We start from the raw sequence: 108,175 nt of genomic DNA, 5'->3' as shown, positions 1-108,175 counted from the left end.
GCCCTCTCCCGCCTCGCCGACCCCGACACCCTCCACCACACCCCCATCGGCGTCTTCCGCGACACCGAACGCCCCGTCTACGACACCCTCATGGCAGAGCAGCTCGACACGGCGGTGGAGCGGAACGGCAAGGGCGACCTGGGCGCCCTGTTGCACGGCAACGACACCTGGACCGTCGTCGGCTGAGCCGTCGACCGCACCCGCCGAAAGCCCGGATCCCGCCTTGAGGGTCCGGGCTTTCGCGCGTGCGCGCACGGCCGGACATACAGCGCTCACTTTCTAAAAGTTAGCGCTTACCGTAAGGTAGTGCTCATCGCCTACGAACGGGAGCACACCATGAGCATCGTCGTCACCGGAGCCACCGGAGCCCTCGGCCGCCTCGTCGTCGAGGAGCTGCTGGCCACCACCCCCGCCGCGGACCTGGCCGTCGTCGTGCGCGACGGCGCGAAGGCCGCCGACCTGGCCGCGCGGGGCATCGACGTACGGATCGCGAACTACGACGACCCCGCGAGCCTGGCCGGGGCCTTCCGGGCCGGCGACCGCGTCCTGTTGATCTCCGGCAGCGAGGTCGGGCGGCGCGTCCCGCAGCACACCGCCGTGATCGAGGCGGCCGGGGCGGCCGGGGTCGCGCAGCTCGCGTACACGGGGATCCTCGGCGGGCCCGAGGCCGACTTCGACCTGGCGGCCGAGCACAAGGTCACCGAGCAGGCCGTCCTGGACTCCGGCCTCCCCTACACCTTCCTGCGCAACGGCTGGTACCACGAGAACTACACCGGGCAGCTGCCCTCCGTCCTGGAGCACGGCGCGGTCGTCGGCAGCGCCGGCGAGGGCCGGATCGCCTCGGCGGCGCGGGCCGACTACGCGGCGGCGGCCGCGGCGGTACTGACCGGCGAGGGCCACCTGAACCGCGTCTACGAGCTGTCCGGGGACACCGCCTGGAGCCTCGCCGAGTACGCCGCCGAGGTGGCGCGGCAGTCCGGGCGCGACGTCGCGTACAACGCCGTGCCCGCCGAGACGCACCTGGCGATCCTGACGGGCGCCGGGGTGCCGGAGGGCTTCGCGACGCTCCTGGTCGACGTGGACGCGGCGATCTCGCGGGGCCGGCTGGCCGCCACGAGCGGGGACCTGGCCCGCCTGATCGGGCGGCCGACGACCCCGGTGGCCGAGGCGGTCGCGGCGGCCCTGGCCTGACACCCCCCGGGCGGCGCGCGGGAGGGCTCCGGGGCGGTCGCAGGGGCCCTCGCCGGGCGCCGTTCCCCCTCCCACCCCTCCGATGTCATGAGTATCTCCCCCAAACGGGCATGACATCGGGGCGCTGCGGCGTTACGGTCGTGAGGTTGTGAAATTGGCCGGAAGTAGCGCTGGAGGTCCCGTGAAGACAGAGGCCGAGCACCGCACGGGTTTGCTCTACGGATTCGGCGCGTACGGACTGTGGGGGCTGGTCCCCCTCTTCTGGCCGCTGCTCATACCCTCCGGCGCGGTGGAGATCCTGGCCCACCGCATGGTCTGGTCGCTGGCCGTGGTCGGGATCGCCCTGCTGGCGCTGCGCCGCTGGGCCTGGATCGCCGAGCTGGTGCGGCAGCCGCGCAAGCTGGCGCTCACCGCGCTCGCCGCGTCCGTGATCAGCGTGAACTGGGGCCTGTACATCTGGTCGGTCAACAACGGACACGTGGTGGAGGCGAGCCTCGGCTACTTCATCAACCCGCTCGTCACCATCGCGATCGGGGTCATGGTGCTGGGTGAGCGGCTGCGCCGCGTCCAGTGGGCGGCCGTGGGGATCGGCGCGCTCGCGGTGGTCGTGCTGGCCGTGGGCTACGGGCGACCGCCGTGGATCTCGCTGGTGCTGGCCTTCTCCTTCGCCGCGTACGGCCTGATCAAGAAGAAGCTGGACATGGGCGGCCTGGAGTCGCTGACCGCCGAGACGGCGCTGCTGTTCCTGCCCGCCCTCGGCTACCTGCTGTGGCTGGGCGCGCAGGGGCGCTCCACCTTCGCCTCCGAGGGCCTCGGGCACTCCGCGCTGCTGGCCGCGACGGGTCTGGTCACCGCGATCCCGCTGGTGTTCTTCGGCGCCGCCGCGATCCGGGTCCCGCTGTCCACGCTGGGCCTGCTCCAGTACATGGCGCCGGTGTTCCAGTTCGGGCTGGGGGTGCTCTACTTCCACGAGGCGATGCCGCCGGAGCGGTGGGCGGGCTTCTCGCTGGTCTGGGCGGCGTTGGTGCTGCTGACCTGGGACGCGCTGCGGACGGCGCGGCGTTCGCGGATCCGGCTGGCGGCGGCCTCCGCCGCCGCCGCGCCGGTCTCCGGAGCCGCCGTCACGGCTTCCACTCCGGCCCCGGCCGCCCCGCCCGCCCCCGTCGCCCCAGCCTCCCCCGTCGCCCCGATCGCCCCCGTCGCCCCGACGCGCGAACCGGCTTAGCGGCGCCCCTTTCCCCCCTCGGTCCCCGGTACGAACCACTCGTACCGGGGACCGTCCGTTTTCCGAACCACCCTGACCGGATTGTGGTCTTGACGGATTGTCATGCTCTCGCTGAACATCAGGCTCGCACTGACGCACCACAAGCTCACCCGCTCTTCCCCGCACGTTCCGTCGCATCCCCATACGGAATCCCGGAGCCCCCACATGAGCCTGTCCGTCTCCCGGCGTCTCGCCGCCGTGACCGCCGTCGCGGTCGCGGGGTTGCTCGCCGCCACCTCTCCCGCCGCGCTGGCCGCGCCGACGTCGGTCACCGCCGCGCCGACGCCGCCGGACATCCCGCTGGCCAACGTCAAGGCGCACCTGACCCAGCTGTCCTCCATAGCCGCCGCCAACGGGGGCAACCGCGCCCACGGTCGGACCGGCTACAAGGCCTCGATCGACTACGTGAAGGGCAAGCTGGACGCCGCCGGCTTCACCACCACGCTCCAGACCTTCACCTCCAGCGGAGCCACCGGCTACAACCTGATCGCCGACTGGCCGGGCGGTGACCCCAACTCCGTGCTGATGTCGGGCTCGCACCTGGACTCGGTGACCTCGGGCGCCGGCATCAACGACAACGGCTCCGGCTCGGCGGCCGTCCTGGAGGCCGCGCTCGCGGTGTCCCGCGCGAACCTCCAGCCCACGAAGCACCTGCGCTTCGGCTGGTGGGGCGCGGAGGAACTGGGCCTGGTCGGCTCGAAGTACTACGTCAACAACCTGCCGGCCGCCGAGAAGGCGAAGATCTCCGGCTACCTGAACTTCGACATGATCGGTTCGCCGAACCCGGGTTACTTCGTCTACGACGACGACCCGACGATCGAGCAGACCTTCAAGACGTACTTCGCGGGCCTGGGCGTGCCGACGGAGATCGAGACCGAGGGCGACGGGCGCTCCGACCACGCGTCCTTCAAGAGCGCGGGGATCCCGGTCGGCGGCCTGTTCACGGGCGCCGGCAACTCCAAGACCTCCGCGCAGGCGCAGAAGTGGGGCGGTACGGCCGGTCAGGCCTTCGACCGCTGCTACCACTCCTCGTGCGACACCACGGCGAACATCAACGACACCGCCCTGGACCGCAACTCCGACGCCGTCGCGTACGCGATCTGGAACCTCGGGGCGGCCACCCCGGTCCCGCCGGGCCCGTCGTTCGAGAACACCGCGGACGTGACCATCCCGGACTCCCCCGCCGCCGCGGTGACCTCGCCGATCACGGTCTCGGGCGTGGCGGGCAACGCCCCGGCCACCACCAAGGTGGACGTGAACATCGTCCACACCTACCGCGGTGACCTGGTGGTCGACCTGGTCGCCCCGGACGGCACGGTCTACAACCTGCACAACCGCGCGGGCGGCAGCGCCGACAACCTCGTCCAGTCGTACACCGTGAACGCGTCGAGCGAGGTCGCGAACGGGGTGTGGGGGCTGCGGGTCAAGGACACCGCCGCGCAGGACGTCGGCTACATCAACAGCTGGAAGATCACCTTCTGATCCGCCGGCCGTTCCCACCGAACCGGGCAGGTGGTCTAGACCTATGACCTTCCGCGTGATCTGATGCGGATCATGACGGAGATCATCGCCGCCCTGTTCGTCCTGCTCGCCCTGGCCGTCGCCGTCGTCAACCCCGTGCCCCTGGTACGCGGACGGCGGCGGCTTCGGCGTCTCGCCGACCACGCGCGGGGCCTCGCCGTCGCGGTCCCCTGCGACCTGCGGGACGGGGACCTCACCGACGGCCGGTGGTGCGAGGGCCTGCTGGAGCTGCCCCCGGACGGCCCGGTCCGCTGGCGGGCCAAGGGCACGGCCGTCACCTCCCGCGTGGACTTCCCGCCCCTGGAGCCGGTCTCGGCCGACGAGGCGAGCCTCGCCTTCCGCTCCGAGGACGGCCGCACCGAACTGCGGCTGCACCCCGACGAGGCGCCGATGGTGCTACGCGTCCTCCGCGGCGGAGCGTAGCGAGGCGGGCAGCGGATCCTGTATCCGCACCCGCAGCTCCTGGGCGACGGCGGCGACGTCCGCGCGCCCCCGCTTCGCGGCCTCCACCAGATCGCCCAGCTCCTCGGGCGAGGGCAGCTGCTTCGCGCCGGCGACCCGGAGGTACGAGCGGGTCGCGGCGGCCGCGTAGAACTCGTTCATCGGGGATTCGAGCGCCGGGCAGACGGCGAGCGTGTGCAGGAAGGCGGCGGCGCGCCAGGCGGTGTCGGGGGCGGGCTGCTCGGGCACCAGCACCAGGTCGTTCTGGTGGCGGGCGACGGCGGCGGCCACCCCGGAGGGGTCCCACACGGCGGGATCCGAGGGCAGGTGGTGTGCGAGGGCCGTCCAGGCCCATTCCATGGTGATCTTCAATTGCCGAACCGCTCCTGGAAGTAGCCCCAGTGGTCGGCGAACTCCTCGATGCCGGAGAGGAACGTCTTGCGGTCCTCGTCCAGCTCGCGTTCGGTGACCTCGGTGATCAGCGCGGTGACCGTCGTGCCCAGTGCCGCCGCGCGCGCCTTGAGGCGTTCGTGGAACTCTTCGTCCAGGCGGATGGTGACGTGTCTCGACATGGCCCTCACGGTACAGCGGGCCCGCTGTACACAGGGCGGAAACGGGACAAGGGTGGCCCGGGACACAGGTCCCGGGCCACCCCTTCGCGGTGCGCGCTCGCGCGTGCGGCTACTTCGCGGCGTTGGCCGTCTTCACCAGCTGGTCCTTGGTGACCGCGCCGACGTAGACCTTGCCGTCGTCCGTGATCAGCGCGTTGACCAGGCGGGTGGACATGATCCGGCCCTCACCGAAGGTGCCGGTGACCTTCTCGCCCAGGGAGTTCAGGAACTGCTTGGCCTCCTTGGGGGCGTTCTTGTCGTTCTCCAGCTCCTTCAGACCCTTGCCGGCCCCGGTGTCGATCCGCGCGACGGTGGCCCAGCCCTCGCCCAGCGGCGTGACCTCGCCCTTGCCGTTGCCGCCGCCCGTCAGCGCGTCCAGGCCGGGGAAGGCGTCCAGGGCCTTGAAGTCCTTGCCGTGGCCCTCGGCGCCGTCCTTCAGGTCGGAGCCCTCGGTCACCTTGGCGCCCTTGGGCGGGGTGAAGGTGAAGGTGTCGGCAGCGGGCTTGTCGAAGGCGACCTGGGTGAACCCGGCGTCGACGATCGGCTTGCCGCCCTGGCTCGACAGCAGCTGGATCCGCAGCGGCACGCCGTTCTTGGCGTCGACGGCGATCTGGACCGAGCCGACGGTGGAGCCGGTCTGCTTGGGCTTCAGGACCAGCTGGTAGGCGTCCCGACCGGCGACCTGGGCGGTGTCGCCCACGCTGATGTCGGTGGTGGGACCGGCCTCCTTCAGGACCTCCTGGGCGAGCTGCTGCGGGGAGGTCGCCAGACGGTCGCCCGTCTTGTGCTCGCGGCCGCCCCGGGCGCCCTGCGGGTCCTTCTCGTGGAAGGCCTCGTTGGACTTCGAGTCGTATCCCCACACGTCGGCGCCGTTGTGGACGAGGGTGTACTCGTCCTTGCCGTCGAGGAAGGTGAGCTTCTGGCGGTCCGGGCCGTCCGCGGCGACGCGGAAGGTGTGCGTGCCGTTGGCCAGCTGCGCGATCTTGTCCTGCGGGTCGGCCGATCCGCCGGCCACCCCGCCGCCGCCGAGCAGGTTGCCGGCGAGCTTGGGCAGACCGAGGTCGGTGCTGATCTTCGCCGTGCCGGAGAGCTGCTGGGCGTCGGACGCCGCGATCTTCTCGATGAGCTGCTGCGCCGTCACCTTGGGCAGGTCCGGGTTCCCCGCGTTCGCGAAGGCCGGGACCATCGCCACGGTCGCCGCGGCGACACCCGCCACCGCCACCGGTACGACGTACCGTGCGGCCTTGCGCGAGGTCTTCGTGTTCGCTGCCATGTCAGTGCCCTGCCCTCTGTGTCTACGGCGGCGACCCCCGTGTCGCCGCGCTCACCCGATCCGGTGGGGTTTTGATGTATCCATCTGACCAAATCGGACGGCCCGGGGCGTCAGTCCCCGGAATCAACTGCGCGTACGACCGTGGGATGACACGGGTAGGGCCCCTCCGCCGGCGACCCGTAGGGGTCGGCGCGGGCGGAAGGGCCCTTTTCGCACGTCGGGGGCGGATGCCCCGCACCGGGCTAGCCGGCGCGGTGGACCACCGCGTCGCACAGCTCCTCCAGCGCGGACTTCGCGAAGCACTCCGGCAGCGGGGCGAGCATGGCGCGCGCGTCCTCGGCGTAGCGGATCGTGTCGCGGCGGGCCTGCTCCAGCGCGGGGTGCACCCGCAGCCGGGCGAGGACCTCGGCGTGCAGGGCGTCGTCCGACAGGTCGCCGTCCAGCATCGCGACGAGTTCCAGGTCCTCCGCGCGACCGTCCCGCTCGGCCGTCTCCCGCAGGCGCAGCACGGGCAGCGTCGGGATGCCCTCGCGCAGGTCGGTGCCGGGGGTCTTGCCGGACTCGTGGGAGTCGGAGGCGATGTCGAGGACGTCGTCGGCGAGCTGGAAGGCGGTGCCGAGGCGCTCCCCGTACTGGGTGAGGATGTCGACGACGGCCTCGTCGGCGCCGGACATCAGCGCGCCGAAGCGGCCGGAGACGGCGATCAGCGAGCCGGTCTTGCCGGCGATCACGTCGAGGTAGTGGGCGACGGGGTCGCGACCGTCGCGGGGGCCGGCCGTCTCCAGGATCTGGCCGGTCACCAGCCGCTCGAAGGCCTCGGCCTGGATGCGCACGGCCTCGGGGCCGAGGTCGGCCAGGATGTGCGAGGCGCGGGCGAAGAGGAAGTCACCCGTCAGGACGGCGACGGAGTTTCCCCAACGCGCGTTCGCGCTGTCCACCCCACGGCGTACGTCCGCCTCGTCCATGACGTCGTCGTGGTAGAGCGTGGCCAGGTGCGTGAGCTCCACGACGACGGCCGACGGCACGATGCCGGGCGCGTACGGATCGCCGAAACGGGAGGCGAGCATCACCAGCAGCGGGCGGAACCGCTTGCCGCCGGCCCGCACCAGGTGCTGCGCGGCCTCGGTGATGAAGGGGACTTCGCTCTTGGTGGCCTCCAGCAGACCCGCCTCGACGGCGGCCAGTCCGGCCTGCACATCGGTCTCAAGAGCCTGGTCCCGCACGCTCAGTCCGAACGGCCCGACGACGGTCACGAGGGGTACTCCTGTCTGCTGACGATCACGTTGACGATCACATGGATTGTCGATGTGTCGCTGCCATCACTCAAGCCAGCCTATCCGGTCAGTTTTCGATCACGCAGAGCGCCTGCCCGCCCGCCACGCACGCATCGCCCGATGCGCACCGGTATGTTCTGAGGAAGCCGAAACAACCGGAGAGTACGTTTTGTCCAGAACCGAGACCGACATAGACGAGAACGGGGACCCGGAGGCGGATCAGCCGCCGCCGGGCGACGACCACGCCTTCCTGGGGCACCCCAGGGGCCTGGCCACCCTCTCGGGTCTGGAGGTCTGGGAACGGTTCTCCTTCCTGGGCATGCAGGCCATCCTCGTCCTCTACTTCGCGGACACCGTCGCGCACGGCGGCATGGGCATGGCGCCGGGCACGGCCGCCTCGGTCGCCGCCGCGTACGGGACCATGGTCTACCTCGTCTCCGTCGCCGGTGGATGGCTCGCCGACCGGATCCTCGGTTCCTACCGCGCCGTCCTGTACGGCGGCGTCCTCATCGCCTGCGGCCACTACGCGATGGCCGTGCCCACCGACGCGATGACCTGGGCCGGCCTCGGCCTGATCAGCGCGGGCACCGGGCTGCTCAAGCCGAACGTGGCCAGCATGGTCGGCAAGCTGTACCGCACCGCCGACGAGCGGCGCGACGCCGGCTTCGCGCTCTACTACATGGCCATCAACATCGGCGCCTTCGCCGGCCCGCTGATCACCGGCTGGCTCGGCGAGCACCAGGGGTGGCACTGGGGCTTCTCCGCCGCCGCCATCGGCATGACCGCGGGGCTCGTCCAGTACGTCCTCGGCCGCCGCCACCTCGCGGGCCGCAAGCACTCGGCCGAGTACGCCCTCGCCCCCGACGCGATGCGCCGGGCCGTGCTCCTGATCGTCGCCGGCTGCGTCGTCGCCGCCGCACTCGCCACCCTCCTGGCGGGGGTCGGTTGGTTGACGATGGCCCGTTTCGTGGACCTGCTCACCCTCGTCTCGGTGATCGCACCGGTCGTCTACTTCTGGCTGATGTTCCGCAGCCCCCGGGTCACGGACGCGGAACGCGGCCGGCTGCGCCCGTACGTGGTGCTCTTCCTCGCCTCGGTCGCCTTCAACTTCATCCTCTTCCAGGCCTACTCCACGATGATGCTGCTGGCCTCCACCAACGCCCGCACCGAGATCCTGGGCTTCACCTTCCCGTCGAGCTGGTACGCCTCCGCGCTCGGCGCGTTCGAGGTGCTGCTGGCCCCCGTCGTGGCCGCGCTGTGGGTACGGATGGGCCCGCGCCAGCCGCACGCCTCGAACAAGATCGCCATCGGGGTGATCCTCGGTGGCCTGTCCTTCCTGCTGATGGTCCTGCCCACCTCCGGGCACGCCGGCGACGACTACCGGATGGCCGCCTGGTGGATCGTCGGCTCCTACCTTCTGCTGGGACTCGGCGACGTGCTCCTGGAGACCTCCGGCATGTCCGCCACCACCAAACTCGCCCCCAAGGCCTACGCGAGCCAGACCATGGCCCTGTGGTTCCTCTCGCTGGCCCTCGCCAACGGCATCCAGGCCCAGGTGGTCAAGGTCTACGGCCAGGTGTCCAACCCCGTGTACTTCGGGGTCAACGGCGCCGTCGCGGTCGCCGTCGGCCTGGCCGTCATCGCCCTCGCGCCGTGGCTGCGCCGCACGATGCACCCCGTCCACTGACGCCCCCGCCCGGAGGGAACGACCCACCCCGATGATCATCCGCACCGCGTTCCCGTACGCGACCACCCACGAGGACGTCCGGATCCCGATGCCCGACGGCGTCGAGCTGTACGCCCGGATCTGGCGCCCGGTCACCGACGAACCCGTCCCGGCGCTGCTGGAGTACCTCCCGTACCGGCTGACCGACTGGACCGCCCCCCGCGACGCCCAGCGCCACCCCTGGTACGCCGGGCACGGCTACGCCTCCGTACGGGTCGACGTACGCGGCCACGGCAACAGCGGCGGCCGGCCCGGCGACGAGTACGACGCGCGGGAACTGGCCGACGGGGTCGCGGTGGTGGAGTGGCTCGCGCGCCAGGAGTGGTGCACGGGGGCGGTGGGCATGTTCGGGATCTCCTGGGGCGGCTTCAACAGCCTCCAGATCGCCGCCCTCGCCCCGCCCGCCCTCAAGGCCGTCGTCACGGTCTGCTCCACGGACGACCGCTACGACAACGACGTGCACTACATGGGCGGCTCCGTCCTGGCCGTCGACATGCACGCCTGGGCGGCGACCATGCTCGCCTTCGCCTCCCGCCCCCCGGACCCCCGCTACGCCGGCGAAGGCTGGCGCGCGATGTGGCTGGAGCGGCTGGAGTCGATGGAACCGCTGGTCCACACCTGGCTCTCGCACCAGACCCGGGACGACTACTGGCGCCACGGCAGCGTCTGCGAGGACTACGGGGCGATCCGCGCGGCCGTCCTCGCCGTCGGCGGCTGGCACGACCCCTACCGGGACACCGTGCTGCGCCTGGTCTCCGCCCTGCCCCCCGGCCGCGTCCGGGGCCTGATCGGACCCTGGTCGCACCAGTACCCCGACCGGGGGCTGCCGCCGGGCCCGGCCATCGGCTTCCTCCAGGAGACCCTGCGCTGGTGGGACCACTGGCTGCGCGGCGACGACAACGGGGTCATGGACGAACCGCTGCTGCGCGCCTGGATCAGCGAGTCCCACCGCCCCGCCACCGTCTACGAACGCCTCGACGGCCGCTGGGTCGGGGAACGGGCCTGGCCCTCCCCCTCGGTGGTGCCGGTCTCGTACGGGCTCCAGGGCGGCCCGGTGCTCGTCGCCTCCCCGCAGCACACCGGCCTGGACGCGGGCCGCTTCTTCCCCTTCGGCAACGACGCCGACCTGCCGCCGGACCAGCGCGAGGAGGACGCCAAGTCGGCCTGCTTCGAGTTCCCGGTCCCGACCGGGGAGCCGGTGGAGATCCTGGGCCGCCCGTCGGTGACGCTGCGCCTGCGGCTGGACGTCCCGTACGGGCAGGTCGTGGCCCGGCTGTGCGACGTCGCCCCGGACGGCTCCTCGACGCTGGTCACGCGCGGCGCCCTGAACCTCTCCGCCCGGCAGGGCCGGGACCGGGCCGTGCCGTGGCCGGTGGGCGCGTACGAGGACGTCACCTTCGAGCTGAACGGCATCGGGCACGCCTTCCCGCCCGGCCACCGGATCCGCCTCGCGGTGTCCTCGGCGTACTGGCCGTGGATCTGGCCCCGGGCCGGCTCGGAGGCCGGCTGGACCCTCGACCCGGCCGGCAGCACCCTGGAACTCCCGGTCCGGGCGGCCTCGGGCACCCCGTCCGACATCGTCTTCGAGGCCCCCGAGCAGGCGCCGCCGCTGGGCGTGGCCTACCCGGAGACCCTGGACGCGCCGCGCCCGGAACGGGTCGTCGTACGGGACGTGGCGCGCGGAACCTGGCGCCTGGAGGTCGACCCCCGCTACGGCGGCACCCGGGTCTACCCGGACGGGCTGGAGTACGCCGAGGACGCGACGGAGGTCTACGAGATCCGCGACGGCGACGCGCTGTCCGCCCGCACCCGCTCGGAGTGGCGCGTCCGCCTGCACCGCCCGGAGGAGGGCTGGGACGCCCGGGTGGAGACCCGCTCGGAGATCCGTTGCGACGAGGGCGGGTTCCTCACCTCGAACGAGGTCGTGTGCCGCGAGGGCGAGGAGGTCGTCTTCCACCGCACGTGGGAACGCCGCCTCCCGAGAGCGGCCGGCTGACCGCGCCCCCGCCCCGTCAGACCCCCGGGGCCCCGGCCTTGAGGCCGTCCACGAACGCGGAGAAGGCGGCGGCGGTGAAGTCGAGCTCCGGGCCGTCGGCGCGCTTGGAGTCCCGGACGGGGACGACGCCGCGCGCGGCGACGAGATTGGTGGCGACCTCGACGCACGCACCGCCGTTCTCGCTGTACGAGGACGTGAACCAGAGGGGGGTTTCGGTCGTCACGAGATGCCCTTTCGTAGCTGACGAATCATGGCCACGGATGCCGCCTGCGAAGTGGCCTCGGCCTGTAGTTGATGGTAGGCGGTCAACAACGGGACCACAGAGGCACTTTCGCGTTCGAGTTGCCCGCGCTGGGCGGACTCCGCATAGGAAACAAGAGACCGGTTCTGCATCGTCAGGATGTAGAGCGGCAGGCTGAGCGGACGCCGATCACCCATCTCGAACGGCGCGATCTGGAAAACGGTGTTCGGAAGCGCCGCGAACTCCATCAGGCGCTGGAGCTGTGCATCCATCGTGGCCTGGTCGCCCACGGGTCGCCGAAGACAGCTCTCGTCCAGGACCACGAAGACCAGCGGCGCCGGTGTCCGAAGGAGCGCCTCTTGCCTCTCCGCGATGAAGGAGAGGCGTTCTTCAGACTGCTCGGAGGTGATCGCGCCGCGCTCGACGGCGCGAGCGTTGAGAGCGGACGCGTACTGCGGCGTCTGAAGGATTCCCGGCATGACACCGACCTCGTACAGCCGGATCTCCGCCGCGCGCACCTCGTGCGTGACGTACTCGGGGAAGCCCTCCAGCAGGGCCGTCTGCCGGACGGCCCGACTCTGGCGCTCGAACCTGTCACCTGTACCGAAAACCCGATCAGCACTTGTCGCGAAGCGGCGAGTTGGAGGGCGGCGACCAGTTTCGACGGCGGAGATGTGCGTTCCGGAGCACCCCATGCGCTCGCCCAGTTCGTCCTGCGTCCAGCCCCGCTCGTCCCGCAACGTGCGCAGGCGCTGCCCGAAGGCCGCCCCCGGGGACTTCGCAGGGTCCAGCTCTTTCCGATTCAACGAATCCCACCCAACTATCCGTGCAATTCACGCAAGTTGAAGACCTTCCGAGCCTAGGTCACGCTGAATCCGCTTGGTAGTGGATTCGCTACAGAGAGGCACGGCGATGTGTGAAGCGAAGACGCCCCCACCCCCCGGCACGCTCGTGGTCGATACCGGGCGGGGTGGCCGGGTCGCGGAGTTTCGGGGGGTGGCGGGGCCCTACTGGGCGTTGCGGGACGTGCGGGGCGGGGTGGAGTGGGAGGCCGAGCCGGGGGCGGTGCGGGGGGCCGATCCGATGGAGCGGCTGCGGGCGGAGATCGCCCGGCGCAACGCGCGCAGCGCGGAGGGGCTGCTGTGATGGATCCGCTGGGCGAGCTGCGCCGCGTCGAGTCCGACCCCGCCTACCGGGCGCTGTTCCTGGCCCGGCTGGAGGCGGAGGTGGCCCGACGGCGGGCGGAGCGGGAGGAGTTCACGCTCGGGGCGATCGAGGCGGCCGACCGGATGCGGGAGCTGTGCCGGCCGCGGCGCGCGCGGGGCGAGGCGGTGGCGGTGCCCCTCGGGGCGGTGCTGTGGATCGGCTGCGTGGCCTTCGCCGCGGCCCGGGGGTGGGGCGTGTGAGCGGGCGGGCCTGCGGGGCATACGGGGCGCTGTCCGCGGCGCACCTCGACGCCTTGGCCACCCGCCACCGGGCCGCGCTGCGGACCGTGCTCGGGGACGGTCCCGTACTGCGCTGCTCCCTGGAACCGCACGCCGACGGGCCCCACATGGAGCTGCTCCACGACGGCGGGGCGGCGGGTACCGCCCTGTGGGCCCGGTGGGGCGCGGCCGGGGCGGACGACGCGGTCCTCGCGGCGGCCGACTGCCCGGCGGCGGCCCCCGACGGGGGCCCCTGCGCCCTGTACCTGGGCCACCCCGGCGGGCACTCCCGTTGGGCGTGACGCGGGTCACTGCAACGCTCCGGCCGCCGCGGACACTAACCGGCGTGGACCACCAACTGTTCGCGGACCTCTACGCCGCACACGCACGTGCCGTGTACGCGCATGCCGTCCGCATGACCGGCGATCCGGCCGGAGCCGAGGACGTCGTCTCCCTCACCTTCCTGGAGGCGTGGCGGCTGCGCGATTCCCTCGACGGGGTGGCGTACGAGCGGGCCTGGCTGTTCGGGATCGCGACGAACGTCATCCGCAACACCCGCCGCGCGGCGCGCCGGCACCGCGAGGCGATGGCCCGGCTGCCACCCTCGGACGCCGTGCCGGACTTCGCGGACGCCGTCGTGTCCCGGATCGCCGACTCCGACCGGGCCGGCGCGGCGCTCGCCGCGTTGGACCGGCTGCGGCGCGCGGACCGCGAGGTGCTCCTGCTGTCCGTGTGGTCCGGCCTCAGCCACGAGGAGGTGGCCCGCGCCTGCGGGGTGGCCGTGGGCACCGTCCGTTCGCGCCTCTCCCGGGCCCGCGCCCGCCTGGCCAAGCTCACCGCCGATCTGCCGGACCGGCCCCAGGCCGCCCGACCCGCGACCCAAGGAACCCCGTGAACGACGCCCACGACACCCTGCGGCGCCTGCCCGGCGTCGCCGACGCGGACCTGCCCTTCCCCGGGGAGCGCCGGATCGGGGAGCACCTGCTGCGCGAGGCGGCGCGGGCCGACGGGCGGCCCGCCCCTGCCCGGCGCCGCCCCTTCTTCCTGGTCCTGGCCGCCGGGGCCGCGACCTGCGCCGTGGCCCTGGCCGTCACCCTCGGCCTCGGTACGGACGAGGGCCGGCCGGTCGTCGCCGCGCCGCCCGACCCGGCGGCGGTCCGGTTGCTGGACCGGGTGGCGCTCTCGGCGCAGGCGCTGCCCGCGCCGGCGGTCCGGGACGGCCAGTTCCTGTACACCCGGACCGTCGGGCACACCACGGCCCTGACCGAGACGAAGAGCGGCGCGATGGAGGCCTCGCGGGAGGACGCCGCCGCCGAGCGCTGGGTGTCCGTCGACCGGAAGGTGCCCACCCTCGTGCGCACGTCCCGCGGGGCCTCGACGCTCCCCCCGGACGGCGGCTACGGCAGGCCCAACATCGGCAATCCCACCTACCGTTACCTCGAATCCCTGCCCACCGATCCCGACGCGCTCCTGGAGCTGATCTACGAGGACACCCGGCTGAACCACGGCCCCGGCTCGGGCTCGACGACCGGGCCCGACCAGCAGGCGTTCGTGGCCATCGGCGACCTGCTGCGGACGGTGGAGGCGCCGCCCGGGGTGAGCGCCGCCCTCTACCGGGCCGCGGCCCGCATCCCCGGGGTGGTGTACGTCCCCGAGGCGAAGGACGCGGCCGGGCGCAGCGGGGTGGCCGTCGCCCGGGTCCACGGCGGCGAACGCATCGAGTGGATCTTCGACGAGGGCAGTCTGCGCCTGCTCGGCGAGCGCACCGTGGTCCTGGAGGACGGCGCCTGGGGCAAGGCCGGGGACGAGGTGACCTCGGTGGCGATCGTCGGACGCGGGGTCGTGGACCGGGGCGGGGACCGGCCCGCCGGCCAGGGCGGCACCGGTCAGGGAGGCGCCGGTCAGGCCACCGCCGGCTAGGCGTAGAGGCGTTCGACGACGACCGCGACGCCGTCCGCCTCGTTCGAGAGGGTGACCTCGTCGGCCACCGCGAGGAGTTCGGGGTGGGCGTCGGCCATGGCCACGCCCCACGCCGCCCAGCCGAACATCGGGATGTCGTTCGGCATGTCGCCGAAGGCGATCGTGGCCCGCGGGCCGACGCCGAGGGCCGCCGCGGCGCGGGTGAGGCCGGCCGCCTTGTCCACGCCCGGCGGCTGGAGCTCCACCGTGTGTTCCCCCGCCATGGTGACGTTCACCAGGTCCCCGACCACCGATCGGGCCACCCGGGTCAGCTCGTCGTCGTCGAGCCGCGGGTGCTGCATCAGCACCTTGTTGATGGGCGCCGGCCACAGGTCGTCCCGCTGGGGGACCCGCACCGTGGGCAGGTGCGGGTGCCACATCCGGTAGCCCGGCCCTATCAGCATCTCGCCGTCCAGGCCCTCCTGGTTGATCGCGACGTACACCTCCCCGATCTCCGCCTCGATCTTGCCGAGCGCCACCTCCGCGAGCCCCCGGTCCATCGCGTCGGAGTGCAGCAGGAGCCCGCGCGCCGCGTCGTAGACCTGCGCGCCCTGTCCGCACACCGCGAGCCCCGTATACCCAAGGCTGTCAAGGACATGGCGGACCTGCGGAACGGGGCGACCGGTGACGACGACGTGGTGCGCGCCGGCGGCGCGCGCCGTCGCGAGAGCCTTGCGGGAGCGGGCCGAGACGGCGTCCCCGGCGCGCAGCAGCGTCCCGTCCAGGTCGGTGGCGATCAAGGCATAGGGGAGGGCGGAAGTCACGGCGCCAAGGATACGGACCCCTTTGGACAAGTCCTACAAATAGCGCCCGAATCCGGCCTCCCACAGACCCCACCGGCCACGTAACGTGTCAACCAGCCACCGGGACACCCCCGGACCGCGTCGAAAGCGAGGCAGCATCCCATGCCCCAGCAGAGCCCCCTCGATGTCCCCGAGGGCGACCCGTTCGGGCCGCACAACCTCCCCTACGGGGTGTTCACCACCTCCGGGGAACCGACGCGCCGCCGCGTCGGCGTGCGGATCGGCGGGCACGTGCTCGACGCGGGGGCCGTCGCCGTCGCGCTCGGCTCGCCGTACGCCGGGCTCCTGGCCCAGGGCTCGCTGAACCCGCTGCTCGCCGCCGGCCGCACCGCCTGGCACGACGTGCGCCGCGCCCTGACCGCCTGGGTCACCGACCCCGGCCACCGCGCGACCGTCGAGCCGCACCTGCTGCCGCTGGACGCGGTCACGCTGCACCTGCCGTACGAGGTCGCGGACTACGTCGACTTCTACGCCAGCGAGCACCACGCCACCAACGTCGGGAAGATCTTCCGCCCCGACGGGGACGCGCTGACCCCCAACTGGAAGCACCTGCCGATCGGCTACCACGGCCGCTCCGGCACGATCGTCGTCTCCGGCACCGACGTCGTGCGCCCCTCCGGGCAGCGCAAGGCCCCCACCGACCCGGCGCCCGTCTTCGGCCCGTCCGTCAAGCTCGACATCGAGGCCGAGGTCGGCTTCGTCGTCGGCACCCCCTCCGAGCTGGGCAGCCCGGTGGCCCTCGCCGACTTCGAGGAGCACGTCTTCGGCCTGTTCCTCCTCAACGACTGGTCGGCCCGCGACGTCCAGGCCTGGGAGTACGTGCCCCTGGGGCCCTTCCTCGGCAAGTCCTTCGCCACCTCCGTCTCCGCCTGGGTCACCCCCCTGGAGGCCCTGGACGCCGCCCGCGTCGCACCGCCCGCCCGCGACTTCCCGCTGCTGCCCTACCTCGACGACGCCGACGTCGACCGCCCCGGCGGCTTCGACCTGCGCATCACCGTGTCCATCAACGGGCAGGAGGTGGCCCGGCCGCCGTTCGCCTCCATGTACTGGACCGCCGCCCAGCAGCTCGCGCACATGACCGTCAACGGCGCCTCCCTGCGCACCGGCGACGTCTTCGGCTCCGGCACCGTCAGCGGCCCCGAGGTCGACCAGCGCGGCTCCCTGCTGGAGCTGACGTGGAACGGGCGCGACGCCATCGAGCTCGCCGACGGCAAGCGCACCTTCCTGGAGGACGGCGACACCGTCACCCTCACCGCCTGGGCCCCCGGCGCCGACGGCACCCGCGTCGGCCTCGGCGAGGTCACCGGCCGCATCGTGGGATCGCCCGCGTCCGCCTCGTAGGACGACCGGCTCCGGCGGGGCGGCGGATCCCTCCGCCGCCCCGCCGGAACCGCCGCGCCGCGGCGGGCTTACGCCGCACGGGCGGCCCGACCACCCGTACGCCCCCTCGGCCGTGCGGGGCGGGGCCGGCGCGGCGACGCTGCTGGCATGCCCCCTCGTCACGCGAAGCTCATCCCGCTGGCCCTCGCGGCCGCCGCCACGCTGGCGGCCGCGCCGTCGGCCCCCGCCGCGCCCGCCGCCCCGGGCCCCCGCCTCACGCCCGCCGCCCAACTGGCCCTGACCTACCGGGCGACCGCGAAGTTCCACCGGCACGACGCCGCCGTCCGCGCGGGCTACGTCCCCGACAAGTACTGCGTGGTGAACCCGTCGGGCGGCGCCGGTGCCCTCGGCTACCCGCACTTCAACCACGCCTACGACGGTTCCGTGGACCCGCAGAAGCCCACCGCCCTGCTCTACGAGGGTGACGGCAAGGGGCGTTGGCGCCTCGCGGGCCTGGAGTGGATGGTCGTGGACCGGGACGGCCGCGAGGACACCGACGACGACCGCCCGTCCCTGTTCGGGCAGCCCTTCCGCGGCCCGCTGCCCGCCCGCTACGCGGGCCAGAAGGTCCACTACTCGCTGCACCTGTGGCTCTGGAAGGACAATCCCTCCGGGCGGTTCGAGCCCTTCAACCCGGCGGTGGTCTGCCTCCCCGGCACGACCCGGCCCCGCCCGGCCGCCCCCGCCACCCCTTAGGGAGGCGGGCACCGCCAATCGGAGGCCCGCCGCGTGCGGGGTCCGCGCACCGCCGCAAAGGTGGACGAAACGGCCCCACCCCACAGGAGTTCCGATGCCCGTACGCAGCCTGAAGCCCGTTCTCGCCTGCGCCGCCGCCGTCTCGCTCGGCCTGGCCGCCGTGACCCCGGCCCACGGGGTCGACGGTCCCGCGCCCGACCCGCGCAACCGGCAGGCGATGCGCGACATGGCCGCGGCGATCGCGGCGACCGCGAAGTACGCGGACGAGCGGGAGGCCATCAAGGACGGCTACGTCCCGCACGGCGAGCCCTGCATGACCAACCCGTTCGGCGTGGGAGCCATGGGCTACCACTACGTCAAGCAGGCCTACTGGGGATCGACGGACCCCACCAAGCCGACCGCGCTCCTCTACAGCACCGAGAAGGACCGCAACGGCCGGCGCACGCTCCAGACGGTGGAGTGGATGTCGACCGACCGCGACCAGGACCTGACGACCAAGGACGACCGGCCCACGATGTTCGGCCTCCCCTTCGACGGGCCGATGCCCGGCCACTGGACCGGCATGCCCAAGCACTACGACCTCCACATGTGGGCGTACAAGAAGAACCCGGCGGGCCGCTTCCACAACTGGAACACGGGCCTGACCTGCCCGAAGAAGACCCCGGCCGCGACGGGCGCCGCCCACGCCCACGGCGCCCACTGACCCACTCCGGGCCCCGTCAAGTGCTTCCGGCATATGACTCACCCGAAAGGACGGCATCCCGCGAACTCCCGGCGCTAGGCTGGTCGCACGCGCGAGACTCCGGCTCATGGGAGCACTGATGAACCCGGAACACAGCTGGCCGATCCCCCCACCGGGCGGCTGGACTGCCGACGACCTGGACACGCTTCCGAATCTGCCTCCGCACACGGAGCTGATCGACGGGAGCCTGGTCTTCGTGAGTCCGCAAACGCTCTTCCACAGTCGGGCCATCGACTTCTTCACGGAGGAGTTGCGGTCCTTGGTCCCGAAGGGCCTGGACGTCCTGCGCGAGTTCACGATCGACATCAACCGGGGCAATCGACCCGAACCCGATGTCGTCGTGTTCCATGAGGACGTCATCACGGACCTCTCGCAGACACGGATCCCCGCCGAGACGGTGCTGCTCGCGATCGAAGTGGTGTCTCCCGACTCCATCGACCGCGACCGCGAGACCAAACCCACCAAGTACGCGGGAGCGGGCATCGAGCACTACTGGCGGGTCGAGAACAAGGACGGTCGAGCGGTCGTCTACGTCTTCGAGCGGGAACCGATCAGTCGTGCCTACGTCGCGACCGGCATCTTCCACGACCGGCTGAAGGTCTCCGTCCCCTTCCCCGTCGACCTGGACCTCTCCGCCATCACGGCCAGGCGAAACCGGCCGGAGTAGTCCCCGCACGCGACCGGGCCCGGCCCCCCTTTCGGGGGCCGGGCCCGGTCGCGCGTCCGCAGGACGGTCAGCGCACGAACGTGCTCGCCTGTCCCGCCAGTTCCAGGAAGTACTGCGGGGCCAGGCCCAGGACCAGGGTGACCGCGACGCCGACCGCGATGGTGGTCATCGTCAGAGGCGAGGGAACGGCCACCGTCGGCCCGTCGGCCTTCGGCTCACTGAAGAACATCAGGACGATCACCCGGATGTAGAAGAACGCGGCGATCGCGGACGAGATGACGCCGACCACGACCAGCGCCCCCGCGCCACCCTCCGCCGCCGCCTTGAACACGGCGAACTTGCCCGCGAAGCCGGAGGTCAGCGGAATGCCGGCGAAGGCCAGCAGGAACACCGCGAACACCGCCGCGGTCAGCGGGGAGCGCCGCCCCAGCCCCGCCCACTCCGACAGGTGCGTCGCCTCGCCGCCCGCGTCGCGCACCAGCGTGACCACGGCGAAGGCGCCGATCGTCACGAAGGAGTACGCGGCCAGGTAGAACAGCACGGACTGGACGCCCTCCGCGGAGGTGGCGATCACACCGGCCAGGATGAAGCCGGCGTGCGCGATCGAGGAGTAGGCCAGGAGCCGCTTCACGTCGGTCTGCGTCACGGCGATCACGGCGCCCGCGAGCATCGTGACGATCGCGACGCCCCACATCACCGGCCGCCAGTCCCAGCGCAGGCCCGGCAGGACCACGTAGAGCAGGCGCAGCAGGGCGCCGAAGGCGGCCACCTTCGTCGCGGCCGCCATGAAGCCGGTGATCGGCGTCGGGGCGCCCTGGTAGACGTCCGGGGTCCACATGTGGAAGGGGACGGCGCCGACCTTGAACAGCAGGCCCATCAGGATCAGCGCGCCGCCGATGAGCAGCAGGACGTCGTTGCCCATGGTGGCCGCGAGCGCCGGGTCGATCTGGGTGACGGTGCCGTCGACCACGTCGGCGATCTTCGCGTACGAGACGGAGCCCGCGTAGCCGTAGAGCAGCGCGATGCCGAAGAGGAGGAAGGCGGAGGAGAAGGCGCCGAGCAGGAAGTACTTCACCGCGGCCTCCTGCGACAGCAGCCGCCGGCGGCGGGCGAGGGCGCAGAGCAGGTACAGCGGGAGGGAGAAGACCTCCAGCGCGATGAACAGGGTCAGCAGGTCGTTGGCGGCCGGGAAGATGAGCATTCCGGCGACCGCGAACAGGGCCAGCGGGAACACCTCGGTGGTGGTGAACCCGGCCTTGACGGCGGCCTTCTCGCTGTCGCTGCCCGGTACGGACGCCGCCTGGGCGGCGAAGGAGTCCACCCGGTTGCCGTGGGCGGCCGGGTCCAGGCGCCGTTCGGCGAAGGTGAACACGGCCACGATCGAGGCCAGCAGGATCGTGCCCTGGAGGAACAGCGCGGGGCCGTCGACGGCGATGGCGCCCATGGCCGCGACCTGCGCCTTGGTGCCCGCGTACCCGCCGGCCGCGAGGGCGACGACCGCCGCGAAGGCGGAGGCCAGGGCGGCCACCGAGAGGAACAGCTGGACGTGGTAGCGGGCCTTGCGCCCGACGAAGGCCTCGACGAGGACTCCGAGGATGGCCGCGCCCACCACGATCAGCGTGGGCGCGAGCTGCGCGTATTCGATGTGCGGGGTCGGGATCCGGTCGACCGGCCCCTCGGCCGCCAGTGTCAGCAGGCTGTGGGCCGCAGCAGTGGCCGTACTCACTTGGCCGCCTCCCCGTTCTTGGCTTCGACGGCGACCTCGGGCTTCGGGTCGGTCTGCTTGACGTCCGACAGGGTGTGCTCCACCGCCGGGTTGACGATCTCGGTGAGCGGCTTCGGGTAGACGCCCAGGCCGATCAGCAGGGCGATCAGCGGGGCGACCACCAGGACCTCCCGCAGGCGCAGGTCCGGCATGGTGCGGACCTCCTCCTTCACGGGGCCGGTCATGGTCCGCTGGTAGAGCACCAGCGTGTAGAGGGCGGCCAGCACGATGCCGACGGTGGCGATGACGCCGACGACCGGGTAGCGGGCGAAGGTGCCGACCAGGACGAGGAACTCGCTGACGAAGGGCGCGAGGCCGGGCAGGGAGAGGGTGGCGAGGCCGCCGATGAGGAAGGTGCCGGCGAGGACCGGGGCCACCTTCTGCACCCCGCCGTAGTCGGCGATGAGCCGCGAGCCGCGCCGGGAGATCAGGAATCCGGCGACGAGCATCAGCGCCGCGGTCGAGATCCCGTGGTTGACCATGTACAGCGTGGCGCCGGACTGGCCCTGGGAGGTCATCGCGAAGATGCCCATGACGATGAAGCCGAAGTGCGAGATGGACGCGTAGGCGACCAGCCGCTTGATGTCGCGCTGTCCGACGGCGACGAGCGCCCCGTAGACGATGCTGATCAGCGCGAGGACGAGGATGACGGGCGTGGCCCACTTGCTGGCGTCGGGGAACAGCCCGAGGCAGAAGCGGAGCATCGCGAAGGTGCCGACCTTGTCGACGACCGCGGTGATCAGCACGGCGACGGGTGCGGTGGCCTCGCCCATGGCGTTCGGCAGCCAGGTGTGCAGCGGCCACAGCGGCGCCTTCACCGCGAAGGCGAAGAAGAAGCCGAGGAACAGCAGCCGTTCGGTGTTGGTCGCCATGTCGAGCGTGCCCGCGGCGCGGGCGGCGGCGATCTCCTGGAGGGAGAAGTTGCCGGCGACCACGTACAGCCCGATGACGGCGGCGAGCATGATCAGGCCGCCGACCAGGTTGTAGAGGAGGAACTTGACCGCCGCGTAGGAGCGCTGCGCGGCGGCGTTCTCGTCGCTGCCCGCGTGGGCGCGGTCCCCGAAGCCGCCGATGAGGAAGTACATCGGGATGAGCATGGCTTCGAAGAAGATGTAGAAGAGGAAGACGTCGGTGGCCTCGAAGGAGATGATCACCATCGCCTCGACCAGCAGGATCAGGGCGAAGAAGCCCTGCGTCGGCCGCCAGCGCCGGGAGTTGGTCTCCAGCGGGTCGGCGTCGTTCCAGCCGGCCGCGATCACGAAGGGGATGAGCAGCGCGGTGAGCGCGATGAGCGCGACCCCGATGCCGTCGACGCCCAGTTCGTAGCGGACCCCGAAGTCGGCGATCCACGGGCGGGATTCGGTGAGCTGGTAGCGCTCGCCACCGGGTTCGAAGCGGACCGCGATGAGCACGGCCAGGGCCAGGGTGGCCAGGGAGAACAGCAGCGCGAGCCACTTGGCGACGGTCCGGCGGGCGGCCGGGACGGCCGCCGTGAGGATCGCGCCGACCGCGGGTACGGCCGCCGTCACCGTCAGAAGCGGGAAATTCATCTCACACCGCCCTCATCAGCAGGGTCGCGGCGATCAGGATCGCCGTGCCCCCGAACATCGAGACCGCGTAGCTGCGGGCGTAGCCGTTCTGCAGCTTGCGCAGTCGGCCGGAGAGCCCGCCGACGGACGCGGCCGTGCCGTTGACCATCCCGTCGACCAGGCTGTGGTCGACGTAGACGAGCGAACGCGTCAGGTGCTCGCCGCCGCGTACGAGGACCACGTGGTTGAAGTCGTCCTGGAACAGGTCGCGCCGGGCCGCCCGGGTGAGGAACGAGCCGCGCGGGGCGACGACCGGGACGGGCTTGCGGCCGTACATCGACCAGGCGATGGCGACGCCGGCGACGAGGACCACCATGGTGGACGCGGTGACCGTGAGGGCGCTGACCGGCGGGTGGCCGTGCTCGTAGCCGGTGACCGGCTCCAGCCACTTCAGGAAGCGCTCGCCGATCTCGAAGAACCCGCCGGCGAAGACGGAGCCGAACGCCAGGATGATCATCGGGATGGTCATGGACTTCGGGGACTCGTGCGGGTGCGGCGGGTGGCCCTCCGCGTCCGGCTGCCAGCGCTTCTCGCCGAAGAAGGTGAGGAGCATGACGCGGGTCATGTAGAAGGCGGTGATGCCGGCGCCCAGGAGGGCCACCCCGCCGAGGATCCAGCCCTGGGTGCCGCCCTTGGCGAAGGCCGCCTCGATGATCATGTCCTTGGAGAAGAAGCCGGACAGGCCCGGGAAGCCGATGATCGCGAGGTAGCCGAGGCCGAAGGTGACGAAGGTGACCGGCATGTACGTCCGCAGGGCGCCGTACTTGCGCATGTCGACCTCGTCGTTCATGCCGTGCATGACCGAACCGGCGCCGAGGAAGAGGCCGGCCTTGAAGAAGCCGTGCGTCACCAGGTGCATGATCGCGAACACGTAGCCGATCGGGCCGAGGCCGGCGGCCAGGATCATGTAGCCGATCTGCGACATCGTCGAGCCGGCGAGGGCCTTCTTGATGTCGTCCTTCGCGCAACCGACGATCGCACCGAACAGGAGCGTGACGGCGCCGACGACGGTGGTGACCAACTGGGCGTCGGGCGCCCCGTTGAAGATGGCCCCGGAACGGACGATCAGGTAGACGCCGGCGGTGACCATGGTGGCGGCGTGGATGAGGGCCGAGACCGGGGTCGGGCCCTCCATCGCGTCACCGAGCCAGGACTGCAACGGCACCTGCGCCGACTTGCCGCAGGCGGCGAGGAGCAGCATCAGGCCGATCGCCGTCAGCGTGCCCTCGCTCGTCTCGCCGACCGAGGACAGGACCGGGCCGAAGGCGAAGGTCCCGAACGTCGTGAACATCAGCATGATCGCGATCGACAGGCCGATGTCGCCGACGCGGTTGACGAGGAAGGCCTTCTTCGCGGCGGTGGCCGCGCTGGGCTTGTGCTGCCAGAAGCCGATCAGGAGGTAGGAGGCGAGGCCCACGCCCTCCCAGCCGAAGTACAGCAGCAGGTAGTTGTCGGCGAGGACGAGCAGGAGCATCGCCGCGACGAACAGGTTGAGGTAGCCGAAGAAGCGGCGACGGCGCTCGTCGTGCTCCATGTACCCGATCGAGTACACGTGGATGAGCGTGCCGACCCCGGAGATCAGCAGGACGAAGGTCATCGACAGCTGGTCGAGCTGGAAGGCGATGTCCGCCTGGAAGCCCTCCACCGGGATCCAGCTGAACAGCCGCTGGTGCAGGGTGCGGTCCTCGGCCCCCCGGCCGAGCATGTCGGCGAAGAGGACCACGCCGATCCCGAAGGAGGCGGCGGCGAGCAGGGTGCCGAGCCAGTGCCCGACCTTGTCGAGGCGCCGGCCGCCGCACAGCAGCACCACCGCTCCGAACAGGGGCGCCGCGATCAGCAGCGCGATCAGATTTTCCACGGAGCGCCCCTTACAGCTTCATCAGGCTGGCGTCGTCGACCGAGGCCGAGTGGCGGGTACGGAACAGCGACACGATGATCGCGAGGCCGACCACGACCTCCGCGGCGGCGACGACCATCGTGAAGAAGGCGATGATCTGGCCGTCGAGGTTGCCGTGCATCCGGGAGAACGCCACGAAGGCGAGGTTGCAGGCGTTGAGCATCAGCTCGACGCACATGAACAGCACGATCGCGTTCTTGCGGATCAGGACCCCGGCCGCGCCGATGGTGAACAGCAGGGCGGCCAGGTACAGGTAGTTGACCGGGTTCACTTGGAGGCCTCCTCACGGCCGAGGCGCTCCGAGGAGGCCTGTTCCAGCGCCTTGAGGTCCTCCATGGCCTCGGTGGAGACGTCGCGGATCTGACCGCGGGCGCGCAGCGTCTTGTTGACGGTCAGCTCGGACGGGGTGCCGTCGGGCAGCAGACCTGCGATGTCCACGGCGTTGTGCCGGGCGTAGACGCCGGGCGCCGGCAGCGGCGGGAGCTGCACGCCCTCGCGCACGCGCTTCTCGGCGAGTTCGCGCTGCGTGGCGGCCCGCTCGGTGCGCTCGCGGTGGGTGAGCACCATCGCGCCGACGGCCGCGGTGATCAGCAGGGCGCCGGTGAGCTCGAAGGCGAAGATGTAGCGGGTGAAGATCAGTTCGGCCAGGCCCTCGACGTGCCCGGCGGAGTTGATCCGGCCCAGGCCGTTGAAGTGGTTCAGCCCGGCGTTGCCGATGCCGGCGATCAGCAGGATGCCGAAGCCGAGCCCGCACAGGGCGGCCAGCCAGCGCTGCCCCTTGATCGTCTCCTTCAGGGAGTCCGCCGCCGTGACGCCGACGAGCATGACCACGAAGAGGAACAGCATCATGATGGCGCCGGTGTAGACGACGATCTGGACGACGCCCAGGAAGTACGCCCCGTTGGCGAGGTAGAACACCGCCAGGATGATCATCGTCCCGGCCAGGCACAGGGCACTGTGGACGGCCTTCTTCATCAGGATCGTGCACAGCGCCCCGATGACGGCGACGGTGCCCAGGATCCAGAACTGCACGGCCTCACCGGTGGAGGTCAGCGTCGCGGCGCCCGCCGCGAGGGCGCTCACGCGTCCACCCCTTCGGCCGGCTCGACGCTCTCGTCCCGCTTCTCGTGCTCGCCCTTGGAGACGGCGACCTGCCGGACCGTGCCCGGGGCGGCCCCGGTCACCAGCCCCCGGTAGTAGTCCTGTTCGTCCGTCCCCGGGAAGATCGAGTGCGGGGCCTCGACCATGCCCTCGGTCAGCCCCGCGAGGAGCTGCTCCTTGGTGTAGATCAGCGATTCGCGGCTGGAGTCGGCCAGCTCGAACTCGTTCGTCATGGTCAGCGCCCGGGTGGGGCAGGCCTCGACGCACAGCCCGCACAGGATGCAGCGGGCGTAGTTGATCTGGTAGACGCGGCCGTAGCGCTCACCGGGCGAGTACCGCTCCTCCTCGGTGTTGTCCGCGCCCTCCACGTAGATCGCGTCGGCGGGACAGGCCCAGGCGCACAGCTCGCAGCCGATGCACTTCTCCAGGCCGTCGGGGTGGCGGTTGAGCTGGTGGCGGCCGTGGAAGCGCGGAGCGGTCGTCTTCGGCTGCTCCGGGTACTGCTCGGTGAGGCGCTTCTTGAACATGGCCTTGAAGGTCACGCCGAAGCCGGCGACCGGGTTCTGCCACTTTTCGTCGGACACGTCTCAACCCTCCTCTCGGTCGCTGTCGTGGTTCGTCCCGCCGCTGGCGATCAGCTCGCGCTCCGCGCGGGGCCGCCTGCGCGGTACGGGGGCCAGGTGCTGGCCGGGCTTGGGCGGTACGGGGAAGCCGCCCGCCATCGGGTCGAAGGGCGCCGCCGCCTCGGCCCGCTCGGTCTCGGCGGCGGCCTGCTTCTCGCGCCGGTCGCGGAAGTGGTCGGCGACGAAGGACAACAGCAGGACGGCGATGACTCCGCTGCCGACGTAGAGGACGATCTCGCTGAAGTCGTAGCGCTCGTTGCGCAGCGCCCGGACGGAGGCGACCAGCATCAGCCAGACCACCGAGACCGGGATCAGCACCTTCCAGCCGAGCTTCATCAGCTGGTCGTAGCGCACGCGGGGCAGCGTGCCGCGCAGCCAGATGAAGAAGAACAGCAACAGCTGCACCTTCAGCGCGAACCAGAGCATCGGCCACCAGCCGTGGTTCGCGCCCTCCCAGTACGTGGAGATCGGCGCCGGCGCCCGCCAGCCGCCCAGGAAGAGGGTGACCGACACCGCCGAGACGGTGACCATGTTGACGTACTCGGCCAGCATGAACAGGGCGAACTTGATGGAGGAGTACTCGGTGTTGAAGCCGCCGACGAGGTCGCCCTCGGACTCGGGCATGTCGAAGGGGGCGCGGTTCGTCTCGCCGACCATCGTGATGACGTAGATGATGAAGGAGACCGGCAGCAGGATGATGTACCAGCGGTCCGCCTGCGCCTCGACGATCGCCGACGTCGACATCGACCCGGAGTAGAGGAAGACCGAGGCGAACGCCGCGCCCATCGCGATCTCGTAGGAGATCATCTGCGCGCAGGAGCGCAGGCCGCCCAGGAGCGGGTACGTCGAGCCGGAGGACCAGCCCGCGAGGACGATGCCGTAGATCCCGACGGAGGCCACGGCGAGGACGTACAGCATCGCGATGGGCAGGTCGGTGAGCTGCATCGTGGTGCGCTGACCGAAGATCGAGACCTCGTTGCCGGCGGGCCCGAAGGGGATCACGGCGATGGCCATGAACGCCGGGATCGCCGCGATGATCGGGGCGAGGACGTAGACGACCTTGTCGGCCCGCTTGACGACGACGTCTTCCTTCAGCATCAGCTTGACGCCGTCGGCGAGCGACTGGAGCAGGCCCCAGGGGCCGTGCCGGTTGGGGCCGATGCGCAGCTGCATCCAGGCGACGACCTTGCGCTCCCACACGATGGAGAACAGCACGGTCACCATCAGGAAGGCGAAGCAGAACACCGCCTTGAGCAGGACGAGCCACCAGACGTCCCTGCCGAACAGGGAGAGGTCCTCGGCGGCCAGCTGTACCGCGTTCACGCGCCCACCTCCGCAGTGGTGTCGCCGGGGGTGGCGGCCGGGGTCGCCGGGCCGATGCCCACGAGGGTCCCGGGCCGGGCTCCGGTGTCGGCGAGGACACCCGAGCCGGTGGAGTTCAGCGGGAGCCACACGACCCGGTCGGGCATGTCGGTGACCCTCAGCGGGAGTTCGACCCGACCGGCCGGGCCGGTGACGGCGAGGACGTCGCCGTCCTTGACGCCGGTCTCGGCGGCGGTGGCCGCCGAGAGGCGGGCGCTCGCCTCGTGCCGGGTGCCGGCCAGGGCCTCGTCGCCCTGCTGGAGCAGGCCCAGGTCGAGCAGGAGCCGGTGTCCGGCGAGGACGGCCTCGCCCGTGCCGGGGCGCGGCAGCGGCACCGGGTCGGTGGAGTGCTCTGCGGCGAGTTCGCCCTCCCAGGCCCCGAGCCGCTCCAGTTCGCGGCGTACGGCGTGCACGTCGGGCAGGGCGATGGGCCGGTCGGCGGCGTCGGCCAGCATGTGCAGCACGCGGGCGTCGGCCGGGGCGAGGCGGCGGGTCATCTGGTCGGGCTTGAGGGCGGCCTCGAAGGGACGCACCCGGCCCTCCCAGTTGACGAACGCGCCGGCCTTCTCGGCGACGGCCGCCACCGGCAGCACCACGTCGGCGTGGTCGGTGACCTCGCCGGGCCGCAGTTCGAGGGAGACCACGAAGGCCTCCCGCAGGGCGGTCCGCGCCCGCCGCGGGTCGGGCAGGTCGCCCACCTCGACGCCCGCCACCAGCAGCGCGGCCAGCTCGCCCGTGGCGGCGGCCTCCACGATCTGCCCGGTGTCGCGGCCGTAGCGGTGCGGGAGTTCGTCCAGCCCCCAGGCGGCGGCGACCTCGTCGCGGGCCCGCGGGTCGGTGGCCGGACGGCCTCCGGGCAGCAGGGACGGCAGCGCGCCCGCCTCGACGGCGGCCCGCTCCCCGGCCCGGCGCGGGATCCACACCAGGCGGGCCCCGGTGGCGGTGGCCGCCCGTACGGCCGCGGACAGCGCGCCGGGCACCCCGGCGAGGCGCTCGCCGACGACGATGACGGCCCCGCTCTCGCGCAGCGCCTCGGCCGCGGCGGCGCCGCCCGCCTCCAGCCCGGTGCGGGAGGCCAGCGCGGACAGCCACTCGGGCTCGGTGCCCGGGGCCGCCGCCAGCAGGGTGCCGCCGGCCTTGGCGAGGCCGCGGGTGGCGAAGGGGGCCAGGGCGAAGGTCCGCTGGCGGTGCTTGCGGTGCGCCTTGCGCAACCGCAGGAACACCCCGGGGGCCTCCTCCTCGGCCTCGATGCCGACGAGCAGGACGACGGGCGCCGCCTCCAGGGAGGCGTAGGTGACGCCCGTGCCGTCGAGGTCCTTGCCGGTGCCGGCGACGGAGGCGGCCAGGAAGTCGGCCTCCTCGGCGCTGTGCACGCGGGCCCGGAAGTCGATGTCGTTGGTGTCGAGCACGACGCGGGCGAACTTGGCGTACGCGTACGCGTCCTCGACGGTCAGCCGGCCGCCGGTCAGGACCCCGGCCCGGCCGCGCGCGGCGGCGAGCCCGGCGGCGGCGACCTCCAGGGCCTCGGGCCAGCTCGCCGGGGCGAGGATCCCGTCCGCCCCGCGCACCAGCGGGGTGGTGAGCCGGTCGGGACGCTGCGCGTAGCGGAACCCGAAGCGGCCCTTGTCGCAGATCCACTCCTCGTTGACCTCGGGGTCCTCGGCGGCGAGCCGACGCAGGACCTTGCCGCGGCGGTGGTCGGTACGGGTCGCGCACCCGCCGGCGCAGTGCTCGCACACGCTCGGGGAGGAGACGAGGTCGAAGGGGCGGGAGCGGAACCGGTAGGCGGCCGAGGTGAGGGCGCCGACCGGGCAGATCTGGATGGTGTTGCCGGAGAAGTACGACTGGAAGGGGTCGCCCTCGCCGGTGCCGACCTGCTGGAGGGCGCCGCGCTCGACCAGTTCGATCATCGGGTCGCCCGCGACCTGGTTGGAGAAGCGGGTGCAGCGCGCACACAGCACGCACCGCTCGCGGTCCAGGAGCACCTGCGTGGAGATGGGGACGGGCTTCTCGTAGGTGCGCTTGTGGCCCTCGAAGCGGGACTCGGCGTTGCCGTGGGACATCGCCTGGTTCTGCAGGGGGCATTCGCCGCCCTTGTCGCAGACGGGGCAGTCCAGCGGGTGGTTGATGAGCAGCAGCTCCATCACCCCGCGCTGGGCCTTGTCGGCGACCTCGGAGGTCAGCTGCGTACGGACGACCATGCCGTCGGTGCAGGTGATGGTGCAGGAGGCCATCGGCTTGCGCTGGCCCTCGACCTCGACGATGCACTGGCGGCAGGCGCCGGCCGGGTCGAGGAGGGGGTGGTCGCAGAAGCGGGGGATCTCGATGCCGAGCTGTTCGGCGGCCCGGATGACGAGGGTCCCCTTGGGAACGGACAGTTCGACGCCGTCGATCGTCAGGGACACGAGGTCCTCGGGCGGGACGGCCGCCCCTCCGCCACCGGCCGGGGCGTTCGTGGTGACGGTCATGCGTTCACCTCCGTGTCGGCCCAGAGGGTCGACTTCCTGGGGTCGAAGGGGCAGGCCTTGCCCGTGACGTGCTGCTCGTACTCCGCCCGGAAGTACTTCAGCGAGGAGAAGATCGGGCTGGCCGCGCCGTCGCCGAGGGCGCAGAAGGACTTGCCGTTGATGTTGTCGGCGATGTCGTGGAGCTTGTCGAGGTCGGACATGACGCCCTTGCCGGCCTCGATGTCGCGGAGCAACTGGACGAGCCAGTACGTGCCCTCGCGGCAGGGGGTGCACTTGCCGCAGGACTCGTGGGCGTAGAACTCGGTCCAGCGGGTGACGGCGCGCACCACGCAGGTGGTCTCGTCGAAGCACTGGAGGGCCTTGGTGCCGAGCATGGAGCCGGCGGCGCCGACGCCCTCGTAGTCCAGGGGCACGTCGAGGTGCTCGTCGGTGAACATCGGGGTGGAGGAGCCGCCGGGGGTCCAGAACTTCAGCCGGTGGCCGGGGCGCATGCCGCCGCTCATGTCGAGGAGCTGGCGCAGGGTGATGCCGAGGGGGGCCTCGTACTGGCCGGGGCCGGCGACGTGTCCGGACAGCGAGTAGAGGGTGAAGCCGGGGGACTTCTCCGTGCCCATCGCCTTGAACCAGTCCTTGCCCCGCTGGAGGATCGCGGGGACCGAGGCGATGGACTCGACGTTGTTGACGACGGTGGGGCAGGCGTAGAGGCCCTCGACGGCGGGGAACGGCGGGCGCAGCCGGGGCTGGCCGCGGCGGCCTTCGAGGGAGTCGAGCAGGGCCGTCTCCTCGCCGCAGATGTACGCGCCGGCGCCGGCGTGCACGGTGATGTCGAGGTCGCGTCCGCTGCCGTCGATGTCGTGGCCGAGGTAGCCCGCCGCGTACGCCTCGCGCACCGCCTCGTGCAGGCGCCGCAGGACCGGGACGGTCTCGCCGCGCAGGTAGATGAAGGCGTGCTCGGAGCGGATCGCGTAGCAGGCGATGATCATTCCCTCGATGAGGGAGTGCGGGTTGGCGAACAGGAGCGGGATGTCCTTGCAGGTTCCCGGCTCCGACTCGTCGGCGTTGACGACGAGGTAGTGGGGCTTGCCGTCGCCCTGCGGGATGAACTGCCACTTCATCCCGGTGGGGAAGCCGGCGCCGCCGCGACCGCGCAGCCCGGAGTCCTTGACGTAGGCGATGACCTCGTCGGGGGTCATCGCGAGGGCCTTGCGCAGGCCCTCGTAGCCCTCGTGGCGCCGGTAGGTCTCCAGCGTCCAGGACTCCGGCTCGTCCCAGAAGGCCGACAGGACGGGCGCGAGGAGCTTCTCCGGGCTGGTGCCGTTCTTGATCGGTTCCGTCGACACGGACATCACTCCCCTCCCTCGGTGGTGGAGCCGCCGCGGGCCTCGCCGCGCGGGTGCACGATCGGGGCGTGGGGGGCCTCGCCGCGGGCCAGGCGCAGGCCGATCAGCGAGGCCGGGCCGGCTCCGCCGGTGGCGGCGACGGCGCCCTCGCGCTCGTCGGGGAAGCCCGCCAGGATCCGGGCGGTCTCCTTGTAGGTGCACAGCGGGGCGCCGCGGGTGGGTTCGACGGGCCGGCCGGCGAGCAGGTCGTCGACCATGGCCTTGGCTGACTCGGGGGTCTGGTTGTCGAAGAACTCCCAGTTGACCATCACCACGGGGGCGTAGTCGCAGGCCGCGTTGCACTCGATGTGTTCGAGGGTGACCTTGCCGTCGGCGGTGGTCTCGTTGTTGCCGACCCCCAGGTGCTCCTTGAGCTCCTCGAAGATGGCGTCGCCGCCCATGACCGCGCACAGGGTGTTCGTGCAGACGCCGACCTGGTAGTCCCCGGAGGGCCGGCGCCGGTACATCGTGTAGAAGGTGGCGACGGCGGTGACCTCGGCGGTGGTCAGGCCGAGCACCTCGGCGCAGAAGCGGATGCCGGTGCGCGAGACGTGGCCCTCCTCGGACTGCGTCAGGTGCAGCAGCGGCAGCAGCGCGGAGCGGCTGTCGGGGTAGCGGGCGATGACCCGGGCCGCGTCCGCCTCCAGTCGGGCCCGGACCTCGGGCGGGAAGTCGGGGGCGGGCAGCCCGGGCATCCCCAGGTTGACCCCTCCGCTCGGCGAAGTGGCGGTCATCGGTCGACGCCTCCCATCACGGGGTCGATGGAGGCGACGGCGACGATGACGTCGGCGACCTGGCCGCCCTCGCACATCGCGGCCATGGCCTGCAGGTTGGTGAAGGACGGGTCGCGGAAGTGGACCCGGAAGGGGCGGGTGCCCCCGTCGGAGACGACGTGGACGCCGAGTTCGCCCTTGGGGGACTCGACGGCGGCGTACGCCTGGCCGGCCGGCACCCGGAAGCCCTCGGTCACCAGCTTGAAGTGGTGGATGAGGGCCTCCATGGAGGTGCCCATGATGTTCTTGATGTGGTCGAGGGAGTTGCCGAGGCCGTCGGGGCCCATGGCGAGCTGGGCGGGCCAGGCGATCTTCTTGTCGGCGACCATGACCGGGCCGGGCTCCAGCCGGTCGAGGCACTGTTCGACGATCCGCAGGGACTGGCGCATCTCCTCCAGGCGGATCAGGAACCGCCCGTAGGAGTCGCAGGTCTCGGTGGTGGGGACGTCGAACTCGTAGTTCTCGTAACCGCAGTACGGGTCCGTTTTGCGCAAGTCGTGCGGCAGTCCGGCGGAGCGCAGGATCGGGCCGGTGGCGCCGAGGGCCATGCAGCCGGTGAGGTCGAGGTGGCCGACGTCCTGCATGCGGGCCTTGAAGATGGGGTTGCCGGTGGCGAGCTTGTCGTACTCCGGCAGGTTCCTCTTCATGGTCTTCACGAACTCGCGCAGCTGGTCGACCGCGCCGGGCGGCAGGTCCTGGGCGAGGCCGCCGGGGCGGACGAACGCGTGGTTCATGCGCAGTCCGGTGATCAGCTCGAAGACGTCGAGGATCAGCTCGCGGTCGCGGAAGCCGTAGATCATGATCGTGGTCGCGCCCAGCTCCATACCGCCGGTGGCGATGCACACCAGGTGGGAGGAGAGCCGGTTCAGCTCCATCAGCAGGACGCGGATCACGGAGGCCCGGTCGGGGATCTGCTCGGTGATCCCGAGGAGCTTCTCGACGCCGAGGCAGTAGGCCGTCTCGTTGAAGAACGGCGTCAGGTAGTCCATGCGCGTGACGAAGGTGGTGCCCTGCGTCCAGTTGCGGAATTCGAGGTTCTTCTCGATGCCGGTGTGGAGGTAGCCGATGCCGCAGCGGGCCTCGGTGACCGTCTCGCCGTCGATCTCCAGGATCAGGCGGAGCACTCCGTGGGTGGAGGGGTGCTGCGGACCCATGTTGACGACGATCCGCTCGTCGTCCGCCTTGGCCGCGGTCCGGACGACCTCGTCCCAGTCCCCGCCGGTGACGGTGTAGACCGTGCCTTCGGTGGTCTCGCGGGAGGCCGCGTGGTGCGACGCGTTCGGAGTGGACATCAGCTGTACGACCTCCGCTGGTCGGGAGCCGGGATCTGGGCGCCCTTGTACTCGATGGGGATGCCGCCGAGCGGGTAGTCCTTGCGCTGGGGGAAGCCCTGCCAGTCGTCCGGCATCATGATCCGCGTGAGGGCCGGGTGGCCGTCGAAGACCAGGCCGAAGAAGTCGTAGGCCTCGCGCTCGTGCCAGTCGTTGGTCGGGTAGACGGTGACCAGCGACGGCAGGTGCGGGTCGGTGTCCGGCACGGACACCTCCAGACGGACGATCCGGCCGTGGGTGAGCGAGCGCAGGTGGTAGACGGCGTGCAGCTCGCGGGCCTTGTCGCCGGGGAAGTGGACCCCGCTGACGCCGGTGCACAGCTCGAAGCGCAGCGCGGGGTCGTCGCGCAGGGTGGACGCCACCCGTACGAGGTGCTCGCGGGCGATGTGGAGGGTCAGTTCCCCCCGGTCGACGACGACCTTCTCGATGGCGTTGGCGGGCAGCAGGTCCTGCTCCTCCAGGGCGCCCTCCAACTCGTCGACGACCTGGTCGAAGTACGAGCCGTAGGGGCGGACGCTCTCGCCGGGCAGGGCCACGGTGCGCACCAGGCCGCTGTAGCCGCTGGTGTCGCCGCCGTTGTTCGCGCCGAACATGCCCTTGCGGACGCCGATCACCTCGGGTCCCGCGTTGCCCCGGGGCGCGGGGACGTTGTTGCCGTTCTCGACGGCCGGGTCCTCGCTCACCGCAGGAGCCCCTTCATCTCGATGGTGGGCAGGGCCTTGAGGGCCGCCTCCTCCGCCTCGCGGGCCGCCTCCTCGCGGTTCACCCCGAGCTTTCCGCCCTGGATCTTCTGGTGGAGCTTGAGGATGGCGTCCATCAGCATCTCGGGGCGGGGCGGGCAGCCGGGGAGGTAGATGTCCACCGGAACGATGTGGTCGACGCCCTGCACGATCGCGTAGTTGTTGAACATGCCGCCCGAAGAGGCGCACACGCCCATGGAGATGACCCACTTGGGGGCGGGCATCTGGTCGTAGACCTGGCGGAGCACCGGCGCCATCTTCTGGCTGACGCGGCCGGCCACGATCATGAGGTCGGCCTGGCGCGGGGAGCCCCTGAAGACCTCCATGCCGAAGCGGGCCAGGTCGTAGCGGCCGGCGCCGGTGGTCATCATCTCGATGGCACAGCACGCGAGGCCGAAGGTGGCGGGGAAGACGGATGACTTGCGCACCCAGCCCGCGGCCTGTTCGACGGTGGTCAGCAGAAAGCCGCTCGGCAGCTTCTCTTCCAGTCCCATGGAAAATTCAGCCCCTCAGTCCCATTCCAGGCCGCCGCGGCGCCACACGTAGGCGTAGGCGACGAAGACGGTGAGCACGAAGAGCAGCATCTCGACGAGCCCGAAGATCCCCAGGGCGTCGAAGGTGACGGCCCAGGGGTAGAGGAAGACGATCTCGATGTCGAAGACGATGAAGAGCATCGCCGTCAGGTAGTACTTGATGGGGAAGCGTCCGCCGCCGGCGGGCATCGGGGTCGGCTCGATGCCGCATTCGTAGGCCTCAAGCTTTGCCCGGTTGTACCGTTTTGGGCCGATCAGCGTGGCCATGACCACGGAGAAGATCGCAAACCCTGCGCCGATGGCGCCGAGCACGAGGATGGGCGCGTACGCATTCACGCTCCTCGCTCCTTCCAGTCGTCCTTGACCGTTGGACCGCTGCGCCGGCGCCGAGTGCTCCGCCTCGCGAGGACCGCCCCCCGAATCCGGGGGGCACGTGCATGTGAGGCAGTTCACAAGCCGGGCTGGTGCGCATCTTATGCCCGGCGGTCTGTGATCTGCGACACGGGTAACAACACCGAGTTTGTGATCTCCACCACCTGACGAACGATCATGAAGTCCGATGAGTGGTGATCTTCGCACGCAAGGCATCCACATGATCACCAAAGGTGACATCCGGGCCCGTTCGCGCAGGTGGAAAGGGTGTCGCACTATCAAATGGTGGCCCTTGCAGGCAAATTGGCGGTGTGTCGGCCGGGGTGATAAAGGAATCCGCCTCCCCCGGCCGGGGGAAGGGCGACGTACGGGAGTGGACGCGCCGGCCGGATCTCGCCCGCCACGCCGGGCGGGGGTCGATGCTGTGCATTCGTTCACGAACCCCCCGACGGGCCGCCGCCGGATCACGGACGGGACACGACCGGATCGCGGCAACCTCACGGAGGCGACGCGATGGCCTCACGGAGGCCTCACGGACGCGTTACGGCGCCAGGTAACTGTGACCTGCGACACACTCCGAGAGTCCCGCGAAAAGGGGGCTTGGCCATCTGTGCGGGTCGATGGTAGGCAGTGGATCAATTCGGACTTATTGCTGAAACCCCATGATCACAGCCTTGTGAAGGCGTGTCCGTTACGTCCGTTACGGCGTCAATAAGACGCGCGACGCGCCCGGTTCGGCCGCTCGACGCGCAACTGTGGCGCAGACCACGTTTCTTGAAGGGAACCCGGCACCCCTGATAGCGGTTGTCCCATGTCCCACACCGCTCACATACCCAGCCACCGGAAGCCCCGCCGTAGCGCCTCGAAGCTCGCGGTCCGCGCCGGAGTTGCCGGTGGCGTCCTCAGCACCCTGGCCATGGCCGGCACCGCGAGCGCGTCCCCCTCCGCCGAGCCCGTGGCCGAGACGACGCTGGAGATGCCGGTCCTCGACCTGGACCTCGGCACCGAGGTCTCCTCGGCCGTCACCACGGCCGCCGAGAACACCCGCGTGGCCGCCGTGGAAGCCGCCGTCGAAGGCGAGCTGAACGCCCTGGAGGAGACCGCCCGCACGGGCGCCGCCGCCGAGGCGAAGCAGGCCAAGGAAGACGCCACGAAGGCGGCCGAGCAGAAGGCCAAGCAGGAGGCCGACCGCAAGGCCGAGGCCGAGCGCGCGGGTCGCACCTCCGAGCGCGAGACCCTGACGACCGCCTCCGCGTCCAACGGCTCCAAGGGCACCACCGCCAAGGGCTCCGGCAGCGGCCAGGGCGTCGGCACCGTGACGGCCCCCGCCACCGGTTCCGCGTCCGCCATCATCAACTTCGCCCGCGCCCAGATCGGCAAGGCGTACGTCCTGGGCTCCACCGGCCCCTCGGCGTACGACTGCTCGGGTCTGGTGCAGGCCGCCTACCGCGCGGCGGGCATCAAGCTCGACCGCGTCTCCCAGGACCAGTCCATGGCCGGCCGCTCGGTCTCCCTGAGCGCGCTCCAGCCGGGCGACATCGTGTACTGGGGCGCCAAGGGCAGCGCCTACCACGTCGCCATCTACTCCGGCGGCGGCAAGTTCATCGGTGCGCAGAACCCCAGCACCGGCATCGTCGAGCGCAACATGAGCTACGACATGCCGACGGGCGCCGTCCGCGTCCTCTGAGCCGCCCGATCGAGCGCTCGATCCGGTTTCACACCGGAGGGCCGGTACTCCCCCGCTCGGGGGTGGAGTACCGGCCCTTCGGCGTGCCCTGACGACCCTGAAGGGGTCCTGGGGCGCCGCCGGCGACACCGTGGACCCCGAAGGCCCCGACGCGTCCCGGAGTCGACCTGGGGCGCCCTGGAGCGTCCGCGCGGGTCCCGGTCGCGCCCCGAGGGCCCTTCGGCGACCACCGGCCGGGCGCCTCCGGGGCGGCCGACCCTGCGAAGATGGCCGCGACGCGCCCGGCCGTCCGACCCAGGAGGTGGTTCCCGTGAGCAGACCGAGCCGAGGGCGACGGCAGCGGCCGCGGACCCCGCTCCCCGAACCGCGGGGCACCGACGCCGCCGCCCTCCCCGCCGCCGGCGGACTGGCGCTCCTCGCCTGCGGAGGCTGGGTGTTGACCACCTCCCGCCCCTGGCAGAAAACGGGCGAAACCCTGGCGTTGGGGCTCGAATGGGTCGCTTCGGGCAGCCTGTTGCTGTCCGGCCTGGTCCTGCTCGCCCGCTGCGTGCGCGCCGTCCACGGCGCCGACCCGGACACGGCCCCGGACACCGACGGCTGAACCGCCGAAACACCGCGAGCCGCCCCCCGCGCACCGAACGGCGCGGAGGAGGACGGCTCGACGAGGGACCCGGCGGCGGAGGTCAGGCCTTCGGGGCCACCTTCGACAGACCGTTGATGATCCGGTCCATGGCGTCGCCGCCCGTCGGATCCGTCAGGTTCGCCAGCATCTTCAGCGTGAACCGCATCAGCACCGGGTGCGTCAGACCCCGCTGCGCGGCGATCTTCATCACCGCCGGGTTGCCGATCAGCTTCACGAAGGCGCGGCCCAGCGTGTAGTAACCGCCGTACGTCTCCTTGAGCACCTTCGGGTAGCTGTGCAGCGCCAGTTCCCGCTGGGCCGGCGTCGCCCGGGCGTGCGCCTGCACGATGACGTCCGCCGCGATCTGCCCCGACTCCATCGCGTAGGCGATGCCCTCGCCGTTGAACGGGTTGACGAGGCCGCCCGCGTCACCGACCAGCAGCAGTCCCTTGGTGTAGTGCGGCTGCCGGTTGAAGGCCATCGGCAGCGCCGCGCCGCGGATCGGCTGCGTCATGTTCTCCGGGGTGTAGCCCCAGTCCTCCGGCATCGACGCGCACCACGCCTTGAGGACCTCGCGCCAGTCCAGCTCCTTGAAGGCGGAGGAGGAGTTGAGGATGCCGAGGCCGACGTTCGACGTACCGTCACCCATGCCGAAGATCCAGCCGTAGCCGGGCAGCAGACGGTCCTGCGTGCCGCGCCGGTCCCACAGCTCCAGCCACGACTCCAGGTAGTCGTCGTCGTGCCGGGGCGAGGTGAAGTACGTGCGCACCGCGACGCCCATCGGACGGTCCTCGCGACGGTGCAGGCCCATCGCCAGGGACAGCCGCGAGGAGTTGCCGTCGGCCGCGACGACCAGCGGGGCGCGGAAGGTGACCGGGGTCTTCTCCTCGCCCAGCTTGGCCTGCACGCCCGTGATGTGGCCGGTCCGCGGATCCCGTACGGGCTCGCCGACGTTGCAGCGCTCGTACAGCCGCGCGCCGGCCTTCTGCGCCTGACGTGCCAGGGTCTCGTCGAAGTCGTCGCGCTTGCGGACGAGTCCGTAGTCCGGGTAGGAGGCGAGTTCCGGCCAATCCAGCTGGAGGCGCTGACCGCCGCCGATGATCCGCAGACCCTTGTTCCGCAGCCAACCGGCCTCTTCGGAGATGTCGATGCCCATCGCCACCAACTGCTTGGTGGCGCGCGGGGTCAGACCGTCGCCGCAGACCTTCTCGCGCGGGAACGCCGTCTTCTCCAGCAACAGGACGTCGAGTCCCGCCTTGGCGAGGTAGTAGGCGGTGGTGGAGCCGGCGGGGCCGGCACCGACGACGATCACATCCGCGGAGTGCTCGGTGAGGGGCTCGGTCACAGCGGGGTCTCCCGAAGGCTCGATAAAGGGTGCCCAACGGCACGGGACAAAGTGCAGTCTAAGCAGCGAGAGAGATCGCGATCCGAAGGGCTGCCCTCTATGACCACCTCGCCGACCCGACCGCTCCCCGACGTGACGCTGCGCGTGCCCACGCACGAGGACGCGCACGCCTGGCACGGCGTCTTCGACGACCCCGACGTCATGGAGTTCCTCGGCGGACCGGCCGAACTGTCCTTCTACGTCGAGATCACGGCCCGGCAGCGGATGTACGACGCACGGCTCGGCTACTGCCTGTGGACCCTGCTGGACGCCGACGGCGGGGTCATCGGCTTCACCGGCGCCCAACCCTGGCCGGCGGAGCGGACGTGGGGCCCGGTCGGCGAGATCGAGATCGGCTGGCGGCTGGGACGCGCCGCCTGGGGCCACGGCTACGCCCACGCCGCCGCGCTGGCCACGCTGGAACGGCTGCGGGAGGCCGGGGTGGAGCGGGTGGTCGCGATGATCGACGACGCGAACGCGCGCTCGGTGGCGGTGGCGGAACGGCTCGGGATGACGCTCGCCGACACCTTCGCCCTGCCGGACGGCCGCCGCGTGGCCCGCCGCTACGAACTGACGCTCGCCTGACCGGACCCCCGGGCACACCCGCCGACGCGCGACCGCTCCGACGCGCGGACCCCGCCCGGCCGCCCCGACGTTCGGGGTGGTCTGGGCGGGCGGTGCGGTCGGGGCGGGCGGTGCGGTCGGGGCGGAAGCGGTCGAGGGTCAGAACACGCTGAGGCCCGTCAGGGTCGTGAAGCGGTCCAGGGCCGCGACGCCGGCGACCGAGTTGCCGCGGGAGTCGAGGCCCGGGCTCCACACGGCGAGGGTGCAGCGGCCCGGGACGACCGCGACGATGCCGCCGCCGACGCCGCTCTTGCCCGGCAGGCCCACCCGGTAGGCGAACTCACCCGCCGCGTCGTACGTCCCGCAGGTCAGCATCACCGCGTTGATCTGCTTCGCCTCGCTGCGCGTCAGCAGCCGCGAACCGTCGGCGCGCAGCCCGTGCCGGGCCAGGAAGCCGGCGGCGAGGGCCATGTCGGCGCAGCTCATCTCGATGGAGCACTGCCAGAAGTAGTGGTCCAGCAGCGCCGGTACGGGGTTGTCCATGTTCCCGTAGGAGGCCATGAAGTGCGCGACGGCCGCGTTGCGGTCGCCGTGCTCGTGCTCCGAGGCGGCCACCTCCGCGTCGAAGGCGATCTCCGGGTTGCCGCTCTCCTGCCGCAGGAACTCCAGGAGTTCGCTGCTCGCGTCACCCGTGAGGGTCTGGAGCCGGTCGGTGACGACGAGCGCCCCCGCGTTGATGAACGGGTTGCGGGGGATGCCGTTCTCGTACTCCAACTGCACCAGCGAGTTGAAGGGGTTGCCGGACGGCTCCCGCCCCACCCGCTCCCACAGGCTGTCGCCGCCCTCGGCCAGCGCGAGGGCCAGCGCGAAGACCTTGGTGACGGACTGCGCGGAGAAGGGGACCCGCCAGTCCCCGATCCCGTGGACGTTGCCGTCGAGGTCCGCGATGGCCATCCCGAACCGGTTCGGGTCCACCGACGCCAGGGCCGGGATGTACTCGGCGGGCGTGCCGCTGCCCACCAACGGGGCGATGTCGGCGGCTATCCGCTCCAGCAGGGCTGCGTACTCCACGACGGTTACGCCTTGAAGCCCCGGTGCAGCGCGACGATGCCGCCGCTGAGGTCGCGCCAGGCGACCTTCGACCATCCGGCCTTCCCCAGCAGCGCCGCGAGCGCCGGCTGGTTCGGCCACTCGCGGATGGACTCGGCGAGGTAGACGTACGCGTCGGGGTTGGAGGACACCGCGCGGGCGACCGGGGGCAGCGCCCGCATCAGGTACTCGGTGTACACGGTACGGAACGGCGCCCAGGTGGGCTGCGAGAACTCGCAGATGACGACCTTGCCGCCGGGCTTCGTCACCCGGTACAGCTCGCGCAGCGCGGCGTCGGTGTCCTGGACGTTGCGCAGGCCGAAGGAGATGGTCACGGCGTCGAAGACGTCGTCCTTGAACGGCAGCCGCGTCGCGTCGCCGGCGGTCAGCGGCAGCCACGGGTTGCGCTTCTTGCCCTCGCGGAGCATGCCGAGGGAGAAGTCGCAGGGGACGACGTAGGCACCGGTCGCGGCGAAGGGCAGCGAGGACGTCGCGGTCCCGGCGGCCAGGTCGAGGACCTTCTGGCCGGGGCGGGCGTCGACCGCCTTGGCGACCTCCTTGCGCCACACCCGGTCCTGGCCGAGGGACAGGACGTCGTTGGTGAGGTCGTAGTTCGCGGCGACCCTGTCGAACATGGAGGCTACTTCGTGCGGCTGCTTGTCCAGGGAAGCCCTAGTCACTGGCGTCGGCCCCTCGGTGTGCGGTTCGGCAGATACGGAAGCCATCCTCTCAGGCCGCCGCCACGGCGCCACGCGGCCCCTGCCGGTACCCCGACCGGCGGCCGGACGGCCACCCGGACCGCCGTCCCGGCCGCCGGCCGACCCGCCGCCGGGGCTCGACGCGTGTCACCCGCCGAACGGGTGACCCGCCGGGCACACTGGGGGCACGACCTGAGGGGGGTCCGCGATGCCGGCCGGTCAGTACCACAGCGCCCGACGGGCCGAGCGACGCCGCAGGCTGCGTCGTACGGTCCTGTGCTCGACGGGGTTACTCGTGTTCGCGGTCGTCGTCTGGCAACGCGGCGGCGAGGACCCGCCCGCCGACGCCGCGCCCCCCGCGCCGCCCCCGGCCGCCGCGGCGCCCTCCCCGGCCGCCTCCCCGGCCGGCGGCGCGTCCCCCGGCGCCCCCGGCTTCGCCGCCTCCACCACCGCCGGACGGGCCCGCGGCCAGGGGCCCGCGCTGACCTGGCGGGTGGAGGTGGAGCGGGGCAGCGGCGTCGACCCCGACGGGGCGGCACGTGACATCGAGGCGATCCTCGGCGACCGCCGAGGCTGGATCCGCGACCCCGCGAACGGGTTCCGACTGGCCGGGCCGGGCGAGCCCGTCGACTTCACGGTGAAGATCGCCACGCCGGCGACCACCGACCGGCTGTGCGAGGTGGTCACGCCCGAACTGGTCGGGGAGACCAACTGCCGGGTGGGCCACACCGTCGTGGTGAACCTCAAGCGCTGGCAGGAGGGATCGCCGCAGTTCCGCGGCCCCGTCAGGGAGTACCGGGCGCTGATCGTCAACCACGAGGTCGGGCACGAACTGGGCCACGCGCACGAGGGCTGCCCCGGCCCCGGCCGGCCGGCTCCCGCGATGATGCAGCAGATCAAGGGCCTGCACGGCTGCACCGCCAACGCCTGGCCGTACGCGGCCGACGGCACCTACCTCTCCGGCCCGCCGCTGCCCTGAGCGGTTCAGCGCCGGCGGTGCAGCAGCCGTCCGGAGATCACCGTGGCCACGCAGGTGCTCGCCCCGCGCTCCATCAGCTCCGCCTCGTCGGCCACGGCGAACACCGCGAACCGGGCCGCCGCCCCCGCCTCCAGCACCCCGTGGAAGGCCTGCCCGGCCGACTCCCGCCCGGCGAGCGGATCCAGGGACGCCTCGCCCTCGTAGGGGGCCGGCGGCACCACGGCCAGGCCCGAGCGGACCACCGCCGTGCGCACCGACCCGATCGTGAAGCGCCCGGCCACCGCGACCACCCCGCGCGCGAGCAGCTTCTGCGTGCCGCGCCGCGCGCTGTGGCCCCAGCGGGCCTCGGTCATCTTCAGGGCCTCCAGCTCGCGGGCCCCGGTGATCGGGTCGCCGCCCAGCTCGGTGACCTCGTACGGGTCGTCCGGGTAGTACGTGCGCTCCAGCAGCGCGTCGGCCCCGCGCGCCAGCAGTCCCGGGGTCAGCACCCCGGGCCAGCGGCGGACCCGGGCGTGCGGGGCTTCCGCGCCCAGCTCCTCGTACGGGCCGGCGCGGAGGATCCGCTCGCCGTCGACCAGGACGGCGCCGCCCGCCAGCGGCGTCGATCCGGGGCCGGTGACGAGCAGGTCGGCGGTGTGCAGCGTCAGCATCGGGGACGGTCCGGGGTCAGTTCGTGGAGATGAGCTTCAGCTCGGGGTGGGCCGTGCCGCCCTCGATGGCGGTGGAGGAGATGTGCGAGACCACCCGCTCGTCGACCGGGTCGTTCGCCGGGTCCTCGTGGACCAGCAGGTGTTCGTACGTCGTCGCGCGCTGCGCGGGGACGCGGCCGGCCTTGCGGATCAGGTCGATGATCTCCTGGCGGTTGGAGCGGTGCTTGGCACCGGCCGAGGAGACCACGTTCTCCTCCAGCATGATCGAGCCGAGGTCGTCGGCGCCGTAGTGCAGGGAGAGCTGACCGGCCTCCTTGCCGACGGTCAGCCAGGAGCCCTGGATGTGCGCGATGTTGTCGAGGAACAGGCGCGCGATGGCGATCATGCGCAGGTACTCGAAGATCGTCGCCTGGGTGCGGCCCTTGAGGTGGTTGTTCTCCGGCTGGTACGTGTACGGGATGAAGGCGCGGAAGCCGCCGGTGCGGTCCTGCGTGTCCCGGATCATCGCGATGTGCTCGATGCGCTCGGCGTTGGTCTCGCCGGTGCCCATCAGCATGGTGGAGGTGGACTCCACGCCGAGCCGGTGGGCGATCTCCATGATCTCCAGCCAGCGCTCGCCGGACTCCTTCAGCGGGGCGATGGCCTTGCGGGGGCGCTCCGGCAGGAGTTCGGCGCCGGCGCCCGCGAAGGAGTCGAGGCCGGCCGCGTGGATGCGGCGGATGGCCTCCTCCGCGTCGACGCCGGAGATGCGGGCCATGTGGTCGACCTCGGAGGCGCCCAGCGAGTGGATGACCAGCTGCGGGAACGCCTTCTTGATCGCGGAGAAGTGCTCCTCGTAGTACTCCACCCCGTAGTCGGGGTGGTGCCCGCCCTGGAACATGATCTGCGTGCCGCCCAGCTCGACGGTCTCCGCGCAGCGGCGCAGGATGTCGTCGAGGTCGCGGGACCAGCCCTTCTTGGTGTCCTTGGGGGCCGCGTAGAAGGCGCAGAAACGGCACGCCGTGACGCACACGTTGGTGTAGTTGATGTTGCGCTCGATGATGTACGTCGCGATGTGCTCCGTACCCGCGTAGCGCAGGCGGCGCGCGGCGTCGGCGGCCTGGCCCAGCGCGTGCAGGGGGGCGTGCCGGTAGAGGTCGAGCGCCTCTTCCTTGGTGATCCGGCCCCCCGCGGCGGCACGGTCGAGGACAGACTGGAGAGCGGCCTGGTCGGTCACCGGTGCGTCACCTTTCGGCGGTGTGTCAAGGGTCCGGACCGATCCAGCCTACGCCAGGGCCGGTGCGCCTCGTTCAGGGGCCGGGGGCCGGGGTCAGGGGCCGGGGTCAGGGGCTGCGGGTGAGGTCGCCCTCCGGGTTGCCGGCCGGGACGTCCCCGGAGCGGTAGTGGAGGGTGCCGTCGGCGTTCAGGGTGAACCGTTCGTCGGCGGAACCGTTGGAGCACACGCCGGGGGCGGGGTTGGGGCCGCCCGAGGTGTCGAGGACCAGGGAGCGGTCGGTGGCGGAGGACAGCTTCCAGTCCCCGCTGCAATCGGTGCCGAGGATGGGCAGGACGGACTTGTCCCGGCCCACGACCTCGCCGACCCGGCCGGCCCGGATGGCGATCTCGAAGTCGCTCGCCACGCCCATGCGGGCGGTGGTGACCGTCCCCTTCCAGGTGCCGACGAGTTCCTTGGGCACGTCGGCGCGCGACCCCTTGGGCGGGCTCGCAGAGGCTCCGGGGCTCGCCGACGCTCCCGGGCTCGGTGATGCGCCCGGACTCGACGAACCGCCCGGACTCGACGGCGCCGAGGCCGCCGGTCGCGGGCCGGCCGAGGATTCGCCGGAGGTGTCCGCGCCCGACGCCGCGTCCTTGCGGGCGCCCTGACCCGGCAACAGGTCCAGCCCGTACAACCCGGCGGACAGCGCCGTGAGCACCGCCGCCGCGCCGAGCACGAGGGTGCAGCTGAAGCGTCGCCCGGCCGCGCTGAGGGTGACCCGCCGCCCCTCGGGTGCGCCGCGCGGGCCCGGCACGGCGCCGGAAGCGGAACCCGGAGCGGAGCCCGGGCCGGAGCCGGAGCCGGCCGTCTCCGTCGGGGCGCCGTACACGCCGCCCGGGGGGCCGTACGGGCCCGCGGGGGTGCCGGAGGCCGGGTAGGGGGTGCCGGCCGGGCCCCCGTAGGAAGGGTCGGGCGTACCGAAGCCGACGCCGACCGGGCCGCCGAGGGAGGCCGCCGTGAACGGAACCGGCCCGGAGGGGGCCTCACCGCCCGCCGCGGGCCCCGCCGCGTCCGCCTCCGCCTCCGCGTCGAGGTCGAGCAGGGCCACCGCCGCCCGGCTGATCTCCTCCACCACCGGCGCCGGGAGCAGGCCCGAGAACCCCGCCGCCTCGCCCAGGGCCTCCGCGAGCTCCCCCGGCGTCGGACGGGCGCCCGCCTCCTTGGCCAGGCAGGCCCCGATCAGCTCGCGCAGCGTCCCCGCCGGCAGCCCGTCCAGCTCCGGCGGCTCGTGCACCACCTTGTAGAGGAGGGTCGCGGAGTTGTCCCCGCTGAAGGGGGGCCGGCCGGTGGCCGCGAAGGCCAGGACCGCGCCGAGGGAGAACACGTCCGAGGCGCCGGTGACGCCCTTGCCGAGGATCTGCTCCGGCGACATGTACCCGGGCGAACCGATGGAGACCCCGGTCGAGGTGAGGGAGGCGGTGCCGTCCGTGGCCCGCGCGATCCCGAAGTCGATCAGCCGGGGCCCGTCCAGGGACAGCATCACGTTCGACGGCTTCACGTCCCGGTGGACCAGGCCCAGCGCGTGCACCGCCACCAGCGCCCGGGCCAGGCCCGCGCCGATCGCCCGCGCGGACGCCTCGGGCAGCGGCCCGTGCCCGGCGACCGCCCCGCCCAGCGAGGGGCCGGCCACGTAGCCGGTCGCCACCCACGGCACGGCCGCCTCCGGGTCGGCGTCCAGCACCGGCGCGGTCCACTGCCCGCCGACGCGACGCGCGGCCTCGACCTCACGGCGGAAGCGGGCGCGGAACTCCCCGTCGGCGGCGAAGTGCGGGTGCACGACCTTGACGGCGACCGTCCGGCCGCCGGCGCTGCGCCCCAGATAGACCCGGCCCATGCCGCCGGCGCCGAGCCGGCCGAGCAGCCGGTACGCGCCGACGGTGCGCGGCTCACCCGCTTCGAGCGGCTGCATGACGTCCCCCGTCCCCGTCCCCGGGTCGTGGCGTCACCCGGACAGGCAGCACCTTAGGCGGTGCGCCCGGTCGGCCGGGAGGGATCACCCGTGCCGGTGACGGACACCGCCATGGTCATGGTCATGCCGGGCGCGGCCGGAAAGGGGAATGCGCGCTATCGATTGTGGGACGGGAACGCGAAAGGGGAACGAATTCCCGGGAAACGGGCGTATTCGGTTTCCGGGATGCGGAACGTCTCCCCGGATCCCCTTTACCGGAGGCCTTCCCGTATAAGTCGCGCTAATGATCGTGGGTGACGGCGTCGAGGAGCTCGACGGCGACATCGGCGGGGTAGCCGGTGCCCTCTCCGGTCCGGCGCGCGAATTCCCGGACACCGGCCAGTTGATCGGGTCCGAAGCGGAAGTCGAGGGTGGTGAAGTAGCGCTCCAGCAGCTCGGCGTCGAAGGCCTCCCAGCGGGCCGCCTGGTCGGCGACCTTGGCGACCTCCTCCAGGGAGACGTCCCGGGAGGCGAGGAAGGCCCGGTGGACCTCGCGGACGGTGGCGGGCTCGCGCTCCAGGTAGTCCTTGCGGGCGGCCCAGACGGCGAACACGAACGGGAGTCCGGTCCAGTCCTTCCACATCTGCCCGAGGTCGTGGACGGTGAGGCCGAGCCGGGGCGCGTCGTGCAGGGAGGCGCGCAGCGCGGCGTCGCCGATCAGCACCGCCGCGTCGGCCTCCTGCATCATCAGCCCCAGGTCAGGGGGGCAGGTGTAGTAGTCGGGGCTGACGCCGTACCGCTCGGCGAGGAGCAGCTGGGCGAGCCGGACCGAGGTGCGGGAGGTCGAGCCGAGGGCGACGCGGGCGCCGTCCAGGTGCTCCAGCGGCACCTGGGAGACGATCACGCAGGACATGACGGGGCCGTCGCAGCCGACCGCCAGGTCGGGGAAGGCGACGAGCTCGTCGGCGTTGCGGAGGAACTCCACCAGGGTGATGGGGGCGATGTCGAGGTCACCCCGCACGAGGCTCTCGCTCAGCTTCTCGGGGGTGTCCTTGGTCAGTTCCAGGTCCAGCAGGGTGCCGGTTCGGGCCAGCCCCCAGTAGAGGGGGAGGCAGTTCAGGAACTGGATGTGGCCGACTCGGGGCCGGCTGCGATAGACGTCCACATCGCGAGACTAGCCCCCACCTCTCCGTCAGCGATCAGGCAGGTCTCAAACGTCCGAGTGACGTGATCTTTCCCTCTGGTCTCGCCCCGAGGGTGCGTGCTAGGCTCGACGCAAGTTGCAGTTTGGTTTCCCTTGCAGTACGAGGCCTGCGGAGCATGTAACCCGCAGGCTTTTGTAGTTTTCAGACTTCTTAGCAGGTTCTGGAGCAGGGCGACCCTTTGGCCCATAGGAGGGCTCATGGCTACCGGAACCGTGAAGTGGTTCAACGCTGAAAAGGGCTTCGGCTTCATCGCCCAGGACGGCGGCGGCCCGGATGTCTTCGTCCACTACTCCGCGATCAACGCCTCTGGCTTCCGCTCCCTCGAGGAGAACCAGCAGGTCAACTTCGACGTCACGCAGGGTCCGAAGGGCCCGCAGGCGGAGAACGTCACCCCGGCCTAGTCGCCTGGCCGACCGGATCGCGGTTGGATTAGCAGTACCCAAGGAGCCCCGCCTCCTCCGTGCGAACGGAGAAGGTGGGGCTCCTGCCTTTGGGCCGGGCGGGAGCGTGCCGGGGGTCTCCCGGCCGCCGACGGGACGGAAACGGCCGCGGCCGGTCGCACGCTCGGTGCGACCGGCCGCGGCCGTTCGGGTCGGGCGGCGGGTCAGGCCCGCGGAGCCGCGATCTCGATCTTCACGATCGCCTGGTGCTTGTCGGCCGTGATCACGCGCAGGTGGTACGTGCCCGCGGGCACCTCCGCGGTGAGCAGGTCCGGCAGGGCGATCCGGCCGTCGGCCTTGGTCTTGGGCAGCTCCAGGGCGAACAGCTTCGCCTCGGCCGTGGCGCCCTTGAAGTACGGGCCCTTCGAGCTCTGGTCCACCAGGGCCCAGGTGCCCGGCCTGCCCGCGACCTCCTGGACCAGCTCGGCGCGGGCCTGTACGCCCGCCTCCGGCTTGTCGCCGCGGGCGGCCAGGAAGGTCAGGCCCTTGATCGGGGTGCCGCTCGTGGCCTCGACCGTCCCGGTGCCGTCCGTACGGGACAGCTCCACCGGCTTCTCCACCGGCTTGGCGGTGACCTTGCCGTTCAGCGCCAGCGTGAACTGGCCCTTGGTGTCGTAGGCCGTGGCCCGCAGGGTGAAGGTGCCCGCCTTGGGGCCGGCCTTCAGTCGGGGGGCGGTGGCGATGCCGTCGGCGTCGGTACGGATGACGACGCTCTTCTCGCTGCCGAAGACGAAGCCGGTGCCGTCCGTGCCGTCCTGCTCGATGGCCACCACGATGCGCTGGTCGGCGGCGGGCTTGCCGTCGCTGAGGACCGTCTTGAAGCGGACGCCCTCCGCGAACAGGCTGCCCGCCTCGGCCTCCAGGGTGACCTGGCCGTGCTGCTCCAGCTTGGCGAGCGTCGCGGGCGGCGGGGTGGGCTTAGTCGGCTCGGTCGGCTTGGTGGGCTCGGTCGGCTTGGTCGGCGTCGTGGGGTTCGTCGGGTTGGTCGGCGTGGTCGGCGTCGTGGGCGTCGTCGGCCGGGACGGGGTGACCGGCGTCGTCGGCGGCGTGTGGCGCGGCGGCTGCGGGGTGGGCAGCGACGGCGTGGGCGGAGTCGGGTAGTTGCCGACGGGCGGGTTCTCCACGCCGGTGGCGCCCTGCTGGTACTGGCGCATGTAGCCGAGGACCGTGTTCACGTACTCGCGCGAGGCGTTGTACGCGAGCAGGGCCTTGTCCAGGTCCGCCGGGAGGGTGAGGTCCTTGCCGCCCGAGCAGAGGTAGAGGCCGGTGCCCAGGGAGGCGTCGTAGATGTTGTTGGCGTCGCGCTTGCCGTCGCCGTTGCCGTCGGCCTTCCAGGTCGCCCAGGTCGTCGGGATGAACTGGAGGGGACCGAAGGCGCGGTCGAACTCGGTGTCGCCGTCGAACTCGCCCTTGTCGGTGTCGGTGATCCGGGCGAAGCCGTTGCCGTCGAGGCGCGGGCCGCGGATCAGCCTCTCCGTGTACCCGTCGGACTTGAGCCCGTAGCCGGAGGCGTGGACGGACTCGACCCTGCCGATGCCCGCGATCAGCTGCCAGGGCAGCTTGCAGCCGGGCAGGGCCGCGGCGACCGCCACCTCGGCGCGCTTGTACGCGTCCAGGGCGGTGGCGGGGATGCCGGAGGCGCTCTCGGTCGCCACGTTGCCGGCTCCGGCGGCGGGCGGGACCTGCGGGTCCGCGACGGCGGGCGGCACGTCGAGGCGGGCGTCGCCGCGGTCGACGGCCTGCGGGCTGTCGGGGGTCGGCTCGGCCTCTCCGGCGCCGGCGACCGGGGCGTTGGTCACGACGGCGGCGGTGGTCAGGCTGGCCGCGAGGGCGGCCGTGCACAGGACCTTGCGCGAGGTGTTGACTACATGACGGTGAAGCGGCTTCACAGTGCGGCGATCCCCCCAAGGCGGCCGGCGAAGGCGTCGGCTGGTCGAGCCGTGATTCTTCTGTCTATCAGGTATTCGCATACGACTCGCCGTCGCCCCCCGAGATATGACGCACCATTCGTCTCGGCTTCACCGGCCGGTGGCCCAAGACGTCCAACGCGAGGCCCCGCCCGGCGGGGCCGGCCCGCGCCGGGCCCTAAGTCCCGGACCGGCACGGGCCCTTGGACCCTGCCCGAAACACCCCAATGGCCCGGCCTGCCACTCCTCGTGGTTCTTTACCCTGGTATGCATGGCGAGTGGCAAGAAGGAACAGCGTCGTGAGGCCCGTGAGCGGCTCGTGGCGCGGCGCGAGGCCGATGCCCGGCGCGCGCGGTGGCGGGGGCGGCTGCTCGTGGGGGGCGCGCTCGTCGCCGTCCTCGGCATCGCGGTCGGCGTGGGCATGTACGCCTCGAAGTCGGCGGGTTCGGGTCCGAGCGAGGCGGCCGGCAAGCCGTTCGTACGGCCGGCGCACACGAGCGGCACGGACGGGGTGGTCGTCCCGTACGGCGGGGCCGGGGCGAAGGACGTGGTCTCGGTGTGGCTGGATCCGCGCTGTCCGTTCTGCGCGGGCGTGGAGACGGGACTCGGCGGGACCTTCAAGGAGCGGGCGGACGCGGGGGCGTACCGGGTCGAGTACCACTTCGCGACCTTCCTCGACGGCTCGCTCGGCGGCAAGGGGTCCAAGCGGGCCCTGAACGCGCTGGGCGCGGCGGTGAACGAGAGCCCGGAGAAGTTCATGGACTACCTCCAGGTGCTCTACCGCAACCACCCCCCGAAGGAGACGGACGACCGGTTCGGTTCGACGAGCACCCTGCTGGAGCTCGCGGACCGGGTGCCGGGACTGCGGAGCCCCGCCTTCGACCGGGCGGTCGAGGAGCTCACGTACATGCCGTGGGTGGACAAGGTCTCGCGGGCCTTCGAGGGCAGCGGGAAGAAGGGCACCCCGGTCGTCGAGATCAACGGCAAGGAGGTGAACGTCCTGACGGGCAGGGGCCTCGACACCGTCACCCCGGAGGCGTTCGACCGGCTGGTCGCGGAGAATCGCCGGCAGTGAGCATGTCATGGCCGGCTGGTACGTTCGGCCGTCCGAGCGCGCCGGTGGCCGAAATCCGGTGCGCGCAGACGCCGAAGGCACCACCACCCCATGACCCACACCCCGCCGCCCGGCCCGGACGCGAGCAACCCCTACGCGAGTTCCGCGGGCACCCCGCCGCAGGCCCCGTACGGCCAGGCCCCGCACGGGGCCAACCCGTACGGACAGAACCCGTACGGCCAGGCCCCCCAGCAGCAGGCCCCGTACGGTGCGAACCCCTACGGCCAGGCCCCGCAGCCGCAGGCCCCGCAGGGCCAGAACCCGTACGGCCAGGCCCCGCAGGGCCAGGCCCCGTACCCGCCGCAGGGGCAGCAGCACCCGCAGAGCCCCTACACACAGTCCCCGCAGCCCGGGTTCGCGGGCGCGCCCGCCCACCCCGGCGGGCACGGCTCCGGCTGCGTCGCCTGCGGGTCCCCGCACACGGTGGACATGTCGGTGCGGGCCCACGTCGGCGTACTGATCATGATGCGCTTCCTGCACCGGAAGGGCCCGTTCTGCCGCACCTGCGGTCGGGCCATGGTCCGGGCGATGACCACGAAGACCCTGTGCCAGGGTTGGTGGAGCCCCGTCTCCCTGGTGATCTTCACGCCGTTCACGCTGATCTGGAACCTGATCGCGGCCATCAGGTTCTCCAAGCTGCCGCCCTCAGAGCCCGCGCCGGGGCGACGGACGCTGGACGAGGGCCCGCCGGTCCACTCGCGCCCGTTCGCCTACGTCGCGATCGTGCCGCTGCTCTGGGCGGTGTGGGTCGTCAGCAACATCATCGCGGACGTCTCCTCGTGAACCGGTGAGCCGGTGAGCCCGTAGGCCGGTGGGCCGGCAGGCCGGAACCGAGCCCCGGGGCGGGGTCGGCCCCCACCCTCCCCGCCCCGAAGCCCCGAAGCCCCGGCGCCCTTCACAAGCCCGCTCCGCGCCCCTACCCTGACGGCCCGTCAGATCTCTGGGTCGCCAGGAGGCGCACATGCTGCTGCGAGGCAAGACCGTCATCGTCTCCGGGGTCGGGGCCGGACTCGGGCACCAGGTGGCCGCGGCCGTGGTCCGCGACGGCGGCAACGCCGTCCTCGGGGCCCGCACCGAGGCCAACCTCGCCAAGTCCGCCGCCGAGATCGACCCCGACGGCACCCACACCGCCCACCGCCCGACCGACATCACCGACGAGGACCAGTGCCGGGCCCTGGTGGAGCTGGCCCGCGAGCGCTTCGGCGGCGTGGACGCCGTCGTGCACGTCGCCGCCTGGGACTCGCACTTCGGCGGCCTCCAGGACGCCGACTTCGGCACCTGGCAACAGATCCTCGACGTCAACCTGCTCGGCACCCTGCGCATGACCCGCGCCTGCCTGCCCGCGTTCAAGGAGGCCGGCGGCGGCTCCGTCGTCATCATCGGCACCCAGTCCGCCGTGGCCTCGCCCAACGAGGTCCAGCAGGCCGCCTACGCCGCCTCCAAGGGCGCCCTGACCTCCGCCATGTACTCCATGGCCCGCGAACTGGGCCCGCACCGCATCCGCGTCAACACCGTGCTCCCCGGCTGGATGTGGGGCCCGCCCGTGCAGGCCTTCGTCACGTTCACCGCCCACACCGAGGGCGTCCCCGAGGCCGAGGTCCACGCCCGCCTCACCGAGCGGATGGCCCTGCCCGACCTGGCCACCGACGGGGACGTCGCCGACGCCGTCGCCTTCCTCGCCAGCGACCGGGCGCGGGCGATAACCGGCCAGTCGCTGCTGGTCAACGCCGGTGAGCTGATGCGATGACGCCCTCCGCGCCGCGTCGAGCGGATCGTATGCTCGCCCCATGACCACTACCGGTGACGCTCCGACCGACAACGCGATGCGCCGAGCGCTCCGGCGCGCCCGCGACGGCGTCGCGCTGGACACGGCCGAGGCGGCCGTCCTGCTCCAGGCGCGCGGCGAGGCCCTGGAGGACCTCCGCGCCTCCGCCGCCCGCGTCAGGGACTCCGGGCTCGCCGCCGCGGGGCGGCCCGGAGTCATCACGTACTCGCGGAAGGTCTTCATCCCCCTCACCCGGCTGTGCCGCGACCGGTGCCACTACTGCACCTTCGTGACCGTCCCCGGCAAGCTCCGCAAGGCCGGCCACGGGATGTACCTCTCCCCCGACGAGGTCCTCGACATCGCGCGCGCCGGCGCCGCGATGGGCTGCAAGGAGGCCCTGTTCACCCTCGGCGACCGGCCCGAGGACCGCTGGCCCGAGGCCCGGGAGTGGTTGGACGCGCACGGCTACGACGACACCCTGGCCTACGTACGGGCCATGGCGATCCGCGTCCTGGAGGAGACGGGCCTGCTGCCCCACCTCAACCCCGGGGTGATGTCCTGGTCCGAGCTCCAGCGCCTGAAGCCCGTCGCACCCTCCATGGGCATGATGCTGGAGACGACCGCCGTCCGTCTGTGGTCCGAGCCCGGCGGCCCCCACCACGGCTCCCCCGACAAGGACCCCGCCGTGCGGCTGCGGGTCCTGGAGGACGCGGGCCGCTCCAACGTGCCCTTCACCACCGGCGTCCTCATCGGCATCGGGGAGACCTACGAGGAGCGCGCCGAGGCCTTCTTCGAGCTGCGCCGCATCCAGCGCAGCTACCACGGGCTCCAGGAGTTCATCGTCCAGAACTTCCGGGCCAAGCCCGACACCGCCATGCGCGGCATGCCCGACGCGGAGCTGGAGGAGCTGGCCGCCGCCATCGCGGTGGCCCGGCACGTCCTCGGCCCCGCCGCCCGCATCCAGGCCCCGCCGAACCTGGTGGACGCCGAGTACGCCCTGCTGATCGGCGCCGGCATCGACGACTGGGGCGGCGTCTCGCCGCTGACCCCGGACCACGTCAACCCGGAGCGCCCCTGGCCGCACATCGAGGAGCTGGCCGCGCGCACCGCCGCCGCCGGCTTCGAGCTGCGCGAACGCCTCACCATCTACCCCGAGTTCCTCCAGCGCGGCGAACCCTGGCTGGATCCCCGCCTGCTGCCGCACGTACGGGCGCTGGCCGATCCGCTGACCGGCCTGGCCGACGAGGCGGCGACGGTGGAGGGCCGGCCGTGGCAGGAGCCCGACGAGGGCTTCGCCGCGTACGGGCGCACCGATCTGCACACCGCCATCGACACCGAGGGCCGTACCGGCGACCGCCGCGAGGACTTCGACCACGTCTACGGCGACTGGGAGGCCCTGCGGGAGGCCGCCGCCCCCGGGATGGTGCCGCAGCGCATCGACACGGACGTACGGGCCGCCCTCGCGCAGGCGGCCGACGACCCGACGCGGCTCACCGACGACCAGGCCCTCGCCCTGCTGCACGCGGACGGCCCGGCGCTGGACGCCCTGTGCCGGATCGCGGACGAGCTGCGCAGGTCGGTGGTGGGCGACGAGGTCACGTACGTCGTCACCAGGAACATCAACTTCACCAACGTCTGCTACACCGGCTGCCGTTTCTGCGCCTTCGCGCAGCGCCGCACCGACGCCGACGCGTACACGCTCTCCCTGGACCAGGTCGCGGACCGCGCGGCCCAGGCCTGGGACGTGGGCGCGGTGGAGGTGTGCATGCAGGGCGGCATCCACCCGGACCTGCCCGGGACCGCCTACTTCGACATCGCGCGGGCCGTGAAGGAGCGCGTCCCGGGGATGCACGTGCACGCCTTCTCCCCGATGGAGGTCGTCAACGGCGCCACCCGTACGGGCCTGTCGGTGCGGGAGTGGCTGAGCGCCGCCAAGGAGGCCGGGCTGGACTCCATCCCGGGGACGGCGGCGGAGATCCTCGACGACGAGGTGCGCTGGGTCCTGACGAAGGGCAAGCTGCCGACGGCGGACTGGATCGACGTGATCACCACCGCGCACGAGCTGGGCATCCGCTCCTCGTCCACGATGATGTACGGGCACGTGGACCAGCCCCGGCACTGGCTGGGCCACTTCCGCACCCTGGCCCGCATCCAGGAACGGACGGGTGGTTTCACGGAGTTCGTGACGCTGCCCTTCATCCACACGAACGCGCCCGTGTACCTGGCGGGCATCGCCCGGCCGGGCCCGACGGTGCGCGACAACCGGGCGGTGACGGCGATGGCCCGACTGCTGCTGCACCCGCACATCACCAACATCCAGACCAGCTGGGTGAAGCTGGGCGCGGAGGGCGCGGCCGAAATGCTGCGGTCGGGCGCCAACGACCTGGGCGGCACGCTGATGGAGGAGACCATCTCGCGGATGGCCGGTTCGAGCTACGGCTCGTACAAGTCGGTGCGGGACCTGGTCGCGGTCGCGGAGGCCGCCGGGCGGCCCGCGAAGCCCCGTACGACGCTGTACGGGGAGGTTCCGGCGGAGCGGCAGGAGGCGGCGCGCGCCTCGGACGGGCACCTGCCGGCGCTGCTGCCGGTACTGGACTGACGCGGACCCGGCCGCCACGCGCCGCGCGGCGGCCGGTCGGGGGGCGGTCGGGGGGCGGTCGGTCGGGGTCAGCCGACCAGGAGGTCCTTCTTGAGCCGCGCCAGCTCGTGGGCGTCGATGCCGAGGCCGTTCCTCAGGTAGCGGTCGAAGGAGCCGTAACGGGCCTCGACCTCGGCGTAGCCGGCGTTGAGGTACTCGGGGCGGACGTCGAGCAGCGGCTTGTAGACGGCGGCCTGCGGGGCGGGCAGGTGGGAGAGGATCGCGTCGTTCGCGGCCTTGCGGTAGTCGTTGCTGGCCAGGTAGTCGGCCATCACCGTCTCCTGCGGGACGCCGAGGGCGGTCAGCAGGGTGGCGCCGGCCCAGCCCGTGCGGTCCTTGCCGGCGGTGCAGTGGAAGAGGACGGAGCGGGCGCGGTCGTTCTCGATGCCCTCGAAGACCTGGGTGTAGGCCTTCTTGCCGCCCTCGCCGGAGACCATCGCCCTCTCGGCGTCGATCATGGCCTTGACGGCCTCGTCGGGGGTCTTGGGGAGGGTCTGGAAGGAGCCGGAGCCGGCGAAGACGTCGGCGACGACGTGGCGGGCGCCGGCCGGCACCCGGTCGGCGTCCTTGGTGCGCTCGTCCTGCGTGCGCAGGTCGAAGACCGTCTTGACGCTCAGGCGCCGGAGCTTGGCGAGGTCGTTCGCGGTCAGCTTGTTCAGGGCGTCGGAGCGGTAGACCTCGCCCATCTTGACCCACTTGCCGTCGGTGGTGCGGTAGCCGCCGGCGTCGCGGAAGTTGGCGGTTCCCTCCAGCGTGATCAGGCGGTCCGCGAGGCGCAGGCCCCGGCCGCGGTCGGCCTGGAAGTCGAACCACTGGCGGTCGGCGGCGGGCAGCCCCGTGACGACGGCCCGGCCCTGGGCGCCGCCCTTGGCGACGACCTTGCCGTTCGCCTTGATCGCGACGTGGCGGGTGCCCCGGGCGTTCCACCGCAGGGTGTAGGAGCCGTCGGCGCCGGCGGTGACCGTGGCCTCGGTGAAGGGGATGGCGGAGCGGCCCTGGTGGGCGTCGGAGGCGGTGGCGGCGGGGGCGACGACCAGGGAGGCGGTGAGCGCGGAGGCGACGGCGGTCGCGGCGAGGAGAGCCTTCTTCATGCCCTTGAGGCTGTGGGCGCCCGGAGAACGGGACGTGAACGTCGTGTGGCCGAAACCGGCCCCATGGAAGGCGAGTGGCAAAACGTGCCATCGGCCGGATGCGCGGCCGAAACCGTTCGGGATCCGGCCGTTCTCCGGTCAGTTACGGGCGCGGTGACCGACGCCTTCCGGATTTGACCGATGTCGTCCATTACAGTGCGCCAGAGCCTGGGGGGAAACGACATGGACACGACGACCAGAACGACCGCGGCCACGGACGCCGGCGCGTCGACCACACCGACGGCGGGCACGACACCGCCCGCGACACCCGAGCCGCCGCATGGCACGCCCCCGACCGAAACCCCGGCCCACGGCATCCCGGCGCAGGGGGCCCCGGCCCACGGCATCCCCGCGCAAGGCGCCCAGGCACAGGTGACCCCGGCCCACGGCATCCCGGCCCAGGCGACGCCGGCCCACGGCATCCCGACGCAGGGCGCCCCCGCCCACGGCATCCCCGCGCAGGCGATGCCGGCGGCCGGCGCCGCCCGCGGCGTCCCCGCGCAGGCGAGGCCCGCCCACGCCACGCCGGCCCACGGTGTGGCCGCCGCGCGGCCCGCGCCCGGCGGGGTGGCCACCGCCCTGTGGGGCCGCGCCGAACAGCAGGACTTCCGCAGCCGGGTCCGCGGCACCCTCCTCGGCTCCGCCGTCGGCGACGCCCTCGGCGCCCCCGTCGCCGGCCTCACCCTGGACGCCATCCGCCAGGCCCACGGCCCGGCCGGCCTCACCGAACCCGCCGCCCCCTCCCCCGGCCGCCCGGCCACCGTCACGGCCGCCACGCAGCTCACCCTGTTCACCGTCGACGGCCTCATACGGGCCCACGTACGCCGCGACACCGGCGCCTGGCACCCGCCGACCGACGTGCACCGCGCGTACCGCCGCTGGGCCGCGACCCAGTCCGACTGGGGCCCCGACGAGCGCCGCGCCGACAACGGCTGGCTCGCCCGGGAGGAGTGGCTCTACGCCCGCCGCGCCCCCGAACGCTCCTGCCTGACCGGCTTCGCCGACGACACCCTGGGCACCCTCGACCAGCCGAAGAACCCCACCGCCCGGGACGCCGCCGCCACCGTCCGCTCGGCCCCGTTCGGGCTCCTCGTCGGCTGGGAACCGGGCCTCGTCCTGCAACTCGCCGTCGAATGCGCCGCCCAGAGCCACGGCCACCCCGACGCCCTCCTGTCCGCCGGCGCCCTCGCCGTGATCGTCCACGGCCTCGTCCGGGGCGAATCCCTGAACGCCGCCGTCCAGCGCGCCCTCGGCCTCCTCGGGGCCCGCCCCGGGCACCAGCCGGTGACCGACGCCCTCCAGCGCGCCTTGGCCGCCGTCACCCGCGGCGCCCCCGGCCCCGACTCCATCGAGACCCTGACGACCGGCGACGGCCGCGGCGCCGCCGACACCCTCTCCATCGCCCTCTACTGCGCCCTGGTCGCGCAGGACATGACGCACGGGCTGCGGCTCGCCGTCAACCACGGCGGCGACTCCAGCGCCACCGGCGCCCTGTGCGGGGCCCTGCTCGGCGCCCTGCACGGCGAGACCGCCCTGCCCGCCGGCTGGCTGACCGGGACCGAGGGCCGCGCCACCCTCCTCGAACTCTCCGACGACTTCGCGCTGGAGCTGACCCAGGGCCCCACCCTCCACGGCCCGAAGGGCTCCGCCCCCGGCTGGCTCGCCCGCTACCCCCGGGGCTGATCCGCCCCGCCCCCTGCGGCGACGGCAACACGCGGCTACCATGCGGGGAACCTCTTTCGAGGGGATCTGCACAGGCCGGCGGGGTTTGTCCACCGCCCCCGGGCGGCGGTCTTCGGACCGGGGCCCCGCCGGCCGCGCTCAGCCCTGCGGCCTGGGCCGGATCCACAACGCCTCGGCGTAGGCGCACAGCTCCCCCTCGGCCGTCGCCAGGGCCGTACCCACCCGGCACTTGCGGCCCTCCGAGCCGAGCAGCCAGGCGTACGAGACCAGCCCGCCGGAAGCCGGCACCGGCCGCAACAGCCGCCCCGTCAGCGAGGCCGTGACCGCGCCCGCCGGCCCCCCGTCCAGCAGCCGACCCGCCGCGTTCCCCGGACAGTCCAGCGCCCCCCACACCAGCTCCGGCGGCAACACCCTGTCCACCCCGAGCAGTTCGGGCCCCGGCCGCCAGGCCGCCGCGACCAGGTCCCGCCCCGGGACCAGGCCGCAGTGCAACCGCAGCCCCGTCGCCGGGGTGCGCTCCAGCCCGCAGCCGAAGCAGCCCGCCTCACCACCCGGCGGGTCCGCCCGGTAGGCGTCGGCGGCCTTCGACGCCTCCGCCCAGGACGGCGGGTCCGGCACCTCCCCGGCGGGGACGGGCGCCGCCGTCGCGGAGGCGAGCAGCAGCCCCTCCCCGTCGAACAGCTCCGCTCCCCCGTCCGCGCCGGCCGCGATCCGCACCGCCACGCCCGTCGGCACCGGCCGCCGGAAGTCCACCCGTACGGCCCCCGGGACCGCCGGCGCCCCGGTCCGGGCGGCCAACAGGCCCGCGACGTAACCGCCGAAGGCCACCCCCGGGTAGCCGTGCAGCCGCTCCGCGACCGTGATCGTGCTCGTCTCCATGCCGTTCATGCCGCCCACCCCATCACACGCCCCTGCCCACTTCACGCGGAACGCTCTACCTTGGCCTCCCCCACCACGCGGAGGTGCCCTCGACCATGCGGATCGCCACGACCGTCTTCCTCACGGACCGCACCGTCTCCCCCACCCGACTGGCCCACCACCTGGAGGAACGCGGCTTCGCCGCCCTCTACCTCCCCGAACACACCCACATCCCGATCAGCCGCGTCACCCCGGCCCCCACCGGCGGCGAACTCCCCGAACGCTACGGCCGCACCCTCGACCCCTTCGTCGGCCTCGCCCAGGCCGCCGCCGTCACCGAACGCCTGCGCCTGGGCACCGGCGTCACCCTCGTCGCCCAGCACGACCCCATCGGCCTCGCCAAGCAGGTCGCCACCCTCGACCACCTCAGCGGCGGCCGACTGACCCTCGGCATCGGGTACGGCTGGAACGTCGAGGAAGCCGCCGACCACGGCGTCTCCTGGCCCACCCGCCGCGACCGCGTCCGCGACCACATGGCCCTGATGCGCGCCCTGTGGGCACCCGACCCCACCGCCCACGAGGGCCCGTACGGCTCCGTCCAGGCCAGCCACGCCCACCCCAAGCCGGTCCAGCCCCCGCGCGAACTCACCCCCGGACGACCCCTGTACGGTCCGCGCACCCTCATCGGCGGCGCGGCCGGCCCCAAGCTGTTCGCCGCCATCGCCGACCACGCCGACGGCTGGCTCCCCATCGGCGGCGGAGGCCTCACCGAGACCCTGCCGGTGCTGCGCGCCGCCTGGGAGGACGCCGGACGCGACCCGAAGACCCTCCGCGTGGTCCCGTACGCCGTCCAGCCCAACCCCGGCAAGCTCGCCCACTACGCCGACCTGGGCATCGAGGAGGTCGTCCTCCAACTCCCCTCGGCCCGCGAGGCGGAGATCCTGCGGGTGCTCGACGACTTCGCCCAGTACCTCTAGGACAGCCGGCCGGGGAACCGGAAGGGTGCCCGCACGCGTGTCTGAAGGTGCGCCAGGCGACCTGTGGGACAGGTACGTTGGCGCACTCTCGACCGCCCGCATTCCTTCCCTTGGGAGACCTTCCCGTGCTCTACCACCAGCGCCTCGCCGTCGCCGCCGCCACCGGGGTCGTCGCCACCCTGACCCTGACCGCCTGCGGCAGCGACCCGGCCCCGGCCACGGCGGACAAGAAGCCGTCCCCCGCCGCCTCCGCCCCGGCCGCGGGCACCACCCCCGACGCAGGCGGCGCCGCGGGCAGCCTGGACGGCGGCTGGATCGCGATGGCCAAGCCGGGCCAGGGCGTCGTCCTCACCGTCAAGGGCCAGATGGCGTTCGTCGTCGAGGCCGCCACCGGCCAGACCTGCGAGGGCACCACCAACGGCAAGACCTTCGACCTGAAGTGCCCGCCCGGCGCCACCCGCTCGAAGGGCAAGGTCGACTCCGCCGACGCCAACACCCTGAAGGTCACCTGGGAGGGCGCCGCCGGCACCGACACCTTCCAGAAGAGCGACGGCAAGCTCCCCTCCCTGCCGCCGCTGCCGAAGTCGTAACGGATCACCCACGGTCCGGGCGGGGAACGCGGCGCGCGCCGATCTCCGCCCAGACCGTCTTGCCGACGACCCGGTCCACCACGCCCCAGTCGGACGCCAGACCGTCCACCAACCTCAGCCCGTAGCCGGACTCCGCCCCGTACGCGTGCGGTCGCACGACGGGCCGCCGCTCACGGCGCGCGTCGGACACCTCCACGCGCACGACCCCGCCCAGCAGCGTCAGCCGCAGCTCGAAGTCCCGCCCGGGAAGCCGCCCGTGCGCCACGGCGTTGGCGGCCAGCTCGGCGATGACCAACCCGGCGCCGTCGGCCTGCTCCGTCCCCTCCGCCACGCCCCAGTCGTGCAGCTCCACGAGGGCCAACTGCCGCGCGAGCCGAGCCCCGCGCGGGGTACTGCTGAAACGCTGAGTGAACACGCGTACGAGGCCGCGATGGGAACTGCGAGAGGTGGTCATGGACCGAAAATCCCCTGCGACAAGGGAAGTTCCCAGCACCTCGACTACTACCTTCGATCTGTAGCAGCCGACTCTCTGGACAGGCGCGGTCACCGAACGTGAGCATTGCTTCGGGGAGGTGACCGTGATGACGGCGGACGACGACAGCAGCGGCGGCAAGGGCGACAAGGCGGAACCCGATGCCGACCTGAAGAACTTCGGCGAGACCGTCAAGGCCTGCCGGAAACGCGCCGGCCTGACGCAGGAACAACTGCATCCGCTGGTCGGGTACTCGGTTCAGTACGTGGCCTCGGTGGAGCAGGGCCGCCGACACCCGTCGGTGAAGTTCGTGAACAAGGCGGAGGAGGTCCTGGACGCGTTCGGGGTGATCCAGATCGCGGCGCGGCAGCTCGACCGCAGGCGCGGGCTGGCGAAGTGGTTCCGGCGCTGGGCCGAGCTGGAAGAGACTGCGGTCGCGCTCAACACCTACGAGTGCAGGGTGGTGCCTGGGCTGCTCCAGACGGAGGCCTACGCACGAACCCTGATCGAGAACGTGCCGCCCATGCCAACGGCCCAAGAGGCCGAGGACCGCATCGCGCGACGCCTGGAGCGGCAGAAACTGCTGACCCGCACGCCCTACACGTCCTTCAGCTTCATCATCGAACAACCGGTGATCGAGCGGCAGACGGGCGGACCGGAAGTGACGCGCCAGCTGATCGACCATCTGCTGGCATGTGCCCGACTGCCGAACGTGGACATCCAGATCATGCCGTCGGTGAGCCCCGAGCACGCGGGTACCGACGGCCCCTTCCAACTGCTCGAATCCCATGAGCACGAGTGGTTCGGCTACAGCGAGGGCCAACAGACCGGCCGGGTCATCTCCGACCCGAAAGAGGTCAGCTTGTTCCACCAGCGGTATGCCAAACTTCGCATCCAGGCTCTCAATCCTGCGGACAGCGTGGGCCTGTTGATGCGAATGCGAGGTTCCCTGTGAACAGCTCCCAGCTCCGGTGGTTCAAGAGCAGCTACAGCGGCAGCCAGGGCGACAGCTGCGTCGAGGTCGCCCTCTCCTGGCACAAGTCCAGCTACAGCAGCGGCGACGGTGACAACTGCGTCGAGGTGGCGGCCTGCGCCGACACCGTGCACGTCCGGGACTCGAAGCTCGACGCGAGCCCCGAGCTGGCGGTGAGCCCCGCCGGCTGGACGACCTTCCTCGGCAGCGTCACCGCCTAGCGCCGCCCCTACGGGGGCGGTACGGGGCCGGGGGCCGGCACGCCCGGGGCCGGACGCCAAAAACGCCCGTCAGGCAGGGCCTGACGGGCGCCGAGGAAGTAGTCCGCGTCACGCTCGAACCGGACCCCCGGGACGGCGCTCCGCACCCGCGTCCAGATGCCCGGCGCGACGCGGTACTCGCCGGCCACCATCCACGGATCGTCGCCGAGCGCGAAGAGGTGACGTATCTCCAAGTACTGGTCACGGGACAGCGAGACGGACTCCACCAGCTCCTCGTCCGGACCACCGAAGCCGGTCAGATCCCAGACGAGGTTGTAGCCGTCGGCGAATGGATAGTCGCTGCTCATCGACGCCACGCTAGGCGGGGCCCTCCCGGCCCGCACCTGCTTTTACGGGTGGCTCGGGGGTGGGGCGGCGTCCCCTGGGGCGGGGTCGGGTGAGTGTCGGGGGTTTCCCGCCAGTCCACTGTCCTTCCGTGCCGTGGCGGTCCCTCAAGGGCGCTCACTTCGTTCGCGTCGCTTCGCGATGGCCTTCGGCCACCCTTGACCGACCGCCCCGTCCCGGAATGCCAAAGACTGTCGGGAACCCCGCGAAGGAACGGGAGGGGGGACAGTTGCCCATACGGCCTTGTCATGGATGCGACGGCTCTGACTCCGATGCGGGGAGGGCCCGCCACCCGCACGACCACCCAAGCCCCCTCCTCCCACCCGGCAAGGCCCGTACCGGAGCGAGACGATGCCCAGAGCGCCTTGCGGAGCACCCAACGCCCCAAATCGCTACGCGCTCCTCACATTTCGGCGTCTGCGGGCCGCCATGGGCCGGACATAAGCCGCCCACGATCGCTACGCGCTCCTCATATCTCGGCGACTGCCGGCCGTCTGGGGTGAGGGGACGGGACGGAGGGGATGGGAGTCGGGTGGGTCAGGCGGCCTTCGGTCGGTAGGTGCAGACGTTCACACCGGTGCTGCTGGTGACCGTGGAGACGAGTTCGAGCGTCCGGAGGCCACCGTCCGACGGGAAGATGGACTTCCCACCGCCGAGGAGGACGGGCATGACGATGAGCTGGAGCTCATCCACCAGCCCTTCGGCCAGCAGGGTGCGGACGAGGGTGGGGCTGCCCATGATGAGGAGGTCGCCGCCGTCCTTCTCCCGCAGGTCCCGGACGCCCGCCACGGCCTTGTCGCCGGGGATGAGGGTGGTGTTGTTCCAGGTGAGGTCGGCCGTGGTGAGGGTCTCGGAGACGACGTACTTGGCGATCGAGTTCATGCGGTCGGCGAAGGGGTCTCCCGCGCGGGCCGGCCACGCGCCCGCCATCGTCTGCCAGGTGCGACGACCGAAGAGCAGCGCCTCGGCCTTCGACGCGGCGTTGGCGAAGGCGCCACCGACCACCTCGGGGTCGAAGAAGGGGCCCGACCAACCACCGTGGGCGAAACCGCCGTCGTTGTCCTCACCCTGGCCGCCCGGGGCCTGCACGATGCCGTCGAGGCTGATGAACTCGGTGATGACAATGCGCATGGTGGCGTCTCCTGTGTGTCTCGAACGTCTACTGAAAGGAAGACTGCCGAGTCGTCCGAAACTCATCGCCCACACCCAAGGAATGTGACCCGGATCACTCACGCGGGGGCCTCTTCACCCCAGACGGCCGGCAGTCGCCAACCCATGAGGAGCGCGTAGCGATCGTGGGCGGCTTATGTCCAACCCATGGCGGCTCGCAGACGCCAATCCGTGGGCAGCGCGTAGCGATCTGGGGCGTTGGGTGCTCCGGGAGGTGGTTCGGGCGGCCCGCATGTCCAAGGATCGTCCGGACCGTTCCTTCGGGGGGTTCCCGACAGTCTTTGGCATTCCGGGACGGGGCGGTCGGTCAAGGGTGGCCGAAGGCCATCGCGAAGCGACGCGAACGAAGTGAGCGCCCTTGAGGGACCGCCACGGCACGGAAGGACAGTGGACTGGCGGGAAACCCCCGACACTCACCCGACCCCGCCCCGGGGGACGCCGGCCCCCCGCCCCCGACCATCTGACACATCCCGTCCCCGGCGTCCCCCGGGCGGGAGCCGGAGCCGTAGCCTCCGCGCATGATCGATTCACTGACCCACATCCGCGTCGCCCGGCCCTCCCTCGATCTGGACGCCGCCGAGCGGTTCTACGTAGACGGTCTCGGGCTCGACGTCCTGTGGCGGACCAGCGGGCACGTCTCCGGGGAGCACGACCTGCTCATGGTCGGGCCGACCGGCGGCGGGTGGCACTTCGAGCTGACCCACGACCCCGAGGCCCCGCTGACCCCCACCCCCACCGTCGACGACCTGTTCGTGGTCTACCTCGGCCAGGCCCCCGACGACGCGCTCGTGCGCCGTCTCATCGACCACGGCGGCACCCGCGTCTCCTCCCACAACCCCTACTGGGACGACTACGGCGTCACCGTCACCGACCCCGACGGCTACCGTCTCGTGCTCTGCTCCCGCACCTGGGGTTGAGCCCCCACCCCCGCCCCGGGGCGGGGGTGGTGGAGCGTCCGCGCCTCAGCCGGCCTTCGGGGCCTGCGGCATGCCGGCGGAGAGGGCGGTGCCGGCTCCGGCCAGGGAGCTGTTGGTGGCCTTCGAGGCGCTGTCGGCGGCTCCGGCCGTGACCTCCAGGGCCGTCTTCGTGTCCTGGACGGTCTGCGCGGGGTGGTCGACCACGTCGGTGACGCGCTTGACGATCGGGGGCCCCTGGATGTCGGGGCCCTCGGCGGCGAGGGCCGCGCCGGGGGTGAGGGCGAGGGCGGCCCCGCCGGAGAGGACCAAGGCGGAGAGGGTGCGCTTCATGGCGTTCATGCCCCGCCCAACGACCTCGCCGCGCCGGCGGTCACTGCGCCGTCAGCGGGAACGGCCCGCGGCCCCGGATCGGGGGGATCCGGGGCCGCGGGATGACACAGCGGGTGGGAGGGCTCGGGTTCGGGTCAGTCCTCGACCACCAGGGCCGGGGTGGACTTCGTCAGGACCTCGCCGCGGAAGAAGGCGGGGCTGCGGCGTTCGGTGACGACCATGATGCCCAGGCCGAGGACGAGGAGGCCGACGCCGATGAAGAAGACGCTGCCGACGCCGAGGACGGCGGAGCCGGATCCGTAGGCCGGGTCCCAGGCGTCCATCAGGGTCTTGCAGAAGACCGCGGCGAGCAGCAGTCCGCCGAGGACGGGGAAGACGCCCTTGAAGAACAGGTCGCGGGTGGAGCGGCGCAGGTCGCCGCGGAAGTACCAGGCGCAGGCGAAGGCGGTCAGCGAGTAGTAGAAGCAGATCATGAGGCCGAGGGCGAAGATCGTGTCGGTGAGGACGTTCTCGCTGACCAGGGTCATGATCGTGTAGAAGCCGCCGGTGGCGACGCCCGCCATGACGGTGGCGCGGCCGGGGGTCTTGAAGCGCGGGTGGACCTTGGCGTAGGCGGGCGGCAGGGCCTCGTAGGTCGACATGGCCAGGACGGTGCGGGCGACCGGGATGAACGTGGTCTGGAGCGAAGCGGCGGCGGAGGCCAGGACGGCGACGAAGAGCAGGATGCCGAGCATCGGGCCCATGACGGGGCCGGCGAGGGCGGCGAAGACGTTGCCGGAGGTCTCCGGGTTGCCGAGGCCGAGGCCGTTCTCGCCGGAGCCGACGGCCATCTGGGCGGCGATGCCGGTGGCGAGGTAGGAGCCGACGAGGACGACCATCGCGATGAGCGAGGCGCGGCCGGGGGTCTTGGCGGAGCCGGTGGTCTCCTCGTTGGTGGCCAGGCAGGCGTCCCAGCCCCAGTACATGAAGATCGAGAGGGAGAGTCCGGCGGTGAAGGCGCCCATGGACTCGACCGCGAAGGGGTTCATCCACTGCCAGGTGAAGTCCAGGCCGGTGTCGAAGGTGCCGGCGGAGGCCTTCTGGAAGGCCATGGCCACGAAGAGGGCGAGGACGACGAGCTGGAGGCCGACCAGGGTGTACTGGACGCCCTTGGTGGCGGTCATGCCGCGGTAGCTGATGGCCGTGGCGACGGCGATGAGGCTCAGGCAGGTGAGGATGTGGACGAGTTTGTTGTCGTCCAGGGCGGCGATCGAGGGATTGCCGGTGATCTCGCCGGCCAGCAGCCAGAAGTACGAGGTGGCGACGCCGGCCAGGTTGGACAGGACGATGATCGTGGCGATCACCAGGCCCCAGCCGCACATCCAGCCGATCCGGGGGCCGAAGGCCTTGACGGTCCAGGTGAAGGAGGTGCCGCAGTCCGGCATGGCCTTGTTGAGCTCGCGGTACGCGAAGGCGACGAGGAGCATCGGGAGGAAGCCGGCGAGGAAGACCGCCGGCATCTGGACCCCGACCTCGCCGGCGGTGGAGCCGAGGGTCGAGGTGAGGCAGTAGACGGGGGCGACGGTGGAGATGCCGATGACGGCGCTGCCCATCAAACCGACGGACCCCTTGCCGAGGCCCTTGCCGCGGACGCCGCCCTCGGCGACGCCGCTTACCGTGTCTCCGACCCGAGGCCGAACGTCCAGCTGTGTCATGGGTCAGGACGTTAGACGGTGCGGTTTCCACATCTGGAGGACTTAAGTCCGGATGCTTGCGGCCCGGATGACCTTTGATTCCCGAGCCGGGAGAGTTCACGGAACCGCAATACAAGGTTCACTCAGGCATCCATCCGGCCTTTGACAGGACCCGGACCGACGTTTCCGGAATACGGAAACCGCAGGAGTGCCCGTTTTGGGCGGTTCAAAACTTTCCCGTGCGAGTTTTCGGCCGGCCGACCGGCGGTGCGGGGCAAGGCACGGGCGCCCCGCACCGCCCCGCCGACGGCGCCCCCGACCTACGTCGTCCAGACGATCGACTGGATTTCGCTGTACGCGTGCAGCGCGTACGAGCCCACGTCCCGCCCCACCCCGCTCCGCTTGAAGCCGCCGAACGGCGCCTCCATGTTCCGGCCGATCGTGTTCACGCCGACCCCGCCCGCCCGCAGCCGCCGCGCCACCCGGAAGGCGCGCGCCGGGTCCTTGGACCACACGTAGCTCAGCAGGCCGAAGTCGCTGTCGTTCGCCAGCCGGACCGCCTCCGCGTCGTCCCCCTCGTACGGGACCACCACCACGACCGGCCCGAAGATCTCCTCCCGGACCACCCGCATGTCGGGGGTGCAGTCCGCAAGCAGGGTCGGCGCCACGTAGAAGCCCCGGCCCCCGCCGACCACCGGGCGCTCGCCGCCGCGGACGATCCGGGCGCCCTCCTTGCGGCCCAGCTCCACGTACGACTCCACCCGGTCGCGGTGCGCCGCCGAGATCACCGGGCCGACCACCGTGCCCCGCTCGCCCGGGTCGCCGACCTTCATGAAGGCCAGGTAGCCGGTCAGCTTCTCCAGCAGTTCCGCGTACACCGAGCGGTGGACGATCACCCGGGTCGGGGCGGTGCAGATCTGACCGCTGTAGAAGGAGAAGGTGGTGCCGATACCCCTCACCGCGGCGTCGAGGTCGGCGTCCTCCAGGACCACCGCCGCGCCCTTGCCGCCCAGCTCCATCAGCTGCCGCTTCATGCCGCGCCCGCACACCTCGGCGATGCGCTGCCCCACCGCCGTGGAGCCGGTGAAGGACACCATGTCCACGTACGGGGAGTCCACGGCCGCCTCGCCGACCTCGACGGAGGCCCCCGAGACCACGTTCACCACCCCCGCGGGGGCCCCCGCCTCGTGCAGGGCCTCGGCCATCCGGAAGACCGACAGCGGGTCCTGCGGGGCCGGCTTGACCAACACGGTGTTGCCCATGGCCAGGGCCGGGGCCACCTTGCCCGCCGGGTTCGCCCACGGGTTGTTGTACGAGGTCACGCAGGTGACGACGCCGACCGGCTGGCGCACCTCCAGGGCCCCGAGCACGCTCGCCCCACCCATCGGGCCCGCCTCGGTGACCTGCGGGGGCAGCCCCCGCTCCACCGGTTCCAGGGCGCCCCGCGCGTACCGCCGGAAGCGGGACACCCCGACCCCGACCTGCATGCCGCGCGCGATGCCCGTCGGGGCGCCGGTCTCCGCCCGGGCCAGCTCCGCCCACGGTTCGAACTCCCGTTGCATGACGTCGGCCGCCCGGTCGAGGATCGCCGCCCGCTCCTCGGGGGTCGTGCGGGACCAGGTGTCGAAGGCCTCGGCGGCGGCGCGGGCCGCCTCCTCGACCTGGGCGCGCGAGGCCTCGGGGGCCAGGCCGACGACGGACTCGTCCGCCGGGTTGACCACCTCGTAGTGGCCGCCGTCCGGCTCCACCCACTCGCCGCCGATGTACAGCCTCTGCGGGGCCCGGCTCATCGGGTGCTCACCGTCCTCGTGTCCCGCCCGGAGCGGAGCACGATCCCCGGGACCGCCCCCGTCAGCTCGTCGTCGCGGACGGTCTCGACGCCGTTGACCCGTACGGACACGATCCCGATCGCCCGCGCGTCCAGCCGCGGGCTGTTCCCGGGCAGGTCGTGGACCAGGGTCGCGGGGCCGGCCTCGATGCGCTCCGGGTCGAACAGGACGAGGTCCGCGTGGTGGCCCTCGGCGATCAGGCCGCGCTCGCGCAGCCCGAACAGGCGGGCCGGCTCGTCCGTCAGCATCTGCACCGCCCGCTCCAGCGGCACCAGCCGGCGCCCGCGCAGGCAGTCGCCGAGGAACCGGGTCGTGTACGGAGCCCCGCACATCCGGTCCAGGTGCGCGCCGGCGTCCGAGCCGCCCAGCATGACGTCCTCGTGGCTCCAGGTCTCGGCGCGCAGGGCCCAGCTGGCGGGGTCGTTGTCGGTGGGCATGGGCCACAGGACGGTGCGCAGGTCGTCGTTGGCGCAGATCTCCACGAGGCAGTGGAAGGGGTCCTGGCCGCGTTCGGCGGCGATGTCGCCGACGACGCGGCCCGACAGGCCCTCGTTCGCCTCGCTGTAGGTGTCCCCGATGACGTAGCGCCGGAAGTCGGCCAGGCGCCGGAAGACGCCGGCCTCCTTGGCGGAGGCGCGGCGCAGCAGCTCGGCGCGGACCTCGGGGTCGCGCAGTCGCGCGACGCGTTCGGGGACGGGCAGGCCGAGGACCTCGCCCCAGCCGGGTATGAGGTTGAGGGCGCAGAAGGTCCCCAGGGACATGTTCATGGGGGTGAGGATCGGCATGGTCAGGGCGACGATGCGGCCGCCCGCCTTGCGGGCGCGTTCGCTGGGGATCAGTTGGCGGGGGACGCGTTCGGGGACGGCGGCGTCGATGGTGAGGACGTTCCAGTTCAGGGGGCGGCCGGCGGCGGCGCTCATGTCGACGAAGAGGTCGATCTCCTCGTCGGAGAACTGGTCGAGGCAGCCCGCGACGATCGCTTCGAGCTGGGTGCCCTCGTGTTCGCCGACGGCCCGGGAGAGGGCGAGGAGTTCGGCGGGGCCGGCGTGCCGGGAGGCGACGGGGGCGCCGTCCCCGTCGGAGTGGGTGGAGGACTGGGTGGTGGACAGGCCCCAGGCGCCGGCGTCCATGGCCTCGTGGACGAGGGCGACCATCCGCTCCAGTTGCTCGGGGGTGGGTTGTCCGCCCACGGCGTCCTCGCCCATGACGTGGCGGCGCAGGGCGCAGTGGCCGACCATGAAGCCGGCGTTGACGGCGATGCGGCCTTCGAGGGCGTCGAGGTACTGCCCGAAGGTGGACCAGGTCCAGTCGACGCCCTCCTCCAGGGCGGCGAGGGCCATGCCCTCGACCTTGCTCATCATGCGGCGGGTGTAGTCGGCGTCCTCGGGGCGGTCGGGGTTGAGGGGGGCCAGGGTGAAGCCGCAGTTCCCGCCGGCGACGGTGGTGACGCCGTGGTTCATGGAGGGGGTGGCGTAGGGGTCCCAGAAGAGCTGGGCGTCGTAGTGGGTGTGCGGGTCGATGAATCCGGGGGTCAGGACGAGTCCGGTGGCGTCCTCGCTCGTCCGGGCCTCTTCCGTGATCCCGCCCGGCTCGGCGATGACGGCGATCCGCCCGTCGCGCAGGCCGACGTCCGCGAGGCGCGGGGGTGTGCCGGTCCCGTCGACGACGGTCGCTCCCTTGATGAGGTGGTCGAGCATGACGTCCCTTCCTCCCGGTGTTCCCGGTCTTCGCGGCTCGGCGGTTTCGACCCGCCCCGGCGCGGGGCGGTGTGCGGGCGGGTCGGCGTACGGGCGGGGTCGGCGTACGCGGGTCCGGCCGGAGCGCGTGCGGCGGGCCGCCGCCCCGCGCGCTCCGGCCGGCTCCGCACGGGGCGGCGGTCCGGGAAGACGCCGCCCCGGCTCCTCCCGCCGGTCAGGCGGACTGGCGGAAGCGGGTGGTGCGGTGCACCGGGTCGGTGTCGATGTGGGGGATGACGTGCTCGCCGATCAGCTTGATCGTGGTGAGCGTGTCCTCCTTGGAGACGCCCGTCGGCAGGCCGAAGGACAGCTGGTCCGCCCCCGCCTGCTCCCACCGCTTGCACTGGGCGCGGACCTCCGACGGGTCACCGCAGATCAGCAGCTCCTCGGCGATGAGCAGCTCGATGATCTCCGCGTTGTACTCCGGCAGCGTCTCGGGCCACTGCGGGATGGCCTCCGGGCGCGGGAAGGTGTCGTGGTAGCGGAAGACCAGCGACTGGAAGCGGTTCATGTTGGCGTTGACGGCGATCTCGACGGCCTTCTCGTGGGTCTCGGCGCAGATCGCGGTCGAGGTGACCATCACGTTGTCGTTGACGAAGGCGCCGATCGCCTTCGCCTCCCGGATCGCCGTCTTGTACTGCTCCAGCACCCACTCCATGTCGGAGACCTTCTGGACGCTGAACCCGAGGACGCCGAGCCCCTTCTTCGCCGCCATGGCGTACGAGGACGGGGAGCCGGCGGCGTACCACATGGCCGGGTGGGCCTTGCCGTACGGCTTGGGGAAGACCTTGCGCGGCGGCAGCGACCAGTGCTTGCCCTGGAACCCCTCGTACTCCTCCTGGAGGAACATCTTGGGGAACTCCGCGATGGTCTCCTCCCAGATCTCCTTCGTGTGGTTCATGTCCGTGATGCCGGGCATGAAGCCGAGGATCTCGTGGCTGCCGGCGCCGCGCCCGGTGCCGAACTCGAAGCGGCCCTTGGAGAGGTGGTCCAGCATGGTGACCTTCTCGGCCACCTTCACGGGGTGGTTGACCGGGGCCAGCAGGTTGAAGATGCCGGAGCCGAGGTGGATCCGCTCGGTCGCGGCGGCCAGGTAGCCGAGGAAGACCTCGTTCGCCGAGAGGTGGGAGTACTCCTCCAGGAAGTGGTGTTCCGAGGCCCAGGCGTACTTGAAGCCGGACTGGTCGGCCTGGATGACGTACTCGGTCTCCTCCAGCAGCGCCTTGTGCTCCGCCTCGGGGTCGACCCTGGACCGCGCCTGGGGCACGTATCCCTGCACGAAGAGCCCGAATTCCAAGGGGGTTCACCGTCCTTAGGTTTCTGACGTGTCGTCAGATTCGATGGTCCGACTGTTCCACCGGCAGCGCCGGCCCGTCAATACCTGACGCTCCATCAGAAAGGGCTCAGAGGACGCTGACGCCCGCCATCCAGCCGCCGTCCACGACGAAGGGCTGACCGGTGATGTACGAGGAGTCCTCGCCGGTCAGGAACAGCGCCAGCCGGGCGATCTCCTCGGGCCGGCCCACCCGCCCGAGCGGCACCACCCGCCGGTACAGCCCGTCCATCGCCCCGCGCGCCTCCTCGGTGACGCCGTCCGGGTCCAGCAGCCCCGGGTTGGCCATGGGCGTGTCCACCGCCCCCGGGCACATGGCGTTGACCCGGATCCCCTTGCCGGCCAGCTCCAGCGCGGCCACCCGGGTCAGGCCGAGGATCGCGGCCTTGGTCGCCGCGTAGGCCCCGACGTAGGCCATGCCCGTCAGGCCGGTGTACGAGGAGGTGTTGACGATGGTCCCGCCGCCGGCGGCCTCGATCTCGGGGGCGATCGTCTTGATCCCGAGGAAGGCCCCGACCTGGTTGACCTCGATCAGCTGCCGGAACTCCTCCAGCGGGGTCGCGGTCAGCTCGTTGAAGCGCAGGATGCCCGCGTTGTTGACCAGGCCGTCGATCCGACCGAAGGCCTCCCGCGCCACGGACACCGCCGCCGCCCAGTCCTCCTCCCGGGTCACGTCGAGCCGTACGTACCGGGCCCGGTCCTCGCCGATCTCCTTGGCGACGGCCGCGCCCCGCTCGTCCAGTACGTCGCCCAGCAGCACCCGCGCGCCCTCGGCCGCGAACAGCCGGGCCTCCTGCTCGCCCTGCCCGCGCGCCGCGCCGGTGATCACGACGACGCGCCCGTCCAGCTTGCCCATGGTCCGTCAGCCCCTAGTCGTTGAGGAGGGGGGCCACCTCGGCCCCGAAGGCGGTGATCTGGTCGACGAGTTCGGCCCGGTCGCGGCTGCGGAAACGGACCTGGATCTGGTCCACGCCCAGCGCCCGGTACTCCCGCAGCGACTCCGCGAGCGCCGCCGCCTTGCCGGTCAGCGCCCGGCGGCCGGTGTCCCAGCCCGGCTCGCCGACGTAGAGCGCCTCGGTGATCGCGCCGATCTCGATGGGGCGGGGGTTGCCGGCGGCCTCGCGCAGCTCGCGGATCCGGGCGATCTGCCCGGGGAGGCGCTCGCGCGGGTCGCCCTGCGGGAGCCAGCCGTCCCCGCGCACCGCGGCCCTGCGCACGGCGGCGGGCGAGGAGCCGCCGACCCAGACGGGGATCCGCGCCTGGGTCGGCCGGGGCAGTTGGCCGAGGTCGCGGAAGGCGAAGCGCTCGCCCCGGAACTCCGGGTACTCCTCCGGCCCCAGCGCCGCCCGCAGCGCGTCGAGCGTCTCGTCGAGGACCGCCCCGCGCCGCTCGAAGTCGACGCCGAGGACCTCGAACTCCTCCTGGACGTGACCGGCCCCGACCCCGAGGATCAGCCGGCCGCCGCTGAGGTGGTCGAGCGTCGCGTACTGCTTGGCGGTGACCAGGGGGTGGCGCAGGCCGACGATCGCCACGTGGCTGAGCAGCCGGACGTGCTCGGTGATCCCGGCCAGGAAGGCCAGGGTGGCCACCGGGTCGTACCAGACGGTGCTCATGGGGCCGGCGAGGCGGCGCGGGATGGCCACGTGGTCACAGGTGGCCACGTAGCCGAAGCCGGCCCGGTCGGCGGCGCGGGCCACCTCGGCGAGGTCGTCGGCGCCGGCCCGCGCCTCCCAGGGTTCGGCGTAGAGGGTGCTCTGCGACTGGATCGGGAGCTGCATCCCGTACACCAGCCGGCCTTCGGGGAACACGCGTGCCATGACGGGCCCGCCTCGCCTTCGTCCGCCGGTCCGGCGCCGGTCCGACCCCGGCCGCCGATTCGTCATACCGGTGCCGGGTCATCGTCGTAGCTGACGGTCCGTCAGGCAAGGGGTGTGCGGGACCTCGCGCGGGGCGCGCCGAGCGCCGACGCGGGGGACGCGCGGGGACGGGGCGCGCGGCGAGGTGCCGGGCGGCGAGGTGCCGGGCGGCGGCGGGAGGCGCGGGGCGGGGTACGCGGGAGGGCCGGGGGCGAGGCCGGCCGTGGCGCGGGCCGGGCCGGGCCGGGGTCCGGCGGCGGGCGGTCGGTCCGGGGTGGCGCGGGCAGGCGGGCCAGGCGGGGGCGGCCGGCGGGAAACGCGGGGCGGGGTACGCGGGAGGACCGGGTGAAGGCCGACCGTGGCGCGGGCCGGGCCGGGGTCCGGGCGGCGGGTCCCGGGAGGGGCGGGCGGCGCGGGAGGCGGGCGGGTGCGGGGAGGCGGGGCCGGGGCCGGGCTGGGGCGGCCGGCGGGGTCAGAAGCCCGCGGGGCCCATCGCGATGACCGGGTTCGCGGTCGGGTCGAGGGTCTGGAGGAGCTGCTTCATGCCCTCCTTGGGGATGCCGACGCAGCCCTGCGAGGGGCCGTCGTGGTCCACGTGGAGCCAGATGTAGCCGCCCTTGCCCTCGCCCTCCGGCTTGGCCGGGTCCAGCGGGGACATCCCCTGGCGGCGGTTGTAGTCGATGGCCACCACGTAGTCGAAGGAGCCCGCCAGGGACTCCCCGTTCACCCCCCGGCCCGACGGCACGAACGCCGCGTCACGGTCGTACGGGAGCCGGGTGCCGGGCGGGGGCGGCAGCAGGCCGCCCGCGTCGGTGAGGGAGAACACGCCCTCCGGGGAGGTGAGGTCCCCGTACGCGCGCTCGGTGGACCAGCCCTTGGCGCCGTTGCGCCCCGGCCACTGCGCGGTACGGGTCCAGTCGGCGCCGGGCGCGGCGCGCGTGTAGAGGGCGACGTCGGACTCAGAGGAGTCCTTCGCCTTCCCCGTGACCAGGACCAGTTGGCGGGAGTCCGCCGGGATCCGGGCGCGGGCGCCCTCGCTCAGTCCGGCCGGCAGCCCCTGCCGGGCGTCGGGTCGGGACGCTTCGGGGCGGGGCGTCTGCGGGCGGACGGCGTCGCGCGCGGCGCGGTCGGCGCTCTGGGGGCGGGAGTCCGAACGCGCGGGCGTGGCGGGGGCGCCGGGCGGCTCGTTCAGGGCGTGTACCCACCCCGCGACGAAGGCCAGCAACCCGAGGGCCGACACGATCAAGAGCGCCCGCGGCGGACGACCGCCCGCACGGGAGCGCGTACGCGTGCGGCCGCGGGAGCGGGATCGGGCGTGCTTGCTCATTGGACCGACCGTACATCAGCCGATCTTCGTTCCGGGCGAACACCCCTGCCCCGTCGCCTCACCCGCCCCCCGGGAAGCGGATCCGCACCCTCAGACCGCCGTCCGGGACGGGTCCGGCCTCGGCCCGCAGCTCCGCTCCGTGCGCGCGGGCGACGGAGGCGACGATGGACAGACCGAGCCCCGCGCCCTCGCCGGCCGTGTGGCGGCGTTCGGCGCGCCGGCGGAACGGCTCCAGGAGCCGGGGCACCTCCCCCGGTTCGATGCGCGGGCCGGTGTTGGACACCGTCAGGTCGCCGTCGGAGGTGGTGGCGACGTGGATCCGGCCGCCCGCGCGGTTGTGGCGCACGGCGTTGTCGAGGAGGTTGCGCACGAGGTGGCCGAGGAGCGCGGCGTCGCCCTCGACGGTCAGCGGGGCGAGCGCGGTCGTGACGCTCGGTGTGTCGGCCCCCGTCGCGGGAAGGGCCGCGGCGGCCGGGTCGCCCGCCGGCCCGGCGGGCCGTGCCCCGGCGGTCGGCGCCGCGTCGGTCGGCGCCGGGTGGGTCGGCGTCAGGTCGGCCGCCGTCAGCTCCGCCGTCACCAGGGCCGTCAGGTCCACCGGCCGCGCCGATTGGAGGCCCTCCTCGGAGACCGCGAGCAACAGCAGCGACTCGACGAGGTGCTCGCTGGACTCGGCCACCGTGATGAGCCGCTCCCGGATCCGTGCCACCTTCGCCGGATCCGGGTCCCCCGCCAGCCCGATCTCGGCGGCGGCCCGTTGCACGGCCAGCGGGGTGCGCAGCTCGTGCGCGGCGTTGGCGGCGAACCGGCGCTGGGCCCCCACCAGGTCCTCCATCCGGTCGAGCATCCCGTCGAAGGTGTCGGCCAGCCGCTTCAGCTCGCCGGGCGGGGCCTTGAGCCCGATCCGCTCGTGCAGGTTCGCCGCCGACAGCCGGCGGGCCGTCTCGGTGATCACGCCGACGGGGCGCAGCACTCGGCCCGCCATCCACCAGGCCAGCCAGAGGGACAGCACGGCGAACACGGCGAGGGCGATGAGGGAGACCAGCGTCAGTTCCCGTACGGCGGCCTGCTCGACGGCGTTGGAGAGGTTGGTGGTGGTCTTCCAGGCGGCGAGTTGTTCGGGGGTGGGGGCCGCGCCGGGCGGCAGCTCGCGGGCGGGGGCGAAGGACATCTCGGTGCTGGGGAGGCGAGTGGGGTGGGAGGGGTCGGCGGGACGGGCCGGGTCGACTCCGGCGCCCGCGTCGACGGCGATGCCGGGCATGACGGTGGTGACGGCCCCGCTGATGCGGGCGTAGAGCTGTTTGCGCAGCAGGACGTTGACCAGCGCGACCAGTCCGCCGCCCGCGAGGACGAGAAGGGTTCCGTAGAGGGCGGTGAGGCGGGCCCGCTCCGAGTGGAGCACCGCTCTCATCGCGGATCACCGCTCGGCGGGGCGCCGGCCGGGCTCCCGGTGTCGGGGTGGACGCGGTAGCCCGCTCCGGAGACCGTCTCGATCAGCGGGGGCTCGCCCAGCTTGGCGCGCAGCTTGCTGAGGGTGACGCGTACCGCGTTGGTGCGGTAGCCGGTGCCGTCCTCCCACACCCGCTCGACCAGGTCGTCGCTGCTCAGCACCGCGCCCTCGGCCCGCAGCAGGGCCTCCAGGACGGCGAACTCCTTGCGCGAGAGGGACAGGCGCCGCCCGTCGCGGGTCGCGGTGCGGCGGGCGGTGTCGAGGGCGAGCCCGGAGCGTTCCAGCACGGGCGGCAGGGCGGGGTGGGCGCGGCGGCCGAGGGCGAGGACGCGGGCCAGGAGCTCGTCGTAGGCGAAGGGTTTGGTGAGGTAGTCGTCGGCGCCGAGGCCGAGGCCCTCCACGCGGTCCCGCACCGTCCCGGAGGCCGTCAGCATGAGCACGCGGGTGTGGAGCCGCTCGCGGACAAGCTGCCGGCAGACCTCGTCGCCGTGCAGGCCGGGCAGGTCCCGGTCGAGGACGAGGACGTCGTACTCGCCCAGGCGCAGCCGGCGCAGCGCCTCCAGGCCGTCGCCCGCCTCGTCGACGGCCAGGGCGTCGCGGCGCAGGCCCTCGGCGATCATCTCCCGGAGGAACTCCTCGTCCTCCACCACCAGAACTCGCATCCGCCCTCTCTACAGGAGAACGACATTTCGTCGTTGTAAGCGGAAGACGAGAGGGAAGCGAAACCCCCCTTTCCCGCACGCTCGGGCCCATGAAGCGATCCCTGACCATGACCACGGCCGCCGCCCTGACCGGGCTGGCCCTCTTCGTCACCGCCTGTACGAACGGCGCCGGAGGCGGCGAGGACGGCGGAGGCGCCGGCGGCGGTGACGGCGCCGTCGCGGACAACGCGGTGAAGATGCGCAAGTGCCTGCGCGACCACGGGGTGGACGCCCCCGACCCGGAGCCGGGTCAGGACCCGCGCGGGATGACGGTGGGCGGCGGCGCCGACCCGCAGAAGATGCAGGAGGCCATGAAGGCCTGCGGGATGTCGACCGGGTCCGGCAAGGAGCCCACGCAGGAGGAGAAGGACAAGGAGCTGCGCTGGATCCGCTGCATGCGCGAGAACGGCGTGGAGCTCAAGGACCCCGAGTACGGCGGCGGCATGAAGTCCGCCACCGAGATCCCCAAGGGGCAGGAGAAGGCCTTCGAGGAGGCCCAGAAGAAGTGCGAAGCGGCCTGATGGGCGGCGCGGGCGACACCGACGCGGCCGACACCGGCGCGCGGCCGTACGCCGCGGCGGCGCCGGAGCCGAAGCCGTACGCCGCCCGGGACCCGGAGCCGGACGCGTACGCCGCCCCCGACCCGGCGTCCGGGACCGACCCGGCGTCCGGGACCGACCGGGCGCCCGGCCCCGACCCGGCACCCGCGCCGCGCCGGCGGCGGCGCCGGTGGCCGTGGGCCGCGCTGGCCGCCGTACTCGCCGTCTCGGGCGGCGGCTACGCCCTCCTCGCCCCGCCGCCCGAGGACGACGGGGGCCGGCGGCAGCGCTCCGACGCGCTGCCGCCGGACACCGCCCCGGTCCGGCGCGGCGACCTCAGCACCGGCGTCCAGGTGGACGGCACCCTCGGCTACACCGGGGAGCGGCGGCTGAGCGCCTCGGGTCCGGGCGTCCTCACCTGGATCGCGGCGGAGGGGGCGGCCGTCGAGCGCGACGGCCGGCTCTACGAGGTCAACGGCAGGCCCGTCCGCCTGATGTACGGGAGCACGCCCGTGTACCGGCCGATGAAGGCGGGCGACAAGGGCGAGGACGTCAGGCAGCTCAAGCGGAACCTGGTGGCGCTCGGGTACGGGACCGGCCTGGACGCGCAGGACCCCACCTTCACGGCGGGCACGACGGCGGCCGTCAAGCGGTGGCAGAAGGCCCACAAGGCCCCGGAGACGGGCGAGGTCGCCAGGGAGGACATCGCCTTCGCCTCCGGTCCGCAGCGGGTCGCGCGCGGTGAGGCCGCGGTCGGCGACGAGCCCGGTCCCGGCAAGCCGGTGCTGACGGTGACCGGGACCGAACGCGTCGTCCGCTTCCGGCTGGAGGCGGCGAAGGCCGGGTCGGTCCGCACCGGGGACAAGGTCACGGTCCGCCTGCCGGACGGCTCCACCGCCCCGGGCCGCGTCGACGCGGTGGGCGCCGCCGCCGACGAGGACCAGGGCGGCGCGGGCGGGGGCGGTGGCCCCGGCGGGGCCGACAACAAGGCGAAGGTCGAGGTCGAGGTGGTCTTCGAGCGGCCGGGCGAGGTCAAGGGACCCGACCGGGCACCGGTGTCGGTGAGCCTGCCGGGCGAGACCCGCACCGGGGTGCTGTCGGTGCCGGTGAACGCCCTCCTCGCGCTGCCCGGCGGCGGCTTCGGCGTGCAGGTCGTCGAGGGCGGCCGGGTCCGCGAGGTCCCCGTACGGCTGGGAATGTTCGGAGCCGGCCGGGTCGAGGTGACCGGCGGCGACCTGCGGGAAGGCATGCGGGTGGGGGTGCCGAAGCTGTGAGGCGGTACGCGCGCCCCGTGGTCGAGCTGGCCGGGGTCACCAAGGAGTACCCGGGCGGGGTCTCGGCCCTGCGCGGGGTGGACCTGACCGTCATGAGCGGCGAACTCCTCGCCATCGTCGGCCCGTCGGGGTCGGGGAAGTCCACCCTGCTGCACATCGTCGGCACCCTGGACCGGCCGAGCGCCGGCGAGGTCCGCATCGCCGGCCACGACGTCGCCGCCCTCTCCGACCGGGCGCTGTCGGCGCTGCGCTCGCGCCACGTCGGCTTCGTCTTCCAGTCCTTCCACCTGGTGCCCGGGATCAGCGCGCGGGCGAACGTGGCCGAGGGGCTGCTGTACTCGGGGCTCTCCCGGGCCGAGCGCGGCCGGCGGGCGACCCGGGCGCTGGAGCGGGTGGGCCTCGGCGACCGGTCGGAGCACCGGCCGCACGAGCTGTCGGGCGGCCAGAAGCAGCGGGTGGCGATCGCCCGGGCGGTCGCGGGCGAACCGGACCTGCTGCTGGCCGACGAACCGACCGGGGCCCTGGACACGGCCTCGGGACGGTCGGTGATGGAGCTGTTGCACGAGCTGAACGAGGACGGGGCCACCATCGCCGTGATCACCCACGACAACGAGATCGCGACGAGCATGCCCCGGCAGGTGCGCATCCGTGACGGCGAGGTCGTGGCGGACGTGTGGAACCGCCGCGCGGCGGAGGCGTCGTGAGCGGCGCCGACCCGCGCGCCGCGGAGCGCGACACCGCCCCCGGCACGCACTCCCGTACGCACTCCCGTACGCGGACCCGTGCCCGGAACCTGGCTCCGCCCCGGCTCTCCCCCCGCGACGTCCTGCACGCCGGTTCGGCGGGGCTGCGCTCGCGCCCCGCGCGGGTGTTCCTCTCCGCGCTCGGGATCGCGATCGGCATCGCGACGATGATCGCGGTGGTCGGGATCTCCTCGTCCAGCCAGGCGAAACTGCTGCGCGAGCTCGACAGGCTGGGCACGAACATGCTGGTCGTCACCCCGGGCCAGGGCGTGTTCGACGGCCAGGACACCCGGCTGCCGCCCGAGGCCCCCGGCATGGTCGGCCGGATCGAGGGCGTCCAGTCGATCGGCACCACCGGCGACGTCCCGGTGTCCGTGCGCCGCTCCGAGAACATCCCGAAGGCGGAGACGGGCGGCATCGCCGTCAAGGCCGTCAAGGACGACCTGCTCGGCACGCTGCGCGCCGGGGTCCGCAGCGGCGCCTGGCTGAACGGGGCCACCGCCCGCTACCCCTCGGTGGTGCTCGGGCACGTCGCCGCGCAGCGCCTGGGGATCACGGCGCCCGGTCAACAGGTCTTCATCGGGGGCCGGTACTTCACCGTGACCGGCGTCCTGGACCCGATCCCGCTGGCACCGGAGATCGAACGCTCGGCGCTGGTCGGCTGGGAGGCGGCCGGCTCCCTGCTGGGCTTCGACGGCCACCCGACGGCGGTGTACGAGCGTTCGGCGGACGACCGGGTGGCGGACGTACGGTCCCTCCTGGCGCGGACGGCGAACCCCTCCACCCCGAGCGCGGTGTCGGTGAGCGACCCTTCGGCGGCGCTCCGGGCGAAGGCAGCCACGGAGGGCGCGTTCAGCACGCTGCTGCTGGGGCTGGGCGGGATCGCCCTTCTGGTGGGTGGGGTCGGCGTCGCCAACACCATGATCATCTCGGTGTTGGAGCGGCGCCACGAGATCGGGCTGCGCCGCTCGCTCGGGGCCACCAAGGGGCAGATCCGGATCCAGTTCGTCACGGAGTCGCTGCTGCTGTCGGGGCTCGGCGGGATCGCGGGCGTCGTGCTGGGCGGCGCCGCGACGGGGGTGTACGCCCGCGTCGGCGGCCTGCCGTGGGTGGTGCCGCCCTGGGCGGTGGCGGGCGGCTTCGCGGCCACCCTGGCCATCGGCACCCTGGCGGGCCTCTACCCGGCGGTGCGCGCGGCCCGGCTGTCGCCGACGCTGGCGCTCCAGGCGGCGTAGGGGCGGGCGGCCGGCGGGGCGGCGAGGCGGCCGGCCGGGCGGCACGGGCGCACGGCTGGGCGGTGGGCCGGCCGGGCGGGGGGACGGGGCAGCTGGACGGGGCGGCGGCGATCACGTCGGCGCCGCCCTCTCCCGCGCGCCCGGCGGGCGGACGTACCCTGCGTTGATGAAGAGAACTCCACGTCAGGCAGCCCGCATTGTGGTCCTCTCACCCGGCGGGTCCGTGTTCCTGTTCCGCGAGAACAACATCGAAGTCGGCATCCACTGGCTGCCCCCGGGCGGCGGCATCGACCCCGGCGAGACCCCCGAGGAGTGCGTGCGGCGCGAACTGCGCGAGGAGACCGGCTGGACCGACCTGGAGCCGCAGCGGCTGCTGTGCACCTGGGAGCACGACTTCACCCACGAGGGCGTCCCGGTCCGCCAGCACGAGCACATCTACGTGACCACGGGCCCGCGCCGCGAGCCCACCCTCGAATCGCCGGACATCCACTGGCAGTGGCTCTCGCCGCGGCGCCTGGCCGCGCTGGGCGAACCGCTGTGGCCCCCGCGGCTGCCCGCCCTCCTCGCCGAGGCCGCGACCGAGCCGGTCCACCTGGGTCTGGTGACCTAGCCGGCAGGCCCCAACCACCGCACCGCGCAAGGGTGTTACCGTCACGGCCATGTCCAAGGCCGAGATCGACACCCTGACCGCCGAGTTCTTCGCCGCGTTCGACAACCGGGGCGGCAAGCCCGCCGACCTGGACCGCCTGCACCGGCTGATGCTGCCGGGCGGGCTGATCGTCCGCACCGGCCCGGAGTTCACGGCCTACACCGTGGAGGAGTTCGTCGAGCCCCGCCGGGAACTGTTGAACGGCGGCCGGCTGGTCGGGTTCGCCGAGTGGGAGACCTCGGAGAGGACCGAGATCACCGGCGACATCGCCTCCCGGTTCGGCACCTACCGCAAGTCCGGTCTCCTGGACGGCGAGCCCTACGAGGGGGGCGGGACGAAGACCATCCAGTTCGTCCGCGCCCCGGAAGGCTGGCGGATCGCCGCCTTCTCCTGGTACGACGACCCGGCCTGACCGCACCCGCCGGCGACCGGGACGGCACCCGCCGCCGGGACGGCATCCGCCGCCGCCCTAGCGCCCGAGCGTGGCCTTCGCGTAGAGCCGCGCCGCGTAGTCGCCGAGGACCGTGCTGGTGGACACGTCGTCCGTGTCACCGCCGGTCAGAATGCCGATGATCTTCCCGTCGCGGCCTATCCAGGCGCTGCCGCTGGTGCCGCCCGGGAAGTCGGCGCAGTCGAAGCGCTGCTCCTTCTCGCTCGTCCGGACGGAGACCGCCGTGCAGGTCCGCGGGACCTTCCGGTCGGCGGGGTAGCCCGTCACCGTGACCTCCTCGCCGGCGCGGCCCGTGGTGTCGAGGGTCGCGGAGCCGACGACGTCCTCGACGCGGCGGCCCTTGTCGTCGGGGGCGAGGCGGGCGAAGGCCAGGTCGTAGTCGTCGTCGGTGTCCTCGGCCCAGCGGGAGTCCTCGTAGACCTCCTCCAGCTTCCACGTGCCGTACGGGGCGGCGCCGTTGGCGTACGCGGGGACGAAGACGGCGTTGCCGCGGGTCTGGTCGCCGGCCGCAAGGCAGTGGCCGGCGGTGATGATGAGGTCCTTGCCGGGGCTGCGGACGACGGTGGCCGTGCAGAAGTGGTCGCCGTCGAGGCCGCCGGTGAACAGCGCCCCGGTGAAGGCGGCGGGGCCGCCGGGCTGCGGGGTGACGGGCGCGGGCTGCGGGGTGGCGAGCTGCGCCTTGGGCGCGCCCGACCTGGACGGGGTGCCCGGTGTGGCGGCCGGCGCGGCGGCCTTGGCCTTCGCGGGGGCGGTGCCTTCGGGTGGGGGTGCCAGCTCGGCCACCGCCGCCGACGCGCCCAGCGCCGCCAGGGCGCAGAGCACCACCGTCACCACGTTCCGCCTGTCCACCGCCATGATCCCTCCCCGGATCGCCCCGGCGAGCATGCCCCGCCGCACGCCCCGGTTGCAAGGCCGGGGCCTCGCGCCGGGCCCGGGTCGGCCCGGCTTGGCGGGATCCGGCCCCTGGCGGGATCCGGGCGGGCCCGTCAGGCGCCGGGCCAGAGCCCTTCGGGGGTGAGGCCCAGCAGGTCGATGGCGTTGCCCCGGACGATGCGGTCGACCACCTCGGGGTCGAGGTGGCCCATCTGGGCCTCGCCGACCTGGCGGGACCGGGGCCAGGTGGAGTCCGAGTGCGGGTAGTCGGTCTCGTAGAGGACGTTGCCCACGCCGATGGAGTCGAGGTTCTTCAGGCCGAAGGCGTCGTCGAAGAAGCAGCCGAAGACGTGTTCGGCGAACAGCTCGGACGGCGGGCGCAGCACCTTGTCGGCGACTCCGCCCCAGCCGCGGTTCTCCTCCCAGACGACGTTCGCGCGCTCCAGGATGTAGGGGATCCAGCCGATCTGGCCCTCGGCGTACATGATCCGCAGGCCGGGGAAGCGTTCGAACTTGCCGCTCATCAGCCAGTCGACCATCGAGAAGCAGCAGTTGGCGAAGGTGATGGTGGAACCGACGGCGGGCGGGGCGTCCGCCGAGGTGGAGGGCATCCTCGACGAGGAGCCGATGTGCATGGCGATGACCGTGCCGGTCTCGTCGCAGGCCCGCAGGAAGGGGTCCCAGTCGTCGGTGTGGATGGACGGCAGGCCCAGGTGCGGGGGGATCTCGGAGAAGGCGACGGCGCGCACGCCGCGGGCGGCGTTGCGACGGACCTCGGCGGCGGCGAGGTGGGGGTCCCACAGCGGGACGAGGGTGAGGGGGATCAGGCGGCCGTGGGCCTCGGGGCCGCACCACTCCTCCACCATCCAGTCGTTGTAGGCCCGTACGCCGAGCAGGCCCAGCTCCCGGTCCTTGGCCTCGGTGAAGGTCTGGCCGCAGAAGCGGGGGAAGGTCGGGAAGCAGAGGGCGGACTGGACGTGGTTGACGTCCATGTCGGCGAGGCGGTCGGGAACCGAGAAGGACCCGGGGCGCATCTGCTCGTAGGTGATGACTTCCAGCTTGATCTCGTCACGGTCGTACCCCACCGCGGTGTCGAGGCGGGTGAGCGGCCGGTGCAGGTCCTCGTACACCCACCAGTCGCCCACGGGGCCGTCGTCGCCCTTGGCGCCCATGACGGGGGCGAACTTCCCGCCGAGGAAGGTCATTTCCTTGAGGGGGGCGCGGACGATCCGGGGGCCGATGTCGCGGTAGCGGGACGGGAGCCGGTCCCGCCAGACGTGAGGGGGCTCCACCGTGTGGTCGTCCACCGAGATGATCTTCGGGAAAGTCTCCATGCTTCACCGTAGCGCCGATCTGACGAACCGTCAGCTACTTGGACGGCAGGGGACCGCGGCGACCCGTCGTTCAGGAAGGGATCACTCCGCCGCGGACTGACGTGTACGAGCGAGACAGGGCAGACTGACCCTTGGAAACCGACGGAAGGCAGGGGGGACGCCAGATGGAAGGCATACCGGCCATCCCGCACCAGCGGAACCACCCCGGGGCGGACCGGTCCCGGACCGGCACCCACGCGCCTGAAGCGCCCGCGACGCACGGGACACCCTCGATGCACGAGACACCCACCCCGCCCGCAGCCCCCTCGACGACCGCCGCACCCTCCGAGACGCCCTCCGAGACGCCTTCCGCCGCGCCCTCGGCACCCTTACCACCCGCGACCGGCGGGGCACCGAAGGCCCCCGAGGGCGCCGGGGCACCGGAGGCCCCCGAGGACGCCGCGGCACCCGAACCGGCCCCCACCGAGAACCGGTTCGCCGTCCTCGGACCCGTCCGGGCCCGGCGCGGCGGCGAGACCCTGCCCTCCGGCAGCCCCCAGCAGCGCGCCCTCCTCGCCGTGCTCCTGCTGCGCGACGGCCGCACCGCCACCGCACCCGAGCTGATCGACGCCATCTGGGGCGACGAACCCCCGCAGCAGGCCCTCGCCACGATCCGTACGTACGCCTCCCGGCTGCGCAAGATCCTCGACCCCGGCCTCCTCGTCACCGACGCCGGCGGCTACGCGATCCGGCTGCGCCGGCAGGAGGCCCTCGACCTCGGCGTCGCCCGCGCCCTCGCCGGCGACGCCGACAAGGCCCGCGCCGCCGGCGACCGCACCCTCGCCCGGACCCTGCTCGCCCGCGCCCTCGACCTCTGGGACGGCGAACCCCTCGCCGGGGTCCCCGGGCCGCACGCCGAGACCGAACGCACCCGCCTGGCCGAATGGCGCCTCCAGCTCCAGGAGACCCGCCTCGACCTCGACCTGGAGGTCGGCCACCACGCCGAGGCCGTCTCCGAACTCACCGCCCTCACCGCCGCCCACCCCCTGCGCGAACGCCTGCGCGAGCTGCTGATGCTCGCCCTCTACCGCAGTGGCCGGCAGGCCGAGGCCCTCGCCGTCTACGCCGACACCCGCCGCCTGCTCGCCGACGAACTCGGAGTCGACCCCCGCCCCGAGCTGTCCGCCCTCCAGCAGCGCATCCTGAACGCGGACGCCGAACTCGCCCACGCCGAAGACCCCACCCAGGCCGCCGCGCCCGTCCTCGTGAGGCCCGCCCAATTGCCCGCCACCGTCCCCGACTTCACCGGCCGCGCCCCCTTCGTCGCCGAACTCGGCGAGATCCTCTCCGACGCCGCCGGGCAGGTCATGGCCGTCTCCGCGCTCGCCGGCATCGGCGGCGTCGGCAAGACCACGCTCGCCGTGCACGTCGCCCACGCCGCCCGCCCCCACTTCCCCGACGGGCAGCTCTACGCCGACCTCCAGGGCACCGACCCGCGCCCCGCCCAGCCCGAAGCCGTCCTCGGCTCCTTCCTGCGCGCCCTCGGCACCCCCGACAGCGCCATCCCCGACTCCGCCGCCGACCGGGCCGCGCTCTACCGCTCCGTCCTCGACGGCCGGCGCGTCCTGGTCCTGCTCGACAACGCCCGCGACGCCGCCCAGGTCCGCCCGCTGCTGCCCGGCACCGCCGGCTGCGCCGCCCTCGTCACCAGCCGGGTCCGGATGTCGGGCCTCGCCGGGGCCCATCTCGTCGACCTCGACGTGATGAGCCCCGAGGAGGCCCTACAGCTGTTCACCCGCATCGTCGGAACCGAACGCGTCGGCGCCGAACGCCAGGCCGCCCTCGACGTCGTCGGCGCCTGCGGGTTCCTGCCGCTCGCCATCCGCATCGCCGCCTCCCGCCTCGCCGCCCGCCGCACCTGGACCGTCTCCGTCCTCGCCGCGAAGCTCGCCGACGAACGCCGCCGCCTCGACGAGCTCCAGGCCGGCGACCTCGCCGTCAAAGCCACCTTCGAACTCGGCTACGGACAGCTCGAACCCGCCCAGCAGCGCGCCTTCCGCCTCCTCGGCCTCGCCGACGGCCCCGACATCTCCCTGGCCGCCGCCGCGGCCGTCCTCAACCTGCCCGAGCACGACACCGAGGACCTCCTCGAAGCTTTAGTCGACTGCTCCCTGCTGGAATCGGCCGCCCCCGGCCGCTACCGCTTCCACGACCTCGTACGCCTCTACGCGCGTGCGTGCGCCGAACGCGACGAACAGCCGGCCGCCGGACGCGAGGCCGCCCTCGACCGCCTCCTGGACTTCTACCTCGCCACCGCCGCCCGCGTGTACTCCCTGGAACGCCCCGGCGACCGCCTCCCCGCCCACCTGTCGACCACCGAACGCCCCGGACTGCCGCTGGCCGAGCCCCGCGCCGCCCTCGACTGGCTGTTCGCCGAGGCCGACCCGCTGCTGGCCTGCGTACGCCAGTCCGCCGGCCGGCCCACCGCCCTGCGCCGGGCCGTCGACCTGCTGTGGGCGGCCAAGGACCTCGCCGAGTCCGGCGCCAACTCCAAGCAGTACGAGTCTGCCGCGCTGACCCTCCTCGACGCCGCCCGCACCGCCCGCGACCCGCGCGCCGAGGGCCGCACCCGCACCACGCTCACCATGGTCCACCTCTTCGCCGGCCGCTTCGCCGAAGCCGACGAGGAGGCCCGCCAGGCCATGGACCTGGCCCGGGAGGCCGAAGACCCGCTCCCCAGCTGCTGGGCCCCCAACGACCGCGGGATCATCGCCCTCTACCAGTCCCGGTACGCCGACGGCGAGCGCTACCTCCTGGAGGCCATCCAGAACTTCCGCGCCGACGCCAACCTGGTCGGCGAGGCCAGCGCCCTGTGCAACCTCTCGCGCATCCACGTCGCCCTGGGCCGGCTCCCCAGCGCCATAGACCTCGCCCAACAGGGCATCGCCATCTACGACCGGATGGGCCTGACCCTGCGCCTGGCCAACGGCCGCTACGCGCTGGGCATCGCCCTGACCCAGGCCGGCCGGCTCGGGGAGGCGCTGGCACAGCTCGGCGAGGCCCTCTCCCTGTTCCACGACAACCGCCAGCCCCTGTGGGAGGGCGTCACCCACTTCCGGCTCGCCGAGGCCCACCTCGCCGCCCGCCGGCCCACCCTGGCCGCCCAACACGCCGAGCAGGCCATCGCCCTGCGCGGGATCGGCGGGGAGTGGCGCCGCGCCACCGTGCTGACCGTGCTGGGCAAGGCGCTGCGCCGGCTCGGGCAGCCCGACCGGGCCCGGGCCTGCTGGCAGGACGCGGAGACCGTCTTCACCCGCCTGGGATCGACGGAACTGGCCGAAGTGAAGGCCCTGTTGGCCTCGGAACTGGCCGCCTGAAACCGGCCGGAAGCCGCTGACCGGCGGCTTCGCGGAGATGGACGGCACGTTCATCGTTCGTTTATCGCCGCGCGCCATGATGAACGCATCGACCCGGCGCGTCGGGGGGCACCCGGGCCGTGGGAGGAGAACCCGTTCGGCGGTCCGCGGGGGAATCGCCGAACGGGCCCGACACACCATCAGGAGATCCGATGACGACGAACGAGAACAGCCTGCCGCTCGACGGAGACATCAGACCGCTCGACAACCACGCCTCGGGCATCGAGATCAAGCCCCTCGACCCGCAGGACCCGCCGGCGGACCCGCCGGCTCCGCAGACGCCGCTCGACAACCACGCCTCGGGCGAGGAGATCGTGACGCTGGACAACCACGCGTCCGGTACCCGCCCGTAGCGCGAGCGGCCCAAACGGCACGGCGACAACCACCACGGGAACGTACGGGGGAAACGTACGGGGGACCCGCGGGCGGACGTACGGGGGAAGTACGGGGGAACCGCTCGCGGGACGTACGGGGGAACGTACGGAAACGGGCCCGGCCACGCGTACGGGGGACGTACGGGTGGCCGGGCACGGGGGACCCGGGCACGGGGGAACGAGCACGGGGGAACGCATACGGGGGACGGCGGCCGCGGTGGCCAGGAGGGGGACCACCGCGGCCGCCGCACGTGCGTCCCCGACCACGGCCGCCCACGGCCGCCGGACCCCGCGTCCCCGACCACGACCCGGCGGGGCGTCCGTCTCCTAGGCTGGGGGCGTGTTCACCTCACAGGGGCCCGGCCTGCGCGAGCTGGCCGTCCAGGCCCTCTCCTCCGTCGAGCGGGGCTACGACCTCCTCGCGCCCAAGTTCGACCTGACGCCGTTCCGCACCCCGGACCGGATGCTCGACGCCGTCGAGGAGACCCTCGCCGCGCGGGAGGGCTCCTTCGGCTCCGGCCTGGACCTGTGCTGCGGCACCGGCGCGGCCCTGCCGCTGCTGCGCCGGCTGTGCCGGGACCGGGTGACCGGGGTCGACCTCAGCGCGGGCATGCTGGCCGAAGCCGCGCGGGCGCACCCGGCCGGGGTGGACCTCGTACGGGCCGACGCGCGGGAGCTGCCGCCGCGCCTGGCGGACTCCTACGACCTCGCGGTGAGCTTCGGCGCCTTCGGGCACTTCCTGCCGGCGGAGCGGCCCGCGCTGTTCTCCGGCGTGCACCGGGCGCTGCGACCGGGCGGGCTGTTCGCCTTCCCGATCGGCGCCCCGATCCCGCCGTCCTCCCCGCTGTGGTGGGCGGTCGCCGGGTTCGACGCGACGATGCGGGTGCGCAACGCGGTGTGGCGCCCGCCGTTCGTCATGTACTACCGCACCTTCCCCTTCGGGCCGGTCCGGGCGGACCTGCGCGCGGCGGGCTTCCGGGTGGGGACGGCGCCGCTGGAGCACTTCGGGTACCGGCCGGACGGCAGCCCGCGGTGGCGGCTGGTGCTGGCCCGCAAGGACCCCGCGTAGGGGCGGTGCCCCGGGCCGCTCAGCGGAGCCGGTCGAAGGGCAGGTGCACGCGCAGCTGGTCGGTGACGTCGCTGCCGTCGCGCAGGCGGGCCCGGTCGTTGCCGGACAGGGGGCGCCCGTAGACGCGTACGTCGTCGAGGGCTCCGGCGTAGAAGGCCTTGAGGTCGGGGCGGGTGCCGAGGTGGACGGTGAAGGCCCCGGTGGGCCTGAAGTCCGACTGTCCCGGGGTGAGGCGTACGGCGGCGGCCGGGCCGTCGTCGACGGTCAGGCGCAGTTCGTCCCCCTCGCGCTGGAGGACGACGTGGTGCCAGGCGTCGTCGTCGGTGCGGGAGGCGGCGGCGAGGACGACGGGGCCGGCGTCGGTGCCGGCGTCGATCGTGGCTTCGAGCCGGCCGGTGTCGGGGTTCGCCTCGATGGCGAACCGTCGGGCCCCGGGCCCCTGCCCGTAGCCCCACACGAGGGGGGCCCGGACGCCGGCGTCGCGGTCCTGGCCGCGCGTCTTGTACTTGACCCAGGTGGCGACGGCGAAGTCCCCGTCGCCGAGTCGCAGCGCGTCGGGGCAGTTGATCAGCCGCACGAAGTCGTCGCGGCCGTCGAGGCGCAGGGTCTTGCCGCCGTCCGGACGGTTGCCGGGGCGGGGCGCTCCGTGCACGACGGCCTGGACGCGGTGGGGGCCGGCGTCGGGGGTGAGGCGGGGGGTGAGGTCCTCGGCTGCGGCCCGGAGTTCGTGGGGGGTGAAGGCGGTGAACTTGACGTAGCCGTGCGGGGTGCCGTTGGCGGTCTCGTAGAGCATCCCGATCCGTCCGTCGCCGAGGACGGCCATGTCGGAGTAGCCGGCCCGTTCGCGCAGGACGACGGCCCCCTCCCGGGACCAGGTGCGGCCGGAGTCCGTGGAGGTCCGTACGGCCAGGGTCCACCGGTCGGAGAACTCGGCGCCGGGGCGGCTGGGCGCCGACAGCAGCAGTGTCCCGTCGGGGAGTTGGAGCAGGGAGCCGGAGGCGGGCGGGGCGGGGAGGTCGGCGACGGGCCGGAAGCCGGGTTCCGGGAAGGCGGGGGCGGCGACGTCGTCGAGGACGGCGGAGACGCGGTGGTCGGCGGTGCCGCAGGTGGCGGTGGAGCGGGCGTTGACGTAGATCCGCCCGTCGGGGAGTTGGGTCAGCGCGGGTTCGTTGGGGGCTGGGGTGCCCTCGGGGGCTCCCCAGCGGGCGCCGGCCTGCCAGGTCTGGCCGCCGTCGTCGCTGTAGAGGAGCTGGGCCCCGGATTCGTTGGACTCGGTGCGGTAGTCGGCGCTGACGACAAGCCGGCCGGGGCGGTCGGGGCGGGTGGGGGTGAGCTGGATGCCGTGGCCGGGGCCCACGGAGACCCAGGCCCAGTCGGCGCCCTTCAGGTGGGGTTGCGGGGCGGGGTCGGCGCTCCAGGCGACGCCGTCGTCGGTGCTGGAGGCCAGGCGCAGTTCGCGGGGGCCGCGCACCCGGTTGCCCTCGGCGTCGCGGGTCCAGGTGCTGTAGGCGTGCAGGAGGGTGACGCGGCCGGAGGCGGAGTCCACGACGGGGACCGGGTTGCCGTAGGCGCCGGGGTCGCCCGCGCCGCGCAGGACCCGCATCGGGCCCCAGGTGCGGCCGTTGTCGGTGGACCGCTTGAGGACGAGGTCGATGTCGCCGATGTCGTCGCAGCCGGCGGTGCGGGCCTCGGCGATGGCCAGGAGGGCGCCGTCCCGGGTGGTGGTGAGGGTGGGGATGCGGTAGCAGTCGTAGCCCTCGGTGAAGGCGCTGAACGGCGCGGAGACGGCGGCGGTCAGACCGGGCGGCCGTTTCGCCCCCGGCCGGCCGCCGTCGGCCGGAGGGGACGGGAGGACGAGGGACGACAGCCCGAGGGCGCCGGCGACGGCCAGCGCCGCGCCCGCGCCCCGGAGCGGCCACCAGATTCGGACACCTGACTGATTCGACCTCACCGGTGCAGGCTAGCGCGGCCGGTGGAGGCCTCCGCTCCGGGACACGGCGGGCGGATCACCGCGTGGGCGGGGTCACTTCGCCCAGACGACGACGTCGAAGGTGCCGTTGGCGGTACCGCCTCCGCCGTCGAAGGTCTTGGTGGTCAGCCGCAGGACGCGGCCGTCGTCGGTGCGGCCGCAGAAGATCCTGCCGGTCTTCAGGTCCAGGTCCTTCGTGGTGCCCAGCGTGTCGATGACGCCCGCGCAGTCCGCGTACGTGGGCACCTTCGAGGAGTCCTCCCACACCAGGGCCTTGGCCCCGCCCTGGGGGCGCAGCCGCAGGTTGCCGAACGAGAAGACCATGAAGTCGTTCTCGCTGTTGATCTCGGACTGGGCGGGCGGCGAGGCGTCCAGGTCCTTGTCGTGGCCGTACTCGATCGCGAGGGCGCCCTCCCACTGGACGGTACCGGCCGGCTTCCCCGCGGCCGGTGCGGAGGCGGAGGCCGAGGCCTGCGGGGCCGACGGGCTCTGCGCGGGGGCGGAGGCCGACGGGGCGGCGGCGCCGCCCTGGGCCTGCGCACCGGTGGCGGGGGCCGATTCGGCCGCCGCCCGCTCGGGGGCCGGCGTGCCCTTCGAGCCGCCGCTCCCCGTCACGAGGTAGGTGCCGAGGACACCGATCACGGCGGCCACGAGGGTGGCGCCGGCGCCGATCCAGGCCGTGCGGTGCGAGCTCGACGCCGGGGCGGCGGGCGGCGGTCCGACGGGGGCCCCGTACGGCGGGGCGGACGGCGGACCGGACGGCGGGTACCCCGGAGGTGTCGGCCAATCCTGACGGGGTTGTTCGCTGCTCATCCTGCCCATCCTCATACGATGTGATCTACGAGGCGCACAGCCTACTGACGCGCCGCGGGCGGCCGGCACGCAGGGTTTTGACACGTCAATTCCGTTGCGCCCTACACCGATCCATCGGCGGCGGGTCGGGACCGCAACTCCGTCTTGAGGACCTTGCCGCTCGCGTTGCGCGGGAGCCCCGCCACGAACTCCACCTCGCGGGGCACCTTGTAGTTCGCCATCTCCCGCCGGGACCAGGCGATCAGGTCGTCGGCGGTGAGGGTGGACCCGGGCCGGCGGACGACGTAGGCCCTGCCCACCTCGCCGAGCCGGGGGTCGGGGATCCCGACGACGGCCACGTCGGCGATGTCCGGGTGCAGGCCGAGGAGTTGCTCTATCTCGGCCGGGTAGGCGTTGAACCCGCCGACGATGAACATGTCCTTGATGCGGTCGGTGATGCGCAGGTTCCCGTGCGCGTCGAGGACGCCGATGTCGCCGGTGCGCAGCCAGCCGTCCGGGGTGACGGCGCGGGCGGTCTCCTCGGGGTCCTCGAAGTAGCCGCGCATCACGTGGTGGCCCCGCACCCGGACCTCGCCGGGGGCGCCTGCGGGCAGGACCGCCCCGTCGGGGCCGGTGACGCGGACCTCGGTGTCGGGGATGGCCCGGCCCGAGGTGGCGGCGATCAGCGCGTCGTCGTCGCCGCGCCGGCACATGGTGACGATGCCTCCGGCCTCGGAGAGCCCGTAGGCGGTCAGGACGGTGGCGACGCACAGTTCGCCGCGGAGCCGTTCGACGAGCCGCAGCGGCACGACGGCGGCGCCGGTGACGACCAGGCGCAGCGCGGAGAGGTCGTGGTGGTCGCGCTGGGGGTGGTCCAGGAGCGACTGGTGCAGGGTGGGCGGGCCGGGGAGGACGGAGATCCGCTCGGCGGCGATGTTGGCGAGCATGGTGTCCACGCCGGAGACGGACTGCGGGACCATCGTCGCGCCGCGCATCAGGCAGGCGATGATCCCGGCCTTGTAGCCGAAGGTGTGGAAGAAGGGGTTCACGATCAGGTAGCGGTCGCCCTCGCGCAGTCCGGCGAGCTCGCTCCAGACGGCGTAGCAGCGCAGGGTCTGGGCGTGGGTGATGACGGCGCCCTTCGGGCTGCCGGTGGTGCCGGAGGTGAAGATGATGTCCGAGGGGGCGTCGGGGGCGATGGCGTCGGCGCGGGCGCGGACGGCCCCGGCGGTGACGGCGTCCCCGCCGGCGAGGAAGTCCTTCCAGGTGCGGAAGGTGTCGGGGGCGTCGTCGGCGAGGACCACGACCTGTTCGAGGTGGGGCAGGCCGGGCAGCGGCCCGGTGCCGGGGCCCTCGGCGGTGGCGCGGCGCAGGGAGGCGACGTAGGAGGTACCGAGGAAGGTGCCGGTGACGAAGAGCAGGCGGGCGCGACTGCGCCGCAGGACGTACGCGGCCTCCGCCCCCTTGAAGCGGGTGTTGAGGGGGACGAGGACGGCGCCCGCGGTGACGGCGCCGAGCGCGGAGACGATCCACTCCAGGGTGTTGGGGGCCCAGACGGCGACCCGGTCGCCGGGGCGGACGCCGGCGGCGATGCAGGCGGCGGCGGCCCGTTCGACGCGCTCGCCGAGCTGTGCGTAGCCGACGCGGGTGCGGCCGTCGACGACGGCCTCGCGGTCGCCGAACCGGGCGGCGGCGTCGCGGACGAGGCCGGCGACGGTCCCCCACCGGAGGTCCCCGCGCGGGTCGTCGCCACCGGCGCCCGTGCCGGTGGTCGCTCTGCCCGACCGGCCTGATCCGCCCCTGCCCGCGCCCGCGCCCTCGACCATCGCCCGCACCCCTCCCACGACCCAGTAGCTGACTATCCGTCAGATTAGCTGTAGCCTTCGCGGCTGTCAGCACTGGCGCATGCCCCGGAGGTGGCGATGGCGGCAACACTCAAGGACGCTACGGCGATAGTCGGCATCGGCCAGACCCCCTTCGCGAAACGACTGCCGCAATCCGAGAAGGAGTTGGCCTGCCGGGCCATCCTCGCCGCGCTCGACGACGCCGGGATCTCCCCGTCCGAGGTCGACGCCTTCGCCTCCTACACCATGGAGGAGACCGACGAGGTCGAGGTCGCCAAGGCCATCGGCGCCGGCGACGTGACCTTCTTCTCCAAGATCGGCTACGGAGGCGGCGGCTCGTGCGCCACCGTCGGCCACCTCGCCGCCGCCATAGCCACCGGCCAGGCCGACGTCGGCATCGCCTGGCGCTCGCGCAAACGCGGCTCCGGCCCCCGCCCCTGGAAGAACACCGCCGTCCAGCTCCCCACCCCCGGCCAGTGGACCCGCCCCTTCGGCCTGCTGCGCCCCGCCGACGAGATCGGCATGCTGGCCCGCCGCTACATGCACGAGTACGGGGCCACCCGCGACCACCTGTTCAACGTCGCGATGGCCTGCCGCAACCGGGCCAACGAGAACCCGGCCGCGATGATGTACGACCGCCCGCTGACCCGGGAGATGTACATGTCCTCCCGCATGATCAGCGACCCGCTCTGCCTGTTCGACAACTGCCTGGAGACCGACGGCGCCCTGGCCTGCGTGATCGTCTCCGCCGAACGCGCCCGCGACTGCCGCCAAAAACCCGTCTACGTGCACTCCGCGGCCCAGGGCCTGCCCTCCCAGCACCACGGGATGGTCAACTACTGGAACGACGACCCTCTGTCCGGCCCCGCCTGGACCGCCGCCCGCCACCTGTGGAAGCGGGCCGACTTCGGGCCCGAGGACGTCGACGTCGCCCAGATCTACGACGCCTTCACCCCCCTGATCCCGCTCTCCCTGGAGGGCTACGGCTTCTGCGGACGCGGCGAGGGCGCCGCGTTCACCGAGGGCGGCGCCCTGGAGATCGGCGGCCGGCTCCCCCTCAACACCGGCGGCGGCGGCCTCAGCGAGGCGTACGTCCACGGCTTCAACCTGATCAACGAGGGCGTCAGGCAACTGCGCGGCACCTCCACCGCCCAGGTGCCCGACGCCGCGACCTGCCTGGTGACGGCGGGCGAAGGCGTCCCGACGTCCGCGATCCTGCTGCGCGCCTGAGGAGGCCGCCATGACCACCACGCACCGGAACCCGCGAGGCGCCGCCGACCCGGCCGGCCCGGCCGGGGCCCCCGACGCGACCGCGGAGGCCACCGACGCGACCGCGGAGGCCACCGACGCCGCGGGGGCCCTGCTCCTGCCCGTGCCCGACGAGGACGGCGCCCCCTTCTGGGAGTACGCCGCGCGCGGCGAACTGCGGGTGCAGGCCTGCGCCGCCTGCGGCCGACTGCGCTTCCCGCCCCGCCCCTGCTGCCCGCACTGCCGGTCCTTCGACAGCGAGTGGCGGCCGATGAGCGGACGCGGCCGCATCTGGTCCTGGGTGCGCCCGCACCCGCCGCTGCTGCCCGCGTACGCCGCGCAGGCCCCGTACAACGTGATCCTCGTGGAGCTCGCGGAGGACCCGCTGATCCGGCTGGTCGGGAACCTCGTGACCAGCCCCGACGCGCCCCTCGACTCGATGGACCCGGCCCGGCTGCGGATCGGCGCCCGCGTCCAGGTCGCGTTCACCGAGATCGACGGGATGGCGGTGCCCCGCTGGATCCTGGAGAAGGCATGACGCTGAAGGTCGAACGGGACGCGGGCGCCGGGGTCGCGGTCGTCACCCTGAACCGGGAACACCGCCACAACGCCGTCGACCTCGACACCGCCGCCGACCTCGCCGCGCTGTGGCGGGACCTGCGGCACGACGAGGAGGTCCGGGCGGTGGTGGTGACGGGCGCGGGCACGGCCGCGTTCTGCACCGGGATCGACCGGTCGGTGGAGGTGGCCCAGCCGCCGTCCCCGTACTCGGTGGACGATCCGCTGATCGCCATCGGCCCGAAGGCCAACGACCTGTGGAAGCCGGTCATCGCCGCCGTCAACGGGATGGCCTGCGGCGGGGCCTTCTACCTGCTGGGCGAATCGGAGTTCGTCGTGTCCTCCACGACGGCCACCTACTTCGACCCGCACACCTCCTACGGCATGGTCAGCGCCTACGAGGCCGTGTACATGGCGCAGCGGATGCCGTTCGGCGAGGTCGCCCGGATGTCCCTGATGGGCACGGCCGAACGGCTCTCCGCCCGGCGGGCGTACGAGATCGGGCTGGTCTCCGAGCTGGCCGAGCCCGGGGAACTGCCGGAGGCGGCGCTGCGGTCGGCGCGGACCCTGGCCGGCTTCCCGACGGAGGCGGTGCAGGGGACGGTACGGGCGCTGTGGTCGGCGAAGCGGGCGGCGCTCCAGCAAGCCTTGGACCAGGCTCCGGCGTTGATCGCTCTGGGGAACCTACCGTCGGAGCGGCAGGCGGAACTCTTCGGCGCGCGCCGCGCGGGGACGGAGTACCGCCTGCGTTGAACACGGCGCGCCACCGGGGGCGCGCCGTCCGCACCGGCCCACCCAGGGGGAACACCACCGTGTCCGAGTTCAAGATCCTCGCCATCTCCGGCAGCCTGCGCGCCGACTCCCACAACTCCGCCCTGCTGCGCGCGGCGCGCAAGCACCAGCCCGCCGGCCTGGACATCGAGATCTACGAGGGCCTGCGCGAGATCCCGCCCTACGACCTGGACCTCGACACCCCCCGGGACCGCCCGGCCCCCGTCGCCGACCTGCGCCGCCGCGTCACCGAGGCCGACGGCCTCCTCATCGCGACCCCGGAGTTCAACTACTCCGTCCCCGGGGTCCTGAAGAACGCCATCGACTGGGTCAGCACCGACTGGACGCAGCAGGAGGGCCTGCCCCTGCTGCGCAAGCCCGTCGCGATCCTCGGCGCGGCCCCGACGAACTTCGGCACCGTCCGCGCCCAGCTCGCGCTGCGCCAGGTGTTCGTCTGGACCGACACCGACGTGGTCGTGAAGCCCGAGGTGCACCTCTTCCGCTCCCACGAGCGCTTCGACGAGCACGGCACCCTGACGGACGAGACCTCCATCGGCCTGGTCCGCGACCTCCTCGGCGCCCTGAAGGCCAGGATCGAGGGCCGGGCGGGCGCCTGACCCCGCGCCCGCCCGCCACCGACCGCCTCCCGGCCCACCCGGGCCCGGAGGCGGTCCGCATGGGGACCGCGCGGGGGTGGGGTCCGCCCGCCCGACGTATCGCCATTCGCGACCCCGCACCCGGAACACTCCCCTCCGTTCCGTCCGCCACCAGCGAAGACGCCCGCTGCGCCCGCCCACGCGAGCGGAATCCGTGGTTGCATCCGAGCACCGAATCCGGCGGCCGAACCGCACAGCTCCGCGTCCCTTCGGCGAGCAGCCACCACACCGAGGAGCAGGGCACCAGTGCGCACCATCGCCACCGAGATCACCATCGACGCGACACCAGAGGAGGTCTGGGCGACCCTGGTCGACCTGCCCCGCCACTGCACGTGGAACCCGTTCATCCGGCAGGCGGCCGGCGAGGTGGCCGTCGGCGAACGGCTGACGCTGACCATGTACCCGCGGTCCGGGAAGCCGACCACCTTCCGCCCGACCGTCCGCATCGCCCGACCCGCCGTCGAACTGCGCTGGGTCGGCCACTTCCTCGTGCGCGGCCTCTTCGACGGCGAGCACTACTTCCGCCTGTCCGAGGGCCCCGGGCGCACCACGCGCCTGGAACACGGCGAGCGCTTCCGCGGCCTGCTCGTCCCCTTCCTCGGCAGGATGCTGGACGGCACCCACCGCGACTTCACCGCGATGAACGACGCCCTGCGCACCCGCGTCCAGGCGGCCCGCAGCTCCCGCTGACCCCGCCCCGCGAACCGCCCCGCACGCCCCGTCCGGCGTGCGGGGCCCCGGGGTGCGACGTAGCGTCGGGACCGTGATCCGCAACGCGCTCGGCTCGCTGCTGGGACTGATCGGGGCCACCGCCGCCGTCTGGAGCCCCTTCCGGGCCTGGTACGACGACCGCCGGGGCCGCGACTACCGCATCGAGGAACTCTTCTCCGCCGCCGGCATCACCGCCGAGCCGGCCGCCCTGTTCGGCTCGCTCCTGCTGCCCTGCGCCTTCGCCGCGCTGCTCACCCTCGCGGCGATCGTGCTGCGCTCGCGGCTGCTCATGGGGCTCGCCGGGATCCTCGTCCTCGGCTTCGCCGTGCTGTGGATGGTCCGCCAGGGCCAGGCGGCCGGGGAACTGTCGGTCGGCGCCGACGGCCGGGGCCTGGGCGACGGCCTCGCCAACGCCTTCGGCGGCGGCGCCCTCCTCCTGCTGGCGGCGATCGTCATGCGCGGCCGCCCCCGCCGCCCCCGCGACCGCGACCTCCCCCTCCGCGACACCCCCGAACCCCACCCCACCCCCACCCACCCCGAAACCCCGGTCCCCCCACCCCCCGAACACCCGTGACCCCGATCACGGGTCGGTTGCCCCAGAATCGGGGGCATGCCCGCACACTCCGTAGGCGCAGAGATCATCGCCTTCTACACCGAGACGATCAACGAGTCCGACCGGCTGAGCAGCAGCGCCGACGGGGTCCTGGAGATGGTGCGCACCCAGGAGCTCCTGCGGCGGCACCTCCCGGCGGCGCCGGCCCGGATCGTCGACATCGGGGCCGGGCCGGGCGCGCACGCGCGGTGGCTCGCCGAGGACGGCTACGACCTCCACCTCATCGACCCCGTGCCGCGCCACGTCGCGGAGGCTACCGCCGCCGGGTTCCGCAGTGAGATCGGTGACGCCCGCGCACTGGCCGCGGCCGACGCCTCGTACGACGTCGCGCTCCTCCTCGGCCCGCTGTACCACCTGATCGACCACGGCGACCGGATCCGGGCCCTGCGCGAGGCCGCCCGCGTGGTGCGCCCCGGCGGGATCGTCGCCGCGTCGGCCATCGGCCGGTATGCCTCCCTCTTCGAGCACGTCGCCACGACCGCTCTCGCCGGCGAGCGGGTCCGCGACGCCGTCTCCGACGTGCTCGTCAGCGGGGTCCACGCGGCCGGGCGCAAGGGTTTCACCAGCGCGTACTTCCACACCGGGGCGGGCCTGGCCGCCGAGGCGGTCGAGGCCGGGCTGCTCGCACCGGTCGTCTACGGCGTCGAGGGCCCGGCGTGGTCGGCCCTGAAGGCGACGGAACAGCACACCGGGGACCGTCTGGCGCATTCGCGGATGTTCGACGCGGCCCTGGCGGCGGCACGGCTGGCCGAGCCCTACCCGGACCTGCTCGCCGCGAGCTCCCACATGCTGGCCGTGGCCACGGTCCCCGGGGCACCCACTCCCTGATCGCGGGCGGGTCCGGACATGCGGCGGCCCCGCTCCCCCTCGGGGGGCGGGGCCGGGCTGCCGTGGTGGCGGGGTGGATCAGGCGGCGTCGACGACGCCGGAGGCGGCGATCTCGACCTTGCCCTTGGGGGCGCCGGACTGGGAGCCCAGGGCCTCGATCTGGTCGACGAGCTCCTGGCCGGAGACGACCTCGCCGAAGACGACGTGCTTGCCGTCGAGCCACGGGGTGAGGACGGTGGTGATGAAGAACTGCGAGCCGTTGGTGTTGCGGCCGGCGTTCGCCATCGACAGCAGGTACTTGCGGTCGTGCTTCAGCTCGAAGTTCTCGTCCTCGAACTTCTCGCCGTAGATGGACTTGCCACCGGTGCCGTTGTGGTTGGTGAAGTCGCCACCCTGCAGCATGAACTGGGGGATGACGCGGTGGAAGCCCGAGCCGGCGTAGCCGTAGCCGTTCTGGCCGGTGGCCAGCTCACGGAAGTTGCGCGCCGTCTTCGGGACGACCTCGTCGAAGAGGTTGAAGACGATGCGGCCCGCGGGGGCGCCGTTGATGGTGATGTCGAAGTAGACGTTGCTCATGGGGTCCATCCTGTCACTCCTGGTGCCGGACGCGACCTGGAGGGGGGCGGTGTCGTACCACCGGCCCCCTCCCGAACCCACCCGAACCCGCCCCGAAGCGACATCGGCCCCGGTCCCGGTCCAGGCCCGTCCCGCTGCCGCCGGTCAGGTCGCGTGCCGCGTCCCCGTGCCCTTCGCCGCGTCCAGCGCGTACACGCAGCGGTCCTTGCTGCACGCGTACACCACGCCCGCCTCCGCCACCGGGGCACCGGTGATCTCGCCGCCCGTGGCCAGCTTCCAGCGCAGCTGGCCGCCCGCCGCGTCCAGGGTGTAGAGGCAGTGGTCGGCGGACCCGAAGTGGACCCGGCCGTCCGCGACCGCCGGCGAGCCGGTGATCTCCCCGCCCGCCGCGAACCGCCACTTCGGGGTGCCCGTGACCGCGTCCAGCGTGTACAGGGCGCTGCCCGCGCCCAGGTGCACGTTGCCGCCGGCCACCAGCACCGGGTCGGCCGCCGGGCGCGGCTCGGTGGCGATGCGCCAGCGGTCCTTGCCGGTGGCCGCGTCCAGGGCGTAGACGGTCCCCAGGTAGTCGGCGAGGTAGACGCCGCCGCCGGTGACGGCCGCGCCCGGGGCGAAGGCGGGCGGCGCGAGGAACACCGCCGGGGCCTCGAAGTGCCAGCGGACCCGGCCCGAGGCCCGGTCCACGGACAGCACGCGGGTGCCGGCGCTGACGTAGACGTTGCCGTCGGGGGCCGGGGTGACCCGGACCGGGACGTTGCCGCAGGAGGCCGCGTCCCCGACCGGGTACGACCAGGCCTCGCGGCCGCTGCGGGCGTCCAGGGCGCGCAGCCGGGCGTCCTGCCAGACGTAGACGGTGCCGTCGTGCAGGACGGGGGCCGCCTCCGGGGTCTCGAAGTCGGTCTGCGCCCCGGTCAGCTCCCACAGCCGCTGCCCGTTGGAGGCCTCCCAGCCCTGTACGCCGCCCCCGCGCGTGGCGGTGACGACGGTGCCCCGCTCGGCGCGCAGCGCGTACACCCAGGCCTCGCTGGACAGCCGCCACCGCTCGGAGCCGTCGCCGGCGTCCAGCGCGTACAGGGACGGCCCGTCGGAGGCGTGGATGCGGCCGTCGGCGACGGCCATGGACCAGGCGACGTCCCGCGTCTTGAACTGGCGCCGACCGCTGCCGACGTCCAGGGCGTGCACCTCGAAGGAGGTCACGTACAGCAGGTCGCCGGCGACGGTCGGGGTCCCCCACACCTCGTTGGACATGCGGAAGCGCCACGGCCGCCAGCGGCCGCTGTCCGGGGACGGCCCCGGCTGCGACGGGCCCGCCGTGGACGGCGAGGGCGAGGGCAGCGGCGTACCGCGCGAACCGCCCGGCGGGCGCACCCAGCCGGTCGCCGAGTCGGCCGTGGAGTGCCCGACGGACGCGGACGCCGTGGCCCGCGGCCCGGGACCGATCGGCACCGCCGCGCCGCCCGGCGTCACCGATCCCGAGGACGGGACCAGGACGGGCGCCGGAGCGGGCGCCGGGGTCAGCGGGGGCCGGTCGGGACGCGGCGGAAGGGCCTGTCCCGTACGCGGGTCCACCCACGGGTCGGCCGCCCCGCGCGGCGGACGCTGCGCGGCGTGGCCGTGCCGGCCCTGCGGCCCGGACGGCGGCCCGGACGGCGACGGCAGGGGCGCCACGGGCGTACGGGTGCCCGCGCGCCGGGCCTCGATCATGGCGACGGCCCGCCCGGGCAGCCACGCGGAGGCCGTCCCGCTGTCGTCCCCGCCGTCGAACAGGTGCGGGGCGAGCTGCGCCTGGAGGTCGGCGGGCGTGGGGCGCCGGGTGGCGTCCATCTGCATGCACGAGTCGATCAGCGGCCGCAGCTCGTCCGGGAGGCCCTCCAGGTTGGGCCCCTCGCGCAGCAGCATGAACACCGTCTCGACGGGGTTCGCCCCGTGGTACGGCGGGTGCCCGGTCGCGGCGAAAACGAGGGTGGAGCCGAGCGAGAACACGTCGCTGGCGCCCTTGACGCTGCGCGAGTCCTTCGCCTGCTCGGGCGACATGTAGGCCGGGGTGCCGACGGCGACGTTCGTCATCGTCAGACGGGTGTTGGACACACCGCTCGCGATGCCGAAGTCGATCACGCGCGGGCCGTCCTCGACGACGAGCACGTTCGACGGCTTCAAGTCGCGGTGGACCAGACCCGCACCGTGGATCGACTGGAGCGCCTCGGCGATGCCGGCCGCGAGCCACCGCACGGCCTGCGCGGGCATCGGCCCGCACTCGTTGACGATCTCCTCCAGCGAGGGCGCCGGCACGTACGCGGTCGCCAGCCACGGCACGGCGGCGCGCGGATCGGCGTCGACGACGGCGGCGGTGTAGAAGCCGGACACGGCGCGCGCCGCCTCCACCTCGCGGGTGAAGCGCACCCGGAAGAGCTGGTCCTCGGCGAGTTCGGTGCGCACCGTCTTGATCGCGACGCGCCGTCCGGACGCCGACCGTGCGAGATAGACCAGCCCCATGCCGCCGGCGCCGAGCCGTCCCAGCACCTCGAAGGGGCCGATCCGTCTCGGGTCGTGCTGCGTCAGCTGCTCCACCACTCGCCTCCACACCTCCCCGTACGGGCCCCTGCCGGACCCGCTCTCCACCCGCGCGCACACCCGCACGCGCACCGGCACACCGGCCGGTACGTCTCGTGCAGCGTCTCACCGCAAGCTGTGACCGCGGCCGCGCACTCCCCCGATTCTGTCAGGCCCGCGCCTGGTCCGGCCCCGGCTCCCGCCGTGGTTTCACGTGCCGCTCTTCACGCGGGGCTCGGAGAGCAGCCCGAAGACGGCCCCCTGGTTGTCGGCGACGACCGCGATCCGCCCGCACGGCGTGTCGAAGGGGTCGGCGGTGACGCGGCCTCCGAGCCGTGTGGCGGCGGCCACGCTCTGGTCGCAGTCGGGGACGGCGAAGTAGGCGAGGAAGTGCGCGGGCATGATCTCCGGGAACGCGTCGGTGATCAGGCTGCGGCCCAGCACGGCGGAGTCGGGCCCGGGGGCGCTGCCGGGCGGGGACCACACGCGGTACTCGACGCCGCTGTCGTCGTCGTCCTGGTCCTGCGGTACGTAGCCGAAGACGTTGGCGTAGAAGACGTCGACGGCGTCGCGGGCGCGGGTGTAGACCTCGGACCAGCAGTACGTGTAGGGCTCCCCCTGCGCGTCGAAGCCGTGGTGGGTGCCGGGCTGCCAGAGGCCGAAGACGGCCCCGCCGGGGTCGGCGGCCATCGCGGCGGTGCCGTAGGGGCCGACGGGCTGCGGGTCCATGACCATCTGGCCGCCGGCGGCGCGGATGCGGGCGGCGCAGGCGTAGGCGTCGGAGGTGTAGAGGTAGACGCCCCAGACGGTCGGCATGCGGCCGTCGGGCTTGGGGGCGAGGGCGGCGACGTTGCGGCCGCGGCTGTAGGCCTGCGTGTAGTACCCGTACTCGGCGCCCGCGCTGTCGGCGAAGGTCCACCCGAAGAGCTCGCCGTAGAAGCGCTTGCCCGCCTCGACGTCCGGGAGGGAGGCGTCGACCCAGCAGGGGGAACCTTCCGCGAATGCGGCCATGAGCCGGGGTCCTTCCGTCGTCCGTCGCGGGTCTTTTGGCCATGATCCGCCCGAAAGACCGCGCACAGCCTGTTGATCAGACTATTCGGGGGATTCCGGCACGGTACGGGCACCCCGCACACCCCGCGCGACCGCGCGAACACCGGCCGGAACCCTTCGCTCCGAACCCCGCGCGGAGGCTTCCGCCCAGGTCGGGGGTCAGGTAACCCCATTTGCAGGCGGCCGAATAGCGCGCCGATCCCCCCTCGGTAAGCTGACGGCATGACAGGACAAGTACGCACCGTCGACGGGCGTGTCGCCGGCCGGCGCGGCCAGGCGACGCGGCAGAAGCTGCTCGACTGCCTCAGCGAGATGCTCAGCTCCTCGCCGTACCGCGACGTCAAGGTGATCGACGTCGCCCGAAAGGCCGGCACCTCCCCCGCGACCTTCTACCAGTACTTCCCGGACGTCGAGGGCGCCGTCCTGGAGATCGCCGAGCAAATGGCCACCGAAGGCGCCCAGTTGACGGCACTCGTCGAGGGCCGCAACTGGGTCGGCAAGGCCGGCTGGGCCGCCGCCGAGGAACTCGTCGAGGGCTTCCTGGACTTCTGGCGGCGCAACGACGCGATCCTGCGGGTCGTGGACCTCGGAGCGGCCGAAGGAGACAAGCGGTTCTACAAGATCCGCATGAAGATCCTGAACTCCGTCACCAACTCCCTCACGGAGTCGATGAAGGAGCTCCAGGCCAAGGGCAAGGTCGACAAGGACCTGAGCCCGGCGGCGATGGCGGGATCCCTGGTCGCGATGCTGGCCGCGGTCGCCTCGCACCAGAAGGGCTTCCAGACCTGGGGCGTCAAGCAGGCCGAACTCAAGCCGAACCTGGCGCTGCTCGTGCACCTGGGCATCACCGGGAAGAAGCCGACCCGGTAACGGCGGACCCCCCGGGGGTCCGCCGGGCACCACCTCCGACCGAAGCCCCGACCATCCGGTCACCCGGTCAACCGGTCACCGGCGCTCCAGCCGGAACAGCCTGATCTCGCGCTCGATGCGCGCCTGGTACGTCGCGTACGGCGGCCAGAACCTCAACACCGCCTGCCACGCCTCCGCGCGCTCGGCCCCCACCAGCAGCCGGGCCCGTACGGCGATGTCCCGCCCCTGCCAGTTCACGTCCGCGTCCGGGTGCTTGAGCAGGTTCCCGGTCCAGGCCGGGTGGCCGGGGCGGCCGAAGTTCGAGCCGATCAGCAGCCAGCTCGTGCCTCCGTCCTCCGGCATGCACGCGAGCGGGGTGGTGCGCGGCTCCCCCGTCCTGGCCCCCCGCGCGGTGAGGATCACCCCGGGCAGCATCCGGGCGCTGAGCAGCACCCGGCCCCGGGTCAGCCGGTGCACCGCCTTGTCCATCGCGGGGATGAAGTGCGGTGCGACGCGGGCGAACAGCATCGTCGACGAGACCTTCCGCATGATCCTGACGCCGAGGGTCGCGGGGGCCCCGGACGCCCCGGGCGTGGCCGGCGTGGCGGGGGTCGGGGGGTTCGCGGGAGACATCAGACGGCCACCCTCTCCGGTGTCGTGTCCGCGGACCCGGCCGCGGACGTGGTGGTGGGCGCGGGCCGGGACGGCGGCGCCGGGTCGAAGAGACCGGCGCGGTGCGCGGCGTGCCCGCGCAGCCGGTGGACGGGGCCGAAGAGGAGCTCGTCGGCCGCGGCGCGCTTGAAGTACAGGTGGGCGTCGTGCTCCCAGGTGAAGCCGAGGCCCCCGTGCAGCTGGATGGCCTCGCCCGCGGTGGTCCGCAGGGCCTCCAGGGCCTGGGCGAGGGCGAGGCCGCCCTGGTCCGGGTCCCAGGCCGCGTAGTAGGCGGCGGAGCGGGCCGCCTGGACCTGGACGTACAGGTCGGCGAGCCGGTGCTTGACGGCCTGGAAGGAGCCGACGGGCCGGCCGAACTGCTCGCGCCCCCGTACGTATTCCACCGTCCGGGCCAGCGCCCGGTCGGCCGCCCCGACCGCCTCGGCGGCGAGGAGGCAGGAGACGGTGCGCCCGGTGGCGACGAGGGCCGCCAGGGGGTCGCCGCCACCCGCCCCGGCCCCTTCGCCCGCCCCCGCGACCCCGCCCTGCGAAGCGCCCGCCGCGCCCAGCAACTCGGCTTCCACGTCCCGCAGTTCGATTCGCCCCTGCGGCCGGGTCTCGTCCAGTGCGGTCTGCCGGGTCCGTACGAGGCCGGGCGCGTCCCCCCGTACGAGGAACAGCAGGACGCGGCTGCGGACGAACCCGCCGGTGTGCGCGGCGACCAGCAGCAGCCCCGCGTCGTGGCCGTCGAGCACCTGGGCCACCTCCCCGTAGAGCCGCCAGCCCCCGTCGCCCCCGCCGCGCGCCTGGACCCCTCCCGCGCGACCTCCGCCGGCCCAGTCGCCGGGGGCGTTGTCGCCCGTCAGGGCCAGGGCGACGGCCAGGGCGGGGCCGGGGACGGCGAGGGCCGCGGTCAGCTCCCCGGAGGCGAGCGCGGGCAGCAGGGCGGCGCGCTGGTCGGCGGTGCCGAGGGCGGTGACGAGCGGGATCGCCAGTCCGGCGGTGGCGAGCAGCGGCGAGGGCAGCAGCGCCCGGCCGGTCTCCTCGCAGGCCAGGGCCAGGTCGGCGGGGGCGCAGCCGACGCCGCCGTACTCCTCGGCGACGGCGAGGCCGGGCAGGCCGAGGCGTCGGGAGAGCTGCTGCCACAGCTCCGGATCGTGTCCGGCGTCGGTCCGCACGGCGGCCTTGACCTCGTCCGGCCCGCAGCGTTTGCCCAGGATCTCGCGCAGGGTGCGGCGCATCTCGTCCTGCTCCGCGGTGAAGGCGGCGTCCATCGTCGGGCTCCTCCCGGGGTCACCTCCCGGCGGTGACCGGGGGTGGATCTGACGGGGCGTCATGTTAGGGCGGCGCGGACGAGAAGCACAGGGGTGGGATCGACCCGCCGGGGCGGCGGGCGCGTCGACGGGGTCTAGCAACTGACGGAACGTCAGATGTACCGTCTCCCCATGCCCGGACCCCTCACCACACCCCCGCCCGGACCCGGATCCCGCCCGCGCCGCAGGGTCGCGGTGGCCGGCGTCGCCCTCTCCGACTGCGGCCGGGTCGACGGCCCGACCCCCTACGCCCTCCACGCCCAGGCCGCCCGCCGCGCCCTGGCCGACTCCGGCCTGGACCGGTCCGTCATCGACGGCTTCGCCTCCGCCGGCCTCGGCACCCTCGCCCCCGTGGAGGTCGCCGAGTACCTGGGGCTGCGCCCCACCTGGGTCGACTCCACCTCGGTCGGCGGCTCGACCTGGGAGGTCATGGCGGCCCACGCGGCCGACGCCATCGCCGCCGGCCACGCGAACGCCGTACTGCTCGTCTACGGCTCCACCGCCCGCGCCGACATCAAGGCCCGCCGGCGCACCTCGAACCTCTCGTTCGGCGCGCGGGGACCGCTCCAGTTCGAGGTCCCGTACGGGCACACGCTGATCTCCAAGTACGCGATGGCCGCCCGCCGCCACATGCACGAGTACGGCACCACCCTCGAACAGCTCGCCTCCGTGGCCGTCCAGGCCCGCGCGAACGCCGCCGGCAACCCGGACGCGATGTTCCGCGACCCGATCACGGTCGAGGACGTGCTGTCCGGCGAGATGATCGCCGACCCCTTCACGAAGCTGCACTGCTGCATCCGCTCGGACGGCGGCTGCGCGGTGCTCCTGGTCGCGGAGGACCACGTACCGGACACGGCGAAGGCCCCGGTGTGGGTGCTGGGCACGGGCACGTCCGTCTCGCACACCACGATGTCGGAGTGGGAGGACTTCACCGTCTCCCCCGCCGCCGTCTCGGGCCGCCTGGCCTTCGCCCGCGCGGGCCTGCGCCCCGCCGACGTGGACCTCGCGCAGATCTACGACGCCTTCACCTACATGACCCTGGTCACCCTGGAGGACCTCGGCTTCTGCGCCAAGGGCGAAGGCGGGCCCTTCGTCGAGAAGGGCCGCCTGCTGCGCGACGGGGAACTGCCGGTCAACACGGACGGCGGCGGCCTGTCGGCCTGCCACCCGGGCATGCGGGGGCTGTTCCTCCTGGTCGAGGCGGTACGCCAACTGCGCGGCGAAGCGGGCCCGGACCGCCAGGTCGTCAAACGGGACGGCCGCCTCCCGGAGGTCGCCCTCGCCTCGGGCACGGGCGGCTGGTTCTGCTCCTCGGGAACGGTGATCCTGGGCCGGAACTAGGAGCGGGGGCGGGGGCGGGGCACGGCCGAACGCTGCCGGGCGGGGTCAGGAGGGTGCCGGTGGTTTCCCGTCAGTCTCATCGTCTCTCCGGGGCGGGCCGGGCCCTCAAGGGCGCTCACTTCGTTCGCGTCGCTTCGCGATGGCCTTCGGCCACCCTTGACCGCCCGTCCCGCCCCGGACATACGAAGACTGTCGGGAAACCCCCGAAAGAACGGCCACGGGGCAGGAGCAGGAATAACTCCCGCATCAGCGACCCTCGACCCCCCGGGCGAGGAGCCGCAACCGGGCTACCCCCCTTCACAGCCCCTTTCGGGACCGGCCCGGCGGCCTACCCGCGCGAAAAGTCGACGAGACCGTCCTGCGGAGCAACCGAGCGCGACAGATCGCTACGCGCTCCTCACGTCTCAGCGTCCAACCGCCGTCCTGGGTCGATACCCGCACGACAGGACCATCACAGAGGCCTGGGACAGGACCAAGAGCCGCACCGCCGGTTTCCGGTACTCCCGGTGACTGCTTAGCTACTCCTGTGCACCAAACGCGCACATCCCGAGGAGGAGACTGCGGTGACGACTGAGGAGCGAGCCAACCCGGTGGTTCGCATGGGCTTCCAGCCCGGCCAGGTGGTTCAGGAAATCGGTTACGACGACGACGTCGACCAGGACCTCCGCGAAGGCATCGAATCGGTGATCGAACAGGAACTGGTCGACGAGGACTACGACGATGTCGCCGATGTCGTGCTCCTCTGGTTCCGGGACGACGACGGCGACCTGACGGACGCCCTGGTGGACGCCATCGGCATGCTGGAGGACGGCGGTCTGATCTGGCTGCTCACGCCGAAGACCGGAAGTGACGGGTACATCGAGCCCAGCGACGTCAGCGAGGCGGCGCAGACGGCGGGCCTGTCCCAGAGCCGTCCCATCAGCGCGGCGAAGGACTGGTCCGGCACCCGCCTCGTCGCCCCCAAGCGCTGATCGGAGCGAGGAGACCAGCCCCGGACGGCGGACGGACGCCGAGACGTGAGGAGCGCGTAGCGATCTGACGCGCTCGGGTGCTCCGCAGGACGGTCTCGTCGTCCTGCGGAGCAGGTAGGGAGTCGGCTCGGTCCCGAAAGGGGCTGTGAGGGGGCTGGTGCCCGGTGGGCCCGTGGGATGGCCCCTCGCTGGTCACTGACACGGCCGTCCTCCCCCTCCCCTGCCCCGTGGCCGTTCTTTCGGGGGTTTCCCGACAGTCTTCGTTTGTCCGGGGCGGGACGGGCGGTCAAGGGTGGCCGAAGGCCATCGCGAAG

Annotated in this window: 103 protein-coding genes and 1 pseudogene; 50 read left to right on the top strand and 54 right to left on the bottom strand. The window is 72.9% G+C overall.

The window, feature by feature from the left end; all coding sequences use genetic code 11:
• From AB0D01_RS29705 to AB0D01_RS29685, 5 genes and pseudogenes are all read left to right on the top strand, one after another.
• Nucleotides 1-186, top strand: a pseudogene (locus AB0D01_RS29705) (2-oxoacid:ferredoxin oxidoreductase subunit beta); the annotation flags it as partial.
• A 150-nt stretch (nucleotides 187-336) separates the two neighbouring features.
• Nucleotides 337-1,191, top strand: coding sequence for an SDR family oxidoreductase (locus tag AB0D01_RS29700; protein ID WP_363060583.1), 855 nt, complete (start codon nucleotides 337-339; stop codon nucleotides 1,189-1,191).
• A gap of 181 nt (nucleotides 1,192-1,372) precedes the next feature.
• The gene (gene rarD / locus AB0D01_RS29695) at nucleotides 1,373-2,416 is read left to right on the top strand and encodes an EamA family transporter RarD (protein ID WP_363060567.1); all 1,044 of its coding nucleotides are present in this window, start codon (nucleotides 1,373-1,375) and stop codon (nucleotides 2,414-2,416) included.
• 204 nt (nucleotides 2,417-2,620) lie between these two features.
• Nucleotides 2,621-3,937 (top strand): M28 family metallopeptidase, encoded by a 1,317-nt coding sequence (locus AB0D01_RS29690; RefSeq protein ID WP_363060565.1) that lies wholly within the window; start codon nucleotides 2,621-2,623, stop codon nucleotides 3,935-3,937.
• A gap of 72 nt (nucleotides 3,938-4,009) precedes the next feature.
• Nucleotides 4,010-4,399 (top strand): hypothetical protein, encoded by a 390-nt coding sequence (locus AB0D01_RS29685; RefSeq protein ID WP_363060563.1) that lies wholly within the window; start codon nucleotides 4,010-4,012, stop codon nucleotides 4,397-4,399.
• Here AB0D01_RS29685 and AB0D01_RS29680 read toward each other — a convergent pair.
• From AB0D01_RS29680 to AB0D01_RS29665, 4 genes are all read right to left on the bottom strand, one after another.
• Nucleotides 4,373-4,789, bottom strand: coding sequence for a hypothetical protein (locus AB0D01_RS29680; protein ID WP_363060561.1), 417 nt, complete (start codon nucleotides 4,787-4,789; stop codon nucleotides 4,373-4,375). The genes AB0D01_RS29685 and AB0D01_RS29680 overlap by 27 nt on opposite strands.
• A complete protein-coding gene (locus tag AB0D01_RS29675) occupies nucleotides 4,786-4,989 on the bottom strand; it encodes a hypothetical protein (protein WP_234333790.1) in 204 nt (67 codons plus the stop codon). Before AB0D01_RS29675 ends, AB0D01_RS29680 begins: the two co-directional genes overlap by 4 nt.
• A gap of 109 nt (nucleotides 4,990-5,098) precedes the next feature.
• Nucleotides 5,099-6,301: a DUF2092 domain-containing protein gene (locus AB0D01_RS29670; protein WP_363060559.1), complete on the bottom strand. Its 1,203-nt coding sequence runs from the start codon at nucleotides 6,299-6,301 to the stop codon at nucleotides 5,099-5,101.
• Between the two features lie 242 nt (nucleotides 6,302-6,543).
• On the bottom strand, nucleotides 6,544-7,554 hold the full coding sequence (locus tag AB0D01_RS29665; protein WP_363060557.1) for a polyprenyl synthetase family protein: 1,011 nt from the start codon (nucleotides 7,552-7,554) through the stop codon (nucleotides 6,544-6,546).
• Between the two features lie 211 nt (nucleotides 7,555-7,765).
• On the opposite strand from AB0D01_RS29665, the gene AB0D01_RS29660 reads away from it, so the two are divergent.
• Both AB0D01_RS29660 and AB0D01_RS29655 read left to right on the top strand, forming a co-directional pair.
• Nucleotides 7,766-9,262: a peptide MFS transporter gene (locus AB0D01_RS29660; RefSeq protein WP_363060581.1), complete on the top strand. Its 1,497-nt coding sequence runs from the start codon at nucleotides 7,766-7,768 to the stop codon at nucleotides 9,260-9,262.
• A 31-nt stretch (nucleotides 9,263-9,293) separates the two neighbouring features.
• Nucleotides 9,294-11,297, top strand: a complete 2,004-nt coding sequence (locus AB0D01_RS29655) for a CocE/NonD family hydrolase (protein ID WP_363060555.1) — start codon at nucleotides 9,294-9,296, stop codon at nucleotides 11,295-11,297.
• A gap of 16 nt (nucleotides 11,298-11,313) precedes the next feature.
• On the opposite strand, the gene AB0D01_RS29650 is transcribed toward AB0D01_RS29655, so the two are convergent.
• Both AB0D01_RS29650 and AB0D01_RS29645 read right to left on the bottom strand, forming a co-directional pair.
• The gene (locus tag AB0D01_RS29650; protein WP_363060553.1) at nucleotides 11,314-11,520 is read right to left on the bottom strand and encodes a DUF397 domain-containing protein; all 207 of its coding nucleotides are present in this window, start codon (nucleotides 11,518-11,520) and stop codon (nucleotides 11,314-11,316) included.
• Nucleotides 11,517-12,344, bottom strand: a complete 828-nt coding sequence (locus tag AB0D01_RS29645; RefSeq protein WP_363060551.1) for a helix-turn-helix transcriptional regulator — start codon at nucleotides 12,342-12,344, stop codon at nucleotides 11,517-11,519. The genes AB0D01_RS29650 and AB0D01_RS29645 overlap by 4 nt, the downstream gene beginning before the upstream one ends.
• A gap of 106 nt (nucleotides 12,345-12,450) precedes the next feature.
• Between AB0D01_RS29645 and AB0D01_RS29640 the strand changes: the two genes are divergently transcribed.
• The 5 genes from AB0D01_RS29640 to AB0D01_RS29620 are packed head-to-tail and all read left to right on the top strand — an operon-like array spanning nucleotide 12,451 to nucleotide 14,882.
• Nucleotides 12,451-12,684 carry a hypothetical protein gene (locus tag AB0D01_RS29640; protein ID WP_363060549.1) on the top strand — a complete coding sequence of 78 codons (234 nt, stop codon included), beginning with the start codon at nucleotides 12,451-12,453 and terminating at the stop codon, nucleotides 12,682-12,684.
• On the top strand, nucleotides 12,681-12,944 hold the full coding sequence (locus AB0D01_RS29635) for a hypothetical protein (protein ID WP_363060547.1): 264 nt from the start codon (nucleotides 12,681-12,683) through the stop codon (nucleotides 12,942-12,944). The genes AB0D01_RS29640 and AB0D01_RS29635 overlap by 4 nt, the downstream gene beginning before the upstream one ends.
• Entirely contained in the window at nucleotides 12,941-13,264 is a 324-nt protein-coding gene (locus tag AB0D01_RS29630; RefSeq protein ID WP_363060546.1) for a hypothetical protein, read from the top strand. Before AB0D01_RS29635 ends, AB0D01_RS29630 begins: the two co-directional genes overlap by 4 nt.
• Nucleotides 13,265-13,308: 44 nt before the next feature.
• The gene (locus AB0D01_RS29625) at nucleotides 13,309-13,857 is read left to right on the top strand and encodes an RNA polymerase sigma factor (protein WP_363060544.1); all 549 of its coding nucleotides are present in this window, start codon (nucleotides 13,309-13,311) and stop codon (nucleotides 13,855-13,857) included.
• Entirely contained in the window at nucleotides 13,854-14,882 is a 1,029-nt protein-coding gene (locus AB0D01_RS29620; RefSeq protein ID WP_363060543.1) for a CU044_5270 family protein, read from the top strand. Before AB0D01_RS29625 ends, AB0D01_RS29620 begins: the two co-directional genes overlap by 4 nt.
• On the opposite strand, the gene AB0D01_RS29615 is transcribed toward AB0D01_RS29620, so the two are convergent.
• Nucleotides 14,879-15,685: an HAD family hydrolase gene (locus AB0D01_RS29615; protein ID WP_363060541.1), complete on the bottom strand. Its 807-nt coding sequence runs from the start codon at nucleotides 15,683-15,685 to the stop codon at nucleotides 14,879-14,881. The genes AB0D01_RS29620 and AB0D01_RS29615 overlap by 4 nt on opposite strands.
• A gap of 141 nt (nucleotides 15,686-15,826) precedes the next feature.
• Here AB0D01_RS29615 and fahA point away from each other — a divergent pair, with 141 nt between their 5' ends.
• From fahA to AB0D01_RS29595, 4 genes are all read left to right on the top strand, one after another.
• Complete coding sequence (gene fahA / locus AB0D01_RS29610) at nucleotides 15,827-17,065, top strand: fumarylacetoacetase (protein ID WP_363060540.1); 1,239 nt, start codon at nucleotides 15,827-15,829, stop codon at nucleotides 17,063-17,065.
• Nucleotides 17,066-17,212: 147 nt separating this feature from the next.
• Complete coding sequence (locus AB0D01_RS29605) at nucleotides 17,213-17,800, top strand: hypothetical protein (protein WP_363060539.1); 588 nt, start codon at nucleotides 17,213-17,215, stop codon at nucleotides 17,798-17,800.
• Between the two features lie 94 nt (nucleotides 17,801-17,894).
• Nucleotides 17,895-18,503 (top strand): hypothetical protein, encoded by a 609-nt coding sequence (locus tag AB0D01_RS29600; protein WP_363060537.1) that lies wholly within the window; start codon nucleotides 17,895-17,897, stop codon nucleotides 18,501-18,503.
• A 106-nt stretch (nucleotides 18,504-18,609) separates the two neighbouring features.
• On the top strand, nucleotides 18,610-19,209 hold the full coding sequence (locus AB0D01_RS29595) for a Uma2 family endonuclease (RefSeq protein ID WP_363060536.1): 600 nt from the start codon (nucleotides 18,610-18,612) through the stop codon (nucleotides 19,207-19,209).
• Nucleotides 19,210-19,276: 67 nt separating this feature from the next.
• On the opposite strand, the gene nuoN is transcribed toward AB0D01_RS29595, so the two are convergent.
• From nuoN to AB0D01_RS29525, 14 genes are read right to left on the bottom strand one after another with little or no spacing between them, the layout of a single operon-like run.
• A complete protein-coding gene (gene nuoN, locus AB0D01_RS29590; RefSeq protein WP_363060534.1) occupies nucleotides 19,277-20,935 on the bottom strand; it encodes an NADH-quinone oxidoreductase subunit NuoN in 1,659 nt (552 codons plus the stop codon).
• On the bottom strand, nucleotides 20,932-22,524 hold the full coding sequence (locus AB0D01_RS29585; protein ID WP_363060532.1) for an NADH-quinone oxidoreductase subunit M: 1,593 nt from the start codon (nucleotides 22,522-22,524) through the stop codon (nucleotides 20,932-20,934). Before AB0D01_RS29585 ends, nuoN begins: the two co-directional genes overlap by 4 nt.
• Nucleotide 22,525: 1 nt before the next feature.
• On the bottom strand, nucleotides 22,526-24,421 hold the full coding sequence (gene nuoL / locus AB0D01_RS29580) for an NADH-quinone oxidoreductase subunit L (protein ID WP_363060530.1): 1,896 nt from the start codon (nucleotides 24,419-24,421) through the stop codon (nucleotides 22,526-22,528).
• Nucleotides 24,422-24,431: 10 nt separating this feature from the next.
• On the bottom strand, nucleotides 24,432-24,731 hold the full coding sequence (gene nuoK, locus AB0D01_RS29575) for an NADH-quinone oxidoreductase subunit NuoK (RefSeq protein WP_030864698.1): 300 nt from the start codon (nucleotides 24,729-24,731) through the stop codon (nucleotides 24,432-24,434).
• Complete coding sequence (locus AB0D01_RS29570; protein ID WP_363060528.1) at nucleotides 24,728-25,543, bottom strand: NADH-quinone oxidoreductase subunit J; 816 nt, start codon at nucleotides 25,541-25,543, stop codon at nucleotides 24,728-24,730. Before AB0D01_RS29570 ends, nuoK begins: the two co-directional genes overlap by 4 nt.
• The gene (gene nuoI, locus AB0D01_RS29565) at nucleotides 25,540-26,145 is read right to left on the bottom strand and encodes an NADH-quinone oxidoreductase subunit NuoI (RefSeq protein ID WP_363060526.1); all 606 of its coding nucleotides are present in this window, start codon (nucleotides 26,143-26,145) and stop codon (nucleotides 25,540-25,542) included. Before nuoI ends, AB0D01_RS29570 begins: the two co-directional genes overlap by 4 nt.
• Before the next feature lie 3 nt (nucleotides 26,146-26,148).
• Nucleotides 26,149-27,507 (bottom strand): NADH-quinone oxidoreductase subunit NuoH, encoded by a 1,359-nt coding sequence (gene nuoH, locus AB0D01_RS29560; RefSeq protein WP_363060524.1) that lies wholly within the window; start codon nucleotides 27,505-27,507, stop codon nucleotides 26,149-26,151.
• Nucleotides 27,504-30,014, bottom strand: a complete 2,511-nt coding sequence (locus AB0D01_RS29555) for an NADH-quinone oxidoreductase subunit G (protein WP_363060522.1) — start codon at nucleotides 30,012-30,014, stop codon at nucleotides 27,504-27,506. The genes nuoH and AB0D01_RS29555 overlap by 4 nt, the downstream gene beginning before the upstream one ends.
• Nucleotides 30,011-31,360: an NADH-quinone oxidoreductase subunit NuoF gene (nuoF, locus tag AB0D01_RS29550; protein WP_363060520.1), complete on the bottom strand. Its 1,350-nt coding sequence runs from the start codon at nucleotides 31,358-31,360 to the stop codon at nucleotides 30,011-30,013. Before nuoF ends, AB0D01_RS29555 begins: the two co-directional genes overlap by 4 nt.
• Nucleotides 31,360-32,127 carry an NADH-quinone oxidoreductase subunit NuoE gene (gene nuoE / locus AB0D01_RS29545; RefSeq protein ID WP_363060517.1) on the bottom strand — a complete coding sequence of 256 codons (768 nt, stop codon included), beginning with the start codon at nucleotides 32,125-32,127 and terminating at the stop codon, nucleotides 31,360-31,362. Before nuoE ends, nuoF begins: the two co-directional genes overlap by 1 nt.
• Nucleotides 32,124-33,458, bottom strand: a complete 1,335-nt coding sequence (locus AB0D01_RS29540) for an NADH-quinone oxidoreductase subunit D (protein ID WP_363060515.1) — start codon at nucleotides 33,456-33,458, stop codon at nucleotides 32,124-32,126. Before AB0D01_RS29540 ends, nuoE begins: the two co-directional genes overlap by 4 nt.
• The gene (locus AB0D01_RS29535) at nucleotides 33,458-34,180 is read right to left on the bottom strand and encodes an NADH-quinone oxidoreductase subunit C (protein WP_363060513.1); all 723 of its coding nucleotides are present in this window, start codon (nucleotides 34,178-34,180) and stop codon (nucleotides 33,458-33,460) included. The genes AB0D01_RS29540 and AB0D01_RS29535 overlap by 1 nt, the downstream gene beginning before the upstream one ends.
• On the bottom strand, nucleotides 34,177-34,731 hold the full coding sequence (locus AB0D01_RS29530) for an NADH-quinone oxidoreductase subunit B (protein WP_030162005.1): 555 nt from the start codon (nucleotides 34,729-34,731) through the stop codon (nucleotides 34,177-34,179). Before AB0D01_RS29530 ends, AB0D01_RS29535 begins: the two co-directional genes overlap by 4 nt.
• A 15-nt stretch (nucleotides 34,732-34,746) precedes the next feature.
• Complete coding sequence (locus AB0D01_RS29525) at nucleotides 34,747-35,106, bottom strand: NADH-quinone oxidoreductase subunit A (protein WP_249767272.1); 360 nt, start codon at nucleotides 35,104-35,106, stop codon at nucleotides 34,747-34,749.
• Nucleotides 35,107-35,953: 847 nt separating this feature from the next.
• On the opposite strand from AB0D01_RS29525, the gene AB0D01_RS29520 reads away from it, so the two are divergent.
• Both AB0D01_RS29520 and AB0D01_RS29515 read left to right on the top strand, forming a co-directional pair.
• Nucleotides 35,954-36,829, top strand: a complete 876-nt coding sequence (locus AB0D01_RS29520; RefSeq protein ID WP_363060511.1) for an NlpC/P60 family protein — start codon at nucleotides 35,954-35,956, stop codon at nucleotides 36,827-36,829.
• A gap of 310 nt (nucleotides 36,830-37,139) precedes the next feature.
• Nucleotides 37,140-37,430 (top strand): hypothetical protein, encoded by a 291-nt coding sequence (locus AB0D01_RS29515; protein WP_363060509.1) that lies wholly within the window; start codon nucleotides 37,140-37,142, stop codon nucleotides 37,428-37,430.
• An 82-nt stretch (nucleotides 37,431-37,512) separates the two neighbouring features.
• Here AB0D01_RS29515 and AB0D01_RS29510 read toward each other — a convergent pair whose 3' ends face one another.
• Nucleotides 37,513-38,796, bottom strand: coding sequence for a geranylgeranyl reductase family protein (locus AB0D01_RS29510; protein WP_363060507.1), 1,284 nt, complete (start codon nucleotides 38,794-38,796; stop codon nucleotides 37,513-37,515).
• Nucleotides 38,797-38,895: 99 nt separating this feature from the next.
• Between AB0D01_RS29510 and AB0D01_RS29505 the strand changes: the two genes are divergently transcribed.
• Nucleotides 38,896-39,420 carry a GNAT family N-acetyltransferase gene (locus tag AB0D01_RS29505; RefSeq protein ID WP_363060505.1) on the top strand — a complete coding sequence of 175 codons (525 nt, stop codon included), beginning with the start codon at nucleotides 38,896-38,898 and terminating at the stop codon, nucleotides 39,418-39,420.
• A 138-nt stretch (nucleotides 39,421-39,558) separates the two neighbouring features.
• On the opposite strand, the gene AB0D01_RS29500 is transcribed toward AB0D01_RS29505, so the two are convergent.
• Together AB0D01_RS29500 and AB0D01_RS29495 are read right to left on the bottom strand one after the other, a co-directional pair.
• Nucleotides 39,559-40,470: a glutaminase gene (locus tag AB0D01_RS29500; RefSeq protein ID WP_363060504.1), complete on the bottom strand. Its 912-nt coding sequence runs from the start codon at nucleotides 40,468-40,470 to the stop codon at nucleotides 39,559-39,561.
• A gap of 5 nt (nucleotides 40,471-40,475) precedes the next feature.
• Nucleotides 40,476-41,168, bottom strand: a complete 693-nt coding sequence (locus tag AB0D01_RS29495; protein WP_363060502.1) for a demethylmenaquinone methyltransferase — start codon at nucleotides 41,166-41,168, stop codon at nucleotides 40,476-40,478.
• A gap of 226 nt (nucleotides 41,169-41,394) precedes the next feature.
• Here AB0D01_RS29495 and AB0D01_RS29490 point away from each other — a divergent pair, with 226 nt between their 5' ends.
• On the top strand, nucleotides 41,395-42,165 hold the full coding sequence (locus tag AB0D01_RS29490; RefSeq protein WP_363060500.1) for a DUF3152 domain-containing protein: 771 nt from the start codon (nucleotides 41,395-41,397) through the stop codon (nucleotides 42,163-42,165).
• 5 nt (nucleotides 42,166-42,170) lie between these two features.
• Here the strand turns inward: AB0D01_RS29490 and AB0D01_RS29485 are convergent, their stop codons facing one another.
• From AB0D01_RS29485 to AB0D01_RS29470, 4 genes are all read right to left on the bottom strand, one after another.
• Nucleotides 42,171-42,815, bottom strand: coding sequence for a hypothetical protein (locus AB0D01_RS29485; protein ID WP_363060498.1), 645 nt, complete (start codon nucleotides 42,813-42,815; stop codon nucleotides 42,171-42,173).
• Between the two features lie 16 nt (nucleotides 42,816-42,831).
• Nucleotides 42,832-44,031 (bottom strand): cyclic dehypoxanthinyl futalosine synthase, encoded by a 1,200-nt coding sequence (gene mqnC / locus AB0D01_RS29480; protein ID WP_363060496.1) that lies wholly within the window; start codon nucleotides 44,029-44,031, stop codon nucleotides 42,832-42,834.
• Between the two features lie 106 nt (nucleotides 44,032-44,137).
• A complete protein-coding gene (locus AB0D01_RS29475; RefSeq protein WP_363060494.1) occupies nucleotides 44,138-45,979 on the bottom strand; it encodes a serine/threonine-protein kinase in 1,842 nt (613 codons plus the stop codon).
• A gap of 280 nt (nucleotides 45,980-46,259) precedes the next feature.
• A complete protein-coding gene (locus tag AB0D01_RS29470; protein WP_363060492.1) occupies nucleotides 46,260-47,123 on the bottom strand; it encodes a menaquinone biosynthesis protein in 864 nt (287 codons plus the stop codon).
• 237 nt (nucleotides 47,124-47,360) lie between these two features.
• Between AB0D01_RS29470 and AB0D01_RS29465 the strand changes: the two genes are divergently transcribed.
• A complete protein-coding gene (locus AB0D01_RS29465; protein ID WP_007265804.1) occupies nucleotides 47,361-47,564 on the top strand; it encodes a cold-shock protein in 204 nt (67 codons plus the stop codon).
• A gap of 203 nt (nucleotides 47,565-47,767) precedes the next feature.
• Here the strand turns inward: AB0D01_RS29465 and AB0D01_RS29460 are convergent, their stop codons facing one another.
• Nucleotides 47,768-49,492, bottom strand: a complete 1,725-nt coding sequence (locus tag AB0D01_RS29460) for a hypothetical protein (RefSeq protein ID WP_363060490.1) — start codon at nucleotides 49,490-49,492, stop codon at nucleotides 47,768-47,770.
• 289 nt (nucleotides 49,493-49,781) lie between these two features.
• Between AB0D01_RS29460 and AB0D01_RS29455 the strand changes: the two genes are divergently transcribed.
• The 4 genes from AB0D01_RS29455 (at nucleotide 49,782) to AB0D01_RS29440 (ending at nucleotide 54,988) form a co-directional block, all read left to right on the top strand.
• Nucleotides 49,782-50,585, top strand: a complete 804-nt coding sequence (locus tag AB0D01_RS29455) for a thioredoxin domain-containing protein (protein ID WP_363060488.1) — start codon at nucleotides 49,782-49,784, stop codon at nucleotides 50,583-50,585.
• A gap of 90 nt (nucleotides 50,586-50,675) precedes the next feature.
• On the top strand, nucleotides 50,676-51,407 hold the full coding sequence (locus AB0D01_RS29450) for a hypothetical protein (protein ID WP_363060486.1): 732 nt from the start codon (nucleotides 50,676-50,678) through the stop codon (nucleotides 51,405-51,407).
• A gap of 178 nt (nucleotides 51,408-51,585) precedes the next feature.
• A complete protein-coding gene (locus AB0D01_RS29445) occupies nucleotides 51,586-52,371 on the top strand; it encodes an SDR family oxidoreductase (protein ID WP_363060484.1) in 786 nt (261 codons plus the stop codon).
• A 40-nt stretch (nucleotides 52,372-52,411) separates the two neighbouring features.
• Complete coding sequence (locus AB0D01_RS29440) at nucleotides 52,412-54,988, top strand: bifunctional FO biosynthesis protein CofGH (protein WP_363060482.1); 2,577 nt, start codon at nucleotides 52,412-52,414, stop codon at nucleotides 54,986-54,988.
• Between the two features lie 68 nt (nucleotides 54,989-55,056).
• Here AB0D01_RS29440 and AB0D01_RS29435 read toward each other — a convergent pair whose 3' ends face one another.
• Nucleotides 55,057-56,118: a tyrosine-protein phosphatase gene (locus AB0D01_RS29435; RefSeq protein ID WP_363060480.1), complete on the bottom strand. Its 1,062-nt coding sequence runs from the start codon at nucleotides 56,116-56,118 to the stop codon at nucleotides 55,057-55,059.
• Between the two features lie 606 nt (nucleotides 56,119-56,724).
• Between AB0D01_RS29435 and AB0D01_RS29430 the strand changes: the two genes are divergently transcribed.
• Nucleotides 56,725-57,840 carry an ADP-ribosylglycohydrolase family protein gene (locus tag AB0D01_RS29430; protein WP_363060579.1) on the top strand — a complete coding sequence of 372 codons (1,116 nt, stop codon included), beginning with the start codon at nucleotides 56,725-56,727 and terminating at the stop codon, nucleotides 57,838-57,840.
• 138 nt (nucleotides 57,841-57,978) lie between these two features.
• On the opposite strand, the gene AB0D01_RS29425 is transcribed toward AB0D01_RS29430, so the two are convergent.
• Nucleotides 57,979-58,728, bottom strand: coding sequence for a hypothetical protein (locus AB0D01_RS29425; RefSeq protein ID WP_363060478.1), 750 nt, complete (start codon nucleotides 58,726-58,728; stop codon nucleotides 57,979-57,981).
• Between the two features lie 86 nt (nucleotides 58,729-58,814).
• Here AB0D01_RS29425 and AB0D01_RS29420 point away from each other — a divergent pair, with 86 nt between their 5' ends.
• Together AB0D01_RS29420 and AB0D01_RS29415 are read left to right on the top strand one after the other, a co-directional pair.
• The gene (locus AB0D01_RS29420; protein ID WP_363060476.1) at nucleotides 58,815-59,675 is read left to right on the top strand and encodes a TIGR03619 family F420-dependent LLM class oxidoreductase; all 861 of its coding nucleotides are present in this window, start codon (nucleotides 58,815-58,817) and stop codon (nucleotides 59,673-59,675) included.
• A 125-nt stretch (nucleotides 59,676-59,800) separates the two neighbouring features.
• Entirely contained in the window at nucleotides 59,801-60,265 is a 465-nt protein-coding gene (locus AB0D01_RS29415; RefSeq protein WP_363060475.1) for a hypothetical protein, read from the top strand.
• 4 nt (nucleotides 60,266-60,269) lie between these two features.
• Here AB0D01_RS29415 and AB0D01_RS29410 read toward each other — a convergent pair whose 3' ends face one another.
• Nucleotides 60,270-60,719, bottom strand: coding sequence for an ATP-binding protein (locus tag AB0D01_RS29410; RefSeq protein ID WP_363060473.1), 450 nt, complete (start codon nucleotides 60,717-60,719; stop codon nucleotides 60,270-60,272).
• 127 nt (nucleotides 60,720-60,846) lie between these two features.
• Here AB0D01_RS29410 and AB0D01_RS29405 point away from each other — a divergent pair, with 127 nt between their 5' ends.
• The gene (locus tag AB0D01_RS29405; RefSeq protein ID WP_363060471.1) at nucleotides 60,847-61,692 is read left to right on the top strand and encodes a helix-turn-helix transcriptional regulator; all 846 of its coding nucleotides are present in this window, start codon (nucleotides 60,847-60,849) and stop codon (nucleotides 61,690-61,692) included.
• Nucleotides 61,689-61,931, top strand: a complete 243-nt coding sequence (locus AB0D01_RS29400) for a DUF397 domain-containing protein (RefSeq protein WP_363060469.1) — start codon at nucleotides 61,689-61,691, stop codon at nucleotides 61,929-61,931. The genes AB0D01_RS29405 and AB0D01_RS29400 overlap by 4 nt, the downstream gene beginning before the upstream one ends.
• Nucleotides 61,932-61,939: 8 nt before the next feature.
• Here the strand turns inward: AB0D01_RS29400 and AB0D01_RS29395 are convergent, their stop codons facing one another.
• Together AB0D01_RS29395 and AB0D01_RS29390 are read right to left on the bottom strand one after the other, a co-directional pair.
• Nucleotides 61,940-62,278: a hypothetical protein gene (locus tag AB0D01_RS29395; protein ID WP_363060467.1), complete on the bottom strand. Its 339-nt coding sequence runs from the start codon at nucleotides 62,276-62,278 to the stop codon at nucleotides 61,940-61,942.
• Between the two features lie 574 nt (nucleotides 62,279-62,852).
• Nucleotides 62,853-63,446, bottom strand: a complete 594-nt coding sequence (locus AB0D01_RS29390; RefSeq protein ID WP_363060466.1) for a dihydrofolate reductase family protein — start codon at nucleotides 63,444-63,446, stop codon at nucleotides 62,853-62,855.
• A 557-nt stretch (nucleotides 63,447-64,003) separates the two neighbouring features.
• Here AB0D01_RS29390 and AB0D01_RS29385 point away from each other — a divergent pair.
• Entirely contained in the window at nucleotides 64,004-64,402 is a 399-nt protein-coding gene (locus AB0D01_RS29385; protein WP_363060464.1) for a VOC family protein, read from the top strand.
• 45 nt (nucleotides 64,403-64,447) lie between these two features.
• Here the strand turns inward: AB0D01_RS29385 and AB0D01_RS29380 are convergent, their stop codons facing one another.
• From AB0D01_RS29380 to AB0D01_RS29335, 10 genes are all read right to left on the bottom strand, one after another.
• Nucleotides 64,448-64,741, bottom strand: a complete 294-nt coding sequence (locus tag AB0D01_RS29380; RefSeq protein ID WP_363060462.1) for a hypothetical protein — start codon at nucleotides 64,739-64,741, stop codon at nucleotides 64,448-64,450.
• A gap of 125 nt (nucleotides 64,742-64,866) precedes the next feature.
• Nucleotides 64,867-66,426, bottom strand: a complete 1,560-nt coding sequence (locus tag AB0D01_RS29375) for an APC family permease (protein ID WP_363060460.1) — start codon at nucleotides 66,424-66,426, stop codon at nucleotides 64,867-64,869.
• A gap of 299 nt (nucleotides 66,427-66,725) precedes the next feature.
• Nucleotides 66,726-68,195, bottom strand: coding sequence for an aldehyde dehydrogenase family protein (locus AB0D01_RS29370; RefSeq protein WP_363060458.1), 1,470 nt, complete (start codon nucleotides 68,193-68,195; stop codon nucleotides 66,726-66,728).
• Nucleotides 68,192-69,931 carry a D-aminoacylase gene (locus tag AB0D01_RS29365; RefSeq protein WP_363060456.1) on the bottom strand — a complete coding sequence of 580 codons (1,740 nt, stop codon included), beginning with the start codon at nucleotides 69,929-69,931 and terminating at the stop codon, nucleotides 68,192-68,194. Before AB0D01_RS29365 ends, AB0D01_RS29370 begins: the two co-directional genes overlap by 4 nt.
• A 214-nt stretch (nucleotides 69,932-70,145) precedes the next feature.
• Nucleotides 70,146-71,267, bottom strand: coding sequence for an LLM class flavin-dependent oxidoreductase (locus AB0D01_RS29360; RefSeq protein ID WP_363060454.1), 1,122 nt, complete (start codon nucleotides 71,265-71,267; stop codon nucleotides 70,146-70,148).
• A gap of 106 nt (nucleotides 71,268-71,373) precedes the next feature.
• Nucleotides 71,374-72,159, bottom strand: coding sequence for a glucose 1-dehydrogenase (locus AB0D01_RS29355; RefSeq protein ID WP_363060452.1), 786 nt, complete (start codon nucleotides 72,157-72,159; stop codon nucleotides 71,374-71,376).
• A 13-nt stretch (nucleotides 72,160-72,172) separates the two neighbouring features.
• The gene (locus AB0D01_RS29350) at nucleotides 72,173-73,120 is read right to left on the bottom strand and encodes an LLM class F420-dependent oxidoreductase (protein WP_363060450.1); all 948 of its coding nucleotides are present in this window, start codon (nucleotides 73,118-73,120) and stop codon (nucleotides 72,173-72,175) included.
• Between the two features lie 511 nt (nucleotides 73,121-73,631).
• Entirely contained in the window at nucleotides 73,632-74,486 is an 855-nt protein-coding gene (locus tag AB0D01_RS29345) for a L,D-transpeptidase family protein (RefSeq protein WP_363060448.1), read from the bottom strand.
• A gap of 58 nt (nucleotides 74,487-74,544) precedes the next feature.
• Entirely contained in the window at nucleotides 74,545-75,894 is a 1,350-nt protein-coding gene (locus AB0D01_RS29340) for an ATP-binding protein (RefSeq protein ID WP_363060446.1), read from the bottom strand.
• Nucleotides 75,891-76,595 carry a response regulator transcription factor gene (locus tag AB0D01_RS29335; protein ID WP_363060444.1) on the bottom strand — a complete coding sequence of 235 codons (705 nt, stop codon included), beginning with the start codon at nucleotides 76,593-76,595 and terminating at the stop codon, nucleotides 75,891-75,893. Before AB0D01_RS29335 ends, AB0D01_RS29340 begins: the two co-directional genes overlap by 4 nt.
• A gap of 89 nt (nucleotides 76,596-76,684) precedes the next feature.
• Here AB0D01_RS29335 and AB0D01_RS29330 point away from each other — a divergent pair, with 89 nt between their 5' ends.
• The 6 genes from AB0D01_RS29330 (at nucleotide 76,685) to AB0D01_RS29305 (ending at nucleotide 81,486) form a co-directional block, all read left to right on the top strand.
• Nucleotides 76,685-77,155 carry a hypothetical protein gene (locus tag AB0D01_RS29330; protein WP_363060442.1) on the top strand — a complete coding sequence of 157 codons (471 nt, stop codon included), beginning with the start codon at nucleotides 76,685-76,687 and terminating at the stop codon, nucleotides 77,153-77,155.
• Entirely contained in the window at nucleotides 77,140-78,447 is a 1,308-nt protein-coding gene (locus AB0D01_RS29325; protein WP_363060440.1) for a peptidoglycan-binding protein, read from the top strand. Before AB0D01_RS29330 ends, AB0D01_RS29325 begins: the two co-directional genes overlap by 16 nt.
• Nucleotides 78,444-79,151: an ABC transporter ATP-binding protein gene (locus AB0D01_RS29320; RefSeq protein ID WP_363060438.1), complete on the top strand. Its 708-nt coding sequence runs from the start codon at nucleotides 78,444-78,446 to the stop codon at nucleotides 79,149-79,151. Before AB0D01_RS29325 ends, AB0D01_RS29320 begins: the two co-directional genes overlap by 4 nt.
• Before the next feature lie 89 nt (nucleotides 79,152-79,240).
• Nucleotides 79,241-80,425: an ABC transporter permease gene (locus AB0D01_RS29315; protein WP_363060577.1), complete on the top strand. Its 1,185-nt coding sequence runs from the start codon at nucleotides 79,241-79,243 to the stop codon at nucleotides 80,423-80,425.
• Between the two features lie 166 nt (nucleotides 80,426-80,591).
• Nucleotides 80,592-81,035 carry an NUDIX domain-containing protein gene (locus tag AB0D01_RS29310; RefSeq protein WP_363060436.1) on the top strand — a complete coding sequence of 148 codons (444 nt, stop codon included), beginning with the start codon at nucleotides 80,592-80,594 and terminating at the stop codon, nucleotides 81,033-81,035.
• Nucleotides 81,036-81,084: 49 nt separating this feature from the next.
• The gene (locus tag AB0D01_RS29305) at nucleotides 81,085-81,486 is read left to right on the top strand and encodes a DUF4440 domain-containing protein (protein ID WP_363060434.1); all 402 of its coding nucleotides are present in this window, start codon (nucleotides 81,085-81,087) and stop codon (nucleotides 81,484-81,486) included.
• A 57-nt stretch (nucleotides 81,487-81,543) separates the two neighbouring features.
• On the opposite strand, the gene AB0D01_RS29300 is transcribed toward AB0D01_RS29305, so the two are convergent.
• Together AB0D01_RS29300 and AB0D01_RS29295 are read right to left on the bottom strand one after the other, a co-directional pair.
• Nucleotides 81,544-82,380 (bottom strand): trypsin-like serine protease, encoded by an 837-nt coding sequence (locus AB0D01_RS29300; RefSeq protein ID WP_363060433.1) that lies wholly within the window; start codon nucleotides 82,378-82,380, stop codon nucleotides 81,544-81,546.
• A gap of 131 nt (nucleotides 82,381-82,511) precedes the next feature.
• Nucleotides 82,512-83,732 carry an amidohydrolase family protein gene (locus tag AB0D01_RS29295; protein ID WP_363060431.1) on the bottom strand — a complete coding sequence of 407 codons (1,221 nt, stop codon included), beginning with the start codon at nucleotides 83,730-83,732 and terminating at the stop codon, nucleotides 82,512-82,514.
• A gap of 272 nt (nucleotides 83,733-84,004) precedes the next feature.
• Here AB0D01_RS29295 and AB0D01_RS29290 point away from each other — a divergent pair, with 272 nt between their 5' ends.
• The 3 genes from AB0D01_RS29290 (at nucleotide 84,005) to AB0D01_RS29280 (ending at nucleotide 88,570) form a co-directional block, all read left to right on the top strand.
• Nucleotides 84,005-87,088, top strand: a complete 3,084-nt coding sequence (locus tag AB0D01_RS29290) for a BTAD domain-containing putative transcriptional regulator (protein WP_363060429.1) — start codon at nucleotides 84,005-84,007, stop codon at nucleotides 87,086-87,088.
• A gap of 191 nt (nucleotides 87,089-87,279) precedes the next feature.
• Complete coding sequence (locus AB0D01_RS29285; RefSeq protein WP_363060427.1) at nucleotides 87,280-87,480, top strand: hypothetical protein; 201 nt, start codon at nucleotides 87,280-87,282, stop codon at nucleotides 87,478-87,480.
• Between the two features lie 361 nt (nucleotides 87,481-87,841).
• Nucleotides 87,842-88,570 (top strand): class I SAM-dependent methyltransferase, encoded by a 729-nt coding sequence (locus AB0D01_RS29280; RefSeq protein ID WP_363060425.1) that lies wholly within the window; start codon nucleotides 87,842-87,844, stop codon nucleotides 88,568-88,570.
• 19 nt (nucleotides 88,571-88,589) lie between these two features.
• On the opposite strand, the gene AB0D01_RS29275 is transcribed toward AB0D01_RS29280, so the two are convergent.
• From AB0D01_RS29275 to AB0D01_RS29265, 3 genes are all read right to left on the bottom strand, one after another.
• Nucleotides 88,590-90,521 (bottom strand): sialidase family protein, encoded by a 1,932-nt coding sequence (locus AB0D01_RS29275; protein WP_363060423.1) that lies wholly within the window; start codon nucleotides 90,519-90,521, stop codon nucleotides 88,590-88,592.
• Between the two features lie 72 nt (nucleotides 90,522-90,593).
• Nucleotides 90,594-91,352, bottom strand: coding sequence for a hypothetical protein (locus tag AB0D01_RS29270; protein WP_363060421.1), 759 nt, complete (start codon nucleotides 91,350-91,352; stop codon nucleotides 90,594-90,596).
• 101 nt (nucleotides 91,353-91,453) lie between these two features.
• Nucleotides 91,454-93,157, bottom strand: coding sequence for a FadD3 family acyl-CoA ligase (locus AB0D01_RS29265; protein ID WP_363060419.1), 1,704 nt, complete (start codon nucleotides 93,155-93,157; stop codon nucleotides 91,454-91,456).
• Between the two features lie 96 nt (nucleotides 93,158-93,253).
• On the opposite strand from AB0D01_RS29265, the gene AB0D01_RS29260 reads away from it, so the two are divergent.
• The 7 genes from AB0D01_RS29260 (at nucleotide 93,254) to AB0D01_RS29230 (ending at nucleotide 98,560) form a co-directional block, all read left to right on the top strand.
• Nucleotides 93,254-94,405, top strand: coding sequence for a lipid-transfer protein (locus AB0D01_RS29260; protein WP_363060417.1), 1,152 nt, complete (start codon nucleotides 93,254-93,256; stop codon nucleotides 94,403-94,405).
• A 130-nt stretch (nucleotides 94,406-94,535) separates the two neighbouring features.
• Entirely contained in the window at nucleotides 94,536-94,961 is a 426-nt protein-coding gene (locus AB0D01_RS29255; RefSeq protein WP_363060575.1) for an OB-fold domain-containing protein, read from the top strand.
• On the top strand, nucleotides 94,958-95,734 hold the full coding sequence (locus AB0D01_RS29250; RefSeq protein WP_363060415.1) for an enoyl-CoA hydratase/isomerase family protein: 777 nt from the start codon (nucleotides 94,958-94,960) through the stop codon (nucleotides 95,732-95,734). Before AB0D01_RS29255 ends, AB0D01_RS29250 begins: the two co-directional genes overlap by 4 nt.
• A 59-nt stretch (nucleotides 95,735-95,793) precedes the next feature.
• Nucleotides 95,794-96,369 (top strand): NADPH-dependent FMN reductase, encoded by a 576-nt coding sequence (locus AB0D01_RS29245; protein ID WP_363060413.1) that lies wholly within the window; start codon nucleotides 95,794-95,796, stop codon nucleotides 96,367-96,369.
• A gap of 285 nt (nucleotides 96,370-96,654) precedes the next feature.
• Nucleotides 96,655-97,098 carry an SRPBCC domain-containing protein gene (locus tag AB0D01_RS29240; RefSeq protein ID WP_363060411.1) on the top strand — a complete coding sequence of 148 codons (444 nt, stop codon included), beginning with the start codon at nucleotides 96,655-96,657 and terminating at the stop codon, nucleotides 97,096-97,098.
• 73 nt (nucleotides 97,099-97,171) lie between these two features.
• Complete coding sequence (locus AB0D01_RS29235; RefSeq protein WP_363060409.1) at nucleotides 97,172-97,693, top strand: hypothetical protein; 522 nt, start codon at nucleotides 97,172-97,174, stop codon at nucleotides 97,691-97,693.
• A gap of 36 nt (nucleotides 97,694-97,729) precedes the next feature.
• A complete protein-coding gene (locus tag AB0D01_RS29230; RefSeq protein ID WP_363060407.1) occupies nucleotides 97,730-98,560 on the top strand; it encodes a class I SAM-dependent methyltransferase in 831 nt (276 codons plus the stop codon).
• A 78-nt stretch (nucleotides 98,561-98,638) separates the two neighbouring features.
• Here AB0D01_RS29230 and AB0D01_RS29225 read toward each other — a convergent pair whose 3' ends face one another.
• From AB0D01_RS29225 to AB0D01_RS29215, 3 genes are all read right to left on the bottom strand, one after another.
• Nucleotides 98,639-99,136, bottom strand: a complete 498-nt coding sequence (locus AB0D01_RS29225) for a peptidylprolyl isomerase (protein WP_363060573.1) — start codon at nucleotides 99,134-99,136, stop codon at nucleotides 98,639-98,641.
• 144 nt (nucleotides 99,137-99,280) lie between these two features.
• Complete coding sequence (locus AB0D01_RS29220; protein ID WP_363060406.1) at nucleotides 99,281-101,707, bottom strand: PQQ-binding-like beta-propeller repeat protein; 2,427 nt, start codon at nucleotides 101,705-101,707, stop codon at nucleotides 99,281-99,283.
• A 189-nt stretch (nucleotides 101,708-101,896) separates the two neighbouring features.
• Complete coding sequence (locus AB0D01_RS29215; protein ID WP_363060404.1) at nucleotides 101,897-102,697, bottom strand: VOC family protein; 801 nt, start codon at nucleotides 102,695-102,697, stop codon at nucleotides 101,897-101,899.
• Nucleotides 102,698-102,958: 261 nt separating this feature from the next.
• Here AB0D01_RS29215 and AB0D01_RS29210 point away from each other — a divergent pair, with 261 nt between their 5' ends.
• A complete protein-coding gene (locus tag AB0D01_RS29210) occupies nucleotides 102,959-103,606 on the top strand; it encodes a TetR family transcriptional regulator (protein ID WP_363060402.1) in 648 nt (215 codons plus the stop codon).
• A gap of 75 nt (nucleotides 103,607-103,681) precedes the next feature.
• Here the strand turns inward: AB0D01_RS29210 and AB0D01_RS29205 are convergent, their stop codons facing one another.
• On the bottom strand, nucleotides 103,682-104,134 hold the full coding sequence (locus tag AB0D01_RS29205; RefSeq protein WP_363060571.1) for a nitroreductase family deazaflavin-dependent oxidoreductase: 453 nt from the start codon (nucleotides 104,132-104,134) through the stop codon (nucleotides 103,682-103,684).
• 83 nt (nucleotides 104,135-104,217) lie between these two features.
• Nucleotides 104,218-105,510 carry an acyl-CoA dehydrogenase family protein gene (locus AB0D01_RS29200; RefSeq protein ID WP_363060400.1) on the bottom strand — a complete coding sequence of 431 codons (1,293 nt, stop codon included), beginning with the start codon at nucleotides 105,508-105,510 and terminating at the stop codon, nucleotides 104,218-104,220.
• Between the two features lie 171 nt (nucleotides 105,511-105,681).
• Between AB0D01_RS29200 and AB0D01_RS29195 the strand changes: the two genes are divergently transcribed.
• Both AB0D01_RS29195 and AB0D01_RS29190 read left to right on the top strand, forming a co-directional pair.
• Nucleotides 105,682-106,890: an acetyl-CoA acetyltransferase gene (locus AB0D01_RS29195; protein ID WP_363060398.1), complete on the top strand. Its 1,209-nt coding sequence runs from the start codon at nucleotides 105,682-105,684 to the stop codon at nucleotides 106,888-106,890.
• 599 nt (nucleotides 106,891-107,489) lie between these two features.
• Entirely contained in the window at nucleotides 107,490-107,861 is a 372-nt protein-coding gene (locus tag AB0D01_RS29190) for a DUF3052 domain-containing protein (protein WP_363060569.1), read from the top strand.
• Nucleotides 107,862-108,175 lie beyond the last annotated feature (314 nt).

The sequence above is a fragment of the Streptomyces sp. NPDC048606 genome (assembly GCF_040650855.1).
Taxonomy (GTDB): Bacteria; Actinomycetota; Actinomycetes; order Streptomycetales; family Streptomycetaceae; genus Streptomyces.
This window is presented reverse-complemented; position numbering and strand designations above follow the sequence as displayed.

Bases quoted from the DNA above. Each gene is read 5' to 3' on its own strand.
- AB0D01_RS29700 (WP_363060583.1), top strand. From the start codon at position 337: ATGAGCATCGTCGTCACCGGAGCCACCGGAGCCCTCGGCCGCCTCGTC.
- AB0D01_RS29690 (WP_363060565.1), top strand. From the start codon at position 2,621: ATGAGCCTGTCCGTCTCCCGGCGTCTCGCCGCCGTGACCGCCGTCGCG.
- AB0D01_RS29685 (WP_363060563.1), top strand. From the start codon at position 4,010: ATGACGGAGATCATCGCCGCCCTGTTCGTCCTGCTCGCCCTGGCCGTC.
- AB0D01_RS29675 (WP_234333790.1), bottom strand. From the start codon at position 4,989: ATGTCGAGACACGTCACCATCCGCCTGGACGAAGAGTTCCACGAACGC.
- AB0D01_RS29670 (WP_363060559.1), bottom strand. From the start codon at position 6,301: ATGGCAGCGAACACGAAGACCTCGCGCAAGGCCGCACGGTACGTCGTA.
- AB0D01_RS29655 (WP_363060555.1), top strand. From the start codon at position 9,294: ATGATCATCCGCACCGCGTTCCCGTACGCGACCACCCACGAGGACGTC.
- AB0D01_RS29640 (WP_363060549.1), top strand. From the start codon at position 12,451: ATGTGTGAAGCGAAGACGCCCCCACCCCCCGGCACGCTCGTGGTCGAT.
- fahA (WP_363060540.1), top strand. From the start codon at position 15,827: ATGCCCCAGCAGAGCCCCCTCGATGTCCCCGAGGGCGACCCGTTCGGG.
- AB0D01_RS29605 (WP_363060539.1), top strand. From the start codon at position 17,213: ATGCCCCCTCGTCACGCGAAGCTCATCCCGCTGGCCCTCGCGGCCGCC.
- AB0D01_RS29600 (WP_363060537.1), top strand. From the start codon at position 17,895: ATGCCCGTACGCAGCCTGAAGCCCGTTCTCGCCTGCGCCGCCGCCGTC.
- AB0D01_RS29595 (WP_363060536.1), top strand. From the start codon at position 18,610: ATGGGAGCACTGATGAACCCGGAACACAGCTGGCCGATCCCCCCACCG.
- AB0D01_RS29585 (WP_363060532.1), bottom strand. From the start codon at position 22,524: ATGAATTTCCCGCTTCTGACGGTGACGGCGGCCGTACCCGCGGTCGGC.
- AB0D01_RS29555 (WP_363060522.1), bottom strand. From the start codon at position 30,014: ATGACCGTCACCACGAACGCCCCGGCCGGTGGCGGAGGGGCGGCCGTC.
- nuoF (WP_363060520.1), bottom strand. From the start codon at position 31,360: ATGTCCGTGTCGACGGAACCGATCAAGAACGGCACCAGCCCGGAGAAG.
- nuoE (WP_363060517.1), bottom strand. From the start codon at position 32,127: ATGACCGCCACTTCGCCGAGCGGAGGGGTCAACCTGGGGATGCCCGGG.
- AB0D01_RS29540 (WP_363060515.1), bottom strand. From the start codon at position 33,458: ATGTCCACTCCGAACGCGTCGCACCACGCGGCCTCCCGCGAGACCACC.
- AB0D01_RS29530 (WP_030162005.1), bottom strand. From the start codon at position 34,731: ATGGGACTGGAAGAGAAGCTGCCGAGCGGCTTTCTGCTGACCACCGTC.
- AB0D01_RS29520 (WP_363060511.1), top strand. From the start codon at position 35,954: ATGTCCCACACCGCTCACATACCCAGCCACCGGAAGCCCCGCCGTAGC.
- AB0D01_RS29505 (WP_363060505.1), top strand. From the start codon at position 38,896: ATGACCACCTCGCCGACCCGACCGCTCCCCGACGTGACGCTGCGCGTG.
- AB0D01_RS29490 (WP_363060500.1), top strand. From the start codon at position 41,395: ATGCCGGCCGGTCAGTACCACAGCGCCCGACGGGCCGAGCGACGCCGC.
- AB0D01_RS29485 (WP_363060498.1), bottom strand. From the start codon at position 42,815: ATGCTGACGCTGCACACCGCCGACCTGCTCGTCACCGGCCCCGGATCG.
- AB0D01_RS29475 (WP_363060494.1), bottom strand. From the start codon at position 45,979: ATGCAGCCGCTCGAAGCGGGTGAGCCGCGCACCGTCGGCGCGTACCGG.
- AB0D01_RS29465 (WP_007265804.1), top strand. From the start codon at position 47,361: ATGGCTACCGGAACCGTGAAGTGGTTCAACGCTGAAAAGGGCTTCGGC.
- AB0D01_RS29455 (WP_363060488.1), top strand. From the start codon at position 49,782: ATGGCGAGTGGCAAGAAGGAACAGCGTCGTGAGGCCCGTGAGCGGCTC.
- AB0D01_RS29450 (WP_363060486.1), top strand. From the start codon at position 50,676: ATGACCCACACCCCGCCGCCCGGCCCGGACGCGAGCAACCCCTACGCG.
- AB0D01_RS29445 (WP_363060484.1), top strand. From the start codon at position 51,586: ATGCTGCTGCGAGGCAAGACCGTCATCGTCTCCGGGGTCGGGGCCGGA.
- AB0D01_RS29440 (WP_363060482.1), top strand. From the start codon at position 52,412: ATGACCACTACCGGTGACGCTCCGACCGACAACGCGATGCGCCGAGCG.
- AB0D01_RS29435 (WP_363060480.1), bottom strand. From the start codon at position 56,118: ATGAAGAAGGCTCTCCTCGCCGCGACCGCCGTCGCCTCCGCGCTCACC.
- AB0D01_RS29425 (WP_363060478.1), bottom strand. From the start codon at position 58,728: ATGAACGGCATGGAGACGAGCACGATCACGGTCGCGGAGCGGCTGCAC.
- AB0D01_RS29420 (WP_363060476.1), top strand. From the start codon at position 58,815: ATGCGGATCGCCACGACCGTCTTCCTCACGGACCGCACCGTCTCCCCC.
- AB0D01_RS29410 (WP_363060473.1), bottom strand. From the start codon at position 60,719: ATGACCACCTCTCGCAGTTCCCATCGCGGCCTCGTACGCGTGTTCACT.
- AB0D01_RS29405 (WP_363060471.1), top strand. From the start codon at position 60,847: ATGACGGCGGACGACGACAGCAGCGGCGGCAAGGGCGACAAGGCGGAA.
- AB0D01_RS29395 (WP_363060467.1), bottom strand. From the start codon at position 62,278: ATGAGCAGCGACTATCCATTCGCCGACGGCTACAACCTCGTCTGGGAT.
- AB0D01_RS29390 (WP_363060466.1), bottom strand. From the start codon at position 63,446: ATGCGCATTGTCATCACCGAGTTCATCAGCCTCGACGGCATCGTGCAG.
- AB0D01_RS29385 (WP_363060464.1), top strand. From the start codon at position 64,004: ATGATCGATTCACTGACCCACATCCGCGTCGCCCGGCCCTCCCTCGAT.
- AB0D01_RS29380 (WP_363060462.1), bottom strand. From the start codon at position 64,741: ATGAACGCCATGAAGCGCACCCTCTCCGCCTTGGTCCTCTCCGGCGGG.
- AB0D01_RS29375 (WP_363060460.1), bottom strand. From the start codon at position 66,426: ATGACACAGCTGGACGTTCGGCCTCGGGTCGGAGACACGGTAAGCGGC.
- AB0D01_RS29370 (WP_363060458.1), bottom strand. From the start codon at position 68,195: ATGAGCCGGGCCCCGCAGAGGCTGTACATCGGCGGCGAGTGGGTGGAG.
- AB0D01_RS29365 (WP_363060456.1), bottom strand. From the start codon at position 69,931: ATGCTCGACCACCTCATCAAGGGAGCGACCGTCGTCGACGGGACCGGC.
- AB0D01_RS29355 (WP_363060452.1), bottom strand. From the start codon at position 72,159: ATGGGCAAGCTGGACGGGCGCGTCGTCGTGATCACCGGCGCGGCGCGC.
- AB0D01_RS29350 (WP_363060450.1), bottom strand. From the start codon at position 73,120: ATGGCACGCGTGTTCCCCGAAGGCCGGCTGGTGTACGGGATGCAGCTC.
- AB0D01_RS29345 (WP_363060448.1), bottom strand. From the start codon at position 74,486: ATGAGCAAGCACGCCCGATCCCGCTCCCGCGGCCGCACGCGTACGCGC.
- AB0D01_RS29340 (WP_363060446.1), bottom strand. From the start codon at position 75,894: ATGAGAGCGGTGCTCCACTCGGAGCGGGCCCGCCTCACCGCCCTCTAC.
- AB0D01_RS29335 (WP_363060444.1), bottom strand. From the start codon at position 76,595: ATGCGAGTTCTGGTGGTGGAGGACGAGGAGTTCCTCCGGGAGATGATC.
- AB0D01_RS29330 (WP_363060442.1), top strand. From the start codon at position 76,685: ATGAAGCGATCCCTGACCATGACCACGGCCGCCGCCCTGACCGGGCTG.
- AB0D01_RS29310 (WP_363060436.1), top strand. From the start codon at position 80,592: ATGAAGAGAACTCCACGTCAGGCAGCCCGCATTGTGGTCCTCTCACCC.
- AB0D01_RS29305 (WP_363060434.1), top strand. From the start codon at position 81,085: ATGTCCAAGGCCGAGATCGACACCCTGACCGCCGAGTTCTTCGCCGCG.
- AB0D01_RS29300 (WP_363060433.1), bottom strand. From the start codon at position 82,380: ATGGCGGTGGACAGGCGGAACGTGGTGACGGTGGTGCTCTGCGCCCTG.
- AB0D01_RS29295 (WP_363060431.1), bottom strand. From the start codon at position 83,732: ATGGAGACTTTCCCGAAGATCATCTCGGTGGACGACCACACGGTGGAG.
- AB0D01_RS29290 (WP_363060429.1), top strand. From the start codon at position 84,005: ATGCACGAGACACCCACCCCGCCCGCAGCCCCCTCGACGACCGCCGCA.
- AB0D01_RS29285 (WP_363060427.1), top strand. From the start codon at position 87,280: ATGACGACGAACGAGAACAGCCTGCCGCTCGACGGAGACATCAGACCG.
- AB0D01_RS29270 (WP_363060421.1), bottom strand. From the start codon at position 91,352: ATGAGCAGCGAACAACCCCGTCAGGATTGGCCGACACCTCCGGGGTAC.
- AB0D01_RS29265 (WP_363060419.1), bottom strand. From the start codon at position 93,157: ATGGTCGAGGGCGCGGGCGCGGGCAGGGGCGGATCAGGCCGGTCGGGC.
- AB0D01_RS29260 (WP_363060417.1), top strand. From the start codon at position 93,254: ATGGCGGCAACACTCAAGGACGCTACGGCGATAGTCGGCATCGGCCAG.
- AB0D01_RS29250 (WP_363060415.1), top strand. From the start codon at position 94,958: ATGACGCTGAAGGTCGAACGGGACGCGGGCGCCGGGGTCGCGGTCGTC.
- AB0D01_RS29230 (WP_363060407.1), top strand. From the start codon at position 97,730: ATGCCCGCACACTCCGTAGGCGCAGAGATCATCGCCTTCTACACCGAG.
- AB0D01_RS29225 (WP_363060573.1), bottom strand. From the start codon at position 99,136: ATGAGCAACGTCTACTTCGACATCACCATCAACGGCGCCCCCGCGGGC.
- AB0D01_RS29215 (WP_363060404.1), bottom strand. From the start codon at position 102,697: ATGGCCGCATTCGCGGAAGGTTCCCCCTGCTGGGTCGACGCCTCCCTC.
- AB0D01_RS29210 (WP_363060402.1), top strand. From the start codon at position 102,959: ATGACAGGACAAGTACGCACCGTCGACGGGCGTGTCGCCGGCCGGCGC.
- AB0D01_RS29205 (WP_363060571.1), bottom strand. From the start codon at position 104,134: ATGCGGAAGGTCTCGTCGACGATGCTGTTCGCCCGCGTCGCACCGCAC.
- AB0D01_RS29200 (WP_363060400.1), bottom strand. From the start codon at position 105,510: ATGGACGCCGCCTTCACCGCGGAGCAGGACGAGATGCGCCGCACCCTG.
- AB0D01_RS29195 (WP_363060398.1), top strand. From the start codon at position 105,682: ATGCCCGGACCCCTCACCACACCCCCGCCCGGACCCGGATCCCGCCCG.
- AB0D01_RS29190 (WP_363060569.1), top strand. From the start codon at position 107,490: ATGGGCTTCCAGCCCGGCCAGGTGGTTCAGGAAATCGGTTACGACGAC.